General features: G+C 62.2%; 79 protein-coding genes (1 of these 79 only partly in view). 39 read left to right on the plus strand and 40 right to left on the minus strand.

Annotated elements, in window-relative coordinates:
- Both J4721_RS16495 and J4721_RS16500 read right to left on the minus strand, forming a co-directional pair.
- Positions 1 to 639: the 5' portion of an ATP-binding cassette domain-containing protein gene (locus J4721_RS16495; RefSeq protein WP_102883958.1), read on the minus strand. It extends 87 nt beyond the left edge of the window; only the first 639 of its 726 coding nucleotides appear in the window; the start codon lies at positions 637 to 639; its stop codon lies beyond the left edge, outside the window.
- Complete coding sequence (locus J4721_RS16500) at positions 636 to 1,340, minus strand: ABC transporter permease (protein WP_027246322.1); 705 nt, start codon at positions 1,338 to 1,340, stop codon at positions 636 to 638. The genes J4721_RS16495 and J4721_RS16500 overlap by 4 nt, the downstream gene beginning before the upstream one ends.
- Positions 1,341 to 1,687: 347 nt before the next feature.
- Here J4721_RS16500 and nadA point away from each other — a divergent pair, with 347 nt between their 5' ends.
- Genes nadA through nadC form a run of 3 tightly spaced genes read left to right on the plus strand, consistent with a single transcriptional unit; the run spans position 1,688 to position 5,259 of the window.
- Positions 1,688 to 2,740 carry a quinolinate synthase NadA gene (nadA, locus tag J4721_RS16505; RefSeq protein ID WP_211003238.1) on the plus strand — a complete coding sequence of 351 codons (1,053 nt, stop codon included), beginning with the start codon at positions 1,688 to 1,690 and terminating at the stop codon, positions 2,738 to 2,740.
- A gap of 3 nt (positions 2,741 to 2,743) precedes the next feature.
- Positions 2,744 to 4,408: an L-aspartate oxidase gene (locus J4721_RS16510; RefSeq protein ID WP_211003237.1), complete on the plus strand. Its 1,665-nt coding sequence runs from the start codon at positions 2,744 to 2,746 to the stop codon at positions 4,406 to 4,408.
- Complete coding sequence (gene nadC / locus J4721_RS16515; RefSeq protein ID WP_211003236.1) at positions 4,405 to 5,259, plus strand: carboxylating nicotinate-nucleotide diphosphorylase; 855 nt, start codon at positions 4,405 to 4,407, stop codon at positions 5,257 to 5,259. Before J4721_RS16510 ends, nadC begins: the two co-directional genes overlap by 4 nt.
- Before the next feature lie 72 nt (positions 5,260 to 5,331).
- On the opposite strand, the gene J4721_RS16520 is transcribed toward nadC, so the two are convergent.
- The 10 genes from J4721_RS16520 to J4721_RS16565 all read right to left on the minus strand — a co-directional run bounded on the left by J4721_RS16520 (position 5,332) and on the right by J4721_RS16565 (position 16,957).
- Positions 5,332 to 6,792, minus strand: coding sequence for a hypothetical protein (locus tag J4721_RS16520; RefSeq protein WP_211003235.1), 1,461 nt, complete (start codon positions 6,790 to 6,792; stop codon positions 5,332 to 5,334).
- Positions 6,792 to 7,577: a hypothetical protein gene (locus J4721_RS16525; protein ID WP_211003234.1), complete on the minus strand. Its 786-nt coding sequence runs from the start codon at positions 7,575 to 7,577 to the stop codon at positions 6,792 to 6,794. The genes J4721_RS16520 and J4721_RS16525 overlap by 1 nt, the downstream gene beginning before the upstream one ends.
- A 16-nt stretch (positions 7,578 to 7,593) precedes the next feature.
- Positions 7,594 to 7,995, minus strand: a complete 402-nt coding sequence (locus J4721_RS16530; protein ID WP_211003233.1) for a GtrA family protein — start codon at positions 7,993 to 7,995, stop codon at positions 7,594 to 7,596.
- Positions 7,992 to 8,996, minus strand: coding sequence for a glycosyltransferase family 2 protein (locus tag J4721_RS16535; RefSeq protein WP_014880974.1), 1,005 nt, complete (start codon positions 8,994 to 8,996; stop codon positions 7,992 to 7,994). The genes J4721_RS16530 and J4721_RS16535 overlap by 4 nt, the downstream gene beginning before the upstream one ends.
- Before the next feature lie 211 nt (positions 8,997 to 9,207).
- The gene (locus J4721_RS16540) at positions 9,208 to 11,196 is read right to left on the minus strand and encodes a CocE/NonD family hydrolase (protein WP_211003232.1); all 1,989 of its coding nucleotides are present in this window, start codon (positions 11,194 to 11,196) and stop codon (positions 9,208 to 9,210) included.
- Positions 11,197 to 11,268: 72 nt separating this feature from the next.
- Positions 11,269 to 12,396 (minus strand): CaiB/BaiF CoA-transferase family protein, encoded by a 1,128-nt coding sequence (locus tag J4721_RS16545; RefSeq protein ID WP_102870404.1) that lies wholly within the window; start codon positions 12,394 to 12,396, stop codon positions 11,269 to 11,271.
- Between the two features lie 693 nt (positions 12,397 to 13,089).
- Positions 13,090 to 14,250 carry an N-acetylglucosamine-6-phosphate deacetylase gene (gene nagA, locus J4721_RS16550; protein ID WP_211003231.1) on the minus strand — a complete coding sequence of 387 codons (1,161 nt, stop codon included), beginning with the start codon at positions 14,248 to 14,250 and terminating at the stop codon, positions 13,090 to 13,092.
- Complete coding sequence (locus J4721_RS16555; protein ID WP_211003230.1) at positions 14,247 to 15,275, minus strand: SIS domain-containing protein; 1,029 nt, start codon at positions 15,273 to 15,275, stop codon at positions 14,247 to 14,249. Before J4721_RS16555 ends, nagA begins: the two co-directional genes overlap by 4 nt.
- A 24-nt stretch (positions 15,276 to 15,299) precedes the next feature.
- Positions 15,300 to 16,058 (minus strand): GntR family transcriptional regulator, encoded by a 759-nt coding sequence (locus J4721_RS16560; RefSeq protein WP_211003229.1) that lies wholly within the window; start codon positions 16,056 to 16,058, stop codon positions 15,300 to 15,302.
- Complete coding sequence (locus J4721_RS16565) at positions 16,055 to 16,957, minus strand: BadF/BadG/BcrA/BcrD ATPase family protein (RefSeq protein ID WP_211003228.1); 903 nt, start codon at positions 16,955 to 16,957, stop codon at positions 16,055 to 16,057. Before J4721_RS16565 ends, J4721_RS16560 begins: the two co-directional genes overlap by 4 nt.
- A gap of 177 nt (positions 16,958 to 17,134) precedes the next feature.
- On the opposite strand from J4721_RS16565, the gene J4721_RS16570 reads away from it, so the two are divergent.
- The 10 genes from J4721_RS16570 (at position 17,135) to eda (ending at position 29,361) form a co-directional block, all read left to right on the plus strand.
- Positions 17,135 to 18,064: an N-acetylmuramic acid 6-phosphate etherase gene (locus J4721_RS16570; RefSeq protein ID WP_211003227.1), complete on the plus strand. Its 930-nt coding sequence runs from the start codon at positions 17,135 to 17,137 to the stop codon at positions 18,062 to 18,064.
- A gap of 77 nt (positions 18,065 to 18,141) precedes the next feature.
- On the plus strand, positions 18,142 to 19,395 hold the full coding sequence (locus tag J4721_RS16575) for an ABC transporter substrate-binding protein (RefSeq protein ID WP_211003226.1): 1,254 nt from the start codon (positions 18,142 to 18,144) through the stop codon (positions 19,393 to 19,395).
- A gap of 83 nt (positions 19,396 to 19,478) precedes the next feature.
- Positions 19,479 to 20,405 (plus strand): carbohydrate ABC transporter permease, encoded by a 927-nt coding sequence (locus J4721_RS16580; RefSeq protein ID WP_014875690.1) that lies wholly within the window; start codon positions 19,479 to 19,481, stop codon positions 20,403 to 20,405.
- Between the two features lie 10 nt (positions 20,406 to 20,415).
- On the plus strand, positions 20,416 to 21,255 hold the full coding sequence (locus J4721_RS16585; protein ID WP_044040979.1) for a carbohydrate ABC transporter permease: 840 nt from the start codon (positions 20,416 to 20,418) through the stop codon (positions 21,253 to 21,255).
- Between the two features lie 142 nt (positions 21,256 to 21,397).
- The gene (locus J4721_RS16590; RefSeq protein ID WP_211003225.1) at positions 21,398 to 22,489 is read left to right on the plus strand and encodes a Gfo/Idh/MocA family protein; all 1,092 of its coding nucleotides are present in this window, start codon (positions 21,398 to 21,400) and stop codon (positions 22,487 to 22,489) included.
- A gap of 12 nt (positions 22,490 to 22,501) precedes the next feature.
- Positions 22,502 to 23,497 carry an ABC transporter ATP-binding protein gene (locus J4721_RS16595; RefSeq protein ID WP_102859180.1) on the plus strand — a complete coding sequence of 332 codons (996 nt, stop codon included), beginning with the start codon at positions 22,502 to 22,504 and terminating at the stop codon, positions 23,495 to 23,497.
- A 172-nt stretch (positions 23,498 to 23,669) separates the two neighbouring features.
- Complete coding sequence (gene pgi / locus J4721_RS16600; RefSeq protein WP_211003224.1) at positions 23,670 to 25,310, plus strand: glucose-6-phosphate isomerase; 1,641 nt, start codon at positions 23,670 to 23,672, stop codon at positions 25,308 to 25,310.
- Between the two features lie 49 nt (positions 25,311 to 25,359).
- Positions 25,360 to 26,820: a glucose-6-phosphate dehydrogenase gene (gene zwf, locus J4721_RS16605; protein ID WP_014880986.1), complete on the plus strand. Its 1,461-nt coding sequence runs from the start codon at positions 25,360 to 25,362 to the stop codon at positions 26,818 to 26,820.
- A 66-nt stretch (positions 26,821 to 26,886) separates the two neighbouring features.
- Positions 26,887 to 28,710, plus strand: coding sequence for a phosphogluconate dehydratase (edd, locus tag J4721_RS16610; protein ID WP_211003223.1), 1,824 nt, complete (start codon positions 26,887 to 26,889; stop codon positions 28,708 to 28,710).
- Positions 28,711 to 28,713: 3 nt separating this feature from the next.
- Positions 28,714 to 29,361, plus strand: coding sequence for a bifunctional 4-hydroxy-2-oxoglutarate aldolase/2-dehydro-3-deoxy-phosphogluconate aldolase (gene eda / locus J4721_RS16615; protein ID WP_211003222.1), 648 nt, complete (start codon positions 28,714 to 28,716; stop codon positions 29,359 to 29,361).
- Between the two features lie 92 nt (positions 29,362 to 29,453).
- Here the strand turns inward: eda and J4721_RS16620 are convergent, their stop codons facing one another.
- The 6 genes from J4721_RS16620 to J4721_RS16645 form a co-directional block, all read right to left on the minus strand.
- Positions 29,454 to 29,786, minus strand: a complete 333-nt coding sequence (locus J4721_RS16620; protein WP_247656174.1) for a GFA family protein — start codon at positions 29,784 to 29,786, stop codon at positions 29,454 to 29,456.
- Between the two features lie 196 nt (positions 29,787 to 29,982).
- Positions 29,983 to 30,954 (minus strand): carbohydrate kinase, encoded by a 972-nt coding sequence (locus J4721_RS16625; RefSeq protein WP_076617017.1) that lies wholly within the window; start codon positions 30,952 to 30,954, stop codon positions 29,983 to 29,985.
- Positions 30,951 to 31,595, minus strand: coding sequence for an AAA family ATPase (locus J4721_RS16630; protein WP_211003220.1), 645 nt, complete (start codon positions 31,593 to 31,595; stop codon positions 30,951 to 30,953). The genes J4721_RS16625 and J4721_RS16630 overlap by 4 nt, the downstream gene beginning before the upstream one ends.
- A complete protein-coding gene (locus J4721_RS16635) occupies positions 31,592 to 32,368 on the minus strand; it encodes an ATP-binding cassette domain-containing protein (RefSeq protein ID WP_014875700.1) in 777 nt (258 codons plus the stop codon). Before J4721_RS16635 ends, J4721_RS16630 begins: the two co-directional genes overlap by 4 nt.
- Positions 32,368 to 33,429, minus strand: a complete 1,062-nt coding sequence (locus tag J4721_RS16640; RefSeq protein ID WP_014875701.1) for an ABC transporter permease — start codon at positions 33,427 to 33,429, stop codon at positions 32,368 to 32,370. The genes J4721_RS16635 and J4721_RS16640 overlap by 1 nt, the downstream gene beginning before the upstream one ends.
- A 190-nt stretch (positions 33,430 to 33,619) precedes the next feature.
- Entirely contained in the window at positions 33,620 to 34,636 is a 1,017-nt protein-coding gene (locus tag J4721_RS16645; RefSeq protein WP_211003219.1) for a sugar ABC transporter substrate-binding protein, read from the minus strand.
- Between the two features lie 168 nt (positions 34,637 to 34,804).
- Here J4721_RS16645 and J4721_RS16650 point away from each other — a divergent pair, with 168 nt between their 5' ends.
- Positions 34,805 to 36,007, plus strand: a complete 1,203-nt coding sequence (locus J4721_RS16650; protein ID WP_211003218.1) for an ROK family transcriptional regulator — start codon at positions 34,805 to 34,807, stop codon at positions 36,005 to 36,007.
- Between the two features lie 8 nt (positions 36,008 to 36,015).
- On the opposite strand, the gene J4721_RS16655 is transcribed toward J4721_RS16650, so the two are convergent.
- Positions 36,016 to 36,546 carry a GNAT family N-acetyltransferase gene (locus tag J4721_RS16655; protein WP_211003217.1) on the minus strand — a complete coding sequence of 177 codons (531 nt, stop codon included), beginning with the start codon at positions 36,544 to 36,546 and terminating at the stop codon, positions 36,016 to 36,018.
- A gap of 108 nt (positions 36,547 to 36,654) precedes the next feature.
- Positions 36,655 to 40,167: a DNA polymerase III subunit alpha gene (dnaE, locus tag J4721_RS16660; protein ID WP_211003216.1), complete on the minus strand. Its 3,513-nt coding sequence runs from the start codon at positions 40,165 to 40,167 to the stop codon at positions 36,655 to 36,657.
- 380 nt (positions 40,168 to 40,547) lie between these two features.
- Here dnaE and xdhA point away from each other — a divergent pair, with 380 nt between their 5' ends.
- From xdhA to J4721_RS16700, 8 genes are all read left to right on the plus strand, one after another.
- Complete coding sequence (gene xdhA / locus J4721_RS16665) at positions 40,548 to 41,993, plus strand: xanthine dehydrogenase small subunit (RefSeq protein ID WP_211003215.1); 1,446 nt, start codon at positions 40,548 to 40,550, stop codon at positions 41,991 to 41,993.
- Entirely contained in the window at positions 41,993 to 44,398 is a 2,406-nt protein-coding gene (xdhB, locus tag J4721_RS16670) for a xanthine dehydrogenase molybdopterin binding subunit (RefSeq protein WP_211003214.1), read from the plus strand. The genes xdhA and xdhB overlap by 1 nt, the downstream gene beginning before the upstream one ends.
- A 3-nt stretch (positions 44,399 to 44,401) precedes the next feature.
- On the plus strand, positions 44,402 to 45,352 hold the full coding sequence (xdhC, locus tag J4721_RS16675; RefSeq protein ID WP_211003213.1) for a xanthine dehydrogenase accessory protein XdhC: 951 nt from the start codon (positions 44,402 to 44,404) through the stop codon (positions 45,350 to 45,352).
- On the plus strand, positions 45,349 to 46,866 hold the full coding sequence (locus J4721_RS16680) for an ABC transporter ATP-binding protein (RefSeq protein ID WP_102855329.1): 1,518 nt from the start codon (positions 45,349 to 45,351) through the stop codon (positions 46,864 to 46,866). The genes xdhC and J4721_RS16680 overlap by 4 nt, the downstream gene beginning before the upstream one ends.
- A gap of 117 nt (positions 46,867 to 46,983) precedes the next feature.
- Positions 46,984 to 48,066, plus strand: coding sequence for an ABC transporter permease (locus J4721_RS16685; RefSeq protein ID WP_102859193.1), 1,083 nt, complete (start codon positions 46,984 to 46,986; stop codon positions 48,064 to 48,066).
- Positions 48,066 to 48,380 (plus strand): DUF2834 domain-containing protein, encoded by a 315-nt coding sequence (locus J4721_RS16690; protein ID WP_014875711.1) that lies wholly within the window; start codon positions 48,066 to 48,068, stop codon positions 48,378 to 48,380. Before J4721_RS16685 ends, J4721_RS16690 begins: the two co-directional genes overlap by 1 nt.
- 1 nt (position 48,381) lies before the next feature.
- Positions 48,382 to 49,302, plus strand: a complete 921-nt coding sequence (locus J4721_RS16695; protein WP_014875712.1) for an ABC transporter permease — start codon at positions 48,382 to 48,384, stop codon at positions 49,300 to 49,302.
- A gap of 72 nt (positions 49,303 to 49,374) precedes the next feature.
- Positions 49,375 to 50,451, plus strand: a complete 1,077-nt coding sequence (locus tag J4721_RS16700) for a BMP family ABC transporter substrate-binding protein (protein WP_027246290.1) — start codon at positions 49,375 to 49,377, stop codon at positions 50,449 to 50,451.
- A 172-nt stretch (positions 50,452 to 50,623) separates the two neighbouring features.
- Here the strand turns inward: J4721_RS16700 and J4721_RS16705 are convergent, their stop codons facing one another.
- Positions 50,624 to 51,235, minus strand: a complete 612-nt coding sequence (locus J4721_RS16705) for a CDP-alcohol phosphatidyltransferase family protein (RefSeq protein ID WP_014875714.1) — start codon at positions 51,233 to 51,235, stop codon at positions 50,624 to 50,626.
- 141 nt (positions 51,236 to 51,376) lie between these two features.
- On the opposite strand from J4721_RS16705, the gene J4721_RS16710 reads away from it, so the two are divergent.
- The 4 genes from J4721_RS16710 to J4721_RS16725 all read left to right on the plus strand — a co-directional run bounded on the left by J4721_RS16710 (position 51,377) and on the right by J4721_RS16725 (position 55,287).
- On the plus strand, positions 51,377 to 52,330 hold the full coding sequence (locus J4721_RS16710) for an aldo/keto reductase (RefSeq protein ID WP_211003212.1): 954 nt from the start codon (positions 51,377 to 51,379) through the stop codon (positions 52,328 to 52,330).
- A complete protein-coding gene (locus J4721_RS16715) occupies positions 52,327 to 53,439 on the plus strand; it encodes an FAD-binding oxidoreductase (protein ID WP_211003211.1) in 1,113 nt (370 codons plus the stop codon). Before J4721_RS16710 ends, J4721_RS16715 begins: the two co-directional genes overlap by 4 nt.
- A complete protein-coding gene (locus J4721_RS16720) occupies positions 53,439 to 54,110 on the plus strand; it encodes a DUF938 domain-containing protein (RefSeq protein ID WP_211003210.1) in 672 nt (223 codons plus the stop codon). Before J4721_RS16715 ends, J4721_RS16720 begins: the two co-directional genes overlap by 1 nt.
- Positions 54,111 to 54,288: 178 nt before the next feature.
- Positions 54,289 to 55,287, plus strand: coding sequence for a Gfo/Idh/MocA family protein (locus J4721_RS16725; RefSeq protein WP_211003209.1), 999 nt, complete (start codon positions 54,289 to 54,291; stop codon positions 55,285 to 55,287).
- 96 nt (positions 55,288 to 55,383) lie between these two features.
- On the opposite strand, the gene J4721_RS16730 is transcribed toward J4721_RS16725, so the two are convergent.
- The 4 genes from J4721_RS16730 to J4721_RS16745 form a co-directional block, all read right to left on the minus strand.
- Positions 55,384 to 57,894: an FAD-dependent oxidoreductase gene (locus tag J4721_RS16730; RefSeq protein ID WP_211003208.1), complete on the minus strand. Its 2,511-nt coding sequence runs from the start codon at positions 57,892 to 57,894 to the stop codon at positions 55,384 to 55,386.
- Between the two features lie 643 nt (positions 57,895 to 58,537).
- The gene (locus tag J4721_RS16735) at positions 58,538 to 59,941 is read right to left on the minus strand and encodes an FAD-binding oxidoreductase (protein WP_211003207.1); all 1,404 of its coding nucleotides are present in this window, start codon (positions 59,939 to 59,941) and stop codon (positions 58,538 to 58,540) included.
- Between the two features lie 142 nt (positions 59,942 to 60,083).
- Positions 60,084 to 61,874, minus strand: a complete 1,791-nt coding sequence (gene ggt / locus J4721_RS16740) for a gamma-glutamyltransferase (protein ID WP_211003206.1) — start codon at positions 61,872 to 61,874, stop codon at positions 60,084 to 60,086.
- Between the two features lie 40 nt (positions 61,875 to 61,914).
- Positions 61,915 to 62,901, minus strand: coding sequence for a D-glycerate dehydrogenase (locus J4721_RS16745; RefSeq protein WP_102849615.1), 987 nt, complete (start codon positions 62,899 to 62,901; stop codon positions 61,915 to 61,917).
- A 272-nt stretch (positions 62,902 to 63,173) separates the two neighbouring features.
- Between J4721_RS16745 and J4721_RS16750 the strand changes: the two genes are divergently transcribed.
- Entirely contained in the window at positions 63,174 to 63,659 is a 486-nt protein-coding gene (locus tag J4721_RS16750; RefSeq protein WP_371816088.1) for an SH3 domain-containing protein, read from the plus strand.
- 13 nt (positions 63,660 to 63,672) lie between these two features.
- On the opposite strand, the gene J4721_RS16755 is transcribed toward J4721_RS16750, so the two are convergent.
- Both J4721_RS16755 and J4721_RS16760 read right to left on the minus strand, forming a co-directional pair.
- The gene (locus J4721_RS16755; RefSeq protein ID WP_211003205.1) at positions 63,673 to 66,303 is read right to left on the minus strand and encodes an AAA family ATPase; all 2,631 of its coding nucleotides are present in this window, start codon (positions 66,301 to 66,303) and stop codon (positions 63,673 to 63,675) included.
- Positions 66,300 to 67,433: a metallophosphoesterase gene (locus J4721_RS16760; protein ID WP_211003204.1), complete on the minus strand. Its 1,134-nt coding sequence runs from the start codon at positions 67,431 to 67,433 to the stop codon at positions 66,300 to 66,302. Before J4721_RS16760 ends, J4721_RS16755 begins: the two co-directional genes overlap by 4 nt.
- 191 nt (positions 67,434 to 67,624) lie before the next feature.
- On the opposite strand from J4721_RS16760, the gene J4721_RS16765 reads away from it, so the two are divergent.
- From J4721_RS16765 to J4721_RS16785, 5 genes are all read left to right on the plus strand, one after another.
- Positions 67,625 to 68,305, plus strand: coding sequence for a GntR family transcriptional regulator (locus tag J4721_RS16765; RefSeq protein ID WP_102873607.1), 681 nt, complete (start codon positions 67,625 to 67,627; stop codon positions 68,303 to 68,305).
- A gap of 83 nt (positions 68,306 to 68,388) precedes the next feature.
- A complete protein-coding gene (locus J4721_RS16770; RefSeq protein ID WP_102914556.1) occupies positions 68,389 to 69,408 on the plus strand; it encodes an ABC transporter substrate-binding protein in 1,020 nt (339 codons plus the stop codon).
- A 51-nt stretch (positions 69,409 to 69,459) separates the two neighbouring features.
- The gene (locus J4721_RS16775) at positions 69,460 to 70,227 is read left to right on the plus strand and encodes an ABC transporter ATP-binding protein (RefSeq protein ID WP_014875728.1); all 768 of its coding nucleotides are present in this window, start codon (positions 69,460 to 69,462) and stop codon (positions 70,225 to 70,227) included.
- On the plus strand, positions 70,220 to 71,071 hold the full coding sequence (locus J4721_RS16780) for an ABC transporter permease (protein WP_211003203.1): 852 nt from the start codon (positions 70,220 to 70,222) through the stop codon (positions 71,069 to 71,071). The genes J4721_RS16775 and J4721_RS16780 overlap by 8 nt, the downstream gene beginning before the upstream one ends.
- Before the next feature lie 303 nt (positions 71,072 to 71,374).
- The gene (locus tag J4721_RS16785) at positions 71,375 to 73,591 is read left to right on the plus strand and encodes an NADP-dependent isocitrate dehydrogenase (protein WP_211003202.1); all 2,217 of its coding nucleotides are present in this window, start codon (positions 71,375 to 71,377) and stop codon (positions 73,589 to 73,591) included.
- Positions 73,592 to 73,744: 153 nt separating this feature from the next.
- Here J4721_RS16785 and J4721_RS16790 read toward each other — a convergent pair whose 3' ends face one another.
- From J4721_RS16790 to J4721_RS16800, 3 genes are all read right to left on the minus strand, one after another.
- The gene (locus J4721_RS16790) at positions 73,745 to 74,443 is read right to left on the minus strand and encodes a gamma-glutamyl-gamma-aminobutyrate hydrolase family protein (RefSeq protein ID WP_102849619.1); all 699 of its coding nucleotides are present in this window, start codon (positions 74,441 to 74,443) and stop codon (positions 73,745 to 73,747) included.
- Positions 74,440 to 75,486 carry an amidoligase family protein gene (locus J4721_RS16795; RefSeq protein ID WP_211003201.1) on the minus strand — a complete coding sequence of 349 codons (1,047 nt, stop codon included), beginning with the start codon at positions 75,484 to 75,486 and terminating at the stop codon, positions 74,440 to 74,442. Before J4721_RS16795 ends, J4721_RS16790 begins: the two co-directional genes overlap by 4 nt.
- Before the next feature lie 163 nt (positions 75,487 to 75,649).
- Complete coding sequence (locus J4721_RS16800; RefSeq protein ID WP_211003200.1) at positions 75,650 to 76,288, minus strand: LysE family translocator; 639 nt, start codon at positions 76,286 to 76,288, stop codon at positions 75,650 to 75,652.
- A gap of 208 nt (positions 76,289 to 76,496) precedes the next feature.
- On the opposite strand from J4721_RS16800, the gene J4721_RS16805 reads away from it, so the two are divergent.
- Positions 76,497 to 76,967, plus strand: coding sequence for a hemerythrin domain-containing protein (locus J4721_RS16805; protein ID WP_211003199.1), 471 nt, complete (start codon positions 76,497 to 76,499; stop codon positions 76,965 to 76,967).
- Between the two features lie 136 nt (positions 76,968 to 77,103).
- Here the strand turns inward: J4721_RS16805 and J4721_RS16810 are convergent, their stop codons facing one another.
- The 5 genes from J4721_RS16810 to J4721_RS16830 are packed head-to-tail and all read right to left on the minus strand — an operon-like array spanning position 77,104 to position 81,207.
- Positions 77,104 to 77,643 carry a GAF domain-containing protein gene (locus tag J4721_RS16810; RefSeq protein WP_211003198.1) on the minus strand — a complete coding sequence of 180 codons (540 nt, stop codon included), beginning with the start codon at positions 77,641 to 77,643 and terminating at the stop codon, positions 77,104 to 77,106.
- Between the two features lie 30 nt (positions 77,644 to 77,673).
- The gene (locus J4721_RS16815; RefSeq protein WP_076617105.1) at positions 77,674 to 78,420 is read right to left on the minus strand and encodes an ABC transporter ATP-binding protein; all 747 of its coding nucleotides are present in this window, start codon (positions 78,418 to 78,420) and stop codon (positions 77,674 to 77,676) included.
- Positions 78,417 to 79,265 carry an ABC transporter ATP-binding protein gene (locus J4721_RS16820; protein WP_211003197.1) on the minus strand — a complete coding sequence of 283 codons (849 nt, stop codon included), beginning with the start codon at positions 79,263 to 79,265 and terminating at the stop codon, positions 78,417 to 78,419. Before J4721_RS16820 ends, J4721_RS16815 begins: the two co-directional genes overlap by 4 nt.
- Complete coding sequence (locus J4721_RS16825; RefSeq protein WP_102859211.1) at positions 79,262 to 80,164, minus strand: ABC transporter permease; 903 nt, start codon at positions 80,162 to 80,164, stop codon at positions 79,262 to 79,264. Before J4721_RS16825 ends, J4721_RS16820 begins: the two co-directional genes overlap by 4 nt.
- Positions 80,164 to 81,207 (minus strand): ABC transporter permease, encoded by a 1,044-nt coding sequence (locus J4721_RS16830; RefSeq protein ID WP_102898159.1) that lies wholly within the window; start codon positions 81,205 to 81,207, stop codon positions 80,164 to 80,166. The genes J4721_RS16825 and J4721_RS16830 overlap by 1 nt, the downstream gene beginning before the upstream one ends.
- Positions 81,208 to 81,373: 166 nt before the next feature.
- Between J4721_RS16830 and J4721_RS16835 the strand changes: the two genes are divergently transcribed.
- The 3 genes from J4721_RS16835 (at position 81,374) to J4721_RS16845 (ending at position 84,907) form a co-directional block, all read left to right on the plus strand.
- Positions 81,374 to 81,991 carry a helix-turn-helix domain-containing protein gene (locus J4721_RS16835; RefSeq protein WP_102896346.1) on the plus strand — a complete coding sequence of 206 codons (618 nt, stop codon included), beginning with the start codon at positions 81,374 to 81,376 and terminating at the stop codon, positions 81,989 to 81,991.
- A 78-nt stretch (positions 81,992 to 82,069) separates the two neighbouring features.
- Complete coding sequence (locus J4721_RS16840) at positions 82,070 to 83,656, plus strand: ABC transporter substrate-binding protein (RefSeq protein WP_211003196.1); 1,587 nt, start codon at positions 82,070 to 82,072, stop codon at positions 83,654 to 83,656.
- Positions 83,657 to 83,806: 150 nt separating this feature from the next.
- A complete protein-coding gene (locus J4721_RS16845; protein ID WP_211003195.1) occupies positions 83,807 to 84,907 on the plus strand; it encodes a Xaa-Pro peptidase family protein in 1,101 nt (366 codons plus the stop codon).
- Positions 84,908 to 85,012: 105 nt separating this feature from the next.
- On the opposite strand, the gene J4721_RS16850 is transcribed toward J4721_RS16845, so the two are convergent.
- Positions 85,013 to 85,420 carry a response regulator transcription factor gene (locus tag J4721_RS16850; RefSeq protein ID WP_014875743.1) on the minus strand — a complete coding sequence of 136 codons (408 nt, stop codon included), beginning with the start codon at positions 85,418 to 85,420 and terminating at the stop codon, positions 85,013 to 85,015.
- Positions 85,421 to 85,654: 234 nt separating this feature from the next.
- Here J4721_RS16850 and J4721_RS16855 point away from each other — a divergent pair, with 234 nt between their 5' ends.
- Positions 85,655 to 88,789, plus strand: coding sequence for a transporter substrate-binding domain-containing protein (locus J4721_RS16855; protein WP_211003194.1), 3,135 nt, complete (start codon positions 85,655 to 85,657; stop codon positions 88,787 to 88,789).
- A 107-nt stretch (positions 88,790 to 88,896) separates the two neighbouring features.
- On the opposite strand, the gene J4721_RS16860 is transcribed toward J4721_RS16855, so the two are convergent.
- Entirely contained in the window at positions 88,897 to 89,499 is a 603-nt protein-coding gene (locus tag J4721_RS16860; RefSeq protein WP_027246260.1) for a TetR/AcrR family transcriptional regulator, read from the minus strand.
- Between the two features lie 84 nt (positions 89,500 to 89,583).
- On the opposite strand from J4721_RS16860, the gene J4721_RS16865 reads away from it, so the two are divergent.
- On the plus strand, positions 89,584 to 90,450 hold the full coding sequence (locus J4721_RS16865; RefSeq protein WP_211003193.1) for an NADP-dependent oxidoreductase: 867 nt from the start codon (positions 89,584 to 89,586) through the stop codon (positions 90,448 to 90,450).
- Positions 90,451 to 90,570: 120 nt separating this feature from the next.
- On the opposite strand, the gene J4721_RS16870 is transcribed toward J4721_RS16865, so the two are convergent.
- From J4721_RS16870 to gstA, 3 genes are read right to left on the minus strand one after another with little or no spacing between them, the layout of a single operon-like run.
- Positions 90,571 to 90,792, minus strand: a complete 222-nt coding sequence (locus J4721_RS16870; protein WP_044040980.1) for a 4-oxalocrotonate tautomerase family protein — start codon at positions 90,790 to 90,792, stop codon at positions 90,571 to 90,573.
- A 3-nt stretch (positions 90,793 to 90,795) separates the two neighbouring features.
- Positions 90,796 to 91,176 (minus strand): nuclear transport factor 2 family protein, encoded by a 381-nt coding sequence (locus tag J4721_RS16875; RefSeq protein WP_211003192.1) that lies wholly within the window; start codon positions 91,174 to 91,176, stop codon positions 90,796 to 90,798.
- Positions 91,173 to 91,784, minus strand: coding sequence for a glutathione transferase GstA (gene gstA, locus J4721_RS16880; RefSeq protein ID WP_102870443.1), 612 nt, complete (start codon positions 91,782 to 91,784; stop codon positions 91,173 to 91,175). The genes J4721_RS16875 and gstA overlap by 4 nt, the downstream gene beginning before the upstream one ends.
- Before the next feature lie 105 nt (positions 91,785 to 91,889).
- Between gstA and J4721_RS16885 the strand changes: the two genes are divergently transcribed.
- On the plus strand, positions 91,890 to 92,774 hold the full coding sequence (locus J4721_RS16885; protein WP_211003191.1) for a LysR family transcriptional regulator: 885 nt from the start codon (positions 91,890 to 91,892) through the stop codon (positions 92,772 to 92,774).
- The last annotated feature ends 14 nt before the right edge of the window (positions 92,775 to 92,788 follow it).

The following is a 92,788-nucleotide window of genomic DNA, read 5'->3' on the forward strand; positions in this document are numbered from 1 at the left end:
AATCTGGCCATGCAGCACAAACAGCACCTCGTCTGCCAACCGCTGCGCCTGTCCCATATTGTGGGTCGACATGATCAGCCGCGTGCCAGACGCTGCCGCTTCGGTCAGTATTTCTTCAATCTCGCGGGTGGCCCGCCCATCGAGCGAGGCACAGGGTTCATCTAGAAACAACAGCTGCGGCTTACGAATGAGCGCGCGCGCCAGCGCCAGTTTCTGCCGTTCCCCGCCAGACAGCAGAACAGCAGGCCGTTGCAATGCATCCCCGCCAAGCCCGATCCGCTCGGCCCAGATCTCAGCCTCCGCCAGCGCCACCTTGCGCGGCACGCGGTTCAGCCGCAGCGGATAGGCGATGTTCTCGACCACAGAGCGGCGCATCATCACCGGTGTCTGAAACACAAAAGCCTGACGCCGCTGGGATTCCGCCATGGCGCAGCCCCAGGTGATCCGCCCCTGCCCAAGCCGCAGAATACCATGCAGCATCTTCAGCAACGACGTCTTGCCAGACCCATTCGGCCCGATCACGATGGTCGTCCCCTGCCCGTCCAGCCGCAAATCCACCGGGCCGATCAGCGTCTTGCCGCGCCGACGCACCTGCGCGGCTTCGACCACCAGCGGGAAGAGAGTGTTCGCCCCAGTCACCAACGCCCCTCACTTTCGGTCTTGCCCAGCCAGTGAATGGTCAGATTCACCGCCACCGCCAGCGCGATCAGCACAAAGCCCAGGCCAAGCGCCATGGCAAAATCTCCCTTGCCGGTTTCCAGCGCAATCGCCGTCGTCAGCACCCGCGTGGCGTGATCGATATTGCCGCCCACAATCATGATCGCGCCGACCTCGCCAATGGCGCGACCAAACCCGGCCAGTGCCGCGGTCAGCAAGGCACGCCGCCCATCCCAGAGCAGCGTACAGATCCGTTGAAACTGACTGGCGTTCAGGGAAATCAGCAGATCGTGGTAGTCACTCCACAGATCCCGCAGCGACTGATGCGCGATGGAGGCCACCAGTGGGACAATAATGATCACCTGCGCAATGATCATCGCGGTCGGGGTGAACAACAGCCCCAGCACGCCAAACGGTCCGGCCCGCGACAGCATCACATAGACAACAAGCCCAACGACCACCGGCGGCAGCCCCATCAGCGCATTGAGCACCGCAATAGTTGCCCGCCGCAACCGGAACCGTCGAACCGCCAACAAGGCCGCCAAGGGCAGCGCAATGACTGAAGCCACCAGCAACGCGGTCAAAGTGACCCGAAGTGAGCGCAGCGTAATCTCCACCAGATCGCTATCCAGCGTGACCACTAGCCAAAAGGCCTGGACCAATCCTTCCCAGAGATCAGACATTGAGGTGGGTAATCTCCCCTATGGAACCGGTCTTACCGCTTCCCTCTACTGCGTGTTGGTTCTGTGCAAACCACAATATCGGGCCGCCCAATAGACAAAAACGTCACCCATCGCGAAATTTGGACAAATTGACCCTGCCCCGTTTGCGCTGACATCACCGCGCGGACACAAGGTCTCGGGCAGAAGCATGTACACGGGTTGCCGATCCTGCCGGATTGACGCCGATCAGAGGCAGGAATTCCGCCCTTGATCGCAATTAAGTCGGGACACTTGCTTGCGTGCTAAATGCGAACATGAAACAAGATTTTCCCAAAGTGCCATCTCTGGCGCAGCTTTGAGGAAATGCCATGTTCGATCTGCAAACCATGCGCGATCAGCTCGCCAACCACTATGACCTTGCGCCAAATCCGGCTCTGGCCGAAGAGATGTCTGGGATCTACGCCAATATGGACCGGGTGGTGAACCCGATCGATTGGGCCACCTACGCGCCTTATGTTGCGGCCATTCTGGCTCTCAAGAAAGAGCGCAACGCCGTCATTCTGGCACATAATTACATGACACCGGAAATCTACCACGGGGTTGCAGATGTGGTGGGTGACAGCCTGCAGCTCGCTATGGAGGCCACCAAAGTCGAGGCCGACGTGATTGTGCAATGCGGTGTGCATTTCATGGCCGAAACCTCGAAAATCCTGAGCCCCGACAAGATTGTGCTGATCCCCGATATGGAGGCCGGCTGCTCGCTGGCGGAATCAATCACTGCCGACGGCATCGCCGAGATGCGCGCAAAATATCCCGGCGCGCCGGTTGTGACCTATGTGAACACCACTGCCGAGGTCAAAGCCGCCTCCGATATCTGCTGTACCTCCTCCAACGCGGCCCAGATTGTGGCGGCTATGGAGAGTGACACCGTGATCATGACGCCGGACCAGTATCTGGCGCAGAACATCGCCCAGCAGGTGCCGCAGAGAAACGTCGTCTGGTGGGAGGGCTCCTGCATCGTACACGAGCAATACACCGCCAAGGATCTACGTGATTTCCGCGAATGGAACCCCGGCACCCGGCTGATCGCCCACCCTGAATGCCCGCCGGATGTGGTGAATGAGGCTGATTTCTCCGGCTCCACCAGCGGCATCATCAAATATGTAACCGACGAAAAACCCGAAAAGGCGATGCTGATCACCGAATGCTCGATGGCCTCGAACATCGCCGATCAGCTGCCCGAGGTGGATTTTGTCGGCCCCTGCAACATGTGCCCCTACATGAAGAAGATCACGCTGGAGAAGATCCTCTGGTCACTGCACACCATGTCGGAACCCGTTGAGGTAGATCCAAAAGTGGCAGAGCAGGCCCGTGTGGCGGTGCAGCGGATGATTGATCTCAGCCAGAAACTGGGGATCTGATCCTTGGACACCCCCGGTGCCAAACTGACCGATACGGCCGCAAATCAAGCAGAAGCTCAGGTCAGGGTTCAGGCCCTGACCGAAGCCACCGCCAGCTGTGACACCGACCGTGTGATCATTGTAGGTGCCGGCATGGCCGCGCTCTATGCCGCGCTTGAACTGGCGCCGCGCCCTGTTCTGATGATCTCGCCCGAGACACTCGGCGAAGGCGCGAGTTCTGCCTGGGCGCAGGGAGGTGTCGCCGCAGCGATGGATCAGGCCGACAGCCCCGCCGCCCATGCCACCGACACGGTGCGCGCCGGTGCCGGAACGGTTGATGCCGAGGTCGCCGCCATGGTCACCAAGGTGGCACAGGATCACATTCTGGATCTGACCGATCTTGGCACGCCTTTTGATCGCACTGCTGATGGTGGCTTTGTCATGAGCCGCGAGGCCGCGCATTCCGTCGCCCGCGTCGTACGTGTCAAAGGGGATCAGGCCGGCAGGCAGATCATGGAAACCCTGATCGCCGCCGTGCGTGCCACCCCTTCGGTTCAGGTGCACGAGGGTACCCAGGCCGTGCGGCTTGAGGTGGCAGACAATCGTGTCACCGGCGTCTGGGTCAGTGACGCCAGCGGCACCTCGGTTCCCGTGCTGATCCGCGCCCCCGCGATCCTGTTGGCAGGCGGCGGATCCGGGGGGCTGTTTGCACATACCACCAACCCGCCCCGCATCCGGGGCCAGGTGATCGGATTTGCCGCCCGCGCCGGTGCCCGCATTGCCGATCCTGAATTTGTCCAGTTTCACCCCACCGCCTTTGATATTGGTGAAGACCCGGCCCCCCTCGCCACCGAAGCGCTGCGCGGCGATGGGGCGACGCTGATCAACAACGATGGCGCACGATTCATGCTGGCCGCGCATCCGGATGCCGAATTGGCCCCTCGTGACATTGTCGCCCGCGCGATCTTTGCCGAAACGCAGGCTGGCCGCCGCCCGATGCTCGACACGCGCGACGCCTTGGGTGCCGAGGTGTTGACCCGTTTTCCAACCGTCGCGGAAACCTGTGCGCGTGCCGGTATTGATCCCGTTGCGGACCCTATCCCCGTTGCGGTTGCGGCCCATTATCACATGGGCGGCATCGACACCGACATGCAGGGCCGCGCCAGTCTTGCCCATCTCTGGGTCTGTGGCGAAGCCTCTTCAACCGGGCTGCATGGTGCCAACCGCCTCGCCTCCAACGGCCTGCTGGAGGCGCTGGTCTATGCCCGCACCGCCGCTCAGGACATTGCCGAGGCACTGGGTCCTAACCCCACGGAGACGGCCACCCCGCCAGAAGTCTCGCTGAGTTTTGCTCCCGCCACCACGCCTGCCGCCCCCGCCAGCGCCGTCGCTCACCTACGCGAGACGATGACGGCCCATGTCGGTGTCCGGCGGGACGAAGCCGGGCTGAAAACCGCTCTTGTCACCATCGAACAGCTGCTGACAGAGCACGGTGACGACGAGAGCTTTGCCAATATGTGCGCCACCGCCACGCTGATCGCCGCCGCCGCATTGGCCCGCCGCGAAAGCCGTGGTGGCCATTTCCGCGACGACTATCCTGAGGCAGACCCTGCGCAGGCCCATCGCACCCACATCACCCTCACCGAGGCCCGCGCCATCCGTGCCGCCGCCGTTCAGGATCCGACATGACCCCGTCTTTCGCCACTCTCCCCGATCTGATCATCGAACCGCTTGTCCGCGCTGCCCTGCTGGAAGACCTTGGCCAAAGCGGTGATGTCACCACCCGTGCCGTGATCCCGGCAGAGACCACCTACGAGGCGCGGCTCAATGCGCGCGACACCGGCGTCGTATCGGGTATGCAGATTGCCCGCATCGCCTTTCACCTTGTCGATCCGACGCTCAAGATCGAAACCCTGGTGCAGGATGGCCAACCCTGCACCCCCGGCCAGACATTGATGACCATCGCAGGCTCGGCCGCGTCGATCCTGTCGGGCGAACGTGTGGCGCTGAATTTTGCGGGCCGCCTCTCTGGCATCGCCAGCCTGACGGCCTCCTTCGTGGCTGAGACCAAGGGCACGGACACCCGGATCACCTGTACCCGCAAGACCACCCCCGGTCTGCGCATGGTAGAGAAACAGGCGGTTCTGCATGGCGGCGGCTACAATCACCGCTACGGGCTGTCCGATGCGATCCTGATCAAGGACAACCATATCGCCGCCGCTGGTGGCGTTGCAGCCGTCCTGCACGCTGCAAGGGCCAATGTCAGCCATATGATGAAGGTTGAAATCGAAGTCGACACCCTTGCCCAATTGCAGGAAGTTCTGGAGACCGGCGGCGCCGATGTGGTGCTGCTCGACAATATGGACACGCCAACGCTGACGAGGGCTGTGGCGATGGCTAAGGGCCATCTGGTGACCGAAGCCTCCGGCAATATGCGCCGCGACCGTATTGCTGAGGTCTCCGCCACGGGTGTTGACTACATCTCCTCTGGTGCGCTGACCCATTCCGCGCAGACGCTGGATCTTGGCCTCGACTTCTGAGCCTACCCACCGGATCTGACGTGCAAACGGGGGCGCTGAGGCCCCCGTTTTTGTTTCGCCTGATGTACCTGCTCATCCCCCATCGGGAATGTTATGTGCCGCCTCGCGGATTGGGGTTGCCGACAGCATGATCACGCTGCCCACGTCCAGATTGCGCACCTCATATTGCGTACCGCTGGCGCCCGCTTGCACATCTTCCGGCAGATGCGCGCAGGCCTCTGGTGTCATCGCGCAGATCACCACATCCCGCCCGGTCAGCTGCGTCAGACGGAAGGCCACCGACAGATCATGCTGCAAGCCCGACTTCTCCCCCGACGGCAGCGACAGATAGGTGCCACTGACATAGATCGGGCCATCCGCCGGTGTGATCTGCGCCACCATCCTGCGGCTGTCCGCCTGCCAGGCCGTCACATCGCGATGTTGCAGCACATTGAACGCCAGATAGATCAGCGCCACAAAAGCCAGAAGATTGCGCCCGATGCGGTCCCAGCCCGCACCACGCGCCGCCAGCTCCTGCGACATGAGCCCCAGGAGCACCGCATAGTAGAGCCAGACAAACCCGGAGACACGCGGCGGCAGGGTGATACCGGTCTTGATCGTCTGCACAAAAATCAACCCCATCCCAAGGCAGATCCCCGCCAGCGGATAAATCGCGCGCCAGGGGTCGGATTTGCCGACCAGCCAGACGGCCCAGCCAAACAGCGCCATCTGAAATACGGTCAGCGGCAAGAAGTGGAACGACACCAGCGACGCAGAGCTGATCAGAAAACTCCCGATCAGGCCCATATTCTCCATTAACGACGCCAGATCATGGGCCGGGTTCGGCATCCGCCATTCGGCCATCGGGATGCCAAAGACACCGTGGAACAGATAATTCAGCGTATAGATCGACGCCATCGCCAGTGCGAAACACAGGATGAACAATCCCAGCAACGCCGCCAGATCCTTCGCTGAACGTTGCGCATCGGCGCGGGTCAGACACAGCGCCAGCAGGAAAAACGGATAGGTGGTATAGGCGGTCAGCGCCAGCGGCACAAAGGGCACCAGAAGCCAGCGACACGTCCGATCTGACAGCTGCGTGGTCGCCAACGCATAGATGGCAAGGATCGCCATGCCGGGGATCAACGTATTGAACCACAGTGAAATCAGCAGTGCCGGCGCAGACAACCCGGCAATCAGCGCCACCGCGCCCTTGCGCCATAGCGCCGCCTCCCCCCCCAGCGCATTATGCGCGAGGCATCCCAGAACCACCGCCCAAAGCGCGTTGTAGATCAGGTAGTTGCCCCAGCTTGGCAACAGTGTTTCGCGCAAATGCCACAGGTAGTTGACCCAACGCCCCTCAGTCAGGGTTTTAACGTAGTAGGTTTCCGCATCACCAAACAGCGCCGGATAGTCGTCGTGACGGATCAGCGGATCCGGCAGCTGGAACGCTGCCGCAATCAGCAGCCCGACAAAGGCCACTGCGATCGTCGCGGCCAAGGGCCAGGCGCCCCGCCGCGGCGCCACTACCGAGCCGTCCATCACCAGTGTCATCACATTGTCCCTTTTGCTGAACCGGCACTCACCAGACCCGCAGCCCGTGCCTGTCGCGCAATGACAGCCGCACGCGCCTGGGCGATCTTGGTCACCATCGCCTCGGGCATTGCAGAGACAACACCCCGGCGCAACCGCCAGCCAATACTGCCCGCAAGCTGCACCTTCTGGCCTGCCGGGATCTCGGTTGCCAGGACCTCCTCAGGCAGGCCCACGCGCCCGGCCTCATTCACATAGAGAACCGTATTGTAACGATACCAGGGCTCCACGCCCGCCGCCTCTTTCAGGGCCGGGCGCACGCAGTCAAATGCGCGATAGCCCCGCGCGGCAAAGAGGTCCTGCCAAAAGGACAGCGGCTGTTCATTGATATGAAACTCGCCGCCCTGCCCCGGAACAGCCGCCGAAAACAGCACCCGATCGGCGTGGCGTGTTAGCCCTGCAACCAAGGTTTCGGAGGCCGCCGTCGGCAGATGCTCACCAACCTCCAGACTCTGCGCCAGCTCGAACCGCCGCCCCAGATCAAAATCTCCGGTCAGATCCGCGGCATGGTAACACGACGCCGGGATCGCCAGACGGGCACGATCCACATAATCACCGTCCACCCCGGCGATGTCCTCAACGCCGGAACTTGCCCATTCACTCAGCCAGACACCGCGCCCGCTGCCCAGATCCAGCACGCTCCGCGCGCCAAGCCAGGGCTGCACCGCCGCGATCAGCGCCTTCGCCGAGCTGCGCGCGCCTGCCTCGATGTAATCGTAGAATTCATTCGAATACACATGCGACATTTCTTGCCACTCCTCTTTAAGCGCCGTGTCCGGCGTAGACCCAGATCTTGAAAAACAGGTAGTTCTGCACCGGCAGCCAGACTGCGGCGGTGGTCGCCGCCAGCCACTCCGGCCAGCCCAGCATCGGACCGATAACACCCGTCAGCAGCGCCGAGGTGACAAACCCCAGCCCAACGGTACACCCAAATCGCAACGCCTGATCCGGCTGGCCAAGCCTCTGGCGGAAGGTCCAGACCGTCTGGCCGACATATTGCACAAGAACCGCCAGGCCAAAGGCCAGCGCGTTGGCAACCCCCGCCGCCAGGCCGATCTGCAGGAACCCGAGAAACAGAAAGACGTAAATCGCCGCAACCGAGACACCAACGATGGCAAAGCGGATTAACTGGCCGATGTCCTTCTGAACGGCGGCGCGGATCATGATGCTTCTTTTTGGGCGGGTTCCGTGGCCCGTGGTTCACCCACCCGGCCCTCGCCGGTGAAATCCACCGCATAGGCTGCCGGATGGCCGGTTTCCTGTGACAGGAAGTAAAGCGGCCGCTGCTTGCTCTCCATATAGAGCCGTCCGACATATTCGCCGAGGATCCCCAGCGTCAGCAGCTGGATCGCCGAGAAGAAAGAGATCGCCAACAGAACCGAAGCCCAACCTGCAACCGTGTTGAACAGGATCAGCGAGCCAAAGACATAGATCGCCATCAGCACGGTCACCAACAAGCTGAAGAACGCCAGCCGTGTGGCCATTTTCAGCGGTTTGGTGGAGAATCCTGTCAGCGCATCGGTGGCAAAGCGCAGCATCGCCTTGAACGGGTATTTCGTCTCGCCTGCCACGCGTGCCTCGCGGACATATTCCAACCCGATCTGGTGAAATCCGGCCCAGGCGAACATACCGCGAATAAACCGTGCCCGCTCCGGCATTTTCAACACCGCATCCAGCGAACGACGGCTCACCAGGCGGAAGTCACCGGTATCCTTGGGGATATCCACATCGGACAGCGTGTTGAGAAAGCGGTAAAACAGATAGGCCGTTGCCTTCTTGAACAGGGTTTCCCCCTGGCGTTCAGCACGGCGGCCATAGACCACGTCATAGCCGCGATCCATCATCATCATCATGTCGGGCAGAATTTCTGGCGGATCCTGAAGGTCAGCATCCAGCATGAAGATCCGCGCGCCTGTCGCGGCCTCAAGGCCGGCGGTCAGCGCAACCTGATGGCCGCGGTTGGCCGACAGGCGAATGCCCCGCACCACCGGATGACGCTTATGCGCAGCCTCCATAGCGGCCCAGGTCTCATCGCTGGAGCCATCATCGACCAGAATGATCTCAGCCCGCTCCGCCCAGGGTTCGATTGCCTGCACCAACCGATCCACCAACAGGGGGATGGACTCTTCCTCATTATAGCAGGGTACAACAACGGATAGATGCACCTTCTCGCCCCAATTCTGTTTATCGTCTGCTCACAACCGGGGGACCATCCGCCCGGCATTCCAGCGCGATGAAAACATCTCAAGGGGGGTATTCTCACCCGAAATGGTTAACGCGCAGTTCCGTTTTTGGTCACAGAACGTGGCCAAACCGTGGCGAACTGGGGGTCAATCCGGGGAAAAACAGCAATTTTTAACAGGATTTGATGCGAAATCACAAACAATCGCGCGGCAGGCTCTCGCTCCATTCCTTAACGCAGACCTCGGTTCGTTCGGCACCTTCAGTGGCCACAACCTTGCGCCAGAGGTGGAACTCCTCCCGATCACCGCGCATCTCATTGTCAGTATCGACCTGCACCTGCCAGTCACCGCGCGCGAATGTAAACCGCCACTGGCTGGTAAAGGTGGCGCTGGCCGGATCATCTGGATGCACCGCATAGCGCATGGCGACATGGCTGCCGACCTCCATCCCGTGCACCGGATCAATGGCCGCTCCATAGTCATCAAAAGTCTCCAGCACCTGCGTGCCGTCGGCCTCTTCATAGGTGTTGGATGTGCCGGATGGGGCGCGGGTGACCTCTGCCTGATAGGTCGGATAGTCCCGCGCGGCGCTTGGCGCCTGCGCCTCGACCTCCTCAGCGACCAAACGTTCCGGTAGGATCAGCGCACAGCCCTCCAGATGCAGGGTCAGCGCCACAGGTTCGGGGCTGGGCCAAACGATAGGCCAATAGGAGGTCGACAGCGCTAGTCGCAGCTTATGCCCAGCCCTCAGATGATGCGCACATTCATTGAGGGCAAACTCCACCTCATACCGCTTGCCCGGCACCAGCGCCTCGGCACGTTCATGGCTCTCATCATGGCAGAGGTTCCGCCCGCGATAGCTGATGCGCTGCGACACGCCATTCGGGGCCACGTCACACAACCGCGCCATCACCTGCGCCACAGGTTTGTCGACAGAGAACGCCAGCCGCAGCCGCGCCCGCCCCAGCAATTCCAGCGGGATGTCCAGCGGTGCCGTATCGAAACAGGCCGACAGCGCATCATCACCCGCCTGATCGCCCGGCAATTCATTGTCGATCCGCATGCCCGCGCAAAAATAGCCACCGGCGGCACCAACGGTTGCCGGGTTGGATACCACAGCCTCCCCCTCATCCGGGGCGGCCTGCAACCTGCCCTGCTGTCCCAGATGATGCACCACCTCGCGCACATTCGGGGAGGGCCATGCGGTCTCTGCAACCCAGCGCCCCTGCCGGGGTTTGTTTTCCTTAGTGGGGTTGAAATGCTCCTGCATGTAGGTGCGATAATCCGGCAGATCCTCCGCCCCACTGTCTGCGCCCTTCAGCCAGCGATCAAACCAGCGCAGCACCTCACCGTGGAAATCATGCCCTTCCAGCTTGGAAATATGGGCATAGCGGTGCTCCCACGGCCCGATCAGCGCCTTGGCCGGGACCTGCATATGGGCCGCCAACGCAGGCGGTGCATTCACATAGGCATCGGCCCAGCCAGTGATCGCCAGCACCGGCGCTGTGATCGCAGACCAATCCTCGCAGACCGATCCGTGTTTCCAGAATTTATCGCGCTGCGCGTGGGACAGCCAGTCCGCGGCCATAAACGGCAGCGCCTCAATCCGCTCCACCCAGGCCTCGCGCCAGTCTGGGCGCAGCTCGGGATCCAGCGGGCGGGTCTGATAGGCAAACATCTGCGACGCCCAATTGGCATTATCGCTGAGCAGGCAGCCCCCCATAAAATGGATATCATCGGCATAGCGATCCACGGTTGAAGCCACGCTGACCACCGCCTTCAGCGCTTCGGGCTGGCGTGCGGCCAGTTGCAGACCGTTAAAGCCGCCCCAGGAAATCCCGATCATGCCGATATTCCCATCGCAACAGGCCTGCGCCGCAAGCCAGGCCAGCACGGCCTCGCCGTCGCTCAGCTCCTGTTCGGAATACTCATCGTCAAACAGCCCCTCACTGTCGCCCGTGCCCGCAATATCCACCCGCAGACAGACATAGCCCTCAGCGGCAAAGACCGGATGCGTGGTGGCATCGCGCGGCGCAGTGCCGTCGCGTTTGCGATAGGGCAGATATTCCAGGATCGCAGGATAACGCCCCTCGGCCGCTGGCCGCCACATCCGCGCCGCCAGCCGACGCCCATCCGGCAGCGGGATCCACAGATGTTCAACTCCGGTGATCTCCATCGCCATGGCGCGCCCTCTTCCTGTCTGGTTCAATCTCAAGCTGTTGCCACCCACCCAATCGGTCGGCGATCCGGAGGTCTAGTCTCCCTGCGACATATCCTGCGCCACTGGCAGGATCGGCGCCGATTTCTCCAATGCCAGCTCCGCATCGGAAAACACCCAAGGACCACGCACGCCCGGCACATCTTCCGGCGCAATCTGCATCTGGCGGTGCTTGATCTGCGGATCGTCAAACGCCTGCCCGATGGTGTTGATCGGCCCCGCAGGCACGGTCGCAGCCTCCAGCGCCGCCAAGAGATCCGCCTGCCCCCATTGCGCCAGCGCCGCCGCCAGCATCGGTGTCAACTCGCCCCGGTTGGCCACCCGCAACTGATTGGAGGCAAAGCGCGGATCAGCCGCCAGTCCCGCCATATTCAGCACCTCACAGAGCCGCGCGAACTGACCGTCATTGCCCACCGCAAGGATCACATGGCCGTCGCGCACCGCCATAACCTGATAGGGCGCGATATTGGGGTGCTCATTGCCCATCCGTGTCGGGCTGGTGCCGGTCGTCAGGTAGTTCATGTTCTGATTGGCCAGCACAGCCGTGGCACAGTCCAGCAGCGACATGTCGATATGCTGGCCGCGCCCGGTGCTGTGGCGCTGTTCCACCGCTGCAAGAATGCCGATGGTCCCGTAAAGCCCGGTGACAATATCAGTGATCGCCACGCCCACCTTCTGCGGCTCGCCCTCCGGCGCGCCAGTGATCGACATCAGACCGGACATACCCTGCAACAGGAAATCATAGCCCGCGCGCGCAGCATAAGGGCCATCCTGCCCAAATCCAGTGACCGAACAATAGATCAGACGTGGGTTGACCGCTTTCAGACTGTCATAATCCAGCCCGTATTTCGCCAGCCCACCGACCTTGAAATTTTCGATCAGGATATCCGCATCCCGGATCAGCTCCAGCACCGTCTGCTTGCCGTCTTCAGTGCGAAAATCCGCAGTGACGCAGGACTTGCCCCGGTTCGCCGCATAGTAATAAGCCGCTGTTTTATCACCGTCGCGCTCGATAAAAGGCGGGCCCCAGCGACGGGTATCATCCCCCTCGGGGCTTTCGACCTTGATGACCTCCGCCCCCAGATCGGCAAGCGACTGGCCAATCCATGGCCCCGCAAGAATACGGGCCAGCTCGACCACCTTCAAACCTGCAAGCGGTGTCATGGGCACTCCTATCAGTCCGCCCGCAATCTGCGAGGCATCCCTCTGCCAAGGCACGGCAGAGTGTTCTGACAGAGACTTAGCCTATCCATTCCTCTGCGGGCAAATAATTTGATCAAAACATGCGGAGAGTCTTAAGAACGGAGTGGCCAGGCGGGACAAACGTGCCGTTCATTTCTGGTACCTTCACGTCTGCTCACGCGCTAGCGTCGTAAGATGTTCAAGTCGAAAACGCTTCGTATAGTGATGGCGGCCGTTTTTCTGGCAGGTTGCTCATCAATTCCCGAAATGACATCGCAAGATGGATCAACTTTCGCCCTCAACCGTGATATAATTACCTATGCTGGGCCGGAGGGCTCGGCAACTAACTGTGCACTCAAAGAGGCTTCCAAACTTTGGGTCTGCGAAGACGGCACCACATCGATGTTGGTCACAGCAAGATTACCTTTGTCGTTCCAAAGAGTTTTGCTTGTGGAATTCGACGGCAAAACCTTCACAAATTCCCCGCTGCTAGGCGAGTAATTTGCTAACTTGTTCGCAGCACATTTGACTAATTTATAGGCCGACATTCGATTGCAGTGCAGCATCGGTGACTCTAGGCTCACAGCCGACCAGCAGGACTTCCAGCCCCAGCAAAACAATTGGCGCCAAATTTCACCGTATAAGACATCGCAGAGCGACTCGCCGCAACAGCAACTACAGCGCCAGCCCGCTCTGCCAGACCTGCTGCAGCTCCAGCGCGTCGTTCAGATGCAGTACATCGGCGCGCGCGCCGGGGTGCAGCCGTCCCAGATCGGACCGCCCAATCAGGTTCGCAGGCCGGGCAGAGGCCATTTCCAGCGCGGTCTCCAGCGCGACATCACATCCCTCAACCAAGGTTTTCACAGCCGTTGCCAGCTCCAGATGGGCGCCTGCAAGGGTGCCATCAGCCAGCGTCAACCGGTTGTCATCACGGCGGATTTCACGGCCATTCAGGGTAAACCGGTCAATGTCGGAACCTCCGGTAGCCATGGAATCGCTGACCAGAAACACCTGCCCCGGTCCGGTCTTTGCCGCCAATGCCGCCCGTATCGACGCCGGGTGCACATGCACACCGTCAGCGATCAGCCCCGCTGACAACCCGCCAAGATCAAGCGCTGCGCCGACAACACCGGGTTCGCGATTGCCAAGCTGGCTCTGGGCGTTGAACAGATGGGTAACACAGCGCGCGCCAGCCGCAACCGCCGCCACGCAATCGGCATGACTTGCATCGGTATGGCCCAGCGACACCAGCACGCCCGCCTCGCTCAACCGCCGGATCTGCGCCGGGGTCGCCGATTCGCAGGCCAGGGTCACCTTCAGCACCAGCAACCGGCTGGCCGCTGCGCATAGCATCTCCAGATCGATCTCGCTCATCGGGCGTATCAAAGACGCATCATGTGCGCCCTTGCGTGAGACCGCCAGATGCGGCCCCTCCAGATGCAGCCCGATGATGCCCGGAACCCCGGCGGCAATCGCCTCCACAGTCGCCTCAATCGCGCGGGCGACGAAATTCGGCGTATCGGTAATCAGCGTTGGCAGGATCGAGGTTGCACCAATCTTTGCGTGTGCGGCGGCAATGACCTGCAATTGCTCCAGATCGGGGGCGTCATTGAACATGACCCCACCGCCACCGTTGACCTGCAGATCAACAAACCCCGCAGTCAGGATACCACCGTCCAACTCGGTGAGCTCGGCCCCTTCGGGCAGTTTGCCCATCGGCAGAACCGCCTCGATCTGATCGCCGCGCAACACCAGCGCAAAATCATCCTCCCACCCCACCGGGGTCAGAATACGCGCGCCAGTCAGCGCACGCAGCGGATGCACATCTTCGGTCATACCGTTTCCGTCACTTTTTTCAGGTGGCGCGGCGCATCCGGGTCAATCCCGCGCGAGGCCGCAAAGGCCTCGACCATCGCATAGAAGGACACGATCAGGCTGATCGGATCGGTCAGCGCATGATCCGTACGCACATGATCTACCCGGCGCGCCGCCGTAACCTTATCCGTGGTGGCAAAGACCTGCGCGCCCTTGGCAGCGATCTGATCGGCAATGCCTGCCAGCGCGCCCTCGGCCGCATCTGCCGCCGCAAAGCCCAGTACCGGGAACCCCTCTTCCACAATAGACACCGGCCCATGCAAGACCTCCGCCGAAGAATAGCTCTCCGCATGCAGCTGGCAGGTTTCCTTGAACTTCAGCGCCGCCTCATTCGACACCGCCAACGCCTGCCCCCGGCCCAATGTGAACAGGGATGACCGCGCACCAATCGCGTCGCGCACCTCGGGCCAGTCAATACGACAGGCGCGGTCCAACTGATCCGGCAACGCGTGTAGCGCCGCCAGAACCGCCTGATTGCGATCCCATTGCGCCAGCAACCACAGCCCCGCCACAGCCGAGGTCACAAACGTCTTGGTCGCCGCCACGCTCAGCTCAGGCCCGGCGTGAATGTCCAGCGTGTGATCCGCCGCCGCCGCAAGAGGCGAGGCCGCATCATTGGTCAGCGCAACCGATAGCGCGCCATCCTTGCGCGCGCTGCCCGCCATAGACACGATGTCCGGGCTTTTGCCGGACTGCGACACCGCAAGGCTCAATGCGCCCTTCAGGCGCAGCGGCGCTTTGTAGATTGAGGCCACCGACGGCCCGACTGAGGCAACAGGCACCCCCAACATGATCTCGCTGGCGTATTTCAGATAGGTGCAGACATGGTCGGAGGAACCGCGCGCAACGGTCACCATGACATTGGGATCAAGGGCGCGCGCCGCATCCGCGACGGCCTCAATCTCAACCCGGCCATGGCTCAGCAGCCGGTCCACAGCCGTCGGGATCTCGTCGATCTCGCGGCGCATTTTGGTGATATCTGTCATGGTCCCCTCCTCAGGGTCGCCAGGTTAGGTCGTCCCGAGCCGCAGCTCGGCGACAAAATCATAGGCATCGCCGCGATAGATCGAACGGGTGAACTCCACCACGCGTCGGTTGCGCAAATACGATGTCCGCACAATGCTCAGGCCCGCCATCCCCGGCTCGACCCCCAGCATCTGCGCCTCTTGTTCGGGCAGGTTGATCGCTGAAATCCGCTGCAAGGCCCGCACCGGACGGCTGCCGGATTGTTCCAGAACCTCATAGAGAGAGCCTCGCACAGCCTGCGGATTGGACAGGATATCCACCGGCAGAGACGCGCGTTCGATCGCCATCGGACGCCCATTGGCCCGGCGCAGACGCGCGATTCGGGCCACGGCCTCCCCGGAGGTTAGCGCCAGGGCCATCACCTCTTCCGGTGACGGCGTGTGAATGCCGCGTTCCAGCCATTCGACACTGGTGTCATAACCGCGCCGTTCCATATCCTCGGTAAACGAGGTCAGCTGCGACAGCGATTGCTCCACCTTGGGCGTGCCATCCGCCACAAAACTGCCCGAGCCCTGCCGCTGCACGATAATGCCGCGATCAACCAGATCCTGCATCGCCCGGCGCACGGTGACCCGCGACAGACCGGTGAGTGTTGCAATCTCCCGCTCCGCAGGCAGCGGTGCGCTTTTCGGCAAGAGCCCGGTTTCAATGCCATCTTCAATGCGCTGGCGCAGCCGCACGTAGCGGGGACCCGCCGCATCGTCCAGCCAGGCGGCCGGCGTCAGGAATTCCTCGACCGTCATACCATCTCCTGCGCGATCTCGCGGGCAAATCGGCCTGCCAGCTCCAACGCGCCATCCAGCGGTGAACCTTCGGCCCCGCGCAGGTAATCCGCCACATCCCCAGGCAGATAGGCGGCGTATTGCGCGGCGACACCCCCAATATGATAAACAGGTTCCTCAGGCCGGCGCCCGAGCGCCTGCAGCCCGTTGCACAGATACTCTGCGCCCTCCGCCATCAGCCGCCGCCCTGCCGCATCCCCCTCAACCGCAGCCTTGGCCACACGTGGCGCATAGGCGCCAAAGGCCACCGGCCGCGCGGTCTGGGCGAAACGGACAATCTTTGCCGTCTCATTGGAAAAATCACGCAAACAACTGCGCAGAAGCGGCGTCATCGGCTCAATCCCTTCGGCTGCCTGCAAGGTCAGCTGTAACGCACGGCGCCCCAGCCAGCCGCCCGACGCCTCATCCCCCAGCACCGTACCATGCCCCCCGATGAGCGTGACCTGACCCGCCACCTGACGCCCCAAAAACGACCCGGTACCGACCCCGATCAGACTGGCGGTATCCTCCCCCAATGCGCCAACCACTGCGGGCATGCGGTCATCCTCCACCCGGACATGCGCCTGTGGCAGCGCGTCCGCGACACGCGCGGCAGACTCACCATCAATGACACCGGCCAACCCGGCATAAACCGGAATCTGATGAAACACCTCATCGGTCAGACCCGACTGCCGCTGCAAATCCGCCAATCCGGCACTCAGGGTCTCAACCGCAAGCTCGGGCGCGGTATAGACATTGGCACTGCCGCCAGTCACCACCAATTGCTGTGGCGGTGTCGCTCCTGATTTCAGCAGGGCAAAGCGGCAGGAGGTTCCCCCTCCATCCACGGCGATCAGATATGGAAAGCGCGAGTCGGTCATGCAATACCTATAAGATACCTTTCATCCAAAATAAAGACCTCTCTAACAGCAAGATCACCATACAGCAGAGTAATTAGCGGAATTTACTGCAAAAAACTCTCTCACAAATTAAATGGTAGACAAGTGGTATTGTATAGGTATTAAATACTTCTCATTCACCTGAGGGGGAGGAATCACATGGGATCGAGGAGCGACCACTCGCCCAAGACCGGCATATCTGCACAGGCTGAGGCGCAGACAGAGACATTACACCCCGATGCTCAGGGGCTGGATCTGCGTGCCGATGCGGAGATTCTCGACACCCTGCTGACCGGTCAATTGCGTGCACTCGAAGCCGTTGCCGACGCACGCCCGGCCATCTCGGCCGGTGCGGCCCTGCTCACCAACAGCCTGCACAATGGCGGCCATCTGCATTACGCGGCCGCCGGATCTTCTGCCCTGATGGCACTGGCTGACGGTGCGGAACTGCCGGGCACCTTCGGCATCAGCGCCGACCAGATTTCCATTCATATGGCTGGCGGCATCCCCGCCGACGGACGTATGCCCGGCCATACTGAAGATGACGATGAGGCAGGTGCCAAAGCCGCTGCGACTGTTGCCGCAAATGATGTGGTCATTGCCCTTTCCGCCAGCGGCAGCACCCCATTCCCGATGGGCTTTGCCCGGACTGCGCAGGCCGCCGGAGCCAAGGTCATCGCCATTGCCAACAACGCTGGCACACCGCTTCTGAACCTGGCTGATGTGGCGATCTGCCTGCCCACCCCACCAGAGGTCATCGCAGGATCGACCCGCATGGGGGCCGGCACCGCGCAAAAGGCCGCTCTGAATATGATGTCCACCTTAGCCGGTATCCGGATGGGGCATGTGATGGACGGCATGATGGTCAACCTCATTGCCGACAATGCCAAGCTGCGCCAGCGCGCGATCCGCATAGTCAGCACCCTCACACAGCAGGATGCAGAGGCCGCGGCCCGCGCGCTGGATCAAACCGGCGGCGCGGTGAAACCCGCTATTCTGCTCCTGCAGGGGGCCGCGTCACCGACAGCCGCAGACACATTGCTGCGCCACTACAAGGACAACCTGCGAGCCGCGCTCGCACAGGTGTAACGGTCGGCCACGCGCCACCCAAGAGGTCACCAAGACCCTGATTACAAATACCAAACATGCAAACTGGGAGATACTGAATGACACGGAAACTCTTTACCCTCGCACTGCTCGGCTCGACCGTGATCGGCGGCGCCGCAGCTGCTGAAGACGTCACGCTGACCATTGAGAGCTGGCGCAACGATGACCTCGCCCTCTGGCAGGATAAGATCATCCCCGCCTTTGAAGCGGCCAACCCCGGCATCAAGCTGAAGTTCACCCCCTCTGCCCCGGCAGAATACAATGCGGTGCTGAATTCCAAACTGGATGCGGGCAGCGCCGGTGACCTGATCACCTGCCGCCCCTTTGATGCCTCGCTTGGCCTTTATGACAAGGGTCAGCTGGCCGATCTCTCCGATCTTGACGCTATGGGCAGCTTCTCCAATGTGGCAAAATCCGCCTGGCAGACCGACGATGGCGCCGCGACTTTCTGCGTCCCGATTGCTTCGGTGATCCACGGCTTCATCTACAACAAAGACGCCTTTGCCGAGCTGGGCGTGAATGTGCCCGAAACCGAAGACGAGTTCTTTGCCGCGCTGGAAAAAATCAAGGAAGACGGCAATTACGTTCCTTTGGCGATGGGCACAAACGACCAGTGGGAAGCCGCCACAATGGGCTATAACAACATCGGCCCAAACTACTGGAAGGGTGAGGAAGGCCGTCTTGCCCTCATCGCAGGTGAGCAGAAACTGACTGATGATCAGTGGGTTGCCCCCTATGAGACCCTGTCGAAATGGGGCGCTTACATGGGCGACGGCTATGAGGCGCAGACCTATCCTGACAGCCAGAACATCTTCACTCTGGGCCGCGCTGCAATCTATCCGGCGGGCAGCTGGGAAATCTCCGGCTTCAACACCCAGGCTGATTTCGCCATGGGCGCCTTCAAACCGCCGGTTAAAGCGGCGGGCGAGACCTGCTACATCTCGGATCACACCGATATCGCGGTTGGCCTGAATGCCGCCTCCCCCAATGCCGAGGCTGCCAAGACCTTCCTGAACTGGGTCGGATCGGCGGAATTCGCCAGCATCTACGCAAATGCGCTGCCGGGTTTCTTCTCGCTGTCGAACCATGAGGTCGCGATGGAAGATCCGCTGGCGCAGGAATTTGTCTCCTGGCGTGGCGAATGTGAGAGTACCATCCGCTCCACCTATCAGATCCTGTCGCGCGGCACGCCGAACCTCGAAAATGAGACATGGGGCGCCTCTGTTGCCGCCATCAAGGGCACCAAATCCGCCGCTGATCTGGGCGCAGACCTGCAAGAGGGTCTGGCCAGCTGGTACGAGCCGCAGAAATAAGCGCGCCACCACCTGACTGACCTGACACTCAGGCGTCCGGGCGGCCACATGCGGCCCGGACCCGCCGACAGATGGGACACATCATGCAAAACACCCCTCATAAACCGCGCAGACGTTGGCATATCGCCGTTTTTCTGGCGCCCGCTGTGCTGGTCTATACGGCCATCATGATTTTCCCGCTGTTCAATACCCTGCGGCTCGCGCTCTACAGCGAAAGCGACCAGATCCGCCAATTTGTAGGCCTTGCGAATTTCGAGACCCTGTTTGGCAACCCCAATTGGTCGGAACAATTCTGGAATGCGCTTGGCAACAACTTCTGGTTCTTCTTTGTTCATATGCTGGTGCAGAACCCCATCGGGGTGGCTCTGGCGGCAATCCTCAGCCATCCCCGGCTCCGGTTTGCAGCACTCTATCGCACCGCCATCTTTGTGCCGACCATCCTCAGCTTTGTCATCGTCGGCTTCGCCTGGAAGCTGATCCTCTCGCCGATCTGGGGCATCACCCCCGACCTCTTGGACGCCATCGGCCTGAAGTGGCTGTTTGCCCCCTGGCTGGGCAAAGAAGACTACGCGCTGACCACGCTGGCGCTGATCTCTGTCTGGCAATTTGTCGGCATCCCGATGATGCTAATCTACGCCGCGCTCCTGTCGATCCCGGAAGAGGTGATCGAGGCGGGCGAGGTTGATGGCATCACCGGCATGTCCGCCTTCTGGAAAATCAAACTGCCACTGATCCTGCCCTCCATCGGGATTATCTCGATCCTGACATTTGTGGGCAACTTCAATGCTTTCGACCTGATCTATACCACCCAAGGCGCGCTTGCCGGGCCGGATTTCTCCACCGACATCCTCGGCACCTTCATGTATCGCACCTTCTTCGGATTTCAGCTGCAACTGGGCGATCCGCATATGGGATCCGCCATTGCCACCGCCATGTTCGCGATCATTCTGATCGGTGTCTGCATCTATCTCTTCGGCATCCAGACCCGTCTGCGCCGCTACCAGTTCTGAGGATCCGATGATGCATAAATCCCGTTCAAACCCGTTCAACAGCATCCTCGCCCACGGCGCGCTGATCACCTACACGCTGATCGCCCTGTTTCCGGTGTTTGTGATCCTGGTGAACAGCTTCAAAACCCGCAAAGCGATCTTTCGCGACCCTCTCGGCCTGCCAACATCCGACACATTCTCGCTGGTCGGCTATCAGACCGTCCTGAAGCAGGGGGATTTCTTCCTCTACTTCCAGAATTCAATGATTGTCACCGTGGTGTCGCTGGCGCTGGTGCTGCTGTTTGGCGCCATGGCCGCCTTTGCCCTCGCGGAGTACCGGTTCAAGGGCAATATGCTACTGGGCCTGTACCTCGCCCTTGGCATCATGATCCCGATCCGCATCGGCACCGTCGCCATTCTGGAACTGATGGTGGACACCGGGCTGGTCAATACGCTGACCGCGCTGATCCTGGTTTATACCGCGCAGGGCCTGCCGCTGGCGGTGTTCATCCTGTCGGAATTCATGAAACAGGTGAGCGATGATCTGAAAAACGCAGGCCGCATCGACGGGCTGTCAGAATACACCATCTTCTTCCGCTTGGTGCTACCGTTGGTGCGCCCGGCCATGGCCACCGTCGCCGTCTTCAACATGATCCCGATCTGGAACGATCTCTGGTTCCCGCTGATCCTGGCCCCGGCCGAGGAAACCAAGACACTGACATTGGGCAGCCAGGTCTTCATCGGCCAATTCGTGACAGACTGGAATGCGGTTCTGTCGGCCCTGTCGATGGCGATCCTGCCGGTGATGGTCCTCTATGTGATCTTCTCACGCCAGCTCATCCGCGGCATCACCTCCGGGGCGGTGAAATGATGCTGCGGCTCAAACCATGCCTCTGCCCGGCCATGATGCCGGGCCGCGTCGGACCAGCCCCCCTAGATGGCAGGGTTCTGTCATCTATTGGTCCGGCGCACCCAACCACCCAGCAGCTCAGCCATCATTCAGGAGGCCGCCAATGACCCGCGTTCTGATTGCAGGCCTCGGCAATATGGGGTTTTCCCACGCTCTGGCGCACCATCACGACGAAACCGCGCACATTGTCAGCCTCGTCAACCGCTCTGGCGCGGCCGCACGGCCTCCCTTGCAGGACTATCCGGTCTATAGCGATTTCCATCAGGCGCTGGCGCAGACAAAACCCGATCTGGTGGTCATCGCCACCTACTCCGACAGCCACGCGCCCTATGCCATCGCCGCGATGGAGGCCGGTGCGGATGTTTTTGTTGAAAAGCCGCTCGCCACCACGGTTGCCGATGCCCGCGCCGTGACCGACACCGCCCGCCGACTGGGGCGCAAGCTGATGGTGGGCTATATCCTGCGCCACCACCCCAGCTGGCAGCGCCTGATTGCCGAGGCCCGCGATCTCGGCCCGCCTTATGTGTTCCGCATGAACCTCAACCAGCAGTCCGATGGCCCCACATGGGACACCCACAAGGCGCTGATGCAAACCACCTCTCCGATCGTGGACTGCGGTGTGCATTACGTCGATGTGATGTGCCAGATCACCGATGCCACACCCCAGCGCGTCCATGGCATCGGCCTGCGCCTGTCGGATGAGATCGCCGAGGACATGTATAACTACGGCCAGTTTCAGGTGAGTTTCTCCGACGGGTCCGTTGGCTGGTACGAGGCCGGCTGGGGACCCATGATGTCCGAAACCGCCTATTTCGTAAAAGACGTGGTGTCCCCGAATGGCTCGGTCTCGATCACCGAAACAGACAAGAGTGGCTCGGACGATGTGGACAGCCATACCGCCGTCGGCAGCCTGATCGTACATCGCAGCACGCAGGGCACCCCGGACCGACGCATCGACCTGCCCGCAGAACCCGATCACAATGCCCTCTGCGCTGCCGAACAGGCCCATATGCTGCGCGTCATTGCCGACGACCTAAACATGGAACGACACATGCAGGACGCCGTTGCCTCGCTGGCGATCTGTCTGGCCGCCGACCAGAGCATCCGCAGCGGCGCGCCTGTCGATTTGACATCTGACCTGACAGACGCCGAGGCCACAGCGCCCGCCTCTCCCTCTCTGACCCCGAAGACCTGAAGGATTTCCGCCATGACCGCCCTACAGCTTACCAATGTCTGCAAATCCTTCGGCCCGGTCGAGGTGCTGAAAGACATCAACCTCACCGTTGAGGATGGCGAATTCGTGGTCTTTGTCGGCCCGTCGGGATGTGGCAAATCCACCCTTCTGCGGGTCATCTCCGGGCTGGAGGATGCCACCGCAGGCGAAATCAGCATCGGTGGGCAGACCGTCACCACCACGCCTCCCGCCAAACGCGGCATCGCCATGGTGTTCCAATCCTACGCGCTTTATCCGCATCTCACCGTGCGCGAAAACATGGCGCTGGCTCTGAAACAAGAACGTCAGCCCAAGGAGGAAATCACCGCCCGTGTCGCCGAAGCCAGCCGTATGTTGTCGCTGGAGGACTACCTTGACCGCCGCCCCTCGGAACTTTCCGGTGGGCAACGCCAGCGTGTCGCCATTGGCCGCGCCGTGGTGCGCGAACCCAAGCTGTTCCTGTTTGACGAACCGCTCTCCAACCTCGATGCCGCCCTGCGCATGAACACCCGTCTGGAAATCGCCCGCCTCCACCGCCAGCTGTCGGCCAGCATGATCTACGTCACCCATGACCAGATCGAGGCGATGACCCTTGCGGATAAAATCGTGGTGCTGCGTGATGGCCGCATTGAACAGGTCGGCACCCCGATGGAGCTTTACAACAATCCTGCCAATCGCTTTGTGGCGGAATTCATCGGCGCGCCTGCGATGAACTTTGTTCCGGCGCAACGCCTTGGTGGCAACCCCGGACAATTCATCGGAATACGCCCGGAATACGCCCGCATCAGCCCGGATGGCCCACTCACCGGCGAGGTGATTCACGTGGAAAAACTGGGCGGCGACACCAATATCCTGGTCGATATGGGCCAGGATCTCACCTTCACCGCGCGGCTGTTCGGCCAGCATGACACCAATGTCGGTGAGACTCTGCAGTTTGATTTCGACCCTGCCAACTGTCTCAGCTTTGATGAGGCAGGCCAGCGGATCTGATCCCAAGCCCCGCCTATCCGCAGTCACCACCGGTCAAGACGGCACTATTTGGGCTAGACAACGCAAACTGCTATATTAGGGCGTTACAAATGCACATGTTAGCGCTAACTAGACGTCAGCGGTGCCCTTGAGTGATTCGCAACAGGGCAGAGATACCCGAGGGAGACGGACGATGACGCAGACCCAGACGCAAACCTGGCACCTTCTGGCACAGCATCGCGCGCAGACTGCCGATGTGTCTCTTCTGTCCCGCTTTGACGCTCCGGATCGCTTTCAGGCCTTCTCGGCAGAAACCGACGGTCTGCTGTTGGATTATTCCAAAACTGCACTCGACACCACCGCGCTCTCGCTTCTGGAGCGGATCACGGCCGAGGCCGGTCTTGCCGATCGCATCAGCCAGATGTTCCGTGGCGACAAGATCAACACCACCGAAGACCGCGCCGTGCTGCACACTGCCCTGCGGGCACAGACCGATGATCCGATCAAAGTCGATGGTGACGATGTCTTGCCCGCCATCCGCCAGACCCTGCAACAGATGGAGAGCTTTGCCGAGGCGCTGCGCGATGGCAGCATCCGTTCCAGCACCGGCGCAAAATTCACCGATGTGATCAATATCGGCATTGGTGGCTCCGACCTTGGCCCCGCCATGGCCACGCTGGCGCTGGCGCCCTACCATGATGGCCCCCGCTGCCATTTTGTGTCCAACGTAGATGGTGCCCATATCGCCGACACGCTGAAGGGGCTGGATCCGCAGACCACATTGGTGATCATCGCCTCCAAGACCTTCACCACCATCGAGACCATGACCAATGCCCGCACCGCATTGGACTGGCTGCGTGCCACACTGGGGGATGACACCTCTGCGCATCTGGCCGCCGTCTCGACCGCGCGGGACAAAACCTCGGCCTTTGGCATTGCCCCCGAACGGGTCTTTGGCTTTGCCGATTGGGTTGGCGGGCGCTATTCGCTCTGGGGGCCGGTTGGCCTGCCGATTATGATTGCCATCGGCGCCGAGAATTTCCGCCAGTTCCTGTCCGGCGCCGCAGCGATGGACCGCCATTTCCGCACCGCGCCGTTTCGTGAAAACCTGCCGGTGATGCTCGCCATGACCGGTATCTGGCACCACAATATCTGCGGCTACGGTAGCCGCGCCATTCTACCCTATGACCAGCGTCTGTCCCGCTTCCCCGCCTATCTCCAGCAACTAGATATGGAAAGCAACGGCAAGAGCGTCGCACTGGATGGCAGCCCCCTGCCGCGCGACTCTGGCCCTATCGTCTGGGGCGAACCCGGCACCAACGGCCAGCACGCCTTCTACCAGCTGCTGCATCAGGGCACCCGCGTGATACCTGCCGAATTCCTGATCGCCGCCGAGGCGCATGAGGGGGATCTGCCCCATCATCACCAGCTGCTGGTCTCCAACTGCCTCGCCCAGTCTGAAGCCCTGATGCTGGGCCGCACCCGCGAGCAGGCCCGCGCCATCGCCGCCAAACGTGGCTTTACCGGCGATGCGCTGGAACAGATGGCAGGCCACCTGTCCTTCACTGGCAATCGCCCTTCCGTCACCCTCGCCTATCCGAAACTCACCCCCTTTGTGCTGGGTCAGCTCATCGCGCTCTATGAACACCGTGTGTTTGTCGAAGGTGTGGTCTGGGGGTTGAACTCCTTTGACCAATGGGGTGTTGAACTCGGAAAGGAACTGGCCGTCAGCCTGTTGCCGCTGGTCGACGGCTCCGCCCCGGCTGAGGCTTATGAGGCCAAAGACGGCTCCACCCGGGGCCTGCTGTCGAAACTCACCCATCCGCACCCCTAGCCACCAACAAGACCGCCAATTTCCCCTTCGAGCCGACAGAGAGAAAGCCATGGTTTCCCGCGTCATTCCCGTCCAGTCCTTTGACCTCGTGCTGTTTGGCGCGACCGGAGACCTTGCCCGCCGCAAGATCCTGCCCAGCCTGTTCCACCGCTTCCAGATCGGCCAGTTCTCCGACGATTGCCGCATTATCGGCACCTCGCGCAGTGAGATGGATCGCCACGGGTTTCAGGAGATGGTCGCTGACGCCATCCGCACCTATGGCCAGCCGGGCGAGACCAGCGACGACGAAATCGCCGCTTTTGTGGATCTGTTGCACTATACCGCCGTGGACGCGCGCGGCGACAACGGCTGGCAGGCACTTGGCGATCTGCTGCGCGACGATGCCATCCGCGCCTTCTACCTCTCGGTCGGGCCCAGCCTGTTCCCCGATATCGCGGGTCGCCTGCGCTCCACCGGGATCGCCACCCCCGACAGCCGTATCGTTCTGGAAAAACCCTTCGGCCATGATCTGGCCTCGGCCCAGGCGCTGAACGCCGCCCTGCGCGCCAATTTCGAAGAACACCAGATCTACCGGATCGACCATTATCTGGGCAAAGAGACCGTCCAGAACCTGATGGCCCTGCGCTTTGCCAATTCGCTGTTTGAACCCCTGTGGAACTCCTCACACATCGACCACGTGCAGATCACCGTCGCCGAAAGCATCGGCGTCAAAGGGCGCGGCGAATATTACGACAAATCCGGCGCCATGCGGGATATGGTCCAGAACCACCTGATGCAACTCCTGTGCCTCACCGCGATGGAACCTCCCGCCCGTTTCACCCCCAACGCCGTGCGCGACGAAAAGGTGAAGGTGATCGAGGCGCTGAACCCCGTCGCCCCAGACCAGATCGCCCGTGGCCAGTATCGCGGCCCGGAGGGGGAGGCCTACCGCGACCATGCAGGCAATCCTGCCAGCACCACCGAAAGCTTCATCGCGATGAAGGTGGAGGTCGCCAACTGGCGATGGGCCGGCACGCCGTTTTATCTGCGCACCGGAAAATGCCTGCGCGCCCGCGAATCCGAAATCGCCGTCTTCTTCCGCGACCCGCCGCATAACATCTTTGCCGAGGACACCGGCACCGGCGGCATCAAGGGCAATGTGCTGGTGATCCGCCTGCAACCGGACGAAGGCATCACCCTGCGCACCACCATCAAGGACCCCGGTCCCGGCGGTATGCGCCTGACCGGTGCCAATCTCGACATGACCTTCGCCGATAGCCTGCCAGAGGCCGGCCGGCCGCAGGACGCCTACGAACGGCTGATCATGGATGTGATCCGCGGCAACCAGACGCTGTTCATGCGCGGCGATGAGGTTGAGGCCGCCTGGGCCTGGGCCGACCCGATCATCGCGGGCTGGGCTGACAACAGCAATGACACGCCGCAACCCTATGATCCCGGCAGCTCCGGACCAGAGGATGCGCTGCTGCTGATGCACCGCGACAATCGCCGTTGGCGCGGCATCGGCTCCTGAGCCTGCCCGCCTGCGCTCCCGACACGATCCGACCAACCGGCACCTGACGACTGAAAGAGGCACCCGATGCGTTTGAACCAAACAGTCCGCGACGTCACAGACCGAATTATCGCCCGCAGCGCCAAACCCCGCGCCGCCTATCTCGACCGGATGCGCGCCGCCAAGGGCAAAGGCCCCGCCCGCGCCCACCTATCGTGCAGCGGTCAGGCCCATGCCTATGCCGCCACCGGCGAGGATCAGATGCCCCTCGCCGAAGGCAACGCCGGGCATCTCGGCATCGTCACCGCCTATAACGACATGCTCTCGGCGCATCAGCCGTTTGAAACCTACCCGCAGCGGATCCGCGACGCCGTGCGCCGCGTCGGCGGCACCGCGCAGGTGGCCGGCGGCGTCCCCGCTATGTGCGACGGCGTCACCCAGGGCGAGGCGGGGATGGAGCTCAGCCTGTTCTCCCGCGACACCATCGCCATGGCCACCGGCATCGCCCTCAGCCACAACGTGTTTGATGCCACCGTCTATCTGGGCGTCTGCGACAAGATCGTGCCGGGTCTGGTCATTGGCGCGCAGGTCTTTGGCCATCTGCCCGCCGTGTTTCTCCCCGCAGGTCCGATGACCTCCGGCATTTCCAACGATGACAAGGCCAAGGTCCGCCAGAAATTCGCCGCCGGTGAAATCGGGCGCGACGAGCTGCTGAAATCCGAGATGGCCGCCTATCACGGCCCCGGCACCTGCACCTTCTACGGCACGGCCAATACCAACCAGATGCTGATGGAATTCATGGGCCTGCACCTGCCCGGCTCCTCCTTCGTCAATCCCGGCACCGACATGCGCGCCGCCCTGACTGAGGAAGGCGCCCGCCGCGCTCTCGCGCTCAGCGCGCTTGGCAATGATTACACGCCGGTCTGCGATATTCTGGATGAACGCGCCTATGTGAACGGCATCGTCGGGCTGATGACCACCGGCGGCTCCACCAATCTGTTGATCCACCTGATCGCCATGGCGCGCGCCGGTGGCATCATTCTGGATTGGCAGGACTTTTCCGAACTCTCTGACGTGGTGCCGCTGCTGGCGCGGGTCTATCCCAACGGTCTGGCCGATGTGAACCACTTCCATGCGGCCGGCGGTCTGGGCTATGTGATCGGCCAGTTGCTGAACTCTGGTCACCTCCACGCCGACACGCGCACGGTTGCAGGCAGCGGGCTGGAGAGCTACACCGCCGAACCCTTCCTCAGCGACGATGGTCTTGTGTGGAAACCCGGCACCGCCGAGAGCCTCAACGACAAGATCATTCGCCCTGCCAGCGCCCCCTTCCAGCCCACCGGCGGGCTCTCCCGCCTCTCCGGCAACCTCGGCACCGGCGTGATGAAGATCTCCGCCGTGGCAGAAGAACACCGCGTGGTCGAAGCCCCCACCCGCGTCTTTCATGATCAGGAGGAGGCCAAGGCCGCCTTCAAGGCGGGTGAGCTGGACAAGGGCGATGTGGTGATCGTGGTCCGCTTCCAGGGGCCAAAGGCCAACGGAATGCCGGAACTCCACTCGATGACGCCGTTCCTCGGCATCATGCAGGGGCGCGGCCAGAAGGTGGCGCTGGTCACCGATGGCCGCATGTCCGGCGCCTCGGGCAAGATCCCTTCCGCCATCCATGTAGTGCCGGAGGCCCTCGACGGTGGTCCGATTTCCAAGCTGCGCGATGGTGACATGGTGCGGGTTGATGCCCTCACAGGTACGCTAAAGGTCAAGGCCGAAGGCTTTGACGACCGCGACCCGGTGGTGGCCGACCTCTCCGCCTATCAGCACGGCACCGGCCGCGAGATGTTCGCACTGTTCCGCAATGCCGTCACCTCTGCCGATACCGGCGCCACCGTATTCTCGACCCTGATCGGAGACTGATCCATGGCCATCACCCCACAAGACGCCAGCACCCGTGCGCGCGAGATCTGCCAACTGGCCCCGATCGTGCCGGTGCTGGTCGTCCATGACGTCGCTCACGCCCGCCCGCTGGCCGAAGCCCTGGTCGCCGGTGGCCTGCCCGCGCTGGAGGTCACCCTGCGCACCCCCGCCGCGCTGGATGTGATTGCCGAAATGGCCAAGGTCAAAGGCGGCGTTGTTGGCGCTGGTACGCTGATCACGCCGGAGGATGTCACCCGCGCCGTCGCGGCCGGTGCACAGTTCGGCGTCTCTCCCGGCGCCACCGATACGCTACTGGACGCGGCTGAGGCCGCCGGTCTGCCGATGCTGCCCGGTGCCGCCACCGCCTCCGAGGCGATGCGCCTTCTGGAACGCGGCTATGACATGCTGAAATTCTTCCCGGCTGAGGCCTCCGGCGGCGCTCCCGCGCTCAAGGCCATCGGCGCCCCCCTGCCGCAGATCAGTTTCTGCCCGACCGGCGGCGTCAGCCCGGACAATGCAGACAGCTACCTGTCACTGTCCAACGTGGTCTGCGCCGGCGGCAGCTGGGTCGCCCCGACCAAACTGGTTGAGGCAGGCGGTTGGGACGCCATCCGCGACCTCGCCCGCGCCGCAAGCCAACTGGCACGCTGACCGCGCAGACCTGATGGCCCCCCTCCCCCGCAGCCCCGTGCAATACGGCGCTGCGGGGCAGTCACGCCCCTATGGGTCTCGAACCAGATGGATCAGGCCGGATGGCCGCTGGATTTTGGCGCATCGTCGCAAATCTCGTACCAACCGGGCTTTTCCGACACGAATTCATGAAACCGGTTTCTCGTCGAAATTTCGCTATCCAGCGCATTTGCAGCAATCGGGAAACTGTCCTCTTCTGACAGGATTTCCCCAAGCGAGCTGCCGCAGACCCTGCAGAAACATCTGCCGTATTTGTAAGGCGGGGCTGGCTGGTACAGGGCCACCTGATCTTTGCCCTCAATCCAGCTCAGATCCTCCCGCTTGACAAAAACGATGGTACTCGCCCCTGCCTTCCGGCAGCGCGAACAATGGCAGGTCCCCATCATGGATGGTTCCGCCTTCAGTCGGAATTTGACCGTTCCACAGCAACAGCTCCCCTCAATCATCTCAACAACCCTCCACTAGATAATTCATGAGAACATTACATGAACATATGATACCCGGCAATCCCCAACGCAAAACGCCACACCGGCAGTTGTAACCGGGTGGCGCCTTTTAGCAGATCAAATGTTGGACCGGGCCCTAGCCCGCCAGCTCGTCACGCCAGGGCGGATTGGCACCCGGGCGGGAAACAGTGACGGCGGCAGCCCGTGCGCCGTAGCCCAGACAGACGCGCAGCTGCTCGGGATCCATCTCACCGCTGGCCGCATCCGCCAGCACGCCGGCCTCGGTCGCGGCGGCCATAAACCCTGCATTGAACGTATCGCCAGCCCCGACAGTATCCGCGACCACCGCCACCTGTGCGGGCACCTCGACCGTGGGGCCGGACCGCAGGAACCCCTTCGCGCCCTTGCTGCCCAGCGTCAGGATCACCAGCCCAGGTCCCATCCCGGCCTCCCCGGCCAGGATCTGGCGGATCTTCTCCTCAATCGGTGCATCGCCCGGATAAATCCAGTGCAGATCTTCATCCGAAACTTTGACGATACCGGCCCCCGCCACCATCGCCGCCAAGCGGCTGCGATAGGCCGCCTCATCCTTGGCAAACCCGGCGCGCACGTTAGGATCGATCATAATGATCCGGCGCCCCCGTTCGCGCGCCGCCAGCGCTGCATAGGTCTCTGCCGCAGCGCCATTGCACAGGGAAATTCCGCCAAAGAACAACGTGTCCACATCCTCGGACAGCTCTGGCAGCCGGTCAGGACGCAGGCTGGCCCCAGCGGAATTCTCGTCAAAGAAATGATACTCCGCATGACCGTCGCGCAGATGCACAAAGGCCAGCGTGGAGGGCTGATCAGATCGTTCTGCAAACCCGTGATCCACATGCGACGCCACCAGCGCCGCCGCCAGCTGCTGGCCAAACAGGTCGCGCGACAGGCCGGTGAACAGCCCGGTCGTCTGCCCCAGACGCCCCAGCGCGATCGCCGTATTGAACACCGCGCCGCCGCAATGGGGCACAAACCCGGTCTGCGCATCCGCGCCATCCACCACCGGCACAGCCCCGGCAACCGGCGCCGGGATCATGTCGATCAGCGCCTCTCCACAACACAGGATCATTCTGTCTCACCTTTCCAGATCACATCCGCAGGCAGGGCCGCAGCGGCCACACGATCCGCGTTGACCATGTCATTGCCCTCCGCCCGTGCCTCTGCCTCGGCATCGCTCAAACCATAGGCCTGCCAGCGCGCCACAAGCCGCTCCCGCAAGATGTCACGCGGCACATCGACCCGCACAGACAGATCCCAAAGCGCCGCCAGATCGCGCCATTCCGGCGCGTCAAACATCAGATAATTGCCCTCAACCACGGCGACCTCAACACCAGCATCGACCCGCGCCGCACCCGCGATGGCAATGTCCCGCGCGCGGTCGAATTCGGGGTAGATCACCTCTTCTTCTACCGCCATGGCCGCAATCAACCGCTGAAACCCGGCCTGATCAAAGCTCTCCGGCGCGCCTTTCCTATCACGCAGGTCCATCTCCGACAGCAGCCGATTGTCCAGATGGAACCCGTCCATCGGCACCACCGCAGCCCCTGTGCCATTGGCACAGAGCGCCTGCACCAGCAGCTCTGCCAGGGTGGATTTGCCACTGCCCGGCGCGCCTGCAAGCGCCACCAGACGCCGCGCGCGCCCCTCGGCCACCGGCAACGCCTGCACCTGAGCCACCAGATCCGCCAGTGGTGTCACCTCTCGTGTCATGCTGCGGTCAGATCCTCGGAGGGCACCTGCGCGCCGGTCATATAGCCGACGGCATCCGACATGCTGTGCTGTTTGGGATCAATCACACACAGCCGCTTGCCCAGCCGATGCACATGGATGCGATCCGCGACCTCAAACACATGAGGCATATTGTGACTGATCAGGATGATCGGAATACCGCGCGATTTCACATCCTGAATCAGCTCCAGCACCCGACGGCTCTCCTTGACGCCCAGCGCCGCCGTCGGCTCGTCCAGAATGATTACCTTGGAGCCAAAGGCCGCCGCCCGCGCCACAGCCACGCCCTGACGCTGACCACCCGACAGGGTTTCCACCGCCTGATTGATGTTCTGGATTGTCGCCAAGCCCAGCTCGTTCAGCTTGTCACGGGCGATCTGTTCCATGCGTGCGCGATCCAGCTGCCGCAGCACGGACCCCCGCCAGCCGGGTTTACGCAGCTCGCGTCCCATGAACATATTGTCAGCAATCGACAGCGCAGGTGACATCGCAAGCGTCTGATAAACCGTCTCAATCCCTTCTTTGCGCGCATCTATCGGCGTGTGAAACTGCACACGACGCCCCTCCAGCCAGACCTCTCCCGCATCTGGAACCACCGCGCCGGACACCGCCTTGATCAACGAGGATTTCCCCGCCCCATTGTCGCCGATCACCGCCAGGATCTCTCCCGGCATCAGATCAAAATCGCAATGATCCAGCGCGGTCACACGTCCGTAGCGCTTCACCAGACCGCGGGCTTTCAAAATAGGTTCCATCAGACAGACACCTTTCTGATCCATTGATCCACGGCCACCGCCGCAATGATAAGCAGGCCAATCAGCAGGTAGGTCCACTGTGCATCCGCCCCCAGCAAGCGCAGCCCAAGGGTAAAGACCCCAACGATCAGCGCGCCAAAAAATGTGCCTAGGATCGACCCACGCCCACCAAACAGTGAAATCCCGCCAATCACCACCGCCGTGATGCTCTCAATATTGGCGAGCTGTCCCGAGGTGGGCGAGACTGACCCGATGCGCCCGATCATCGCCCAGCCGGCAAAGGCACAGATCAGCCCTGACAGCATATAGACCGAGATCAGCACCCGCGTGACCTTCACCCCCGACAGCTCCGCCGCCTCCGGGTCGTCGCCAACCGCATAGACATGGCGCCCCCAGGCCGTGTGGCGCAGCACATAGGCCAGCAGAACCACCAGGATGACCATGAAGATCACGCCATAGGTGAAGACCGCGCCGCCAATCTTGATTTTCTCGCCAAACAGCTGCAGCAGCGGCGCCTCGGCAGCGATGGTCTGGCTGCGGATGGTTTCATTGGCCGAATACAAGAAGTTGCTCGCCAGCACGATCTGCCACATGCCCAGCGTCACGATAAAGGGCGGCAGTTTCATCCGTGCCACCAGCCAGCCATTGATAAAGCCGCAGATGGTGCCGCAGATCAGCCCACAGGCCACCGCCACCTCGGGTGGCAAACCGTAGCGAAAGGTGAATTGCCCCATCACCACCGAGCTGAGCACCATGATAGCCCCCACCGACAGGTCGATGCCTGCGGTCAGGATCACCAACGACTGCGCGCAGGCCACAATGCCGACAATGCCCACCTGTTGCAGGATCAGCGTCAGCGCAAAGGGGGAAAAAAACTTGCTGCCCAGCAGCAGCCCAAACACGATCACCGACAGCACCAGCACGATCAGCGGCACCAGCGACGGGGTCACATGCAGCATATGTTGAAAGCGACTGATAAAGGAGGTCTCTCCCTGGTCGAAATCTGCAACGGCCTCGGGGCTGCCGCTGGCCGCCGCTTCATAGCTTTGGGGCGTGGTCATAACTCTCTCCGTAAAATCCGGCGTCCGGTGGGGCACAGGCACCCGCGACCAGAACGCAGCAGCAAAACAGGTCCGCAGCGGCGCAGAGGGGGCGATGTTTCCACCGCCCCCATGGCTCGCCTTGATGGTCAGCGTCTACTAACGCTGCTCAAGCTCTGTTCGGCTTGCCTCTATAGGGGGTCTGATGGGATCAACCCCAGCAGAGATTGGTCCCTTCGGCAGTGTCGATGCTGTCAACACCTTCTACGGGCTGATCGGTCACCAATGCCACACCGGTGTCAAAGAAAGGCTTACCCGGTGTCGGTGCGGGTTTCTCTCCAGTGGTGGCCCAGGCGCTGATCGCCTCGATCCCTTTGGAGGCCATCAACAGCGGATACTGCTGCGATGTGGCCCCGATCACACCGTCCTTGATGTTCTGCACGCCGGGGCACCCACCGTCCACGGATACAATCAGCACGTCATTTTCGCGGCCAATCGACTTCAGCGCCTCATAGGCACCTGCAGCCGCTGGCTCGTTGATGGTGTAGACCACATTGATCATAGGATCCTTGGCCAGCAGGTTCTCCATCGCGCGGCGACCGCCCTCTTCATTGCCTGCGGTGATATCATTGCCGACAATGCGCGGATCGGTCTCGTCGCCCCATTTGTTGGGATCGCCCAGATCAATGCCAAACCCCTGCAGGAAGCCCTGATCGCGCAGCACGCCCACGGTGGGCTGGCTGACAGCAAGGTCCAGCATCGCGATCTTGGCATTCGCCGCCTCGTCACCCAGGCTCGCCGCCGCCCATTTGCCAATCAGCTCACCAGCCAGAAAATTGTCGGTGGCAAATGTGGCATCGGCGGAATCAATCGGCTCCAGCGGCGTATCCAGCGCAATCACCACCAGACCAGCGTCGCGCGCCTGCTGCACCGCCGGTACAATCGACGAGGTATCGGAGGCGGTCAGCAGGATGCCCTTGGCACCATCCGCAATGCAGGTCTCAATCGCCGCAACCTGGGTTTCATGGTCGCCATCCACCTTCCCGGCAAAGCTTTTGAGCGTCATGCCCAGCTCTGCCGCCTTGGCCTCGGCGCCCTCTTTCATCTTGACGAAAAACGGATTGGTGTCCGTCTTGGTAATCAAACAGGCGGTCACGCCCTCTGCCGCAAAGGCGCTGCCGGTCATGGCCGCAAATCCAATGGCGGTACCCAATAGTAGCTTCTTCATGATGTCCTCCCTCAGCATCACAATGAAAATAAACAAGACGGTCGGGCCGCCATGTCGCCCATAAAGGGCCGTGATTCTGGCCTTCCTGTCAATAAGTAAATCAACTTGACTTATTAAATCGATATCCGCACTTTCCTTAGACCTCGAAGCGTGATTAGGGTCCGCCGCATGGAACAAGAGCAAGCCAGATCCCTGAGCGGCGGCGTCAATCAGACCGGCGTCCGCGTGTTCAATGAACGGCTGATCCTGTCTCTCCTGCAGCGCAACGGGGCGATGCCCGGCAGCGCGCTGGCCCGCGGCACCGGCCTGTCGCCACAAACCGTCTCCGTCATCCTGCGCAAGTTGGAAACCGACGGGCTGCTGCAACGCGGAGAGACCCAGCGTGGCCGGGTTGGCAAACCCTCGGTGCCCATGGGGCTCAACCCCGACGGCCTGTTTTCCTACGGGCTGAAGATCGGTCGCCGCAGCGTCGAGGTGCTCTTGATGGATGTCTGCGGTGCGGTGCGCCAGCAGCTGCGATTGCGCTACCCCTACCCCACGCCGACGGTAGTCTTTGATTTCCTGCGCGACAGCATGCGCCAGATCGAGGCCGCATTGCCCGCAGATCTGCATCCGCGCATTTGCGGCATTGGCGTGGCCGCTCCCTTCCAGCTTTGGACCTGGCACGCCCAGATCAACGCCCCGGCAGAGGCACTTGCGGATTGGCAGACGGTTGATTTCGCATCTGAAATTGCACGTTTCAGCGCGCTGCCCGTACATGTGGTCAATGACGCCACCGCCGCCTGCCGCGCCGAACATATGTATGGGCGCGGCAAGGCCTACCGCGACTACGCCTATTTCTTTGTCGGGGCCTTTATCGGCGGCGGCGTGGTGCTGAACCACCGGGTGCTGGAGGGCAATCAGGGCAACGCCGGCGCGCTCGGCTCCCTGTCGATGCTCGGCCCCGACGGACGGGAGGCAAAGCTCCTCGATCTTGCCTCCATCCACCTCCTCGAACAGCGCCTGCGGGACGCGGGCAAGGATCCCGGCCAGCTCTGGCAGCTGCCGATGCACTGGTCCGGATTTGACGCCGAGGTCACCCCCTGGCTGGATCAGGCCGCAGACGCCATTGCCCGCGCCAGCCTCGCCACCTGCGCAGTGATTGATTTCGAAGCGGTGCTGATCGACGGCGCCCTGCCCGACAGCATCCGCGCAGCTCTGGTCGAGCGCACCCACACAGCCTTGTCCACTCTCGACGCCCGTGGCCTGATCCCGCCCCGCATTGAATGCGGCGCCATCGGCCCCAACGCCCGCGCCATCGGCGCTGCCAGCGGCCCGATCATCTCCCAATATCTGCTCGACACCAACTCGGTCTTCAACGCCGCCCTCTAATGGGGGGCTCACCCGAAACAGTCGCGCGCGAAGACATCGTTGAGGTAAGACTGATCGTCGATCACGAACTGCGTTTCACCAACACGGTCAAACCCCTGCGACAGGTAGAACGCTTTGGCTGGAGTATTTTCGGCATTGCTGGCCAGCCAGACCCGCGCCGCGCCCTCCTCCGCACAATGGGTTAGACCCGCGCGCAGCAAAGCAGTCCCAATGCCCCGCCCATGGTGGCGCGGCTGCACATAGAGCGTTGTGATCTCCACATTCGAACAGCCTGGCACAGGCCCCGGGCTGCCCCGACTGATGCGGATATAGCCATCAATGCCGACCCTGTTTTGCGAGACGATAAAATGCTCCTGCGGGTTGGCCAGATGCGTCTCAAACCGCGCCGCCGTCAGCTCTGCCAGTGCATAATCGGCAAAGAACCCGCTCACCCCTTCACGCAGATAAGTGCCAACCCAGACCTCCATCGACAGCGCCGCCAGGCTGGAGGCATCCGCCACATCTGCAACCCGCAGAGTGAGGTCTGGATGGTCAGTCATGTGAATGGGTCCTTTCTCTCATCGGAAGTTCAGCGTGGGAATACGATGGGCAAGGTTCTGGTTTGGCGCGGCCCGGCCTGTCAGCCGGGTAAGCGGCAGTCTACACCGTCAAATCTCCTCAACATCCATCACCCCGTCCAGCGACTTCAGCGCGCCTTTGATCTGGGGGTTGATGGGGAAGGGCTGGCCCAGATCCATCTCAACGTCGCCGGGCAGGCCGGGATCCTGCAGGTACATATAGACTTCCCCGCGCGAGGCGTTGCGGGCGGCGGATTTGGCGTCTTCCAGCACCTGCGCCACCGTCGCCACCGCACTCGCCTGCGAGATATAGACCCGCAGCGAACTGCGCCCGGCGTCAGCAATCGCCGCATCCACCGGCCCGACAGACCGCACCAGCAGTTTCAGCTGATCGCTCTCCATCGTGGCCTCGGCGGTGATCACCACCTTGGCGCCGGTTTCCAGAAATTCGCGTGATTTCTCCAGCACTTCGGAAAACAGCGTGACCTCATAGCCGCCGCTGGTGTCCGACAGCTGGGCAAAGGCAAAGCGGTTGCCGCGTGCCGATTTCCGTTCCTGCCGACCAGCGACAACACCGGCCATCTTGGCCATGAACGGGCCGCGCTCTGCTTTGGCCGTGACCTCGTCCAGTGTCATCACATCCTTGCGTTTGAGCGCGGGCATATAGTCGTCCAACGGATGACCCGAGAGGTAGAAACCAATCGCCTTGAATTCCTCCGACAGCCGTTCGGCGGGCAACCAGTCCGGGGTGCCGGGTAAACGCGGCTCTGGCAGATCCTCGCCCGCCTCACCAAACAGCGACACCTGACTGGAATTGCGCTGATCATGCACCGCCGACGAATAATCGACCAATGCACCAAGGCTGTCGAACACCCGGCGACGGTTGGGGTCCAGCTGATCAAAGCCACCCGCCCGCGCCAGCATTTCCAGAGGGCGCTTGCCGACCTTTTTCAGATCCACCCGGCGGGCAAAATCAAACAGCGTGGCAAAGGGTTTGTCCTGTCCGCTCTCACGCCGCGCCGCCGTCACCAGCCGCATCGCCTCTACGCCGACGTTTTTCAGCGCGCCCAGCGCATAGACCAGCTCCCCCTTGACCACGTTGAACGTCGCCTCGGAGCGGTTCACGCAGGGCGGCACATATGGCAGGCTCAGGCCTTTTTTGACCTCTTCGAAATAGATCGCCAGCTTATCCGTCAGATGGATATCGCAATTCATTACACCGGCCATAAACTCCACCGGGTGGTTCGCCTTCAGCCAGCCGGTCTGGTAGCTGACCACCGCATAGGCCGCAGCGTGGGATTTGTTGAAACCATAGTTGGCGAATTTCTCCAGAAGGTCGAACACCTCCGATGCCTTCTTGGCCGGCACGCCGTTTTCCGCCGCGCCTTTCTCAAACTTCGGGCGTTCGGCGTCCATCGCCTCTTTGATCTTCTTACCCATCGCCCGGCGCAGCAGGTCGGCACCGCCCAGCGTATAGTTCGCCATCACCTGGGCAATCTGCATCACCTGTTCCTGATAGACGATAATGCCTTGAGTTTCTTCAAGGATATGGTCGATCAGCGGATGCACCGACTGGATCTTGCGCAGGCCATTCTTGACCTCGCAATAGACCGGGATGTTCTCCATCGGGCCGGGACGATACAGCGCCACCAGCGCAACAATGTCCTCGATACAGGTGGGTTTCATGCGCTTTAGCGCGTCCATCATGCCGGTGGATTCCACCTGGAACACCGCCACCGTCTTGGCCCTTGAGTAGAGGTCATAGGTGACCGTGTCGTCCAGCGGAATGGCGTTGATCTGGTTCTCCGCCCCCTCCGGCGGATCATAAAGCTGGGTGCCATCGGCCGCCACATGCAGATCGCGGCCCGACTGGAAAATCAGGTCCATCGCATTCTGGATCACCGTCAGCGTCTTCAGGCCGAGGAAGTCGAATTTGACCAGACCGGCCTGTTCCACCCATTTCATGTTGAACTGGGTGGCCGGCATATCGGAGCGCGGATCGCGGTAAAGCGGCACCAGGGCATCCAGCGGCCGATCCCCAATCACCACACCCGCCGCGTGGGTGCCCGCTGATCGCAACAGCCCCTCAACCTGCATGCCGTATTTCAACAGCCGGTCGACAACCTCTTCGTTCTCCGCCTCCTCGCGCAGGCGCGGCTCTTCGCGCAGACTGTCCACGATGGACATCGGTTTTACACCCTCAACCGGGATCAGCTTCGACAGCCGGTCCACCTGGCCATAGGGCATCTGCAGGACCCGTCCCATGTCGCGCACCGCCGCCTTCGACAGCAGCGCGCCAAAGGTGATGATCTGCCCCACCTTGTCGCGGCCGTATTTCTCCTGCACGTATTTGATCACCTCCTCGCGGCGATCCATGCAGAAATCGATGTCAAAGTCAGGCATCGACACCCGTTCCGGGTTGAGGAAGCGTTCAAACAGCAGTGAATAGCGCAGCGGATCAAGGTCAGTGATCGTCAGCGCATAGGCCACAAGCGAGCCCGCACCCGAGCCCCGCCCCGGCCCCACCGGAATGTCATGATCCTTGGCCCATTGGATAAAATCGGCAACGATCAGGAAATAGCCGGGGAATCCCATCCCCTCGATGATGCCCAGCTCGAAATCGAGCCGCTCCTGATAGTCCTCGACGCTCACCGCATGGGGGATCACCGCCAGACGCTGTTGCAGACCCTCATTGGCGATACGGCGCAACTCGGCGACCTCATCATCGGCAAACTTCGGCAGGATCGGATCGCGGCGGTACGCCATGAACGCACAGCGCTTGGCGATCTCCACCGTATTCTCAATCGCTTCGGGCAGGTCGGCAAACAGCGCGACCATCTCTTCCTGGCTCTTGAAGTAATGCTGCGCGGTCAGACGCCGCCGTGGTTCGGCCTGATCGACATAGGCCCCTTCGGCGATGCAGATCATCGCATCATGGGCCTCATACATTTCTGTATTCGGGAAATAGACGTCATTGGTGGCGACCAGCGGCAGGTCCATCGCATAGGCCATTTCCACATGGCCGCGCTCGGTCGCCTGTTCCGCGTCGGGCTGGCCATGCTCACCGGGATGGCGCTGCAACTCCACATACAAACGATCCGGGAACATCGCCTTCAGTCGCTGCATCAACGCCTCTGCCGCCGGACGCTGCCCCATCTGCAAGAGCCGCCCCACCGGCCCATCCGGCCCGCCACTCAGGCAAATCACATCCTCAGAATGGGCCGCCAGCTCCTCCAGCGTTACATGCGCCAGCTCACTGCCTTCGCGCATGTAGAGACAGGAATTCAGCTTCATCAGATGCTCATAACCGGTCTCGCTCTGCGCCAGCAGCACCAGCGGCGCTGGGGGTATTGGCCGCTCACCGGGGGTTGGTTCGGTAAACCGCAGATCCACCTGACAGCCCATGATCGGCTGCACCCCGGCCCCGCTGGCCGCAACGGAAAACTCCAGCGCCGCAAACAGGTTATTGCTGTCGGTCACCGCAATCGCGGGCATCTCGTGTTTTTTGCAGAGATCCGGCAGCTTCTTCAGCCGCAGCGCGCCTTCCAGCAGCGAATATTCGGTATGGGTGCGCAGATGAATGAATCGGGGAGCGTTTGTCATGTCGCCAAGCTACCGCCAGCACCGCCAAGGTTAAAGCGCTTCCGGCCCCCGGCGATCAACTTCCGACACACGGAAGGTTTTTCCAAATGCCAAAAAATTAACCGCTCATTATTCCGCTTTCTTTGAAAGTCTTATCAAGATCCGCCCGAAACCTGCGGCAATTCGGCATTAAACCCTTCAAAAAGAACAGCATACACCGGCACACCGCAAGGATCTTGCGCCGCCGACCCGCTCCATGGCAGAGTCACTTTTCCTTGCCAGAACAACAGCCTGCTTTCTAGGCTATCGGCAACAGAGCAACCAAGGCCCGCCATGTCTTCTACGTCGCATCGAAGGGATGGCACCAAGGGAAAACCAAAGTAACGCGACGGGTTTCTGACATGACAATCACCTTTCGGCTGAACGGTGAAGAGGTCGCGCTGACGGAGGTCTCTCCGACGGCGACATTGCTGGACTGGCTACGCGAAGACCGCGGCCTCACCGGCACCAAGGAAGGCTGCAATGAAGGCGACTGCGGCGCCTGCACGGTCATGGTCACCGATGGCCATGGCGCCAAGCCGCTCAATGCCTGCATCCTGTTCCTGCCGCAACTTCACGGCAAATCCATTCGCACCGTCGAAGGTGCCGCAGGCCCCGATGGCCAGCTGCACCCGGTGCAGGAGGCGATGATCACCCATCACGGCAGCCAATGCGGCTTCTGTACCCCAGGCTTTATTATGTCGATGGTCACCGCCCATAAAAACGACGCGCAGGATCACGACGACCAGCTCGCAGGCAATCTGTGCCGCTGCACCGGCTATGCGCCGATCATCCGCGCCGCCGAGGCTGCTGCTGAGGCTCCGGTGCCCGACTGGATCCGCGCGGAGGACAGTGTCACCTTTCCCGAAATACTCCGGGGGGAGGCCGCAGGCCGGGGGGCAGAGCCCCCTAAGCCAAACAGCGCAGAGCCCCCTGCGTCTCTGCGCCCCACCTCCTCCGACCAACTGGCGGCCGCCTATGCTGCCCGCCCGGACGCGACGCTGATTGCCGGCGCCACGGATGTGGGGCTCTGGGTGACCAAACAGCTGCGCGATCTGCGGGATGTGATTTTTCTGGATGGCTGCGAAGACCTGAAAGAGATCACCGATCAGCCCGACGGCAGCCTGCGCATCGGCGCGATGGTGGATATGAACCGCCTGCGCAGCGCCCTCGCCGCGCGCCACCCGTCTTATGGCGAAATGCTGCGCCGCTTTGCCAGCCAGCAGGTGCGCGCCGCCGCCACCATTGGCGGCAATATCGCCAATGGCTCTCCCATCGGGGACAATCCGCCTGCGCTGATCGCGCTGGGGGCCATGCTGCACCTCCGCCACGGCGACAGCCGCCGCAGCCTACCGTTGGAGGAGTTCTTCCTCGACTATGGCAAGCAGGACCGCCAGCCCGGCGAATTTGTCGAGGCGATCACCCTGCCTGCACGCCCGAAGGGGCAGGCCGATGCCCAGCGCGTCTACAAGCTCTCCAAACGCTTCGATCAGGATATCTCCGCCGTTCTGGGCGCCTTCAACCTGACGGTCGACGACGGCCAGATCACCGCCGCGCGCATCGCCTTTGGCGGCATGGCGGGCGTGCCCAAACGCGCCAGCCATGTGGAGGCCGCCCTGATTGGCCAAGACCTGTCGGCAGCAACACTCGCCACCGCGCGGGGCAAATTTGCCCGCGATTTCACCCCGATGAGCGATATGCGCGCCTCTGCCGACTACCGGCTGGAGGCGGCGGCGAATATGCTCGCACGCTATTTTGACGATCTGGGCCAGATAAGCGCGCCCACTCATGTGCTGGAGGTGAAGTGATGGCTGTTGCAAAACCCCTCCCCCATGATGCGGCACGTCTGCATGTGACCGGTCAGGCACGTTATGTCGATGATATCCCGACCCCGCGCGACACGCTGCATCTGGCCTTTGGCCTCTCGACCGTGGCCCACGCGGACATCACCGCACTGGAGCTGGATGCCGTCCGTCAGAGCGATGGCGTGGTTGCGGTGTTGACGGCGGAAGATCTGCCCTTTGACAATGACGTCTCACCGTCTGCCCATGACGAGCCGCTGCTGGCCAAGGGAGCTGTCCACTACATCGGCCAACCGGTGTTTCTGGTGGTGGCAACCTCCCATCGTGCTGCGCGGGTGGCCGCGCGCAAAGCTAAGATCAGCTACGCCGAACGCCCGGCCCTCCTGACGCTGGAGGATGCGCTGGCCGCCAACAGCCGGTTTGAAGACGGCCCGCGCATCTACACCAAAGGCGATGCAGGCAGCGCCATCACGTCTGCCGCCCATGTGGTTGAAGACACCTTTGACCTCGGCGGGCAGGAGCATTTCTACCTCGAAGGTCAGGCCGCCCTCGCGCAGCCGCAGGAAGATGGCGGCATGCTCGTCAACTCCTCGACCCAGCACCCGACCGAAATCCAGCACAAGGTGGCCGAGGCCATTGGCCTGCCGATGCACGCCGTCCGGGTCGAGACCCGCCGCATGGGCGGTGGCTTTGGTGGCAAGGAAAGCCAGGGCAACGCACTCGCCGTGGCCTGCGCCATCGCTGCGCGCGCAACCGGCCGGACCTGCAAGATGCGCTACGACCGCGACGATGACATGACCATCACCGGCAAGCGTCACGCCTTTCGCATTTCCTATCGCGCGGGCTTTGACGCCGAAGGGCGCATTCTAGGGGTGGAGTTCACCCATCTGGTCGATTGCGGCTGGGCGCAGGATCTGTCACTCCCGGTGGCGGACCGCGCCATGCTGCACAGCGACAATGCCTATCTGATCCCCGCGATCCGCATCGAAAGCCACCGGCTGAAAACCAACCGCCAGAGTGCCACCGCTTATCGTGGGTTTGGCGGCCCGCAGGGCATGGTGGGCATCGAACGGCTGATGGATCACGCGGCCCATGCGCTGGGGCTGGACCCGGTCGAGCTGCGCCAGCGCAACTATTACGCGCCAATGCAATCCCCCACCGCGCCCTCGGGCGATCCCCACGACAGCTCCGCCCCTGCACCGGATGCGGCAGGCGATCTGGCCTCTCGCGGTGCCCCGGTTGAGCCTGCCGATGTTACCACGCCTGCCAAAGATGTGCAGACCACCCCCTATCATATGCCGGTGGAGGACTTCGTCCTGCACGAGCTGACGGCAGAGCTGCTGGACACATCGGATTATGCCACGCGCAGGGCGGAAATCGCCAAATGGAACGCCGGTAGTGACCGTCTCAAGCGCGGCATTGGGTTTTCTCCGGTGAAATTCGGCATTTCCTTCACGCTGACCCATCTCAATCAGGCCGGTGCGCTGGTGCATGTCTATCAGGATGGCTCGGTCCACCTGAACCACGGCGGCACCGAGATGGGGCAAGGGCTGTTTCAGAAGGTGGCACAGGTGGCCGCCAGCCGCTTTGGCATCTCGCTGGAAAAGGTGAAGATCACCGCCACCGACACCGCCAAGGTGCCGAACACCTCGGCTACGGCAGCCTCCTCCGGGACCGATCTGAACGGCATGGCGGTGAAGGCCGCCTGTGACACCATTCGCGACCGTATGGCGGCCTATCTCGCGGAGCGCTATCAGCAGCCGGTCACAGCCGTGCGGTTTGAGGGTGATCGCGTCACCATCGGCAGCGAAGAGCTGAGCTTTGAGGCCGCGGCGATGGAATGCTACACCGGCCGCATCAGCCTGTCGTCCACCGGATACTACAAAACGCCGAAACTGGAATGGGACCGTATTCAGGGCAAGGGACGGCCGTTTTTCTACTTTGCCTATGGGGCCGCCATCACCGAGGTTGTTGTTGATCGCCTGACCGGCGAAAACCGCATTCTGCGCGCCGACGTGCTGCATGATGCCGGCGCCTCGCTGAATCCGGCGCTGGATATCGGCCAGGTCGAAGGCGCCTATGTGCAGGGCGCGGGCTGGCTCACGACAGAGGAACTGGTCTGGGATCAGACCGGCAATCTGCGCACCCATGCGCCTTCCACCTACAAGATCCCCGCCTGTTCGGACCGGCCCGATGTCTTCAATGTCGCGCTTTGGGATGGTGAGAACCGCGAGGACAGCATCTATCGCTCCAAAGCGGTGGGGGAGCCGCCCTTTATGCTGGGGATTTCTGCCTGGCTCGCGCTCAGCGACGCGGTTGGGGCTTATGGGGGCGGCTATCCAGCCCTCAATGCGCCCGCAACGGCGGAAGAGCTCTGGCGGGCGGTGCGCCGCATCGCGCCGGAGGCCTGAGCGATGGGGTTTGATCATCAGGATCTGCGCCGCAGGATCGGTGCCCATGGACCGGTGGTGCGGGTGGTGATTGCCGCCATCCGCGGCTCTTCCCCGCGTGAGGTGGGCGCCGCCATGCTGGTCTGGGACAACGGCCAGTCCGGCACCATCGGTGGTGGCGCGCTGGAGCATGAGGCGGCTGAGGCAGCACGCGCCCAGCTGGCGACGGGACGGATGCGACAGCAGACCATCCGCGCGCTCGGCCCCGATCTGGGGCAATGCTGTGGCGGCTCTGTCACGCTTTGGAGCGAGATTTACCGCGCTGAAGACCTCGACAGCCTCGACGATGAGGTGATCCTGCGGGCGCTCCGGACAGACACAGACGAGCCGCCGCTTGCCCTGCGCCGCAAACTGGCCCTGGCCCGCAGTCAGGGGCAGCGCCCGGACCCGCAGCTGGCCGACGGCTGGCTGCTGGAACCGGTCCATCACCCCGAAACCCCGCTGTGGATCTGGGGGGCGGGCCATGTGGGCCGCGCCTTGGTCGATGTGCTGTCGCCGATGCCGGATCTGGATATCACCTGGGTCGATACAGGGCCTGAACGCTTCCCCTCTGACATCCCCGCAACAGTCACCGCCGTCCCGGTCGCGGAGCCTGCGGCATTGGTGCCCCATGCCCCTGAAAATGCACAGCATTTGGTGCTTACCTATTCCCATGCGCTGGATCTGGCGCTATGCCACGCCTTGTTGCTGCGCGGCTTTGCCTTTGCCGGGGTGATCGGATCTGCCACCAAATGGGCGCGGTTCCGGTCGCGGCTGGCGGATCTTGGCCACAGGCCGGATCAGATCTCCCGGCTGACCTGCCCCATCGGCGATCCCGCCCTTGGCAAGCATCCGCAGATGATTGCGGTGGGGGTTGCGGCAGAGCTTTTGCGCCTGGGCGCCACAGACGAGTTGAAGAAGGACAGACGCGCGTGACCCAACCTCTCCTGAGCCTGCAAGGTTTGACAAAGGCCTATCCCGGTGTTGTTGCCAACGATACGGTCTCCTTTGATATCGGCGCGGGAGAGGTTCACGCCCTGCTCGGCGAAAACGGCGCCGGGAAATCGACGCTGGTCAAGATGATCTATGGGCTGGTGAAGCCCGACAGCGGCACCATGCTCTTGCGGGGGGAACCCTATACCCCCGGCGAGCCGCGTCAGGCCCGCGCCGATGGCATTGCCATGGTGTTTCAGCATTTTTCGCTGTTCGATGCGCTGAATGTGGCGGAAAATATCGCCCTTGGCATGGAAAACCCGCCTGCGATGCGCGATCTGGCCAGCCAGATCCGCCGGGTCTCGGAGACCTACGGCCTGCCGCTGGATCCCTTTCGCACGGTTGGCGACCTGTCAGCCGGCGAACGCCAGCGGGTCGAGATCATCCGCTGTCTGTTGCAGGACCCGAAGCTGCTGATCATGGATGAGCCGACCTCGGTTCTGACTCCGCAGGAGGTGGAAATCCTGTTTCAGACCCTGCAGAAGCTGCGGTCCGAGGGCACGTCGATCCTGTATATCTCGCACAAGCTGGAAGAGATCCGCACCCTCTGTGATCACGCCACCATTCTGCGGCTGGGCAAAAATGTCGGGGAATGTGTGCCCTCCGAGACTTCGGCCCGCGATATGGCGGAGATGATGGTGGGCACAGCGCTGCAAACGCCGGAACGCTCCGGCCGCGCGCTTGGAGACGTGGCGCTGGATATCAGCGGCCTGTCGGTGCCTGCGCCTTCTGCCTTTGGCACCGCGCTGAAGAACGTGCATATGACCGTGCGCAAAGGCGAGATCCTCGGTGTTGGCGGGGTAGCGGGCAATGGTCAGGATGAACTGCTGGGCGTGCTGTCGGGAGAGACCACAACAGCGGCTGATGCGGTCACGCTGGATGGTGCTCCAATCGGCAACCTTGGCCCCGTGGCGCGCCGCCGACTGGGTATTCTGGCCGCCCCTGAGGAACGCCTCGGCCATGCTGCCGCACCGGATATGAGTCTGACGGAAAACGCCATGCTGACCGCCGCCACCCGCGAAGGGCTGGCGAGCCGGGGATTTCTCAAATGGGGGCTGGCGCAGGAGTTCGCCGAGAAGGTCATCAAGAGTTTCGATGTCCGCACACCGGGGCCGGAGAATGCCGCGCGCTCCTTGTCCGGCGGCAACCTGCAGAAATTTGTCATTGGCCGCGAAGTCTTGCAACGCCCGGAAGTTCTGGTGGTGAACCAGCCGACCTGGGGTGTGGATGCCGCCGCCGCCGCCGCGATCCGCCAGTCGCTGCTGGATCTGGCCGCCGGGGGCACCGCCGTGATCTGCATCAGTCAGGATCTGGATGAGCTGATGGAGATCGCCGACAGTTTCGCCGCCCTGAACGAGGGCCGGTTGAGCGCGCCCCGCCCCACTGCGGGCCTGAGTGTCGATGAGATCGGCCTGATGATGGGGGGAGCACATGGGATGGAAGTTGCGCATGTGTGACGCTTTGATCTCTCGCCGAAGCGATCTGCTGCTCGGGGCGGATGCCTCCGGCGGGAGTATTTTTGGAAAGATGACAGGCACGCGGGCACAGATCTGCGACCGGGGGGGACAATAGGAATGATCCGGCTAGAAAAGAGACCACAGCCATCGCGCGTCTGGTCGATGGCAACGCCTCTGGTGGCGGTGCTGGCCACCATGATTGCAGGCGGGCTGCTGTTCGCTGCCCTCGGCAAAGATCCGGTGGCGGCAATCCGCACCATCTTCTGGGACCCGTTGTTTGGCGAATTTTCCTTTTACTATCGCCCGCAGCTGCTGGTGAAGGGCGCGCCCCTTGTGCTGATCGCCATCGGCCTGTCCTTGGGCTTTCGCGCGGGCATCTGGAACATCGGCGCCGAGGGCCAATACATCATGGGCGCCATCTGTGGCGCGGGCGCAGGCCTTGCCTTCTACCCGTCGGACTCGGTCCTGATTTTTCCGCTGATGGTGGTGGCAGGCGCGCTGGGGGGCTGGGCCTGGGCGATGATCCCGGCGGTGTTGAAGACCCGCTTTGGCACCAATGAAATCCTGGTCTCGCTGATGCTGGTCTACGTGGCCGAACAGTTTCTCGCCTCGGTCTCGCTGGGATTGCTGAAAAACCCCGAAGGCTTTGGCTTTCCCGGCTCGCGCAACCTGCAATCCTGGGACAGCGCCCATAATGCCGAGCTGATCACAGGCACCGGCATGCACTGGGGCGTTGTGGCGGCGCTGATTGCGGTGATCTTTGCCTATGTGCTGCTCAATCGGCATATGCTGGGCTATCACATCCGCCTGACCGGTGAGGCCCCGCGCGCGGCCCGTTTTGCAGGCGTGAACCCCACCCGTCTGGTGCTGTTCTGCCTTGGCACCTCCGGCGCGCTGGCAGGCCTTGCAGGCCTGTTTGAGGTCTCTGGCCCCTCCGGTCAGATCTCCATCGATTTCAACGTGGGCTACGGGTTTACCGCCATTATCGTCGCCTTTCTGGGCCGGTTGCATCCGGTGGGTATTCTGCTGGCAGGCGGGTTGATGGCGCTGACATATATCGGCGGCGATATCGCGCAGTCCAACATGGGACTGCCCTCCGCCGCGATCCAGGTGTTTCAGGGGATGCTGCTGTTCTTCCTGCTGGCGTTCGACTTGCTCACCAATTTCCGCCTCACCCTGCGCAAGCGGGAGGTGGCGTGATGCCAAGGCCTGCATTCTGGTGGACCCTCGCGGTATTGGGCACCGTCCTGCCCTGGCTGTTCTTTGCCTCATTCTTTGCCCAGAACGGCCTGTCGCCGGTTTTGTTCATCATGGCGCTGTTTGAGAATGGGGCTGCTGCGGGGTTTTCGACGGATATCCTGCTGTCGATTCCGATGTTCTGGATCTGGTCTTTCTTTGACGCCAAACGCGAAGGCGTCGACCTGTGGTGGCTGACCCTGCCTGCGGCCTTCACGGTTGGCCTCTCCCTTGCACTGCCGCTCTATTTTGCCCTGCGTGAAACGAGGAACGCCTGATATGGATCTTTCTGCAATCAACCCTGTCCTGCTCATCGCCTCGCTGATGGTGGCGGCCACACCCATCCTGATCGCTGCCATTGGCGAATTGGTGGTGGAAAAATCAGGCGTTCTGAACCTTGGCGTCGAAGGCATGATGATCACCGGCGCCATCGCCGGTTTCGCCACCGCGGTTGAGACCGGCTCCCCCCTGCTGGGCTTCTTTGCTGCCGCCTTTGCCGGGGCAGCGCTGTCGGTGCTGTTCGGCTTCCTGACCCAGTTTGCAAAGGCCAATCAGGTCGCCTCAGGTCTGGCGCTGACACTGTTTGGTCTGGGGCTGTCGGCGCTGATGGGGCAATCCTATGTCGGGGTGAAGCCGCCGCAAATGGGCGACATCCATATCCCCGTCTTGAGCGATCTGCCGGTGGTGGGTCCGATCCTCTTTGGCCATGATATCATTCTCTATTTCGGTATCGCGCTCACCGCCGCTGTCTGGGCGCTGCTGAAGTTTTCCCGTGCCGGGCTGATCCTGCGGGCGGTCGGTGAAAACCACGACGCCGCCCATGCGCTGGGGTACAAGGTGATCCGCATCCGCCTGATGGCGATCCTGTTCGGCGGTGCCTGTGCGGGCGTTGGCGGCGCCTACATCAGCCTTATCCGGGTGCCGCAATGGACCGAGGGCATGACCGCCGGTGTCGGCTGGATTGCGCTGGCGCTGGTGGTCTTTGCCAGCTGGAAGCCGTGGCGCGCGCTGCTCGGTGCCTATCTTTTCGGCGGGGTCACTGTGGTGCAGCTCAATCTGCAGGCCGCAGGCGTTGCCATCCCGGTCGAGTATCTGGCAATGTCGCCCTACGTTATCACCATTGTCGTGCTTGTTATTCTTTCCGCGGACAAGAGCAGCGCACCTGCCGCCCTTGGCCGCAATTTCCACGCCTCCCGCTAATCTGGCGGGCGGCGGAACCTCTGTCCAGGGTCCTCTCCTGGGCACAACAACCAAAACGGGGAGTCCGTAAAGATGAAACTGAATAAACTGCTGACCAGCGCCGCAGTGGCGCTTGGCCTGGCAACCGGCGCCGTGGCCGCAGACGACAAAACCAAAGTGGGATTTGTCTATGTTGGTCCGGTGGGTGATGGTGGCTGGACCTATGAACATGATCAGGGCCGCAAGGCCGTGGTTGCGGAATTCGGCGACAAGGTCGAAACCGTCTACGTCGAAAACGTGGCAGAAGGCCCCGATGCCGAGCGCGTGATGACCCAGATGGCGCTGGAAGGCGCAGATCTGATCTTCACCACCTCGTTTGGCTACATGGATCCGACCATCAACGTCGCCAAGAAATTCCCGAACGTGAAGTTCGAGCACGCCACCGGCTACAAGCGCGCCGACAATGTCTCCACCTACTCGGCCCGTTTCTACGAAGGCCGCGCAGTGCAGGGCCACATCGCGGGCAATCTCACCGAAAGCAATATCGTCGGCTACATCGGCTCCTATCCGATCCCCGAAGTGATCCGCGGCATCAACTCGGCCTATCTCCACGCCAAGAAAGTGAACCCCGATGTGGAGTTCAAAATCGTCTGGGCTTTCACCTGGTTTGACCCGGCGAAGGAAGCCGACGCTGCCAAGGTTCTGATCGAACAGGGCGCCGATGTGATCCTGCAGCACACCGACTCCACCGCGCCGCAAGCCGCCGCGCAGGCCGCTGGCAATGTCTACACCTTTGGCCAGGCCTCGGATATGGCGGAATACGGCCCCAAGCCGCGCGTCTCCTCCATCATCGATGACTGGGCGCCTTACTACATCGCCCGCACCCAGGCCGTGATGGATGGCAGCTGGGCCAGCACCGACACCTGGCACGGTATCGGCGACGGCATGGTGAAAATCGGCGAGATCACCGATGCGGTTCCCGCAGCGGTGAAGGAAGAGGCCCTGGCGCTCAAGGCATCGCTGGCTGATGGCTCCTACCATGCATTCACCGGTCCGATCAAAAAACAGGACGGCTCCGACTGGCTGGCAGAGGGTGAAACCGCTGATGACGGCACACTTGCGGGTATGAACTTCTTCGTCGAAGGCATTCAGGGCGACATCCCGCAGTAAGCGGCGCTGCCTCCTCAAAGATGGAATGACACGAAAGGCCCGCCTCATCCGGCGGGCCTTTTTTCACAATGACCTTCAGTGGCATCTGCGAGGGCAAGCCTCGCCGGGTCCCATGACCTTCGCCTGTCACCTTTCCAAAAATACTCAAAATCCCAGGACGCAATTCGGCACTTCAGCCGCGATGGAACACCCGCAGTGCCAGCAGCACCCGTGATCCAGCAGTCACCAGACAGAGCGCGCCAAATACCCAGGCCATCGGCGCAAACCATTGCGGCAGCAGGCACAGGAGAACAAAGAACCCGATGGTCTCTGCCCCCTCCAACAGGCCCCCGGTGAAATAAAGCGTCTTCACCCCGCGCGCATCGCTCTTCATCTTGTGCTTTTCCGCCAGAACCGCGTAGCCCAGAAAACTGGTGCCGTTCACATAGAACGTCATCAGCAGGAACGCACCCGCCACCGCATTCTGCGCCGGGTCCGCCAGCACAAAGGCGAGCGGCACCGCGCCGTAGAACAGGAAATCGCAGGTGATATCGAGATAGCCACCAAAATCACTTGGCTCACTGGCGCGCGCCACCGCCCCGTCCAGACCATCGGCCAGCCGTGACAGCAACAGCGGCAACAGCGCCAGGGCAAACAGGCCGCAGGTGATCATCACGGCCGACAGCAGCCCCAGCGCCAGCCCCAGCAGTGTCACCTGATTGGCGCTGATGCCGGCGCGGGCGATCACCTGCCCCTGCGCGTTCAGCACCGGATCAATCAGCGGGCGGATTTTTGAATCAAACATACTCTCCCCTACCCCGCGCACCGGGGCTTTGCCACTCACGATTATGATAGGCGGGATGCGGGATTTCTCGCAGATATCTTTGCGCCAATATCCGACATTTTGCGCTTTTGGTTGCGGCGAACTCATGCCACGCTGCGGCCCATGAACACCGATTTGATCAGCCTCGACGGCACCCCCGCCAGCGCCCTTGCCTTTGGCACCATGCAGTTTGGTGGCCGCGCCAATGCCGCGCAATCGGCGGCGATGTATGACGCCTGCCGCACCGCAGGGATCACCCATTTTGATACCGCATGGGTTTATACCGATGGGGCCAGCGAGGAGATCCTCGGCCAACTGATCCGGGATGAGCGCGACAGCCTGCTGATCGCCACCAAGGTTGCCTATACCGGCGGTGCGGGCCCTGAGAATATCCGCCGCCAGCTCGACCAGTCGCGCACGCGACTGGCGCAGGATATGGTCGATATCCTTTACCTGCACCGCTACGATGCGGAGACGGACCTGCGCGATACGCTTGCCTGTCTGGCCGAGCTGCGTGCGGCGGGGCAGTTTCGCTATCTGGGCCTGTCGAACTTTGCCGCCTGGCAGGTGATGAAGGCGATCCAGATCGGACAGGAATTTGATCTGCGCCCGGCGATCCTGCAGCCGATGTATTCGCTCATCAAACGTCAGGCCGAGGTTGAGATCCTGCCGATGTGCGCCGATCAGGACATCGCCGTTGCCCCCTATTCGCCACTTGGCGGCGGAATGCTGACCGGGAAATATGCCGCCGATCCGACCGATGGTGGCAGCCGGGGCCGGCTGGATGAAGACCCCCGCTACCGCGAACGCTATGGCCAGCGCTGGATGCTGGACAGCGCCAGCGCCCTGTCCGGGCTTGCTGCCGAGCTTGGGGTGGCACCTGCCAGCCTCGCTGTGGCCTGGGCGTCGGGCTATGGCCAGCAGGTCACGCCGATTATTTCTGCCCGCACGCTTGCGCAACTGCGCCCATCGCTGGCGGCGCTGGATATCGAAATGACGCCCGCGCTCTATGATCGCATCTCTGCGCTGTCGCCGCGTCCGGCGCCAGCCACCGACCGATTGGAGGAACAGGCATGAGCGATCCGATCCCCGATGTGCTGATCATTGGCGGCGGGCTTGCGGGCCTTAGCACGGCTGCGGCCCTCGCCCCCCGGCGCAGCACGCTCGTTCTGGAGAGCGAAAGCGCACTTGGCTATCATTCCTCTGGTCGCTCTGCGGCAATGTTTGAGGCGCATTACGGCCCCGCCCCGGTGCAGGTGCTGACACAGGCCAGCGAAACCCATCATCGCGACAACGGCTATCTCAGCCCGCGTGGCATGATGCTGGTTGCAGGCCCTGATCAGGCTAAGGCCTTTGCCGCTGACTGCGCCACCCTGTCACTGACAGAGATTACCGTGGAACAGGCGCTGGAGATGGTGCCGGTTCTGAACCCCGCCACCCTGGGCTTTGCCGCTTATCACGACACCGCCGAAGATCTGGATGCCGACCGGCTGTTGCAGGATTTCGCCAAGGTCACACGCAGCCACGGTGGCAGGATCCGCACCGATGCGCAGGTGACCGCCATCCGCCACAGCGCCACGGATGATCTTTGGGAGGTTGATGTTGCCACGGGCACGGGGACTGGCAGGACCACCGAAACCCTGCGCAGCCGCCATATCGTCAATGCCGCTGGCGCCTGGGCCGATGAGATCGCCGCATTGGCGGGCCTCCCCCCGATCGGCCTGCAGCCCAAACGCCGCTCCATGGCGCGGCTGCCCGCGCCCGGTGGCCACGATGTCACCACCTGGCCAATGATCATGGGTGTGGGGGAATGCTGGTACGCAAAACCGGACGCAGGCAAGCTCCTCGTCTCTCCCGCCGATGCCGACCCTGTGGCCCCGCATGATGCCTATGCCGACGACATGGTGCTGGCCGAAGGGCTCGCCCGCTATGAGGACATGGTGACAACGCCGGTGACCCGCGTCGAGCACAACTGGGCGGGCCTGCGCAGCTTTGTCGCTGACGGTGTGCCCGTTCTTGGTCCCGATCCGGATCAGCCCAGCTTTGTCTGGTGTGCGGGTCAGGGGGGATACGGCGTGCAGTCCAGCCCCGCTGCCGGGCGGGTGATTGCCGATCTGATCACCGGTGAGACGCCGGAAATCGACGCGGCCACACTGGCCGCTCTCAGCCCCGGACGGTTGCGCTGATGGCTGTTCGCACGGTTCCCGGAGAGGCCTCGGTCGCGTTGCCTGAGGCAGGCGAGAAGCTGTTTGCCCCCTCAGCCGCACGCAATCTGGAGCCGATCGCAGATCTTCTGGCCCTGATTGCCCCGCAACCCGACGGTGCGGGTGGCCCCCGCCCCCGCGCGCTGGAAATTGCCAGCGGCACCGGCCAGCATATTGTCGGCTTCGCCCGTCGCTGCCCGCAACTGGAGTGGCACCCCACTGACGTGGACCCGGCGCGATTGGCCAGCATCAACGCCTACAGCGCCGACAGCGGTTGTAATAATATCGCCCCCGCCCGCCAGCTGGATGCCACCGAAGAGCGCTGGCCCAAGGATCTGGCCGCGTTTGATCTGGTCGTCCTGTGCAACCTGCTGCATCTGATCAGTACGCCGGAAGCCAAAGCGCTGATCCGGGGAGCTGCCGATCATCTGGCTCCGGGCGGTCGTTTCGTAATCTACGGGCCGTTCATGCGCGCAGGTGAGTTGACCAGCGACGGCGACCGCGCCTTTCATGCCAAACTGAGCAGCCATGACCCGGAGGTCGGCTACAAGGATGATTTCGACGTGATGGACTGGCTACAGGCCAGCGGGCTGGAGATGGTGGAGGTCATCGAAATGCCCGCCAACAATCTGGCGCTGGTGGCAAGACGTTAAGGCAGCTTGAGACCAGACGGCCGTTGCACACGGCGACATCAGCGAGAGTGCGTGATCTCTTGGTGCCCGAACTTGCCGAAGCCCAGCAATGGAACTACGGTCAGCCCTTCGCCGCGATGCAGCCCGCTCTGGTTGTCTGTGACGCGCGCGCACTCAGATCCAAGACACAAAGGTTACCATGACACTTAAATGGGCAATTATCGGCACCGGGTTCATCTCCAACAAGGCGATTGACGGCATCAAGAAAAGCGATGGATCGCAGCTCCATAGCGTGTTCGGCCGGCAGCCAAATCTGGTCGCAGAGTTTCAGGCGCGCCATGATATCCCCCATGGTCTGACAGATCTTGACGCGGTGCTGTCTGACCCGGAGCTGGATGCGATCTATATCGGGCTGCCGAACCATATGCACCACGTCGTCACCACGAAGGCGGCGCAGGCAGGGCTGGCGGTGCTGTCGGAAAAATCGCTGACCACCACCATGGCCGAGGCCGACGCGCTGCTGGGCGCGGTCGCGGATGCGGGCATTTTCTTTGTCGAGGGGCTGATGTATCTGGCGCATCCGCTGCTGGCGCGGTTTGTCGAGGTATTGCAGGATGGCAGGCTTGGCGCGCTGCGCAGTATCAACGGGTATTACTGCGCCGACATCTGGCAATTCGTGAACCCCAAGGGCATGGGAACGCTGTATAATCTGGGTTGTTACCCGGCCTCTTTGCTACAGCTGACGGTACAGACAATGTGTGGCGAGGACGCGTTTGGTCAGCGCCAGCTGCACGGGTTTGGCAATCTCAACGGTGATGGGACAGTCTGCGATGCGGCCTGCTCGGTGCGTTTTGAAAACGGCGTTCTGGCCACGCTGCACTCTACCGACTCCTACGGGACCGGCAATGCGTTCACTGTGATCGGCGACAATGGCATTCTGAGTTTCGAAACCAACCCGTGGCAGCCCATTGAGGGCCGCAGCACGCTCAAATGGTCGCCGTTCGACGGCGCCGAGGAGCTGATCCATGTCGAGGATCCCCATGACGCGTTCTATCACCAAACGAAGCTGGTCGAGCATCATGTCGCACGGTCCGACCGCGAAGCCGCGCGCCCGTCGCCCCGGCATCGTGACAGCTGGGAGATCATGGAGTTTCTCACCAATTGGGAAGCCTCCTGCCGCGCAGCCCTGACAGACTAAAATGGGTTTTCAGGACAGAACGCAAAAGCCCCGGCACATTGGCCGGGGCTTTCTTTTTTAGAGCTCCAGTCAGAGCCGCGTTGGCGCTGTCTGTGATCAGCCATTCATACGAATGGTTTCGTTCTTGGGATCATAGGGGCTGTCACAGGTCACGACCGCATCCCACAGCTTGTCCAGCATCTTGACCTTCAGCTTGGTGCCTTCGACCGCGACGTCAGGTTTCACGTAGCCCATGCCGATGGATTTCTCGAAGGCCACCGAATAACCACCGGAGGTGAGGCGGCCAACGCGGGTGACGCCGTCCTCAGCATAGAGCGCCTCATGGCCCCAAGGATCGGCATCTTCCGGCCCGTCGATCAGCAGGGTGCAGCATTTCACGCGCACGCCAGTCTCAACCAGCTTGTCCTTGCCGTGGAAGTCTTTCTCCAGATCAACAAAGCGCGGCAGGTCGGCCTCAAGCGGGGTCGCGTCGCGGCCCAGCTCGTTGCCGAAGGCGCGGTAGGATTTCTCCTGACGCAGCCAGTTCTGGGCGCGCGCACCGACCAGCTTCATGCCGTGTTTCTCCCCCGCTTTCTCCAGCAGGTCGAACAGGTAGTTCTGCATCTCGATCGGGTGATGCAGCTCCCAGCCGAGTTCACCAGTATAGGCCACACGGATCGCATTGACGGGGCACATGCCCAGTTCGATCTGACGGGCCGACAGCCAGGGGAACCGCTTGTTCGACAGCGCGGTTTCGGGGTCGGCGTCGACGATCACCTCTTTCAGCACATCGCGGGATTTGGGCCCTGCGATGGCAAAGACGCCCCACTGGGTGGTCACATCCTGGATCTCGATGTAGCCGAACTCTTCCATCTTATCCTCGGCGGCCTTGCGCAGGAAGTCGGCGTCATATTCGGACCATGCACCGGCGGAGACGAGATAGTAGTTGTTCTCGCCGTTGCGCACGATGGTGTATTCGGTGCGGGTGGTGCCGAATGCGGTCAGCGCATAGGTCAGGTTGATGCGGCCGACCTTGGGCAGTTTGTTACAGGTGAACCAATCGAGGAACTGGGTGGCACCGGGGCCCTTGACGACATGTTTGGTGAAGGCAGTAGCATCCACCAGACCAACACCTTCGCGGATGGCCTTGGCTTCATCCACAGCATGCTGCCACCAGCCGCCACGACGGAAGGAGCGGGCGTCGTGGTCGAAGGTTTCCGGCGCATCAACGGGGCCGAAATAGTTCGGGCGTTCCCAGCCGTTGACCCAGCCGAACTGTGCGCCGCGGGCCTTCTGGCGGTCAAACGCGGGTGCTGTACGCAGCGGGCGGGCTGCGGGGCGTTCTTCGTCCGGGTGGTGCAGGATGTAGACGTGCTCATAGCACTCTTCGTTCTTGCGGGCCGCGAACTCGGTGGTCATCCAGTTGGAGGAATAGCGTTTCGGGTCGAGCGACGCCATGTCGATCTCGGCCTCGCCATCGACCATCATCTGCGCCAGGTAGTAGCCGGTGCCGCCAGCCGCGGTGATGCCGAAGGAGAAGCCTTCTGCCAGCCACATATTGCGCAGACCCGGTGCCGGGCCGACCAGCGGGTTGCCGTCGGGGGTGTAGCAGATCGGGCCGTTGAAATCGTCCTTGAGGCCAGATTCGGCGCAGGAGGGCACGCGCTCTGCCATCGCCATATACTGGTCGGCAATCCGGTCCAGATCCAGTGGGAACAGGTCCGCCCGGAAGCTGTCGGGCACGCCATGCTCAAAGCGCGCGGGCGCGCCGTGCTCATAGATGCCAAGGATCCAACCGCCACGCTCCTCGCGGGCATAGGATTCATTATCGGCGTCGCGGATCACCGGGTGCTCGGGGTTGCCTGCTTCGCGCCATTTGACCAGCTCGGGGTCCTTGTCCATGACAATGAAGGTGTGCTCGACCGGGATCGCCGGCATCTTGATGCCCAGCATCTTGGCGGTGCGCTGCGCGTGGTTTCCGGAGGCGGTGACAACATGTTCGGCGGTGATCACGACTTTCTCGTCGCTCTCGATCAGGTTGCCGCCCTTCTCGATCATCTTGGTGCAGGTGACTTCCCAGTGGGTGCCGTTCCAGTGGAAATCGTCGGCCTGCAGCTTACGGTGGATCTCAACGCCGCGCTGACGGGCCCCCTTGGCCATCGCCTGGGTCACGTCTGCGGGGTTAATGTAGCCGTCTTCGGTATGGTAGATCGCGCCCTTCAGATCGCCGGTCTCGATCAGCGGCCAGCGTTCCTTGATCTGATCCGGGGTCAGCCATTCATAGTCCACGTCGCAGGTTTCTGCGGTGGAGGCATAGAGCATGTATTCGTCCATGCGATCCTGAGTCTGGGCCATACGCAGGTTGCCCACCACGGCAAAGCCAGCGTTGAGGCCGGTTTCTTCCTCAAGGGTCTTGTAGAAATCGACCGAGTATTTGTGGATATGGGTGGTCGCATAGGACATGTTGAACAGCGGCAGGAGGCCCGCCGCGTGCCATGTCGAACCGGAGGTCAGCTCATCACGCTCAATCAGCATGACGTCGTCCCAGCCTGCTTTGGCAAGGTGATAGGCGATCGAGGTGCCGACAGCGCCACCGCCGACGACCAATGCTTTGACTTGGGTTTTCATGGGCCCGCTCTCCGGAAAATGATGACTCGTTTGCAGGGAGTTATGCCCCGCCTGCAAATTTCGCGCCAAATCCATCCGACCCAAAACATGACAAAACCGACCTAGCGTCGCCCTGAATGCAGGTTTCTGTCCGCCCTCTGTCGGTTTTCGTGGTCATGGCCCCGATTTGCCGCTTGGGTTTGCACAGGCCGCGATGCGCATGGCTTTGGTCCGGTCGGGGCACTGCCCTGCCGGAGTGTCGTTCTCTTATACTCTGCTGCGGCCGTTTGGTCGGTGCTGCAATACGGCCAGAATAACGAACAATAAGAAGTGGCGGCGCCGCCAGATGCGGAGGCGGGACGGGGCCATCTGCCCCGCACGCTGAACGTCGGTTGTGCGTGCCCCTGCCAAGGGCCCTGTTCCAAAGTGCCGGGGATGTCAGTCCCGGCAGTGATCGCGATCAGCTCAGATCATGACAGCTTCAGATTGGGCAAACGTAAGCCCAGCGTGCGGCAGCTTCGCAACGGGCCGCCTTCTGCACCTGCAAGGGCAGCGCCGTGAGTATTTCAGGAAAGGTGACAGAGCGAGGTCCGTCCTGTCACCTTTCTCTAAATACTCAAATTCCGCCGTCAGACTGGCGCGCGGCGCTGCCGGCAGGCAGACTTCAGATCTCCAGGATCTTGCCGGGATTGAGGATATTCTCGGGGTCCAATGCCGCCTTGATCGCGGCCATATAGCGGGTGGTCTCGCCCAGTTCCTGCTGCAGATAGGGGCGTTTGCCCTGACCGATACCGTGTTCCCCGGTGCAGGTGCCCTCCATGGAGATCGCCAACTCATTCAGCCAGCCGACATAGGCATCTGCGGCCTCCCGTTCCTCGGCGCTGTCCATATCTATCAACAACAACGCGTGGAAATTGCCGTCGCCCACATGGCCGACCATCGGCGCTAGGAGGTCCATCTCTTCGGCTTTCGAGCGCGCAGCGCTGACACATTCGGCGAGTTTCGAGATTGGCACGCAGACATCGGTGGAGATCCCCCTGGCGCCGGGGCGCAGCTGCAGGCTGGCCCAATACATATCGTGGCGCGCCTGCCAAAGCTTGCTGCGCTCCTCAGCGGTGGAGGTCGCCGCGATATCAAAACCGCCGAATTCCTCAGCGATCTGGGCGAAGGTATCCGCCTGTTCCACCACGCCCGCCTCTGAGCCGTGGAACTCCAGCAGCAACAGCGGCATTTCCGGCAGGTCGAGGCCGGAATAGGCGTTGGCGGCGCGCACGCTCATCTCGTCCAGCAATTCGATCCGGGACACCGGGATGCCGTATTGGATGGTCATCATCACCGCGCGGCAGGCGTCATCCACACTGCGGAAGGCACAGCGCGCCGAGCGGATCGCCTCCGGGATGCCCTGCAGCCGCAGGGTCAGTTCGGTGATCAGGCCCAGCGTGCCTTCGCTGCCGACCAGAAGGCGGGTCATGTCATATCCGGCCGAGGATTTCTTGGCCCGCTGGGCGGTGCGGATCACCCCGCCGTCTGCCATCACCGCCTCAAGCGCCAGTACATTGTCCTTCATCGTGCCATAGCGCACCGCATTGGTGCCGGAGGCGCGGGTCGCGGCCATACCGCCAAGCGAGGCATTGGCGCCGGGATCAATCGGGAAGAACAGCCCCTGATCGCGCAGATAGGTGTTGAGCTGCTCGCGGGTCACCCCCGGTTGCACCACCACATCCAAGTCTTCGGCATGGACCGCAAGGATCTTGTCCATCCGCATCATATCCACGCAGATCCCGCCCGCGGGGGCGTTGACATGCCCCTCTAGCGAAGTGCCGGTGCCATAGGGGATCACCGGGACGCCGTAGTCGGCGCAGGTCCTGACGATTTCTGCGACCTCATCGGTGGAGGTCGGAAAGACCACCGCATCCGGTGGCTGATTGGTGATCCATGTGGTGGTGTGGCCATGCTGCTCGCGGATCGCCTGCCCGGTCTGCAGCTGCTCACCAAAGCGTTGTTTTAACACGTCAATCACCGCGTTGATACCGGTCTCATTGCGCGGCAATGCTGTGGCCTGCACCATGGTCTTATCCCCCTGAATAGGCGCGTGCCGGACGATTGCCCGGAACTTCACCTGTTAACTTACACAGCGGTGCAAAGGTCCAGCAATACCCAGTAGTCGGTAGGATATCGGACGCCCGGCCAGATGTGGCCGGGCGGCGATGTCATTCGCCAAGTGCGATGCCTTCGCGGCGCGGATCTGCGCCACCTTTCAGCCCGTCACCGATTTCGATCACATGCAGACCAGAGGTCAGGTCGCGGGCGTTGACCTCAAACCCCATATCGATGAGCGGCTGAGCCATCTCCTCGGCGCGGGTGCCCGCCTCCACATCATAGGTGCCAAAGCGGTTCACCGCATGGGGCAGCGCCACCGCCTGCTGCACATCCATGCCCCAATCGGCCCAGGCGATGATCGTCTTGGCGACATAGCCGATGATGCGGCTGCCACCGGGGGAGCCTACGGTAAGCACCGGCTCCCCATCCTTCAGCACAATGGTGGGCGCCATGGAGGAGCGGGGGCGTTTGCCCGGCTCCAACCGGTTGGCAATCGGCACCCCGTCGCGATGGGTGCGGAAGGAGAAATCCGTGAGCTCGTTGTTGAGCAGAAACCCCGCCGCCATCAGCCGCGAGCCAAAACCGTTTTCGATGGTGGTCGTCATCGACAGCACATTGCCATATTGATCGACGATGGAGATATGCGAGGTCGAAGGCAATTCAATCGACTCATCATCGGCCAGCAGCAGCGCATGGTCAAATTCCGGCGCGCCTGCGTTCACCTCCGGCAGGGCGTCATCGCCGCTGAGCAGCGTGGCGCGCGTTTCGAGGTAGTCCTGCGCCACCAGCCCCTGTGTCGGCATCGGCACAAAGTCGCTATCGGCCATGTACCGCCCCCGGTCGGCAAAGGCGAGCCGCGAGGCATCGCCGATCAGGCGCCAGGCATCAGGGTTATCTGCGCCCAGTTCCGCCAGATCGTAGTTGCCGAGCATGCCGAGGATCTGCCCCACGGTCAGCGCCCCGGACGAAGGTGGCCCCATGCCGCAGGCCTCAAACGCGCGATAGGCCACACAGACGGCGGGGCGTTCCTTCACCTGATAAAGCGCCAGATCCATCGCTGAGAGAACGCCGGGATTGCCCTCGGCGCCGCGCACCGCGCTGGTGATCGCCTCGGCCACGGGGCCAGAATAGAACCCGCGCGCGCCCTCCGCTGCGAGACGGCGCAGGGTATCGGCATAGGCGGGGTTCTTCAGCATGCTGCCCACCGCCAGCGGCGTGCCACCGGGCAGGAAGTAATCGGCGGTATCCGACCAGCGCGACAGGCGGTCGGCGTCTTTTTCGATCAGACCGGCCAGCCGGGGTGAGATGGCAAAGCCGTCTTCGGCCAGATCAATGGCTGCGGTAAACAGGCCGGGCCAGGCGGCACGGCCCCAGCGCCGATGCGCGGCTTCTAGCAAGGCAGGCGTGCCGGGGGTGCCGACAGAGCGGCCACCGACCACGGCATCGTAGAATTTCAACGGCTCGCCTGCGTCGTCCTGAAACAGCGTCGGCGTGGCTGCCAGCGGCGCGGTCTCGCGGCCATCCAGTGTGGTCACTTCGCCCGTGGCCGCATCATACCAGACCAGAAATGCCCCGCCGCCAAGGCCTGAGGACTGCGGCTCTACCAGCCCCAGAACGGTCTGCACGGCCACCATGGCATCCGCAGCGGTCCCGCCTGCGCGCAGCACCTCTGCCCCCGCTGCCACCGCATGAGGGTTGGCGGCGGCCACCATCCAATTGTCAGCCGTGACCGGGGTGCCTTCTTCCTTGGCCCCGATGGCGGCGGCGACCTCCGCGCTGATGGCCGCGAACCCGGCATCTGCGGTTTCGGCGGCGCCTTCCGGCGCGACGGCATCTGCCGCTTCCTGTGCCCAAGCGGGTGTAGCTGCCAGCAGTATGCCGGCCCAGAACAGATGTTTCATAACGTCGCCTCCCTTAATATGACGGGCTGCGTCAGCAACCCTAGAGCATGGACGGCACGACCTGATCCGGTGGCCGGTGGCCGTCCTCGAATGTCTTGATATTCAAAAGAACTTTTTCACCCATCTCGAGACGCCCTTCGAGGGTGGCAGAGCCCATATGCGGCAGCAGCACGACATTTTCCAATTCGCGCAGGCGCGGGTTGATGTCGGTGCCGTGTTCATAGACGTCGAGACCTGCACCCGCGATTTCGCTGCTGCGCAACATCCGTGTCAGCGCGTGTTCATCAATCACTTCCCCGCGCGAGGTGTTGACGATCACCGCATCCGGTTTCATCAGTTTCAGGCGCCGTGCGTTCATCAGATGGAAGGTCGACGGCGTGGAAGGGCAATTGATGGACAGCACATCCATCCGCGCCACCATCTGATCAAGACTTTCCCAATAGGTGGCCTCAAACCGCTGCTCGATCTCCGGGCGCAGGCGGCGGCGGTTGTGATAATGGACCTGCATGCCAAAGGCCGCTGCGCGTTTGGCCACCGCCTGACCGATACTGCCCATGCCCAGAATGCCCAGACGCCGCCCCGCAAGCCGCCCGCCCAAGAGCGCCGTCGGTGACCAACCCTGCCAGTCACCTTTTTGCATGACGGCGAGGCCTTCGGGGATGCGGCGCACCACCGCCATGATCAGCGCCATCGCCATATCGGCGGTATCATCGGTCAGCACGCCCGGCGTGTTGGACACCAGAATGCCGCGCTGGCGCGCCGTTGCCACATCAATATGATCAACCCCGGCGCCATAGTTGGCGATCAGTTTCAGCCGGTCTCCAGCCTGTGCCAGCAATGCCGCATCAATGGTGTCGGTCACCGTCGGCACCAGCACGTCGGCATCCTTCAGCGCGGTCGCCAGTTCGGCCCGGCTCATCGGCGTGTCGTCCTCGCGCAAGCGCACATCGAACAATTCGCTCAACCGGGTTTCAACCGGCTCCGGCAACCGTCGCGTTACGACAACACTCAGACGTTCTCTTGCCACTGCTGCTCTCCCTCGGCTTTGCAATCTCTCTGGCCTCATGGCATCGTGGCGCAGGACGCGGGCAGGCACAAGAACCATCCCGCGCCTCGGCCCATCTGACGCGGCTTTCTTTTTTCAGACCTCATCGCACCCGGACATCAGATCAGGGGCAGGTCGGCAAAAAAACGCAGCGCTTTCGGATTGGTCAGGCAGGTAACAGGCAGCAAAAAAGAAGCGAGCAGGCAGTGAACATTTCGGCATCTTATCTGCGGTCCCGGCTGGCCGTGGTCGCCATGATCATGATTGCAATGACCGGGGCGCTCATCCCGGTCGAGGGCGCCGCGCGCGATGAGCGTGGTCCGGTCACCAATCTGCCCCTTCCCCGCTTCGTGTCGATGAAAGCCGCAGAGGGCAATGTGCGCCGTGGCCCCTCCCTCACCCATAAGATCGACTGGGTGTTCAAACGGCGCGGCATGCCGCTGGAGATCACCGCTGAATATGGCCATTGGCGCCGCGTCCGTGACCGCGATGGTGCGGGCGGCTGGGTGCATTATGCGCTGCTCTCCGGTGCCCGAACCGTGCTGATCGAAGAGGACATGCTGACGGTTCATGCCCGCCCCGACAGCGGCGCGCCGGTCACGGCCGCCTTTGAGCTGGGCGTGGTGGCCCGATTGGGCAAATGCGAAGTCAGCTGGTGTTCAATTTCCGCCGGCGGCTATCGCGGCTGGGCGCCCAAGGAAAAACTCTGGGGCGTGGCCCCGGATGAGCTGCGCGACTAACGCCCTCGCCGTATCAGGCAATCGCCTGCACCGGCCGGATCGCCAGACAGGTGCCACCAAGATCACGAAAGCTCTTCTGCCGGCAGGAAAACACCAGAATTTGCAGATCATTGGCCTGTAGCGTCAGCGCATCAAACAGCGCCTCGATGCGGGCATCATCAGTATAAACCAGCGCATCATCCAGTATGACTGGAATGTCCCTGCCGGATTTGGCCAGCAACCGGGCAAAGGCCAGCCGCACCATCAGCGCCAGTTGCTCCTGTGTGCCGCCTGACAGCTGGGTCAGCTGTTCCTCTGCCGCGCCGCGCGCCAGCTGGCTGGGCAGCACGCTGTCGGCATCGACCTGCACCTGCGCCTCAGGCCAGAGCCTGCGCAACAGCGGCGTCAACTCTGCCATCAGAGGCCCAAGATATTGCGCCTGAGCACCCGCCTGCGCGGCCTCCAGCGCCTGATCAAGACGGCGCAGGGTGGCCACTTCGAAATGCAGGGCCTGCTGTCGGGCCTCCGCGACGGCCAGCTGGTCGGTCACCTCGGCCAGCTCCTCCTCAACCGCGTGACTGGCATGGGCGCTGATACGCGCGTCCAAGACGGCCAGATCGCGCGCCAAATCCTGCAATCGGCTCTGTGCGGTCTCCACCACCGAGCGGGCCCGCTGACAGGCGGCGCGGGCCTGTTCCAGATCCGGGGCGGCAGCGGTCAGCCGGGCATCTTCGGCGCGGGCGTCAGTGACGGTCTGCTCCAAAGCAGGCATCTCGGCCCTGAGAGCGGCCAGCTCTGTTGTGGCGGTTTCCGTCTCGCCAAGGGCCTGCGTGGCGCGGTCAAGATCGGCCTCCGCCGCTTTGGCCTCAGCAAGGGCGCCATGTGCGGATTGCTGGGCGGCGCCCTCCTCGGTGCGCGCTTTGGCGAGATTGGCCTCCGCGCGCGTCTGAACGGCCTCCGCCTCCGCCAGTGCCGCCTCCAGGGTGGAGCGATCCGGCAGCGGGTCGCAGGTGGCGGTGATCTCCTGCTCTTGCTGCGGGTCAGCACCACCGGGCAGGGCCGCGATCGCTGACACCAGAGCCTCGCGCCCCTCGGGGGCAAGTGCGCGCTGGGTGGCTTCGCCTTCCTTCAGCCGGGTGGTGGCGGCAAGGCGCGCCTGATGGGCGGCACGGGCCTGTGCCAAGGTCTCAAAATCCAGTTGTCCAAGTGCCGTTGCCAGCGCGGTTTCGGCCTCGGATACAGCCCCGGCGGCATCACTGCGCGCAGGATGCAGCGTGACCGTGGCAAGGCCCGGAACCTCAAGCTCACCGCCATCCGGCAACGCAATCTCGTCCCCCTCCTCGAAATTCTCACCGTTGAGGCGCAGCGTTGCGGTGCGGCCGGGCAGATACCGGACGCTGAGGGCCGCCGCAGAGGCGGCGCGGGCGTGCTGCGCCAGAGTGACGGCCTGCGCCAGATCCTCCAATTGGGCGAGCGCATCCGCATCGACGCCCTGCCCGGCCTGCTGGCGATCTTTGGCCAGTTCGGTCTGGCGCGCATCAAACTGTGCCAGACGCTCGCCCAGCTCCGTGCGACGCAGCTGCGCCTGTTCTGCGGCTTGCGCATGCAGGGCCGCCGCCACGGATTTCCGTGCCCGGGCGACACTGTCGCGGGCCTGCGCAGCCGTCGCCTCCGCCTGTTTCAGCTGCTGGGCCGCCTCTGCGGCCTGATCTGCGGCCCCGTCACGCCGCTCTGCTGCCTGCATCAGGGCTGTGGTGGCGCGGGCGTGATCGGCAAGGCGGGCGGTCTGTGTTTCGATCCGGGCTGCCTGCCCGTCGCGCTGCAACACGGCGAGATCAAGCGCGCGACGGGCTTGCTCGCATTTCTCGCGGTGACGTTCGGCGGCGGCCAGCGCGGTTTCGGCGTGCCTTAACCGGGACTGGCGGGCGGCAGTTTCCTCCGGCGCGGCAAGCTCCGCCTGTTCGCGGCGCAAGAGTTGCCGCTGATCCAGCAGTTGACGCAGATCGGCGACCTGCCCGGTCAGCGCATCGCGCCGCTCAGAGAGCACGGCCACGCGGGCTTCCACCTCAGCGAGTGGGCCGCCCTTGCGGGCGCCACGGCTGGTGACCATGCGGTCGAGATCGCTGCGCAGACGGCGGCGCAGGCGTTCCATCTGCTGCCCGCCGGTCACGGCCTCCACCTCGCCACTGAGGGACGACATCAGATCGCGCCGCGCCTCCAGCGTGTCCTTGGCATCGGCGAAATCGGTCAGCCCCTGCCGCAGCCAGAGCATCCCCACCGGACCCTCCTTTGGCGGGGCGATGAGGTCGCGCAGCCAGGCCTCTGCCGCGTCGGCCTGATGCAGGAGCGTCCCCTCGCGCCAAATGCGCGCGGTGCCTTTGCCTGCTGATTTGGTAAAGCTTTTGGCGATGCGAAAATGACTATCCTGATGGGTCAGTTCGACCTCGACCTCAGGGTCGCCACCCGCATGAGGTGCCAGCGCGCGCACCTCTTTGTCCCAGGATTTCGCATCCTTGAAGAACAACGCGTGCAGAGCGTCAAAGATGGTGGATTTACCCTGCTCGTTCGGCGCGCTCAGCAGGTTGAGACCGGGGCCGATACCGGTGATTTCCACCGGGTCGACAAAGCGGCGTACATTGGTCAGGCGAATGGAGGTGAGCTTCATTCCGCGCCCTCCCGCACGGCAGCATAGAGCCGATTCAGCGCGGCAGCGGCTACATCGCGGGCCTCCTCGGCGAGGGTGCTGTTCTGACTTTCGGCCGTCAACGCCTCAGCAGCGACACGCAGCGCGCCAGAGGTGGCAATCTGGTCCAGATCCTCGGTCCGGTGTTCGATCCGCACTCCCTCCTCATCAAGGCTGAGATGGCAAAACGCCGGAGCCTGCTCTTCAATAAAGCGCAACAGCTGCATGTGCTGATCTGCGGTGACCCAGCCCCGTGCGCGAATGCGGATCAGACAGTTGGGCCAGTCCTGCGGATCATCCGGCAGCGCCTCCCTGATGAGGGCACCGATATCCTGCCCCGGCGCCAGATCAAGCGCGAGATCCTGCCAGTGGTACTGTCCCACCTCAATCTGGCGCAGCTGTGGTGACTGGCCCGCGCCCGGCAGATCCACCAGAAGACAACTGCCGCGCCCCGGATGTTTGAAGCGATCCCGCTCCGGCGTGCCGGGGTAGCGGCTGTGGGCGTTCAGGGTGAAATCGCCATGCCAGTCGCCCAGTGCCAGATAATCCAGCCGGGCACTGCTGGCGCGGGTGGTGGCGATGGTCTCTGCCCCGTTTTGATCGCGGTCGAAATCCAGCACGGCACCATGGGCCAAGCCGATGCGCAGATGCCCCTCCGGCGTCTCGACGCTGTCCATCCAGGTGGTGCGATCCTGCCCGGCAAAACGGCGTTCACAGGGGGTGGGCAGCAGCGTGGCACCGGGGGCGATCTCAACCGGCGTGGGCTGCATCAGCAGATGCACATTCTCCGGCGCGTGGCGTGCCATTTCCGCCCAGAGCGGCTCTGCTGCACCGCTGTCGTGGTTGCCGGGGATGATCCACCATTGCACCGGATCCGCTGCCGCCATCGCGGCCAGCGCCTGCCGGATCACCCGCGCCGATGGGGTTTCGGTGTCAAAGAGATCTCCCGCAATCAGCACATGTCCGGCACCCTCAGCGCTGGCGACCTGCGCCAGCCGTGCCAATGCCCCCTGCCGGGCCTGTTGCAGCGCGGCGCGGGTTTCCTCATCAAACTGGCCAAACCGCTTGCCCAGATGCAGATCAGAGGTGTGCAGCAGGCGCAGACTGGTCATGCGGGGCAAGGTCCTTTGAAGCGGTAGAGAGAGCTGGGTGGAATGCAGAAGTGACAGAGCCGCGCCGGGGCGTCAACGCCGTCTCCGCGCAAGCATCGCAGCTACGCGCATGAGGGGCGGGGTGAAACCATTGACAGAGTGTGACTGACGCGGCAAAAATATTGGATATTTTTCAAAATAGGGATCAAAGCATGTTTGGTCGGCGCGCACGCTCGGAGGAAGATACGGTTGTCGCTGTGCTGGCCGCAGCGCTGCGTCGGGACATCTCCTTTGGTGTGCTGCGCCCTGATCAGAAGCTGAAAATCGAGGCACTGCGCCAGACCTATGGCGGCTCCAACCACTCCATGCGCGAAACCCTGCGGATGCTCAGCGCCGAGGGGTTAGTGGAGGCCACCGCCCAGCGCGGCTTTCGCGTGACCTCCGCAACTGAGGACGATCTGCGGGACATTCTCTTCATGCGGCTGGAGGTGGAGCGGCTGGGCCTGCGGCTGGGGCTGCAGCGCAGCGATGTACAGTGGGAGGGCCGGGTTCTGGCCGCCCATCATGCGCTGCGCCGCACAGAAGAGGCACTGCTGAAAGAGGCCAATGATGCGCTGGCGCTGGACTGGGACATGGCCTGTCGGAGCTTTGCCGCAGTGCTGGTGGAGGCCGCGCAATCGCCCCGGCTGTCGGATATGCAGCTGAAATTCTACGACCAGTCGCGCCGGTTCCGGCTGGCACTTCTGCGGGAGGGGCGGCTGGATTTTACCGCCCGCGCACAGCAACAACAGGCGCTGGTGGAGGCGGTTCTGGCGCGCAACACAAATGCCGCCGTGGCGGCGCTGGAGACCTATGTGACGGGTGACATGATGACCGGCACGAGGAGCGTCTGACCCTGCCCGCGCCACGTGGGAACAGCAAACATTGGTGCCCGGATTGGTCCGGCACGACAATCACGAAGAGGGAGGATTAAGACATGACCCATTGGACACGCCGCCGCGCGCTTGCGGCTCTTGGCAGTGCGGGCGCCGTTGCAGGGCTGGCAACACCGGCGCTGGCGAGCAAGCGCAAGATCGTGCTGGGGGCGCTGCGCTTTACCAGCCATTCGGCGAGCTTCATTGCGCAGGAGCGTGGCTATTTCGCCGATGCGGGGCTGGATGTGGAGCTGCGGTTTTTCCAGGCGGCGGCACCGATGTCGGTGGCGATTGCGTCGGGCGACGTCGACTATGCCGTCACCGCGATGTCGGGCGGGCTGATCTCGCTCGCGGACAAGGGCGCGATCAAGGTAATCGGCGGCGCCTTGTCGGAGGAGCCGGGCATTGACGGGCAGAAGATCCTGGTCTCAGACGCGGCCTATCAGGCGGGCATCACCAGCCCTGCGGCGCTGGACGGTAAGAGCTTTGGCATGACCACGGCGGGATCGTCGTTCCACTACATGGGCTCGCGGATGGCGCAGAAGGAAGGTGTGTCACTGTCCTTCAAGCCGCTGCAAAAGGTCGGGGCGATCATCGGCGCGCTGAAATCAGGGCAGATTGATGCCTGGTCGATCGTGCCCCATATCGCCAAGCCGCTGGCGGGATCGGGCGCTGTGCATATCATTGGCGATGTGGCGGACTATCTGCCCGACTATCAGGTGACGACGGTGTTCACCTCGGCCAGCAACGCCAGCGGGGAACAGCAGATGACCGGCGATTTCCTGAGCGCCTACAGCCGCGGAGTGGCGGATTACAACGCCACCATGATCGACCGGGCCAGCGGTGATGCAGGCGTCGATCAGATGGTCGATCTGATCCACAAATATGTCTACGCAGATCGCCCCCGCGAGAAAGCCGCCAAGTCGATCATCAATGGCACCATGCGCCTGAACGAAGGGGCGGCGCTGAACACCGCCTCGCTGGCGGACCAGCTGGCCTGGTTCCAGTCCGAGGGTTTGGTTGGCAGCGATATCACGCTCGATACCGTGGTGGATCCCAGCTACGTCGACACCATCGGCTGACCTTTGTGCCGGGGCGCCCTGCCCCGGCTCATCCTCTTGCGGAGCAACATCATGGATATTCGCCTGTCTGAGGTGGGTCATGCCTATGACAATGTCGCCGTACTACGCGACATCACACTGGATATTCCCAGCGGCAAGATTGTCTGCATCGTCGGTCCCTCGGGGTGTGGAAAATCCACCCTCCTGCGGTTCATCGGCGGGTTGGAACGCCCCACCCAAGGCGAGGTCCTGCAGGTGGGGCAGCCGCCCGAGGGCAGCCTTAATCCGCTGACTTATGTGTTTCAGGATTTTGCTTTGCTGCCCTGGCGCACGGTCCGGGGCAATATCAGTCTCGTGCTGGAGGACCACGGCATTCGCGGCGCGGCGGCAGCGCGGATCATCGACGATGTTCTGGCGCGCACCAAGTTGAGCGATTTTGCCGGGGCGCTGCCCAAACAACTGTCGGGCGGGATGAAGCAGCGAGTGGCGATTGCGCGGGCATTGGCGGTGAACCCGGCAGTGATGCTGATGGATGAGCCGCTGTCGGCGCTGGACAGCCAGACGCGTGAGTTGCTGATGGATGATCTGGTGGCACTGTGGACGCGTACGCCCTTCACCGCCGTCTATGTGACCCATAATCTGGCCGAGGCGGTGCGTCTGGGCCATGCCATCGTGGTCCTGTCGCGCCGTCCGGGTCAGATCCGAGAGATCGTGCATCTGGACACGCCGCTGGCCGAGCGTGAGTTTGGCGATGCTGATCTGGAACAGAAGCAGAAATACCTGTGGCAGCTGATGCGTGACGAGGCGCGGGCGGCAGATGCGGAGCTGATGAATGTCTGACACCCGAATGGCCACAGTGCAGCCTGCCCCCAGCACGCAGACGCCCCAGCCACATGCGCCCGTGCGCCCGGTCCAGTTTCGCGGTGGCGGCTTTGCCCCCCGTGGCGGGCGCTGGGTGGGCGGGCTGGTCTTTGTACTGCTGTTGCTTCTGGCCGAATTTGGCACCCGTCAGGGCTGGATTTCCAATCTGACCCTGCCGCGCCCCAGCGATGTGCTGGCCACATTGCAGGAACTCTATGCATCCGGCCTGCTGTGGACCCATGTCAGCGTCTCGCTGTCGCGATTGGTTGTGGGCGCGGCCTTGGGGGCCAGCGTCGGCATTGGCGTCGGGCTGATGATCGGGCTGTTTTCCTATGTGCGTGCCGGGCTGGTGCCCTTGGTCGCCGCGTTGTTCCCGATCCCGAAAATCGCGCTGTTGCCTTTGTTTGTGATCTGGTTCGGCATTGATGAAGCCTCGAAATATGCGCTGATCGCCTTTGGCACCTTTACCCCCACGGTGGTCGCCACCTATGGCGCGGTGGACAATGTGGACCGGACCCTGATCCGCATGGGCCAGAGCTTTAATCTGTCGTGGCTGTCGATTGTGCGCAAGATCGTGCTGCCGGGGGCGATGCCTGGTATCCTGTCGGGGCTGCGCATCAGTCTGGCCATTGCCATTATCCTGCTGGTGGCGGCTGAAATGCTGGGGGCAGAGCATGGCATTGGTGCGTATATTCTAGAGGCCGGGTCGCTCTATGATCTGGAACGGCTGTTTGCCGGTGTGGCAATCCTCTCAATCCTGGGTGTGCTCGTCAGCAGCCTGATCGGGCTGGTAGAACGCCGCCTGTTGCGCTGGCGCGGCTAGCGATGTGCGAGGCCAATACGGGACAAATTGCCCATATTGGCGGCATATCATCCCAATAATCTCAAAAGCGCGGCAATCTGCGCCCTACAAAGCCCATGTCGGCAATTGCACCTGCGCGCGACCTGATTTACACGGGGAGCCATATGAATGGCTGTTGTCCGTGCGGGCTGCCGGTCTGTCAGAGCAGATCTGACACAGAATGACCGCCCCCGCGTCCAAGCTGGACCGCAGCACCCCGTCCATCCGGTGCAGCGTCAATCGCTCACCCAAGTTTCCGATATCGCTGAAAAAAGGTTGTGGAATATGGCAGAAAATTCGACCCCCGATATTTTGTATACCATCGTAGACGAAGCCCCCGAGCTGGCCAGCGCCTCTCTGTTGCCGATCATCCGCAGCTTTGCCGCGGCGGCAGGTGTCTCCGTTGGAACCAAGGACATCTCGCTGGCGGGCCGCATTCTTGCGACCTTCCCCGAAGCGTTGAGCGACGCCCAGCGTCAGAGCAACGATCTGGCCGAATTGGGCCAGCTGGTAAAAACCCCCGAAGCCAATGTCATCAAGCTGCCGAATATCTCGGCCTCGGTACCGCAGCTGACCGCCGCGATTGCCGAGTTGCAGGCGCAGGGGTTTGGCATTCCTGACTACCCGGCAGATCCTGCAACGGATGCGGAAAAAGAGATCCGCGCGCGCTATGACACCATCAAGGGCTCGGCTGTGAACCCGGTGCTGCGCGAAGGCAACTCGGACCGTCGCGCCGCCCGCGCGGTGAAGAATTTTGCTCAGAACAACCCGCATTCGATGGGCAAATGGTCTGCAGACAGCAAAACCAAAGTGTCGTCGATGCCCGCCGATGATTTCTATGCCAACGAAGTCTCCGCCACCATTTCTGCGGCGCAGGCCGGGACCGCGAAGATCGAATTCGTCGGCAAGGACGGCGCGGTTACCGTGCTGAAAGACAGCTGGCCGCTGGAAGAGGGCACCGTTGCCGATGCGACCTTCATGTCTGCCAAGGCGCTGTCGTCCTTCCTGAAGGATGCGATCGAAGACACCAAAGCCGATGGCACGATGTTCTCGCTGCACATGAAGGCCACCATGATGAAGGTCTCCGACCCGATCATCTTTGGCCACGCGGTAAAGGCATGGCTGGGTCCGGTCTGGGACAAATTCGGCGCTGAAATCGAAGCGGCTGGCGGCTCTGCCAATTCCGGCCTTGGCGCGGTTCTGGCAACCATCGACGGCCTGCCCAATGGCGATGCGATCAAGGCAGAGATCGCCACGCTGGACCGTCCGTCCATGTATATGGTGGACAGCGACAAGGGCATCACCAACCTGCATGTGCCGTCCGATGTGATCATCGATGCCTCCATGCCTGCGGTGATCCGGGCCGGCGGCAAGGGCTGGGACGAAGCGGGCAACAAGGGCGACACCAACTGCGTGATCCCTGACCGCTGCTATTCCACCGTCTATGATGAAAGCATCAATTTCTTCAAAGCCAATGGTGCGCTGGACGTGACCACCGCCGGTTCCGTCGCCAACGTCGGCCTGATGGCGCAGAAGGCTGAGGAATACGGCTCTCACCCGACCACGTTTGAGGCACCTGCGGATGGCACCATCCGTATCGTGCTGGCAAATGGCGAGACGCTGCATGCGCATGAGGTCGAGGCAGGCGATATCTGGCGTTCCTGCACCGTGAAAAAGGCCCCGATCGAGAACTGGATCGAACTGGCGATGGACCGTCAGCGTCTGACCGGCTCCGAGGCGATTTTCTGGCTGGACGAGAACCGCGCCCATGACGCAGAGCTGATCAAATACGTGACGCCCGCGCTGGAAGCGGCAGGCAAATCCGACCTGTTCCAGATCATGGCCCCGCGTGAGGCAACAGCCCAGTCGCTGAAAACCATCACTGCAGGCAAGGACAGCATCGCCATCACCGGCAACGTGCTGCGCGACTATCTGACCGACCTGTTCCCGATTCTGGAACTGGGCACCTCGGCCAAGATGCTGTCGATTGTGAAGCTGATGAACGGTGGCGGGTTGTTTGAAACCGGGGCCGGTGGCTCTGCGCCCAAGCACGTGCAGCAGCTGGTTGAGGAAAACCACCTGCGCTGGGATTCTATGGGTGAGTTCTGTGCGCTGGGTGAGAGCCTGAATTTCCTCGCCGACAGCAAAGGCAACGCCAAGGCTGGCGTGCTGGGTGCTGCTGCCGAGGCCGCGACGCAGGGCATTCTGGATCACAACCGCTCGCCCTCGCGCAAGGTGGGTGAGCCGGACAACCGCGCCAGCCACTACTGGTTTGCCCGTTACTGGGCCGAGGCGCTGGCCGCGCAGGGGGACGACGCCGAGCTGGCCGCGCATTTCGCGCCCATCGCCGCAGAACTGGCCGCCAAGGAAGAGGCGATCCTCGCCGAGCTGGCAGAGGTTCAGGGCAAGGCCGTTGATCTGGGCGGCTATTTCCACGCCGATCCGACAAAAACCGCCGCCGTGATGCGCCCCAGCGCGACCCTGAACGGCATCATCGGCTGATCACGCATTGGCGTGATTAGGGCTGCATACTGCCCTGAAACCATAAAAAACGCCCGGAGCGATCCGGGCGTTTTTTTCGTTCAGACAGCGAAGCCTCGGGGGGAGGTGTCAGGGCGAGCGGCACCCACGGGCGGGCGCCGCGGCCAGCGCGGATCAGCCGACCATGTCCAGCGCTTCGACCGGGTCGTCGCGTTTGGATCTCGCCGCCTCGACCAGCGCGCGGAAGAGGTTCAGATGGGCGGGCTGGTAGAACAGATGCTCAGGATGCCACTGCACGCCGACTGCAAACCGACGGCCCGGATCCTCGATCGCCTGCACCATGCCGGACTGATCGCGCCCGGTGACACGCAGCCCCTGCCCGAGGTTGCTGACCGACTGGCTGTGCAGGGCGTTGACCTTCAGCTCAGGCACCCCAAGGATACGCCGCAGTGTGCTGTTGTTGGTAATCGTGACCTTCTTGCGGGGGAGCACTGTCTTGTAGTTTTCCAATCCATAGAACGCATAGGCATCCTGATAGAGCGCGCCCCCGCGGGCCACATTCAGCATCTGCGCCCCGCGACAGATCCCTAAAAGGGGCACATCCTGTTGGGTTGCCTGCCGCACGATATCAGCCTCAAGCGCGTCGCGGTCGGGGTCCAGACGGACCTCCGGCATGATCTGCCCCTTGTAGAGCGTTGGCGCGATGTCGTCTCCGCCACCAATGACCACACCATCCACCTGCGCCAGATCGGCGGCGCGGTCGCTTTGCCAGCGCACGGCACGGCCACCGGCCAGCCAGATGTTCAGGGCCATCAGGGGAAAGATCCGCCAGCCGCTGCGGCGCGAGACGGTGACTGCAATGATCGGTTTCATGCGGCGTCTCCTCGTGCTGCGGTGTTCAGAACCTCGGCCGCGTGTTTGGCCCATTCGCGGTTCAGCAGCTGTTCGCTGCGCGGGCGGCCCTTCCAGGCCTTGATCAGTTGGTCCAGCCGAGCGTCGCGGGCGATCTGCTCCAGCTCTGCCCAGCGGTTCCATTCCTGGCTGATCGACCACCCCGGTTGCCCCAGACGGCAATCCGGCAGACGGTAGTGATAGGCCGGGCGCGCGGCGGTTTTGTCATCCTCGCCCAGCGCTTCGCGCACGCGATCCGGCGCGTAATCGGCCAGCAGTGGCAGCAGATCCAGCGCGTGGTTTCTATCCGCCGCATGGTCGAGATAGAGGTCGCAGAGCGCCTCCATTGTCTGTGGCGGGTGCTCACAGAGGGCATCAATCAGCGCCGCCGGATAGGGCGCGATAAAGGGCTGCAGCCGGCGCGACACGTCGATGCCCGGACTGCGGCGCAGCACCGGTTCCAGCAGAGCAAAGGCCGTAAGCACCGGTACGATGTGATCCGCCGTCATATCCGCAACTTCGACGTTCAGATGTACGCCAAAGCCGTTCAGCATACCGTCTTGCGTGCCCGTGGCCCCCGCCGCTGCCAGTTTTGAACACAGACGATCCAGCTGCGGCAGCTGCGATTGCGGCAGCGGTGGGGTCACGATTTCGACAGGGATCAGCGGCTCCGCGAGGGAGAACAGCGCCTTGCCCAGCCCGTGGACTTCGGTCCGGTACCGGCTGTCCAGATAGACCTCGACATCGCCCAGCCGGGTGTTCTTGACATGGGGCTTGGGGCCGTCGATGTCATCCTGCGCGTGGATATCGCCGCCAAGTTCGCGCTGGACGATGTCGTGCGCCTCGGCGGCAGAGAGGCCGCCGAACTCGATCTCGACCCCGACCTTGCGATTATCGGCGGGGGTGCGGGCCCCAGACATCTGCGGCAGCGATTTGACAGCGCCCCGCGCATCCGCGCGTTCAGCCAACCGGCCGTCAAGGGGAGAGGCAAAACCCGCCTCGGTACTCAGATCACTTTCCAACATCATGGGCTCCGTGCTCGCTCACAGACCCAACGTCACCGATGCAAAAATGTTCCACCTCTGCGGGCGCGGGCGCGATCCTGTCGCGTTTTTTACGCTGGTTTGCTGATGGGTGCGGCCGGTCGAAATCCGCTGCGGTGTAAGATAGGCCCCGTCAGATCGACAGTCAGATCAACAGCATCCAGAGGCCGACAACCACCAGCAGCAGGGCAAACCCCCGGTTCATCTGGCGCGCCCGATCATCGCGGAAGATCTGTCGCGCAAGACCCTCGCCGATCCATGTCCAGATCGAAAACGCCACCAGATTGTTCAGCGTGAAGATCAGCGTGATAATCGTGACCAGCCCCAGCTGTCCCGAAGAAAGATGGGCCGCTGCGTCATCGGCTATGCGCGCGGGATCGGCAGGCACCAGAAACTGGCTGAACATCACCGCAATGATCACATAGGCCTTAGGGTTCAGCAGCAGCAACAGCACACCATCGCGAAACCGGGCCGGTCGGGCCTGAAGCTCTGCCTGCAGTCCACCGGCGCGCCACATGCCCCATGCGATCCATAGCACATAACCCGCGCCTGCCATCTTCAACCAAATAAACGCTTCCTGCGCCACCGCCTGAGCCGCCAGCGCCCCTGACCCGATCAGCAGCGTCACCGCAGCCGTAGCAGTATGATAGCCCGTTGTCGCAGGCAGGGTCGCGCGAAAACCAAACCGCGCACCATTGGCCGCAAAAAAGAGATTGCCCGGCCCCGGACTATAGGCCAGCGGAAACAAAAACAGCACAAGCGCCAATACCATATCCAGAGTCATTTCCGTGGATCCTCTGCCAGCCTGCCGTCTCAAAATAGGCTGGACCGTGCAGCACGCGCGACCCGGATCCTGCGCAATCCTGCGGAGCGATTGACCGATCTAGGAACACTCTGCCTGATCGCGGCGTTTGTCTGTCAGAGAACCGCGGCACCCTGTCCCGGCAAGGCAGCCGCGCCGTTCAACCGACCCCGCCAGACTGGAGCTTCCAATGCCAACAATTTATGATGCAATCAAGGACGATCACGATACCCACCGCAAATTGCTGACCTCCATTCAGGACAGCAAGGTCGAGGCGCGCGGCGCCCTTTGGAAACGGTTTTACGAAGACGTCAAAAGCCACGCTGCCGCGGAGGAAGAGACCTTCTATTCCAAACTGATCAGCCAGACCTGGGGCCAGGATGCGGCCCGGCATTCCGTGCACGAGCACCAGCAGCTTGATGATCTGATGGAAGAGCTGAATGTGATGAAAATGTCTTCGGAGTTGTGGATGACCAAGTTCGAACAGCTGAAGCATGAATATGAGCATCACATGGATGAGGAGGAGAACGAGGTCTTTACCCGCGCCAAAGAGGTGATTTCCGACGAGGAACTCGAAGGCTATGGTACCCGCTTCCAAAAACGCAAGGATGAGGAACGCGGATTGATCGACGAGAAACGCGAGGACAGTCTGGAAGACTGATCCGCCGACCGGAAACCCGCTTTCCGCCTCCCTCGCTCCTGACGCTGGCCTCTCGGCGCCGCGCGCACGGGACCGCAGATCACAGAGAGGCCGCCGACGCGCGGCCTCTTTCTTCGCCTAACGCGCGGATCAGAGACTACAGCTGCCGGGCGAAGGCCAGCGTCGCCATTGCAGGCAGGGTCAGCAAGGCCTTTGCCGCCTCAACGCGCGCCTCTGTATAGTACCCCGACTCATGCAGAATATTGATGGTCGCGGCAAGTTCGCCGCCGATCAGTACCGGCAGGTTGATCACCGACCCGCAGCCCAGCGCCCCGATCAGCTCCGCATCGGGGAAGACCTGATCGATTTCTTCCAGCGTATTCGCAACGAAACTGCGGTGCTGACCATGGACGATCTCAAACCAGTCATTCATTTCAATCGGCTTGGTGCCGGAGGTCGGGTAGTTCTCGGGATCATCGGTATAGGTGCGACAGGCCAGCATGGCGGTCATATCCACCGTCATCACGGTGAACAGCTTTGCCCCGACGGTCGCCTTGGTCAGCGCGCAGAGGGCATCATACGCAGCCTCGGCAGTTGTGGCGGCGGCCAGTGCGTCGGTGAAATGGCGCAGCGCCTCTGTCGACTGGGGTACAGACACGGTCTCTGAGATATTTTCCGGCAGTCTATCGTCGGGCATTCGGTGGGATCCATCTTCTCGGGGAAATTGTCACGTGGTCGGCTCCGCGCCACCGCTGGCGGCATAGAGCTGCTGCGTATAAGCATCACTGAAGCCGCCGTCATGCAGCGCCTCAGCTGGGGCGATCTCAACAATGCGCCCCTTGTTCATCACCGCCATGCGATCACACATGAAGCTGACAACAGGCAGGTTATGGGTGACCATCAGATAGGTCAGCCCCTGCGCACGGCGCAGCGCCTTCAGCAGGTTCAGGATCTCGGCTTGCACGGACACATCCAGCGCCGATGTCGGTTCATCCAGCAGCATCACCTTGGGTTCCAGCATCAAGGCCCGCGCAATGGCGACCCGCTGGCGCTGCCCACCGGACAGCTGATGCGGATAGCGGAACCGGAACCGCTGGTCGAGGCCGACTGCGGCCAGCACCTCTGCGACGCGGGCGTCACGCGCGCCGATGCCATGCACCCGCAGGGGCTCCCGCAACACCCAGTCGACCGGTTTGCGCGGGTGCAATGATCCATAGGGATCCTGAAACACCATCTGGCAGGTTCGGGAAAACGCGCGATCAATCCCGTGGCTGCGCGGCTGACCCAGAACGGAGATCTCACCAGTCCAGTCAGGCGCAAGCCCGGCAATCGCCTTCAGCACGGTGGATTTCCCCGATCCGCTTTCGCCGACCAGCGCAAAGCTCTCCCCCTCAGCCACATCAAAGCTGACGCCCTGCACCACCCTCGTGTCGCCGTAGGAAATATCGAGGTTTCTCAGAGAAATCGCTGTCATGTGCCGCTCCAGCTTGATCGGTCCAGCACAGGCAGCGTGTCGCGGGTTTCCTTCATCCGGGGCACCGCTGCCAGCAGACCTTGGGTATAGGGGTGGCTGGCCTTGTGCAGATCAGCGGCGGCGCAGCTTTCGACCACGCGGCCGGCATTCATCACCATGATCCGGTCACAGTAGCGCGCCACCAGATTGAGATCATGGCTGATCAGGATCAGGCCCATGCCCTTGTCCCGCACCAGATCATTAATCAGATCCAGCACCTGCGCCTGTACCGAGACATCCAGCGCCGAAGTCGGCTCATCCGCGATCAACAGATCTGGGCGCGGGATCAGCATCATCGCGATCATCACCCGCTGCCCCATGCCGCCGGAGACCTGGTGGGGATACATCTGCGCCACCAGTTCGGGGTCGTTGATGCGCACCGCCTCCAACATCTCCAGCACACGGGCACGGGTGTCGCGGCGGCTGAGACGTTCGTGGACATCCAGCGCCTCGGCGATCTGTGCGCCGATGGTCATCACCGGATTGAGCGAGAATTTCGGGTCCTGCATGATCATCGAGATCCGCGCCCCACGGATATTGCGCATCTGGCGTTCGCTGAGGGTTTGCAGGTCCTGCCCCTCCAGTGCCAGCCGGTCCGCCGCCATCTGGCCCGGGCGGCGGATCAGCCGCAGGATGGCGCGGCCGGTCATGGATTTGCCCGATCCGCTCTCGCCCACGATACCTAGGCGTTCGCGGCCCAGGGTCAGGTTCAGCCCCTTGACCACCTCAACCCGTCCCTTGGGGGTCGGAAAGCTGACGCGGAGGTTTTCAACCTCCAGCAAGGGGGCAGATGTGGATTGGCTCATGACTTGCCCCCCTGTTTGGGGTCCAGCACATCGCGCAAGCCATCGCCAAGGAAACAGAAGCCAAGGCTGACCACGATGATGGCAATGCCGGGCATGGTCGCAACCCACCATTGGTCCAGAATGAACACCCGCCCGCGCGAGATCATCGCGCCCCATTCGGGCAGCGGCGGCTGCGCGCCCAGACCCAGAAACCCAAGACCCGCTGCCGTCAGAATGATCCCGGCCATATCCAGCGTCACCCGCACGATCATCGAGGAGGTACAGAGCGGCAGCACATGGTGCAGGATAACCCGGCTGTGCGAGGCCCCCAGCAGACGCGTCGCGGCGATGAATTCGGCGTTGCGGAAGGTCAGCGTTTCGGCCCGTGCGATGCGGGCATAGGCAGGCCATGCGGTGATTGCGATGGCGATGATCGCGTTTTCGATCCCCGGCCCCAAGGCGGCGACAAAGGCCAGCGCCAGAATAAGCTTGGGCATCGACAGGAAGACATCGGTAATCCCCATCAGGATCCGGTCGATCCAGCCGCCGAAGTAGCCCGAAATCGCCCCGATGATCAGCCCCAGCGGTGCCGATATCACCGCCACCAGCGCCACGATCATCAGCGTGATGCGCGCGCCGTAAACCACGCGGGAGAAGATATCCCGCCCCAGCTCATCCGTGCCCATCCAATTGGCCCAGGAAGGTGGCAACAGACGGGAGGACAGGTCCTGCCCCACTGGGCTATGCGGTGCGATCCAGGGCGCCAGCGCCGCTGCAAGAATGAGGATCGTGATGATCATCGCCCCCAACACCGCCAGCGGGTTGCGCATCAGCGCAAGGATCATGCGATAGGCGCGCCCTGCGGTGGCCTGGGTCCGTGTGGCGGGTGAGTCGTCCAGCAACCAGTCGCGGCTCAGCATCACAGGCTCCTTGGGTCGAGAACCCGGTACAGCACATCCGAGATCTTGTTGATGAAGATGAAGACCGCGCCGATCACCAGTGTCGAGCCAAGCACAGCGTTCATATCCGCGTTGAGCAGCGCCACGGTGAGGTAATTGCCGATGCCGGGCCAGCTGAATACGGTCTCAATCATCACCGACCCTTCCAGCAGAGCGGCATAAGAGAGGCCAATCACAGTGATCAGCGGCACCCGGATTGGTTTGAACCCATGCACCCATATCACTTTCCATTCCGGCACGCCCTTGACGCGGGCGGTGGTGATGAACTCCTGACTGAGCTGGTCCAGCATGAAACTGCGGGTCATGCGCGCGATATAGGCGAGGCTGAAAAACCCGAGGATGGCCGCAGGCAGCACCAGATGCGAGAGCGCGTTCCAGAACACCTCGGTGTCGCCGACCAGCAGGCTATCGACCAACAACAGACCGGTGACCGGATCAATCAGCCCGTCATAGAAGATATCGACTCGCCCCGGTCCCGCGACCCAGCCCAGACCCGCATAAAACACCGCCAGTCCGACCAGCCCGAGCCAGAACGCAGGCACCGAATAGCCCAGCAGCGCAAAGACCCGGATGATCTGATCGACCCAAGTGCCCTGCCGCGCGGCAGCCCAGACACCCATGGGAACCCCCATCAGCACACCAATGATGATGCCGAGCGTGGCCATTTCCAGCGTGGCGGGAAACACCCGCGCAAGATCGGACACGACGGGCCGGTTGGTGGAAACGGAACGCCCCAAATCGCCCTGAAAGACGTCCGCCACATAGGCGAAAAACTGCACCACCAGCGGACGATCCAATCCCATGGCAACCCGCGCCGCCTCGTATTGGTCCTGCGTGGCGCGATCTCCGACCACTGACAGAACCGGGTCAATCGGCACCACACGGCCAATAAAAAACGTGATTGCCAGAAGGCCGAGAAAGGTCAGCGTCGACACGATGGCAAAGCCCGCAAGCCCTCGTCCCCAGCGCAGAACTGCGCGTCTCGTTGTTCCTGTGCTGGTCAAGATACCCTGCCCTTTCACATAGCCGAAGCCGACGATTCACGACCGCAGACACACCGGCACCTTGCCTATGGGCATAAATATTTTTTTCTGCAAAAGCAAAAATTTTTTGCTTCACAATAATTTTTTTCCTAAGCTGATTGAAAGCCATCCAGAATAAGAGCCGCCGATGCCCCAGACCACCGCCCCCCAGAAAACGGCGAAGACCCGCAGCAGCGCAGGCCCGATGCTGGGCGCGTTGATCCGCAAGCGGCGCAAGCAGATGGGGCTGACGCTTCAGGCGCTTTGTGATGTGTCCGGCGTCTCAGTGGGCTATCTGAGCCAGGTGGAGCGCGACAATGCCACCCCAACGCTGGGCACGCTGGCACAGATCGCGTCAGCGCTGGAGGTGGGGCTGGAGTATTTCATCGCCACGCCGAAACCCTCGGACGCGGTGACACGGGCGATGACGCGGACAAAATTCTCGCTGGCGGGCTCCTCCATTACCTACGAGGCGCTTGGCGCACAGTTTCCGGGCGCGGAGCTGTCCAGTTATATCCTGCATGTGCCGCCCGGATATGTCTCTGAGGAGGTCAGCCACGAGGGCGAAGAGATGCTCTATGTGCTGGAGGGGGAGATTGATCAATCACTGGATGGGCAGGTGTTCCGTCTGCGGGTTGGGGACAGCCTGCACTACAGCGGCCTGACCTCCCATTCCTGGAGCAATCCCACCGACCAGCCGGCGCGGCTGTTGTGGACCGGCACACTCAGCGTTTTGCACAGCACCAACACCCCCAACCTGCCCTGACCGGGCAGCTGCGGCAGGCCGGTCCTGCGGGGGCGGTCGTGGCCGATGGATACCAATGAACCAAACAGGGAGACTGACATGAACCTCGTGAAATCCGCCTTGCTGGCCAGCGTGATGGCGCTGCCTCTGGCGAGTGGCGCTATCGCTGACACGCCCGCCAATGCGCTGATCGTGGCGCAGAATATCGACGATATCGTCGCCATTGACCCCGCTCAGGCCTATGAATTCACCTCCGGTGAACTGGTCACCAACCTTTATGATCGCCTGGTGCAATATGACGCCGAGGATCCCACCGTTCTGGCGCCGGGCCTTGCCAGCGCCTGGGACGTCGACGCGGAGGCCAAGACCATCCGCTTCACCCTGCGCGACGATGCGGTGTTCCACTCCGGCAACCCGGTGCGCGGTGAGGATGTGGTGTTCTCACTGGCGCGGGTGATCAAGCTGAACCTGACCCCGGCCTTCATCCTGGCGCAACTGGGCTGGACCGCCGAGAATGTCGATCAGATGATCACCACCGACGGCAACAACGTCACTATCAAATACGAAGGGGAGTTTTCCCCCGCCTTTGTGATGAACGTGCTGGCGGCCCGCCCCGCCTCGGTGGTGGACAAAGAGGTGGTGATGGCCAATGCCGTGGACGGCGACATGGGCAATGGCTGGCTGAATGAAAACGCCGCCGGCTCCGGCCCGTTCAAGCTGCAGGGCTATCGTCCGGCGCAGATGGTCCGGTTGGCCGCCAATGCGGATTATTTCAAGGGCGCACCCAAGATGGAAAGCGTCATCATCCGCCACGTGGCCGAAGCCGCCACGCAGGAGCTGCTGCTCGAATCCGGCGATATCGACATGGCCCGCAACCTGACCCCGGACCAGATCCGCGGCTTTGACAGCGACGCCATCAAGGTGGAGACCTACCCGCAGGCGGCGGTGCATTTCCTGTCCTTCAACCAGAAAACCGACAGTCTGACCGACCCTGCCGTCTGGGAGGCCGCGCGGTATCTGGTGAACTACAAGGGGATGACCGACACCATCATCAACGGGCAGATGGAGATTCATCAGGCGTTCTGGCCAAAGGGCTTTCCCGGTTCCTACGATGAGACCCCGTTCGGCTATGACCCGGAGCGGGCCAAATCCATCCTCAGCGACGCCGGGATTGAGACCCCGATCACCGTCTCGCTGGATGTGATCAATGCGGCCCCCTTTACCGATATGGCGCAGTCCTTGCAGGCCAGTTTTGCTGACGCGGGGATCAACTTTGAAATCCTGCCTGGCACCGGCAGCCAGGTGATCACCAAATACCGTGAACGCAGCCATGAGGCGATGCTGCTCTACTGGGGTCCGGATTTCATGGACCCGCATTCCAACGCCAAGGCCTTTGCCTATAATTCCGACAACTCGGACGACAATTATGCGGCCACCACCACCTGGCGCAACGCCTGGGCCGTGCCGGAGGAGATGAACGCCAAGACCAAGGCTGCCCTCACCGAGGCGGACCCGGAGAAACGGCTGGAGATGTATCGTGAATTGCAGGCCGAGGTGCAGCAAAGCTCCCCCATCGTGATCATGTTTCAGGCCGCCTATCAGGTGGCGATGGATCCGGATGTCTCGGGCTATGTGAACGGCGCGACCTCTGATTTTGTCTTCTACCGTCTGGTGGAAAAGAACTAATCCCCGGCGCCGCTTGGCGCCTTGGCCTGCCCCCTATCTGACGGGGGCAGGCTGCTCGGGCCGGTGCTGACATAAGCCGGCCCCTTTTTTCATCTTCGGGCCCGATCTCCCGCCGCTGATGGGGCCGCCCGCGCTACAGGACATATGACCATGACCACGCCCCCCTATGCAGACCGGCTGACCCGGCTGCGCCACCGCATGACAGAGACCGCCACCGATCTGGTGGTGCTTGGCCCTTCCAGCCATATGATGTGGCTGTCGGGTGTGAACCCCCATGGCGACGAACGGCCCGTGCTGCTGATGGTCAGCCAGAGCCACGCGGGCTTTCTGATGCCGGGACTAAACGCCGATGCCGCGCGCAAATCCACCGATCTACCGTTCCGCTGCTGGTCAGATGATGATGGGCCGGATGCCGCGCTTACCGCACTGCTGAGCGACTGCGATGCCACCGCTGGCGGCCTGTCGGTGGTGCTGGATGAGACCATGCGTGCGGATTTTGCCCTGCGGGTTTTGGATGCGATGGACGCGCCCAAACGGCGTTTCACCGATGATACCGTTGGCCTATTGCGTGCGACGAAGGACGACGCGGAATATGACGCGCTGAAGGCTGCGCATCTGTTGAATGATGCCGCTGTGACCGAGGCGTTTTCCCGTCTGGAAGAAGGCATGAGTGAGCTGGATGTGCAGGCGATCCTGCATGAATATTACAAGGCCCATGGTGCCAGCGCGGAATTCACTATCGTCGGCTTTGGCGCCAATGGTGCCTTCCCGCATCACCACACCGGTGACACGCGGCTGAGCCGCGATATGGCGGTGTTGATCGACACGGGATGCCGTCTGAATGGCTACCCCTCTGACATGACCCGCTGCGGCTTTTTCGGCACACCGGAAGCGGAGTATGAGCAGGTGTTCGGAGTGGTCGAGGCCGCAGTTCAAGCCGCAGTTCAGGCCGCCAAACCCGGCGTGCGCGCCAGCGAGGTCGACCGTGCCGCCCGCGAGACGATTGCCGCCGCCGGATATGGTCCGCAGTTCCTGCACCGCACCGGCCATGGGCTGGGCATCGACGTACATGAACCGCCTTATATTACCGCCACCTCTGATGTTGAGCTGCGCGCAGGCAATGTGTTCTCGATCGAACCGGGGATTTACCTCAAGGACCGGTTTGGCGTGCGTCTGGAAGAGATCGTGATCCTGCGCGAAGACGGCGCCGAGATCCTGTCAGAGATGCCCCGCACCATGCAGCGGCGCTGATACCAGATCATCTACCGAAAAAATCAGGCGCATCCCGCATTCGGGCTGCGCCTTTTCTATCCCCCGGCATCCAGATTGCCCCCTAAAGCGGCCGCTAGGCATTGATCAGGTCGGGCGCTCCAGCAGCTGATTGATAAGGATCAGCAGCTCTGCTGGCTCAAACGGCTTCGTCAATGTCGCCGTTGCGCCAAGATCCTTGGATGTGACCAGTAACTGCTCTAGCCCCGGACGCTGCGTGGCCCCGGACATCGCAATAATCGGCGGGATTTCGTACCCGTCGCGGGCAAGCCCTTGCAGGAAGGAAATAACCATCACGCCCCCATCCGGTATGGCGCGGTTGTTTTTCTTCACGATCAGATCGGTGATGACCAGATCAAAATCATATTCCTTGTACTGGGCAATCGTCTCGGTCGCGTCCTCGCAGATGATGGGAAAGTGACCGGCCTGTTCCAAGGAGACCTGCAACAGGCTGGCAAAGATCTCATCATCTTCCAGAACCAGTATGTTGGCCATATCCGTCGCTCCTCCGCGGCTTGGCGATACTGCCCCGAACGAGACATCGATGCACTGCCTTTTTTCCCGCAAACCTTTTACCCGGCGTCCGGGGCTTGATCAATTGCCGAGCTGCCATAACGGTTACAGAACCGAAGCTGAGGTCGGTTTTGCCTGACATTCCCGGCTGGTCACCTATAACATGGCGGCAATCCGCGATCCTAATCTGAGCCAGCGCGTTACGGAGCCTTCTACATGGCGAGACCAATCCGGTTCCTGTTTTCCTTTCTTGTGCTGGTGACTATGGCCTTGCCCGGCTGGTCGCAGGACGGCCCGAACCCGTTGCGCATCGGCTTCCTGTCGGTTCCTCCCTTTGCGCAGCGCGACAGCCAGGGCCAGGAAACCGGATTTCTGGTGGAGTTAGCGCAGGACCTCGCAACCGAGTTGGGAACCAGCATCACACTGGTGCCAGTGACTTCGAGCCGTGATTTCGTACAGGCGCAGGCCGAAGGGCGCACCGATTTGATTGCCGGTATCGCCCAACTGCCTGCACTGCGGAACAGCAATCTGTTCTCAATACCGATTTCCAGCGAAACCCTCCGCCCCATGATGCGGACGGACACGGTGCAGGGCCACTCCACCGCAACGCTGAGCGGCGTACGCGTGGGGATCGTGCCACCGGCGGTCGGCTCTGAACAGGAGGCGTTTCTTGCCCGCAATACCACGGTGAATTTCACGACACCCGAAGCCGCCGTCATGGCGCTGCTATCCCACCGGGTTGACGCCGTGCTAATCCCGGAACCTGTCGCATTCAATATCGCGAAGCTGGCCTCCGTCGATGGGCGGGTCAGCTTTCTCAACCCGCCCTTGCGCCAATTTGACCGGTTCGTCGCCCTCCATGAAAGCCGTGCTGATCTGATGCCAGACATCGAAGCCGCGCTTGACCGGATGAAGCAGGACCGGCGCCTTGACGCGCTGCTGCTGAAGTATTTTCTGGATATCCCCCTGCCTGCTCCGGATGTGCTACGGGTGGGTGTCTACCCTTCTCCTCCCTATCAGGTGATCAATGCCGATGGACAGGTTTCCGGCTTCGCGGTTGACGTGCTGCGCGGCCTCGCCCGGCGCACCGGGTTGCAGCTGGAGTTTCAGACCATCAGCGAAGAGGCCTGGCTGCGCGGGCCACAATCGGACACCTACGACATCCTCCCCGCAGCCCAGATCACCGGCAGCCGACAGGCACAGATGGATTTCGCGCATCCGATTTTGGCGGCGGAGCAATCCCTCTTTACCCAGGTGGAGTTGGCCGATCGCATCGCGCAACCGGAGGACCTTAGCGCGCGCCGGGTCGGCGTGCGTGCTGACAATGCCACTGCGCAGGCGATGGGGGCTGCACTAGACTGGCAGGTCGTCCCGATGAGCTCTGTGCCAGCCCTGCTGACCGCGCTGCAAACGGGACAGGTCGATGCCGTGGTCGATCACCCGGACAAGCTTCTGGTGGCCGCCGAAAACCTCCGGATGCGGGACGCTCTGACTGAGGTGCTGCCTGCACTGCTGAGTTATGAACGCGCACCGGCATTGCGTTTTGGCCTGGGTGACGTTCGCGACAAGCTGGATCTCGCTCTGCCGCAATATCTGGTCTCCGCCGAATATGCCGAGCTGCGCCGCAAGTATTTCGAGCCCCCCGTATTCTGGAATGCAGCGCGGCTGCGCCTGCTCGGCTATGCCATCGGTGGCGGGTTGCTGACGCTGTTGGGTGTGCTCGGTCTGAGCAAACTGCGCACGCGCCGCCGCATCGCCGCAGACAAAGCCAGACGCGCCGCAGAGATTGCGGAGATCCGGGATGAACTGGAAGTGGTGCTGAACGCAGCCACCAGCGGAATTGTCGCCTTTGATCGTGCGGGGCAGATCATCCGGATCAACCACCCCGCCCGCCATATGCTGGGGGACATATCCGCCGAGACCCCGTTTGTCTGGCCCGAGGCGATCCGCTTTCTCGATAAGGACACCCTCACCCCGTTGATTGCCAGCGCCGATCCGCTGCAACGCGCCCGTTCGGGCCATGTCCTGTCAGGAGAAACCCATCTGCTGCGGCGCAGCGCCAACAGCGATGACCATCGATATGTCCGGGTCCGAAGCGCAGTTCCGAAAAACGAACACCAAGGTGTGGCCTTGGTGTTGGTGCTGGACGATGTCACCAACGAGGAACTAAACCGGCAGGTCAACGACCGCAGGAACCGGCTGGATGCGCTGGGTGAGCTGACGGGTGGTATTGCCCATGACATCAACAATCTGCTGGCCTCGCTGCTCTATGCGGTGGATCTCGCAGGAACCGCAACCACCTCCGAGCACCGGGCGCGGTTCCTTGGCATTGCAACAACCACCATCAACCGGGGCCGTCAGCTGACAACGCGGCTGCTGGCCTTTGCCAAACGTCAGCCCGGTTTTGCCATGGCCAAACCGGTTCAGGAAACTCTGACAGGGTTTCACGACCTGATCCGCCCGATGCTCGAGACGCGGATTGAGATACAGGTGCAGGAGGCCGATCCCGACTTGCTGGTCTATTGCGATCCTGCACAGCTGGAAACCGCGCTGATGAATCTGGTTCTCAACAGCCGCGATGCCATCATGAGCAGCGGTCACGGCACCCGCATCATTCTTAAGGCCCGGCCAGTAGCTGCCCCGCAAGACCGCCCGGGGGCCAAAAGCAGAAATGACGACGAAGGTCTGGGCACGTCTGCTGCCAATGCAAACCACCGCTATGTTGAACTCTCTGTCACGGATGATGGTCCGGGCATGAACAACGCCACGCTGATCCGCTGTACCGACCCGTTCTTTACCACCAAAGACGCCAATTCGGGCACCGGGCTGGGGCTGTCAATGGTGTATGGCTTTGCCCGCCACTCAAACGGCGATCTGCGGGTCTACTCCCAACCGGGCGGCGGCACCACTGTGCAATTGACCCTGCCGCGCGGCTCCGATCTGAGCCTGCCCAAAGCTGCCGCCCCTGACACCCCCCTTCAGAAAGGCGCCGGTGAGACCATTCTTCTGGCGGAGGATGAACCGGATCTTCGCCAGATGACCCGCGACATGCTCGTGACGCTCGGCTACCAGGTGCTGCCGGTCGGCTCAGCACAACAGGCGCTGGAGCTGTTACAGGACAGCAACCCGTTCGATCTGCTGCTGACCGACGTGGTGATGCCAGGCTCCATCGGCGGCTTTGAACTGGCCAGCCGTATCCGCCAGGTCCATCCGGGAATGCCCGTGATCTACACCTCCGGCTTCACCGGATACACGCCGGATGAGATGGGCCCGGTCACGGCCCCGCTGCTGCAAAAACCCGTCCACCCGAGAGATCTGGCTGCGGCACTTGCTGCGGTATTGCGGGACTGATTGCCCGCTTAGATCAATGACGCGAGACGCAGCCATCCAAAAGACATCGGTGCGTTAATTCTGAGCAGGCCGATGGGTTGTCCCGCATGGCAGCGACGGCCAGAGTGTTATGATGACACAGGAAGCTGGTTGAGTGCCAGCTCTGCCACTTTTCCCAAATCAGGCGCTGTAGCCCCGTCGCGCGCCTGCGCTGCAAGCCCCTGGATCAGAACCGCGACGTATTTCGCCAGTAGATCGGGCTCGGTGCAAGCAGGCATGTCCCCCTCTGTGATACCTCGTCGGATGCGATCTGCGATCATCGTCTCGCTGGCTTGCCTGTATCCTGTCAACAGCTCCTGAGCGCCTGCGCTGCCTTTTCCGCAATTGGTTGCAGCACTGACGAGCAGACAGCCTCTGGGTCTTTCTTCGGCGCAGAATGCCTCAATGGCCTCTGCCACGTAGCGGCGCAATGCCTTGGCGGTGGTTGTTTCCTCGTCAAGGGCACGCGGGGCGTAGGCTGCAATGCTTTGCGCGTAGTGGGCAGCGCACTGTTCAAACAACGCCTGTTTGTTGCCGAAGGCCGCGTAGATGCTGGGAGGGTTCACCCCCATGACGGCGCTGAGGTCGGCCATGGATGCCGCCTCATATCCCCGCTCCCAGAACAGCAGCATCGCCTGCTCAATCGCGTGTTCGGTATCAAAACTCCGCTGCCGTCCCAAGGTCACCTCCATTTAATTTATCGATCACTACACAAAAATACTTGACCGGACAAGCGGCTCATTATTTAACGATCACTACAAATAAAGGAGGCACAAATGAAGGCTGCAATTATCGAGACCTTTGGCGATGTTAACGTCTTTCGAATGACGGAACTGCCGCGCCCGGATCCCAAGTCCGGGGAGCTGCTGATCAGGATCCACGCATCCAGTGTGAACCCAGTGGATGTCGGTGTCCGCTCAGGGCAGATCCTGCCTGATGACACGGCCCATTTTCCGATGGTCCTGGGCTGGGATGCCGCTGGTACGGTCGAGGCGCTTGGGTCAGAAACTGATGGCTTCGCGCCCGGCGATCGGGTGATGGCCATTTCGCCTCAGCCGGGTTCATTGGTCGGCACCCATGCGCAATTTGCCGCGCTGCCAGCCAGCCAGGTTGTAAAAATCGCGGATGCGGTCCCCATCACAACTGCCGCAGCGGTACCGCTGATCGGCAGCACCGCCTTGGCGGCGCTTCAGACGCTGGATCTGGCACCGGGTGCCCGTATCCTGATCAACAATCCCAAGGGGGCGGTCGGCGCAATAGCTGCGAAAATTGCACCCTTGCTGGGGTTCGAACTGGCGCCCCCGGATGCGCTCGGTGTCGATGGGGCCATTGATGTACGCGGTTGCCAGCACGCGCAAAAGGCGTTTGCGGCCGTCAAGGATGGCGGTGCCTATGTGACCATCGTTCCAGAATGGTGGAAGCCGGGAGGGGTCTTCACCCCCGCGCGCGGCATCACGCCTGTGACAGTTCAGAACCCGGCCAATCAAGACCTTCTGGCGCCCTTGGCCGACTGGCTGGCACAAGGCGACCTGATCCCCGAGGTCGAAGAGATACTGCCGCTTGATCAGATATCAGAGGCACACCGCAGGCTGGAAACCCCTGGACTTACCGGCAAACTCGTCTTGGATCATGCCATTTTCTGATACCAACGGCGACAGGCACAGGCGGAGTTCTCCGCCTGTGCCCGTCATTATTCTGCCCGAGGAAAGCGGCACATCGCCCGGATTACCAGCGGATCTCCAACGCCTCTTTCAGTCCTTTCTTCATTGCACCTGCCTCCGGTACTCCTGCACCGGCAGGCCGCCAATGCCCCAATCCTCCAGCGGCACCTCACTGATCACCACAAATGTGGTCGCCGGGGACTTGCCCAGAACGTCCTGTAATAGATCGGTGACGCCGCTGATCAGCTGTGCTTTCTGCTCAGCGCTGGGACCAGTGCCATCGGGACCACCCTCGCGGGTCACCTGGATATTCACATAAGGCATCGTTCAGTCCTTTCGGGGTACATAGGAGAACACTTTCGCAACGATACGCCATTCGGAACCGTGACGAACAAGAGTAAGAAGGTCATGGAAATCACGTCCCATCATGGTCATCCGGGCGCTCACGCAGGCCAGCCGATCGCTGGCAAAGGCCACCTCCAGAACCTCCTCCTCGCGCTGCTCACCGTGCCTGGCCGGCGGCTCTCTTCCATCCACGCGGGCCATGTAGGTCTCAAGATCAAGGTACAGCTCATCTCCTTCGGTAGCGCAGACATATGCCAGCTGCGGGTGAAAGACGTCGCGCAGGATGGCGCTATCGGCTTGATGGAGGCCCTCGAAATAGGTTTCCATCAACTCACCGACCTCTTTGTGATCAACAGACGTCATTGGATCAGCCCCTCTGCACGCATCGCCGCCTGAGCAGATGGGCGGGCGGCTGTGCGGCTCACAAAGGCCGCGAGGTAGGGCCAACGCGCCAAGTCGATACCGGTGAAATTGGCCCAGTTCGAGACTACGAACAAATAGGCATCCGCAACAGAGAACTGATCCGCAACCAACCATTCGCGGCCATCTTCCAGTTGCGTCTCGATCAGATCGAATTTGCCCGCAACAGCAACGCGCGCTTCGTCCTGACCAGCCTCACTGGTGCCTTCGCGAAACAGCGGGCCGAACGCTTTGTGCAGTTCGGTCCCGATCCAGTTCAGCTGTTCCTGCATCCGGGCGCGCGCAAAGGTCCCCGCTGCTGGCACCAGACCAGCCTCCGGGTGGCTGTCGGCGATATACTGCAAAATGGCCGGCCCTTCGGTGAGAATGCTGCCGTCCTCCAGACGCAACGCCGGAACGTAACCTTTTGGATTAATTGCGAGGTAATCCGCACCACCTTCGGTCCGGCCTGCGGCAGTATCGACAGCCTCGATTTCAAAGGGGCGGCCGGTCTCCTGCAGGGCAATATGGCTGGCCAGTGGGCAGGCTCCGGGTTTGTAGTAGAGTTTCATGACGATCTCCTATGGTGATGCCCACTGGTTACCGTCTCACATGATCCATTGATAATATTGTGTTCTCATAATAACGATTAGAAAAATAGATCATAACGCAATTCCATGAAACACGACCAGCTCATCGCTCTCGACGCAATTGTTTCAACCGGCACCTTCCGCGGCGCCGCTGAGCGTCTGCACAAATCACAATCTGCCATCAGCCACACAATCCGCCAGTTAGAAGAACAACTGGAGCTGGAGCTGTTCAACCGCGAGGCCTACCGCCCGGTCCTCACCCCGGCAGGGGAAATTTTCTACCGCGAAGCGTCCAGAGTGCTACGCCAGATGCAAGGGCTGCGCACCACTGCGGCCCGGCTGCGCGCTCGTGAAGAGCCGGAGTTGACCATCGCCGTCAGCGCCACAATGGATCTGGACCTTCTTTTGCCGCCCCTTGCAGACACCGGGCAACGCCACCCGGCGACCCACCTGCGGCTGCGGATGGAAATGATGGGTGGTCCGATTGCCCGCCTGCTGGAGGGCACGGCCGATATCGCGCTTGCCTCGCTGGCCGGGGTGCCGCTCGATACTGTGGAGGCGGAACCAGTCGGAGAGGTCACGATCCGACCGGTCGCCAGCCCAAATCTGGGCCTGCCCGCCACCTCCCGCGCCTTGGCAGCCAACGAAATACAGGGTCATGTGCAAGTGGTCGCCGCGGACTCCGGCACAGCGGTCCATGAGCAAAGCCGCGACCTGTTGGCAGGCGGGCTGAAATGGACCGTATCCGATCTTGCCGCGAAGAAAAAAGTGATCCTCGCAGGCTTTGGCTGGGGCGGCTTGCCCGACCACATGACGGTTGAGGAACGGCGATCCGGGGACTTGCTCTCCCTGAACCTAGAGGGCTTCCCGCTGCGCCGGACCACACTCTTCAAAATGAGGCGCAGAGACCAGGCGATCGGTGTTGTTGCTGATGAGCTTTGGAATAGGATCGGGAGCCTTACCCCGACCTAACGCGCCTTATTCTT

This window comes from Phaeobacter sp. HS011, assembly GCF_018101215.1.
GTDB lineage: Bacteria > Pseudomonadota > Alphaproteobacteria > Rhodobacterales > Rhodobacteraceae > Phaeobacter > Phaeobacter inhibens.

Excerpts from the sequence above, each read along its gene's own strand:
- J4721_RS16500 (WP_027246322.1), bottom strand. The coding sequence starts at position 1,340 with ATGTCTGATCTCTGGGAAGGATTGGTCCAGGCCTTTTGGCTAGTGGTC.
- nadA (WP_211003238.1), top strand. The coding sequence starts at position 1,688 with ATGTTCGATCTGCAAACCATGCGCGATCAGCTCGCCAACCACTATGAC.
- nadC (WP_211003236.1), top strand. The coding sequence starts at position 4,405 with ATGACCCCGTCTTTCGCCACTCTCCCCGATCTGATCATCGAACCGCTT.
- J4721_RS16520 (WP_211003235.1), bottom strand. The coding sequence starts at position 6,792 with ATGACACTGGTGATGGACGGCTCGGTAGTGGCGCCGCGGCGGGGCGCC.
- J4721_RS16525 (WP_211003234.1), bottom strand. The coding sequence starts at position 7,577 with ATGTCGCATGTGTATTCGAATGAATTCTACGATTACATCGAGGCAGGC.
- J4721_RS16530 (WP_211003233.1), bottom strand. The coding sequence starts at position 7,995 with ATGATCCGCGCCGCCGTTCAGAAGGACATCGGCCAGTTAATCCGCTTT.
- J4721_RS16540 (WP_211003232.1), bottom strand. The coding sequence starts at position 11,196 with ATGGCGATGGAGATCACCGGAGTTGAACATCTGTGGATCCCGCTGCCG.
- J4721_RS16545 (WP_102870404.1), bottom strand. The coding sequence starts at position 12,396 with ATGACACCGCTTGCAGGTTTGAAGGTGGTCGAGCTGGCCCGTATTCTT.
- nagA (WP_211003231.1), bottom strand. The coding sequence starts at position 14,250 with ATGACCGAAGATGTGCATCCGCTGCGTGCGCTGACTGGCGCGCGTATT.
- J4721_RS16555 (WP_211003230.1), bottom strand. The coding sequence starts at position 15,275 with ATGACAGATATCACCAAAATGCGCCGCGAGATCGACGAGATCCCGACG.
- J4721_RS16560 (WP_211003229.1), bottom strand. The coding sequence starts at position 16,058 with ATGACGGTCGAGGAATTCCTGACGCCGGCCGCCTGGCTGGACGATGCG.
- J4721_RS16565 (WP_211003228.1), bottom strand. The coding sequence starts at position 16,957 with ATGACCGACTCGCGCTTTCCATATCTGATCGCCGTGGATGGAGGGGGA.
- J4721_RS16570 (WP_211003227.1), top strand. The coding sequence starts at position 17,135 with ATGGGATCGAGGAGCGACCACTCGCCCAAGACCGGCATATCTGCACAG.
- J4721_RS16575 (WP_211003226.1), top strand. The coding sequence starts at position 18,142 with ATGACACGGAAACTCTTTACCCTCGCACTGCTCGGCTCGACCGTGATC.
- J4721_RS16580 (WP_014875690.1), top strand. The coding sequence starts at position 19,479 with ATGCAAAACACCCCTCATAAACCGCGCAGACGTTGGCATATCGCCGTT.
- J4721_RS16585 (WP_044040979.1), top strand. The coding sequence starts at position 20,416 with ATGCATAAATCCCGTTCAAACCCGTTCAACAGCATCCTCGCCCACGGC.
- J4721_RS16590 (WP_211003225.1), top strand. The coding sequence starts at position 21,398 with ATGACCCGCGTTCTGATTGCAGGCCTCGGCAATATGGGGTTTTCCCAC.
- J4721_RS16595 (WP_102859180.1), top strand. The coding sequence starts at position 22,502 with ATGACCGCCCTACAGCTTACCAATGTCTGCAAATCCTTCGGCCCGGTC.
- pgi (WP_211003224.1), top strand. The coding sequence starts at position 23,670 with ATGACGCAGACCCAGACGCAAACCTGGCACCTTCTGGCACAGCATCGC.
- zwf (WP_014880986.1), top strand. The coding sequence starts at position 25,360 with ATGGTTTCCCGCGTCATTCCCGTCCAGTCCTTTGACCTCGTGCTGTTT.
- edd (WP_211003223.1), top strand. The coding sequence starts at position 26,887 with ATGCGTTTGAACCAAACAGTCCGCGACGTCACAGACCGAATTATCGCC.
- eda (WP_211003222.1), top strand. The coding sequence starts at position 28,714 with ATGGCCATCACCCCACAAGACGCCAGCACCCGTGCGCGCGAGATCTGC.
- J4721_RS16620 (WP_247656174.1), bottom strand. The coding sequence starts at position 29,786 with ATGATGGGGACCTGCCATTGTTCGCGCTGCCGGAAGGCAGGGGCGAGT.
- J4721_RS16625 (WP_076617017.1), bottom strand. The coding sequence starts at position 30,954 with ATGATCCTGTGTTGTGGAGAGGCGCTGATCGACATGATCCCGGCGCCG.
- J4721_RS16630 (WP_211003220.1), bottom strand. The coding sequence starts at position 31,595 with ATGACACGAGAGGTGACACCACTGGCGGATCTGGTGGCTCAGGTGCAG.
- J4721_RS16635 (WP_014875700.1), bottom strand. The coding sequence starts at position 32,368 with ATGGAACCTATTTTGAAAGCCCGCGGTCTGGTGAAGCGCTACGGACGT.
- J4721_RS16640 (WP_014875701.1), bottom strand. The coding sequence starts at position 33,429 with ATGACCACGCCCCAAAGCTATGAAGCGGCGGCCAGCGGCAGCCCCGAG.
- J4721_RS16645 (WP_211003219.1), bottom strand. The coding sequence starts at position 34,636 with ATGAAGAAGCTACTATTGGGTACCGCCATTGGATTTGCGGCCATGACC.
- J4721_RS16650 (WP_211003218.1), top strand. The coding sequence starts at position 34,805 with ATGGAACAAGAGCAAGCCAGATCCCTGAGCGGCGGCGTCAATCAGACC.
- J4721_RS16655 (WP_211003217.1), bottom strand. The coding sequence starts at position 36,546 with ATGACTGACCATCCAGACCTCACTCTGCGGGTTGCAGATGTGGCGGAT.
- dnaE (WP_211003216.1), bottom strand. The coding sequence starts at position 40,167 with ATGACAAACGCTCCCCGATTCATTCATCTGCGCACCCATACCGAATAT.
- xdhA (WP_211003215.1), top strand. The coding sequence starts at position 40,548 with ATGACAATCACCTTTCGGCTGAACGGTGAAGAGGTCGCGCTGACGGAG.
- xdhB (WP_211003214.1), top strand. The coding sequence starts at position 41,993 with ATGGCTGTTGCAAAACCCCTCCCCCATGATGCGGCACGTCTGCATGTG.
- xdhC (WP_211003213.1), top strand. The coding sequence starts at position 44,402 with ATGGGGTTTGATCATCAGGATCTGCGCCGCAGGATCGGTGCCCATGGA.
- J4721_RS16685 (WP_102859193.1), top strand. The coding sequence starts at position 46,984 with ATGATCCGGCTAGAAAAGAGACCACAGCCATCGCGCGTCTGGTCGATG.
- J4721_RS16690 (WP_014875711.1), top strand. The coding sequence starts at position 48,066 with ATGCCAAGGCCTGCATTCTGGTGGACCCTCGCGGTATTGGGCACCGTC.
- J4721_RS16695 (WP_014875712.1), top strand. The coding sequence starts at position 48,382 with ATGGATCTTTCTGCAATCAACCCTGTCCTGCTCATCGCCTCGCTGATG.
- J4721_RS16700 (WP_027246290.1), top strand. The coding sequence starts at position 49,375 with ATGAAACTGAATAAACTGCTGACCAGCGCCGCAGTGGCGCTTGGCCTG.
- J4721_RS16705 (WP_014875714.1), bottom strand. The coding sequence starts at position 51,235 with ATGTTTGATTCAAAAATCCGCCCGCTGATTGATCCGGTGCTGAACGCG.
- J4721_RS16710 (WP_211003212.1), top strand. The coding sequence starts at position 51,377 with ATGAACACCGATTTGATCAGCCTCGACGGCACCCCCGCCAGCGCCCTT.
- J4721_RS16715 (WP_211003211.1), top strand. The coding sequence starts at position 52,327 with ATGAGCGATCCGATCCCCGATGTGCTGATCATTGGCGGCGGGCTTGCG.
- J4721_RS16720 (WP_211003210.1), top strand. The coding sequence starts at position 53,439 with ATGGCTGTTCGCACGGTTCCCGGAGAGGCCTCGGTCGCGTTGCCTGAG.
- J4721_RS16725 (WP_211003209.1), top strand. The coding sequence starts at position 54,289 with ATGACACTTAAATGGGCAATTATCGGCACCGGGTTCATCTCCAACAAG.
- J4721_RS16730 (WP_211003208.1), bottom strand. The coding sequence starts at position 57,894 with ATGAAAACCCAAGTCAAAGCATTGGTCGTCGGCGGTGGCGCTGTCGGC.
- J4721_RS16735 (WP_211003207.1), bottom strand. The coding sequence starts at position 59,941 with ATGGTGCAGGCCACAGCATTGCCGCGCAATGAGACCGGTATCAACGCG.
- ggt (WP_211003206.1), bottom strand. The coding sequence starts at position 61,874 with ATGAAACATCTGTTCTGGGCCGGCATACTGCTGGCAGCTACACCCGCT.
- J4721_RS16750 (WP_371816088.1), top strand. The coding sequence starts at position 63,174 with ATGATCATGATTGCAATGACCGGGGCGCTCATCCCGGTCGAGGGCGCC.
- J4721_RS16755 (WP_211003205.1), bottom strand. The coding sequence starts at position 66,303 with ATGAAGCTCACCTCCATTCGCCTGACCAATGTACGCCGCTTTGTCGAC.
- J4721_RS16760 (WP_211003204.1), bottom strand. The coding sequence starts at position 67,433 with ATGACCAGTCTGCGCCTGCTGCACACCTCTGATCTGCATCTGGGCAAG.
- J4721_RS16765 (WP_102873607.1), top strand. The coding sequence starts at position 67,625 with ATGTTTGGTCGGCGCGCACGCTCGGAGGAAGATACGGTTGTCGCTGTG.
- J4721_RS16770 (WP_102914556.1), top strand. The coding sequence starts at position 68,389 with ATGACCCATTGGACACGCCGCCGCGCGCTTGCGGCTCTTGGCAGTGCG.
- J4721_RS16775 (WP_014875728.1), top strand. The coding sequence starts at position 69,460 with ATGGATATTCGCCTGTCTGAGGTGGGTCATGCCTATGACAATGTCGCC.
- J4721_RS16780 (WP_211003203.1), top strand. The coding sequence starts at position 70,220 with ATGTCTGACACCCGAATGGCCACAGTGCAGCCTGCCCCCAGCACGCAG.
- J4721_RS16785 (WP_211003202.1), top strand. The coding sequence starts at position 71,375 with ATGGCAGAAAATTCGACCCCCGATATTTTGTATACCATCGTAGACGAA.
- J4721_RS16790 (WP_102849619.1), bottom strand. The coding sequence starts at position 74,443 with ATGAAACCGATCATTGCAGTCACCGTCTCGCGCCGCAGCGGCTGGCGG.
- J4721_RS16795 (WP_211003201.1), bottom strand. The coding sequence starts at position 75,486 with ATGTTGGAAAGTGATCTGAGTACCGAGGCGGGTTTTGCCTCTCCCCTT.
- J4721_RS16800 (WP_211003200.1), bottom strand. The coding sequence starts at position 76,288 with ATGACTCTGGATATGGTATTGGCGCTTGTGCTGTTTTTGTTTCCGCTG.
- J4721_RS16805 (WP_211003199.1), top strand. The coding sequence starts at position 76,497 with ATGCCAACAATTTATGATGCAATCAAGGACGATCACGATACCCACCGC.
- J4721_RS16810 (WP_211003198.1), bottom strand. The coding sequence starts at position 77,643 with ATGCCCGACGATAGACTGCCGGAAAATATCTCAGAGACCGTGTCTGTA.
- J4721_RS16815 (WP_076617105.1), bottom strand. The coding sequence starts at position 78,420 with ATGACAGCGATTTCTCTGAGAAACCTCGATATTTCCTACGGCGACACG.
- J4721_RS16820 (WP_211003197.1), bottom strand. The coding sequence starts at position 79,265 with ATGAGCCAATCCACATCTGCCCCCTTGCTGGAGGTTGAAAACCTCCGC.
- J4721_RS16825 (WP_102859211.1), bottom strand. The coding sequence starts at position 80,164 with ATGCTGAGCCGCGACTGGTTGCTGGACGACTCACCCGCCACACGGACC.
- J4721_RS16835 (WP_102896346.1), top strand. The coding sequence starts at position 81,374 with ATGCCCCAGACCACCGCCCCCCAGAAAACGGCGAAGACCCGCAGCAGC.
- J4721_RS16840 (WP_211003196.1), top strand. The coding sequence starts at position 82,070 with ATGAACCTCGTGAAATCCGCCTTGCTGGCCAGCGTGATGGCGCTGCCT.
- J4721_RS16845 (WP_211003195.1), top strand. The coding sequence starts at position 83,807 with ATGACCACGCCCCCCTATGCAGACCGGCTGACCCGGCTGCGCCACCGC.
- J4721_RS16850 (WP_014875743.1), bottom strand. The coding sequence starts at position 85,420 with ATGGCCAACATACTGGTTCTGGAAGATGATGAGATCTTTGCCAGCCTG.
- J4721_RS16855 (WP_211003194.1), top strand. The coding sequence starts at position 85,655 with ATGGCGAGACCAATCCGGTTCCTGTTTTCCTTTCTTGTGCTGGTGACT.
- J4721_RS16860 (WP_027246260.1), bottom strand. The coding sequence starts at position 89,499 with ATGGAGGTGACCTTGGGACGGCAGCGGAGTTTTGATACCGAACACGCG.
- J4721_RS16865 (WP_211003193.1), top strand. The coding sequence starts at position 89,584 with ATGAAGGCTGCAATTATCGAGACCTTTGGCGATGTTAACGTCTTTCGA.
- J4721_RS16870 (WP_044040980.1), bottom strand. The coding sequence starts at position 90,792 with ATGCCTTATGTGAATATCCAGGTGACCCGCGAGGGTGGTCCCGATGGC.
- J4721_RS16875 (WP_211003192.1), bottom strand. The coding sequence starts at position 91,176 with ATGACGTCTGTTGATCACAAAGAGGTCGGTGAGTTGATGGAAACCTAT.
- gstA (WP_102870443.1), bottom strand. The coding sequence starts at position 91,784 with ATGAAACTCTACTACAAACCCGGAGCCTGCCCACTGGCCAGCCATATT.
- J4721_RS16885 (WP_211003191.1), top strand. The coding sequence starts at position 91,890 with ATGAAACACGACCAGCTCATCGCTCTCGACGCAATTGTTTCAACCGGC.